This is a genomic window from Mesorhizobium sp. WSM4847 (genome assembly GCF_055811335.1).
Window position 1 is genome coordinate 1 of the sequence record NZ_JBVVPY010000025.1, and the last position, 103,083, is coordinate 103,083.

Below are 103,083 nucleotides of genomic sequence, written 5' to 3' on the forward strand. Positions count from 1 at the left end.
TGCAATCAGTCCATTCTGTTACCTATCTATCCGGTTCGGACAACGGCATCTTTCTCCCCGTCACTATACGGGGAGAAGATGCCGGCAGGCAGGTGAGGGGCAGCGCAATCTTGGCAGTCAATCTCTTTGACGTTCACGCTCGTCTGAAATTATTCGCGCCATGGCGTCAGGCGGGGGAGCCAGCCTGGAACGGCATGGCGGTAGGCCTCGTACTCGGCGCCATAGCGGCGGGCAAGCGTCGGTTCCTCATGGAACTTCACGAACGAGACCATGGCGACGGCGGCGATAGCGGCATAGGCGACGAGAGCCGCGCTCGAAAACAGCAGCGCCTGGCCAAGGATGATCGCCAGCACGGCCACATACATCGGGTTGCGGACATGGCGGTAGATGCCGCCGACAACCAGTCGATCGGTTGGGGCGACCGGAGCGGGGGTGCCTCGGCCTTCGAGAGCAAAACGGGCAAAGGCATGAAGCAGCAAGGCCGTTGCGACGACAATCAGTAACCAGCCGACCGGGACCAGGCCGGACAGGGTCGACCATGGCATGCGATAGCGGTCGGTCAACAGCCAGGGCAGCAATCCCGCGACCACACCGGGCGCTGCGATGAAGAACAGCGCGCTGCCGGCGATCGCCTGACGGGTCCTCATCGGGGCTTCCTTCGGCGCGATTTTCGGGCCGATGCATGGCTGCCGCAAAAATAAACGCGCGCTGCCTGATTCGCCATCATTCGTTGTTTTCTGCGTTCTGGACCGAAATCGGCGCTGGTTCGCTATTTGGCAGTGATTCTTGACTGGCTGCGCACCGCATTTCGCGATTCTTCTGGTCCTACGAGGCCAAGCAACGGCTTAGACCACAGCCTGTGTCATTTTGCATGCGAGTGTTGCAAAATAGATGCTTGTTTCTTGGGCATGATGAGCACATATATGGACCATCTCCTGGGCGCGTTCTCCTCCCATTAGCGCCCTCGAGTGTTCCCCTCTGGAGGTTAGCCTTAACAGGCACTTCCAATCAAACTCAGCCGGATCTTCGTTGATCCGGCTTTTTTGTATCCCGAACCCTGCCGGCGCTGACGCAAAGCCGACCGAAATTGTCATGTAACAGTGACATGTAACCTCAGGTAACATGTCGCAGGCGCGCAGCATCGACTAAGCAGATCATAGGACGCGGTGTGGTTCGTGCGGGAGATGGGGGCATCACTCGGACGATCCGGGCTCAGGCGGCTGCCGCGTCCGAACTATTCTTCCGCTGAGGCTGTCAAGCGTTGGCGGCATGTGCGGCGGACCTGCCATTTCGCCTCCCACGAAGACGGTCCGCAAGAGAACGGCGTCCGGATCATTTCCGGACGCCGTTTCCTTGTGTTCTGCAGCCTGACCGTCGCCAAGTTCAAGTGTCAGGCAGCCTTGCCATTGGCGTTCAACGCCTCGTCGGCCAGGCGGCCGGTGAGTTCGGCCATATGGTCGAAGCTGGCACGGTAGCTGGCCACGCCCGCGGTGGCCGAACGCAGCTCGATGATCAGATCGCCGATCTCGGCCTGCGGCATGGTCGCCTCGACGACATCCCATCCCGGCCAGCCGGGCCGCGCATCATAGCCGAGGATTTGGCCGCGCCGCTGCGGGATCAGGGCGATGATTTTCGATGTCGCGTCGGACGGCGTGACGATTTCCACCTTCATGATCGGTTCAAGCAGCACCGGCGAGCAGGCGGCCATGCCTTCCTTCATCGCCAGCTTTGCCGCCATCTGGAAGGCCATGTCCGACGAATCGACGGAATGATAGGAGCCGTCGGACAGGTTGACGGCGACGTCGACCACCGGAAAGCCGAGCGGGCCCGATTTCAGATAATCACGCACGCCGGCCTCGACCGACTGGATATAGGTTTTCGGCACGGCGCCGCCGGTGATGGTGTCGGTGAACTGGAAACCGGAGCCGCGCGGCAGCGGCTTGATCTCGATCACCACGTCGCCGAACTGGCCATGGCCGCCCGACTGCTTCTTGTGACGGCCACGCTGCTGCGCCGCTTTGCGGATCGTCTCGCGGTAAGGCACGGCCGGCGGATGGCCTTCGACCGGAATCTGGTTCTTGCCCTCCAGCCGCTCGCGCACGACACGCAGATGCATTTCGCCATGGCCCGACAGCACGGTTTCAGCCGAATCCTGATTGTGGCGCACGCTGAGCGAGGGATCTTCCTCGGCAAGGCGCTGGATGGCCGCCGACATCTTGACCTCGTCCTTGCGTTCCTTCGGTCGCAACGCAAAGGCATAGACCGGCTGCGGCGGCGTCAGCGTGACCAAGGGCTTGATGCCGCCCTTGACCGAGCTCAAGGTCTGACCGGTCGTGACCTCGTCCATCTTGCCGAGCGCGACCGTGTCGCCGGCCGGGGCCGAGGTGAGCTTGGTCTGGTCCTTGCCGAGCATTCTGTAGATGCCGGAGACCTTTGCCGTCGCGCCGTTCGACAGGAAGAGTTCGGAGGCGTCGGCAAGTTGGCCGGACAGGATGCGCGAGATCGACAGCTTGCCGCCATGCGCGGTGTGGATGGTCTTCATCACCTGGACGACGGTCGCATTGCCGTCAGCTGCGTCGAGGCGCTTGCATGTTGCTTCAACATCAGGCGCGTCGTGGCGGATCGTTTTTAGCAGCCGCAGCACACCATTGCCCTTCTCGGCGGTGCCGATCAGCACCGGCGTCACGGCACCATCGCGCAAGTCGGCGGCCAGGTCGTCGAAGATGGCGTCCTTGGGCGGCTCGATTTCGTCGAGCAGCTGCTCCATCAGTTGATCATCATGGTCGGCGAGCGTCTCCAGCATGGAAAAGCGCGCTTCGAGTTCGCGCGCCTTGTCGTCGCTGGGAATCTGGGCGACTTCGCTTTCGGCATATTCGCGATAGATGTAGGCGCGCTCCAGCGCCAGATCGATCGAGCCGATCACCACGCCGTCCTTGCGCAGCGGAATCTGGCGCAGCAGCAAAGGCACCGAGCTTGCCGGCTGCAACATCTTCAGCGTGTCGCGCACGCCTGATATCGCCTTGTCGACCTTGTTGAGGAACATGATGCGCGGCACGCCGAGATCATCGAGCTTGCGCATGATCAGCTGCAGGGCAGGGATCTTCTTCTCGTCGGCTTCGGCGACGACCACGGCGATGTCGCAGGCGGCCAGAACCGGCTCTGCCTCGAAGGAGAATTCGATGGAGCCGGGACAATCGACGAAAGTGAGTTGCTCGCCCATGAAGTCGGTGGTGGCAAACGTCGCCTCAACGCTCATGGCGTGGGCGCGTGCCTCGGGCGAATGATCGGAAACTGTGTTTCCCGAGGAGACCGGATTCTGGCGGGGGATGGCGCCCGTGCGGGCCAATATGGCTTCGAGAAGTGTCGTCTTACCGCTTGCAAAGGGACCGACGATGGCAATGCATTTCGGTCCCGTGCGTCGTCCTCCGGCGCGAGTTCCCATGACTGACCTCCACTCAGGCGTTTCCCTGGGAGCGGCGGCCGGCCTGTCGACCGTCGCGGGCGGGGCTTTTTTCAGTTTGCCGCCTACCCAAAGGCATCGTCCCACGGGTTAGGCGGGAGGGCAAGTGATTTGAGAATCGGGTGATTTGAGAATCGGGGGATCGCCTGATGTCGCGGATGTTGAGCCATGATCGGCGAAGCCGTCGAATGCGGGCCTGGGCTTTCCGTCAATGCCGTGACAGGGTCCGTCGCCGAACAGCCGCAAAAGCGGTTGCGCCATGATGGGTTATCGGATGAAAGTGCCGCTTCCTGCGACAAAAAGGAACGGTCGTCGCCGACCGATCCGCCATCAGTTTGAGGACTTTGCGACGATGAAGATCATTGCTTGCGGCAGCGTGCCGACCGTCATTGCGCCGGAAAAGTACTTCACCGGCCGCGTGTGGCAGACGCCGATCATCGAGAAGGAAGCGCCGGCGCGGCTACGCGCCATCATGGTCGGTTTCGAGCCCGGCGCGCGTACCCACTGGCATACGCATCCGTTGGGCCAGACGCTCTATGTCGTGTCAGGCGCCGGCCTGGCGCAAAGCTGGGGCGAGCCGATACAGGCAATCAGGGCCGGCGACGTCATCTCGTTTGCGCCTGACGAAAAGCATTGGCACGGCGCCGGTCCAAAATCGGCGATGGCCCATATCGCCATGCAGGAGGCGCTCGACGGCGTCCATGCCGACTGGCTGGAGAAGGTGACCGACGAGCAGTATGGCGGCGTTGATCGGACCTAAAAGCGCGTCTCGTCTGATCATTGGTCGCGTCTGATCATTGTAGGTGATTTCCACGCTCAGGTTTGGGTTTCATGTCGAACCGTCGCTTGCCTCTTGTTGCCGCAGTCTATCTCGGCACATTCGTCGCACTGCTCGACATCAGCATCGTCAACGTCGCCCTGCCGACGATCCAGATTGCGCTCGGCATCGATTTCGCCGGGCTGCAATGGGTGATCGACGCCTACACGCTTTGCCTGTCGGCCTTCATGCTGTCGGCAGGCCTGATCGGCGACCGCTACGGGCGCAAGCGCTCCTGGCTGGCAGGCATCGGCATCTTCGTGGCTGGCTCTGCCATATGTGCAATCGCGCCCAACCTGTCGGTGCTGCTGGTGGGCCGGGTGGTGCAAGGGATAGCCGGATCGCTGATCATTCCGGGTGCGCTGTCGATTCTGACGCAGGCGTTTCCCGACGGTCGCGAGCGTGCCGGCGTTATCGGAGGCTGGGCGTCGTTCGCAGCTGTCTCGCTGCTCACTGGCCCGGTCGTCGGCGGCATCCTGGTCGAAACCGCCGGATGGCAGAGCATTTTCCTGATCAACCTGCCGCTCGGCCTGGCCACGATCGCGCTCGGTGCGGCTTCGATCGTAGAGACTTCGCACCCCATCATGCCCATCTCGACCTTGTCGGCCTGGCGCTCAGCATTCTGTGGCTGGGCGCCTTGACCTTCGGCCTGATATCGGCAGGCGAAAAAGGTTGGGGCGATCGAGAGGCTGTTATCGCCCTTGTCGTCGGCTTCGCCGGCCTGGCAGCCTTCCTTGTCTTTGAGGCGCGTACGCCGCGGCCGATGCTGCCGCTTGGCCTGTTTCGCGACGTTCGCTTCGCCGTCGCCAATGTCGCCTCGTTCGCGCTCGGCCTCACCTCCTACACCGGCGTCTTCCTCTATTCGATGTTCCTGCAGCAGGCACAGGGCTGGTCGCCGACACAGACCGGCCTGCGCATGGCACCGCTGTTCCTCGTCCAAATGGTCGTGTCGCCGGCGATCGGCAGGCTCAGTCAGCGCTACGGACACTCGGCGCTGATGACATCGGGTTATCTTGCGAGCGGTCTTTCCATGCTGGGCATGTGCTGGGTTGGACCCTCGACACCCTATGTGACGATCGGCCTGCTGTTTGCCGTCGGCGGCCTCGGCAATGCGCTGTCCATCCCGACCGGCAGCGCTGCCGCGATGTCGTTTGCGCCGCGCGAGCGTTCGGGCATGGTGTCGGCGGTGATCAACGCAACCCGCCAGGGCGGCACCGCCATCGGCATCGCCCTGCTCGGCGCCTTAATGAGCATGCGGGCAACAGCCCTGCTGACGGCGCGTCTTGAAAATGCCGGTGTCGCCAATGCCGGAGCGGTGGCCCGCGCCGCGGTTTCAAGGCACGATTTCGCAGCCGATGCGGCGATGGGCAAGGACGGCCTGCTCGATCTGTTCGCAGCCGCCTATGCCGGGGGCTTCCATGCGGCGATGCTGACGGCCGCCATCGTTTCGTTCGTCACGGCCGGGCTTCTGGCCGCCATTCTGGCGCCGGCCGAGGCTCGTTCGGCGCGCGAAACCAATCACAGTCGCCAGGGATGAGGCTGGCGCCGACCGCCAAAACCCGATTGCGAGCCGGGTTTTGGTGTTCGAGATGCGCTTGATCAGGTCAGCGAGGCGGTGAAGCGCTGGATGCGGGCGCAGGCCTCTTCGAGCAACGCCTCCGACGTGGCATAGGAGATGCGGAAGTTCGGGCCGAGGCCGAATGCCGAACCGAACACGACCGCCACGCCCTCGGCCTCGAGCAGTTCCGAGCAGAAGGCTTCGTCGCTGTCGATCAGCTTGCCGGCTTTGGTCTTCTTGCCGATCAACTGGGAACAGGACGGATAGACGTAGAAAGCCCCTTCGGGAGACGGACATGTGATGCCGCGCGCCTGATTGAGCATCGACACGACGAGATCGCGCCGAGCCTGGAAAATCGCCTTATTTTTCCCAATGAAATCCTGCGGACCGTTCAGCGCCTCGACCGATGCCCACTGGGCAATGGTGCAGGCGCCGGAGGTCTGCTGGCCCTGGATCATGTCCATCGCCTTGATCAGCGCCACCGGCCCGGCCGCATAGCCTATGCGCCAGCCAGTCATCGCATAGGCCTTCGACACGCCGTTCATGGTCAGGGTGCGCTCATAAAGCTTCGGCTCGACCTCGGCGATGGTCGTGAAGACGAAATCGCCGTAGATCAGGTGCTCGTACATGTCGTCGGTCAGCACCCAGACATTGGGGTGTTCGAGCAGCACGTCGGCCAGAGCGCGCAACTCAGCCTCGCTGTAGGCGGCGCCCGACGGGTTCGACGGTGAGTTCATCAACAACCATTTGGTGCGCGGCGTGATCGCCTTTTGCAACGCCGCCGCCGTCAGCTTGAAGCCGTTGTCGATGGAGGTGTCGGCAAATGCCGGGGTGCCGCCGCAGATCGCTACCATCTCGGGATAGCTGACCCAGTACGGCCTCGGAATGATGACCTCGTCGCCGGGGTTCAGCGTCGCCATGAAGGCATTGAACAGGATCTGCTTGCCGCCGGTGCCGACGATGGTCTGCTCCGGCCGGTAATCGAGATTGTTCTCTCGCTTGAATTTTTGGGCGATTGCCTCGCGCAGCGGCACGATGCCGGACACCGGAGGATATTTCGTTTCGCCGCGGCGGATGGCCTCGATCGCAGCGTTCTTGATATTGTCCGGCGTGTCGAAGTCCGGTTCGCCGGCACCCAGCCCGATCACGTCACGGCCGGCGTTTTTCAGCTCGCGCGCTTTCTGCGTCACTGCGATGGTCGCGGAAGGCTTTACGCGGGAAAGGGCGTCGGCAAGAAAGGCCATGACGGCGTTGTCTCCTTGTAGGGCCAGGCGGTGCGTCCGACCGCGGCGTCTCTCATGTCGCATCATCCCGCCAAGCGCAAGCATTGTCGGATGAGCCAGACTTCAAATCCCCGGCAAATCCGGCAACAATAAATTCACTTACACGCGGTAAAACTCCGGTCGGCTGGATCACGACCCATTCCACCAGTCTCGCAACGGGAGGAACCGTGTCGCGCAGCATCGGGCTTGCCCATATCGTCCGCCACGATGACGGCACCGCCAGCGGTGTCTGGGGCAATTATACGCTGCAAAGCGCGTTCCAGCCGATTTTTGCCTTCAGCAACGGCAAATTGTCCATCACCGGATTCGAGGGCCTGATCCGGCCGTTCCGCGACGCCGAGCCGCAGACGCCGGTGAGTTTTTTCAACGCCTGTCCGACGGTCGACCGCCTGCATATCGAGGCGCTGACAAGGACGCTGCACCTTTTGAACGCCGGCGCCTGCCTGCCGCAGGAGGCATTCATTTTCATCAACTTCGATCCGTCGGTGTTCACCGATCGCAGCATCGCCGACAGCGCGCTGCGCGACATGCGGCTGGTGCTGCATGAGGCCGAGATCGATGCGAACCGCGTCGTCTGCGAGGTGACCGAGCAAAAGTCGGCGTCGCAGGAAACGCTCTACAATTTCGTCGAGGCGCTCAGGGCCAACGGGTTTCGCATCGCGGTCGACGACTACGGCGCCGAAGAGTCCGACATCGACCGGATCAAGGAGCTCAGGCCTGACATCGTCAAATTCGATGCCCACTGGATCATGCAACTGATGGAGTCCGGCGCCGGCTTCGCGCTGCTGACCGCCATGGTGGCAAGTTTCGAACAGCAAGGCATCCGCACCGTGTTCGAGGGCATCGAGGAGGGCTGGCAGCTTGAACTGGCCGAGAAATCGGGAGCCTCGATGGTGCAGGGATTTGCGCTGGCGCGCCCGGAGCTTGCACCGACCAGCTTTCACGTTTTCGGCAACGAAAGCCAAGTCTTCGGCAAGGAAAGGCAGATGCCGGTGACGGCGCCTGACGCCGGCGCGGCGCCTGCGACCGTCTCGCCTTCGCCGCGGCCGAAACGGGCTTTCGGGCGCAAGGTGGTGCCATGACCAAAAGGCCCGACAGGCGGCGCAATGTCGGCGAGGCAATCTTTGCCGACGAAGTCGGGATCGAATATGGCGTCTATGGCGCGTTCCGGCTGAGGAGCGCCTACCAGCCGATCTTTGCGCCGCGCGGCAGGTTTTTGAAGGCCGTCGCCGTCGAAGGCCTGATCGAGCCGCACCGCGCCGGCAGGCCGGTCGCGCCGCGCGTATTCTTCGAGGGCATCCCCGTGGCGGATCGCCTGTTCGTCGAGACGATGTGCCGGGTACTGCATCTGCGGAATTTCCGCAACATCGGCGTCGGCGGGCTCGACCTGTTCTTCAACTACAATCCGCTGACCAACGATGACCCCGGGCGAGCGCTGGCAGAAATCAGGCTGATGACCAGGCGTCTCGCCGACTTCGACCTGCACCCCGGCATGCTGGTCTGCGAGATCACCGAGCAGGCGGCTGAAGACAAGGTGCTCGTCAGCCTGGCGCGCGAGATGCGGCGTGACGGCATCCGCATCGCCATCGACGATTTCGGCACCGGGCATTCGACGGAAGAACGGGTCGCTCTTGTCCAGCCCGACATCGTCAAGATCGACGGCACCTGGTTCGCGGAATTCTGCCGCCATGCCGCCGCCGAACGGTTTTTCCGGCCGCTGGTCTCCGCGCTGCATGACCGCGGCGCCAAAGTGCTGGTCGAAGGCATCGAGCAAGCCACGCATCTGCGCGTCGCGTTGGACGGCGGCGTTGACCTGATGCAAGGATTTTACCTTGCCCGGCCGGCGCTGGCCGGCACGGTCTTCGACGAGGAGCCGCTGCCCATAGACAGGCTGCTTGGCATGGCCAACAACGTCGTGCCGTTGTTTGGGTGATCTATCACCGGCGCTGATGGTTGCGCCAAAACAAATCACTGGATGAAGCCGTCGCTGCCAGGATAATTGCCGGTAAAGGCGGCTCCGCCGAGGGGAGCGGCGATGGGAGCAAGAATGACCATACTGTATGGAATGATCGACAGCGGCAATTGCTACAAGCCGCGCCTGTTGATGGCCAAGCTCGGCATCGCTTTCACCAATGTCGAGGTCAGCTCGCACACCGGCGACACGCGCAAGCCAGACTATGTCGCCAAGAACCCGAACGCCATGGTGCCGCTGCTCGAGCTCGACGACGGCCGGCGGCTTGCCGAATCCAACGCCATTCTGCTCTATCTCGCCGAAGGCACGCGGTTGCTGCCGGCCGACAAATACGAGCGAGCATTGGCCTACCAATGGCTGTTCTTCGAGCAATACAGCCACGAACCCTATATCGCGGTGCGCAAGGCGCTGCTGACCTTTCCCGAACGGGCCAAGGACGCGACACCGGAACGGCTGGCGCTGACGCTGGAGCGCGGCAACAAGGCGCTCGGCGTGATGAACAAGCATCTGGCGGGCAGTGCGTTCTTTGCCGGCGAGGCCTTGAGCGTCGCCGACATCGCGCTCTACGCCTATACGCATACGGCCGAGATGGGCGGTTTTCAGCTCGACGCCTACCCGGCGGTGGCGGCCTGGCTGAAACGGGTCGAGACTGATCCTGGGCATGTGCCGATGGAGTGGCTGGGGTAGTTCTGTCCTTATGGCCACTTCAGGAGGCGGTCATATTCGGAGTGGGTGCCGATCCAAAACCAGACCACGTCATCGTGGTCGCGGACAGCTACGGCGCGGTAGTTGAGATCAACCCGCGCCGACCAATAGCGTCCGACCTGTTTGAAATGCAACGACGGGTGAAACGGATCAGAACGCAGTTTGGCGAAACGTTTGTCCGCCTTTGCTCTGATCGACGAGGGCAGTTTGCATAAGCCTCCCAGAATAAGGGAGTGGCGACATGAGTCACAGAGACCGGGTCCGGCCGGCGCGATGGTCGGCCAAGGCCCGCTCGGTAAGTTTATCCAGCCTGCCAGCCTTGGCGTCGGCTTCGATCTGCCGATCCCACATCTCCGCTTTCAGTGCCTCGAACCAGGCGGCAAATGCCTTCAGTTCCTCAGGGCTCAGTTCGGCGACGGATTTCTCAATCTGTTCAAGCTTGCTCATTGGTCAAAAATACCATGATTGGTACAGTAAGGCCAAGGTAGCCGTTTCATCCGGAAATCCGGACAGCAAAAAGGCGGGACAAAATCCCGCCTTCCCATGCTTGGTAGCCTGATCGGGAGCGCTTTGGCCGGGCCGGCAGCAATCTGCTGCTTCGGCTTGTCGGGTTCTTTCCGCTCCGGCGCGCTTCTCGCGCGACCGTCAGTACATCCGTGACTTGCCGCGCGCCCCGAGCTATCGCCCGGCGCGCGCCATTCGCAAAATCAGGCTGCCTTGCTCAGAGATCCAGCGGACGACTTGCCAGTGCGGCGGTCCTGCTCGATCTCGAAGTTGATCTTCTGGCCTTCGACCAGGGTCGACAGCCCAGCGCGCTCGACTGCCGAGATGTGGACGAAAACGTCCGCGCCGCCGCTGTCAGGCTGGATGAAGCCGAAACCCTTGGTGGAATTGAACCACTTGACCGTACCTGTTGCCATTTCGATAGTCCTTATACGTTTGCTTTAGCTTGACCGAACCAAAGTCCAGCCGGTTTGTATCGAGATTTTGGGGATAGACGTCAGCAAACGCGAATATCGCGAGGCCCGGATCGATCGGCCGAAATATCAATGGACCTCATATAGTCCGCTTCTCCGCAAAAAACAAGACTGCACAAAAAGGCGCTGATGCCGTGCTGCCCAATGGCCGCCCCAGTCGCGTGAAAGCGTTGCAACGTCGGGCGTTGCGCCGGGTCGCATGGCCTATCGCGCACGCTGCGGGGAAGGACCGTGCCGCCTCCGAGCGTCCGGTCCTGTTTGGGGAGAGGACCATGAAAACTGTCCTGTTTGCCGCCTGCCTGACGCTGGTCGCCGCCGAGGCGCAGGCGATCTCGCGCTATGACCCGAGCCGCATGAGCTGCGGCACGGTGCGCGCGACCATCGCACGGGAAGGCGCCGTCATCCTGCGTTATCAGTCGACGCGCACGCCGGGGCTGCCGCTCTACGACCGTTATGTGCGGAGCGAGAGTTTCTGCAACATGGGCGAGGTCAGGGTACGCGCTTCGGTGCCAAGCGCCGATACCAACTCCTGCATCGTCTACAAATGCAAGCGCGTGGAAACAGACCGGCATTTCCGCCGGCGCATCTTTCCGGACTAGCAATGTCGGCCTCAAAATCCAAAAGAGACCTGCGCCGGGGGCGACGGGCCGACGCGCACGCCTTCGATCGCCAGCATCTTCTCCTTGGTGGTCGAGCCACCTGACGCTGAAAAACCGCCGATCTTGCCGCCGGCGGCAAGAATGCGGTGGCAAGGGATGACCAGCGGCACCGGGTTGGCGCCGAGCGCGGCGCCCGTCTCTCGCGCCAGCCCGGCATGGCCGGCGCGCTTGGCCAGTTCGCCATAGGTGGTAGTCTCGCCGAAGGCGAGCTTGCGCGCCGCGTCGTAGATGGCGAGGCGGAAATCGTCGACACCGGTGAGATCGACCGGCACACCGGAGAAATCCACGTCCTCGCCGGCGGCATAGGCCTTTATCGACGCGATCAGCTCGGCAACCCATTGCGGTCGGGCGCTCGAAGCGGCGTTGCCGGCATGGCGCAGCAGCCGCCGTTCCACGGCGTCGCGGCTGCGCTGGGGCAGGCAAAGCCTCGTCAGCCCGGCCTCGCTCCAGACGATGCCGATGAAGCCGATCGCGGTTTCGAAGACCGCGTGGCCGGCGATGGCTTGAGAGGTGCCTTCCATGATGTGCTCCTGTCCGAAGGAACGAATGGTAGTCCAGTACATATCGAGAACGGATATCGCATTTTCAGGGGTCTGTTGCCACCCGAAAACCATTCGAAATCCCAACTGGCTGCGGATTGCCGGGGGAAAGCCGCTGGTGTAAGGACTTCTTAACAGACGAACCGGACCCGAGCGCGGCTTGCCAGCAAAAATCATCTTTCCTGCGATCGGCGTGATGCTCGCTGCGGCCGGTCTCAGCGGCTGCACTTCGACCGCGCAGACCAAGGCCGTGCCTTCCCTGACTGAAACCGCCGCAGTTGGTAGCGACGCCGGCTATGCGCTGGCGCTGCCCGACACGGTTTCGGTGCTGCCGGAATCGTCGGGCGTCACGCCTGTCCAGACCGCGGCGCTGGCCGTCGACGCCGCCGCGGCCCCCGCCCAGCCAGCGGCCTTTGCCGGCCCGACCCCGTTGGCCGCAACTGCACCTTCAGTCATGACGGCCGATGCCGCGCCAGCCGGCACAGCGCCTGTTTATGCGACCGCCGCCGTTGCGATGCCGGTCACCGGCGAGACAGGCAAGACGATGCCAGGCGTCCAGCAGGTCGCCTACACCCTGCCTGAGACTCCGTCCGCCCTGCTTTCGACCAGCCCTGCCAAACAGTATTCCGCGGGACCGCGCGGCGAGATCGAGCGGCTGATCGAGAAATATGCCGTCCTCTATCAGGTTCCGGTCGATCTGGTGCGCCGCGTCGTCAAGCGCGAGAGCACCTTCAATCCCAAGGCCTACAATCGCGGCCATTGGGGGCTGATGCAGATCAAGCATGCGACGGCGCGCGGCATGGGCTATGACGGGCCGGCGAGCGGGTTGTTCGACGCCGAGACCAATCTGAAATATGCGGTGAAATATCTGCGTGGCGCCTGGCTGGTGGCCGGCGGCAACGCCAAGCGCGCCGACCGGCTCTACCAGAGCGGCTATTATTACGACGCCAAGCGCAAGGGCATGCTGGAACAAACCGGCCTGGGCCGCGACCGCAGTCGGCGTCGCCTGCAGCCCGACGCCTGAACGCCATGCCTGAGCCGCGCCCGCCGGCGCCGAACGACATAAGGCTGCGCAAGATCCTCGACGACACGCTCGCCCCGCCGCGCTGGCCGCAAGGTTTCGTCATGCGCGGTTTTGAGGCCGCCGACGCGCTCGCTTTGCATGCGCTGCTGACCACCGTCTTCGACGATGGCGCCGACGGGCCGTTCGAGGAATGGTGGCCGCGCATTTCAAGCGACGCGGAATTCGACCCTGCCTTGTGTTTCCTGGTTATCGACAGCAAGGGGCGACTGGCGGGGGCGGCACTGTGCTGGACGAGGGCGTTCGTCAAAGACCTTGCCGTCCACCCCGAGGCGCGCGGCCGAGGCATCGCCGAAGCGCTGATGTGGCACGTCTTCACCGCCTTTCACGCACGCGGCGCTGCGCATGTCGATCTCAAAACCAACACGGTTGAGAATGCTGCCGCGGTCAGGCTTTACGAGCGGCTGGGGATGTTCGAAGTCGACTGGGCGGGGTGAGGAGCGGTTGGCGAAGCCGATCAGCGAGCATATTGCGGAAACGAAGTGTCCACCAAGGCAGCAGGCTGCATCTTGCCGGGAACCGTTCGGGCGTTAAGCTGCGATCCTGCGGCTTTCGTGCCGCGGGCGGGGTCTCGACCGAAACCGGAGAAACACGATGCGGCTTTTACTTTTCAAACCGGGTCTGGCCAAAACCAGTCTGGCCAAAACCGGTCTGGCCAAAACCGGTCTGGTGATCCTCGCCCTTCCGCTTCTTGCGGGCGTCGCGCGTGCCGACGAATGCGCCGACGCACAGGACCAGGCGACCATGAACGAATGCGCCGGCAAGTCGTTCACCGAAGCCGACAAGAAGCTCAACCACGCCTACAGGCAGATCGAGGGCCGGCTGAAGGATGACACTGCGACGAAGAAGCTGCTGGTCGGCGCGCAGCGCGCCTGGGTCGCCTTTCGCGATGCCGAATGCGCTTTCCAGGTCGGCCCGCCCGATATGGCAGGCAGCATTTATCCGATGGTTATCGCCGGCTGCAAGGAGAGCCTCACCAACGACCGGCTGAAGGATTTTCAGGGCTATCTCAACTGCCAGGAGGGTGACACGAGCTGCCCGGTGCCGCCGCAGTAGCCTCTGTCGCTGGCGAAGGCGGAGCCGTTAAGGCCTCATCGCCGGGCCAGGCGTGCAAAATGTCGGAACCCTGCTTCGCGATGCGTCCTTGAGAGGCAAGGTGCGCTGCCGTTTATGGCGCGCGCCGCCAAAGCACGGCAGATGGAGATGACGATGATCACCTTTCCCAACGAATCCGCTGAATACCGCGCCGCCCGCGAAACGCTGCTGCAAAAGGAAATCGAGCTGCGCCGCGCCATGGAGGATGTGGCCGTCGCCCGCCGTGCACTGCCGCCGGGCGGGCTGGTGCCTCAGGATTATGTGTTCGACGGGCTTGGCGCCGACGGCAAGCCGGCCCGCATAAAACTGTCGGAGCTGTTTTCACCCGGCAAGGACACGCTGATCGTCTACTCGATGATGTTTCCGCGCCACCCGCAGGAGACGCGCGACGTGGCGACAAGCGGCGGCACTGCCAAGCTCGCGCGGCCCGACCAGCCATGCCCGTCCTGCACGGCGCTGCTCGACCAGTTCGACGGCGCCATCGGCCATCTCGAGGCCGCCGGCTTCAATTTCGCGGTTGTGGGCAAGACCGCGTTTGAAAACCTGATCACGCTTGGCCGCGATCGCGGCTGGACGAACATGCGGCTGCTCTCGTCGGCCGGCAACAGCTTCAAGCGCGACTACCACGCCGAGGCCGACGACGGCGCGCAGTTGCCGATGCTTTCGGTATTCCATCGCGACGCCGATGGCATCCGGCATTTCTGGAGTTCGGAGCTTGGCTTCGCACCGTCCGAACCCGGCCAGGACCCGCGCGCCATCGGCACTTGCGAGCCCTTGTGGAACCTGATGGATTTCACACCGGAGGGCCGGCCGGACTGGAATGAACAGCTGCAATATGCCGGCGCCTGCTGCCACTGAGTGGGCCGTCCCTTCTCCCCTTGTGGGAGAAGGTGGATCGGCGCATAGCGCCGAGACGGATGAGGGGTGCTGGAAGAAATGAGGCGTTGGCAAATGTGCACGGTCTCTGCGCTGATGGGCGGCTCGACCTAGCGCACCGCCAAGCTGGAACACCCCTCATCCGACCGAGCTTCGCTCGGCCACCTTCTCCCACAAGGGGAGAAGGAAGAGCGCAACTTCGCCGCTGGTGTCGCGTTGGACTCTCTGAGGATCACAAACCCGGAGATTTCCTGTGAAAACGCATCTCACGCTTGCCATGGTCGCCTTGCTTGCCGGCGTGCCGGCGGCCTTCGCCCAATCTGCCACGCCGGCCGATATACCTGCTGTCGGCCAAACCAAGATCGACACCGAGACCTTCTCCAGAACGGTCCCCAGCGCCAACCGGTTCGAGATTGAAACCAGCAAGCTGGCCGAACAAAAGAATGTCGCCGCCGATGTGAAGGATTTCGCCTCGCAGATGATCAGGGATCACATCAAGGCTGGCGAGGATTTCAAGGCAGCTCTCGAACAGAGCAAGATCACGGCTTCGGTGACAGCGAGCGGCCCGGCTTTGCTGCCGAAAGACCAGGCGATGCTCGACCAGCTCAAGAACCTCGATGGCGATGAATTCCAGGCGAAATTCATCCTCCTGCAGACCGAGGCGCACAAGCAGGCGCTGGCGCTGTTTTCAACCTATGCGCAGTCGGGTGAAGACCCGGCGCTGAAGGAATTCGCCAAGAAGACACTACCGACGCTGCGGATGCACGAAGAGCGCCTAAAGGATCTGGTGGCAGCCCACAGCTAAGCGTGTCACCCAAACGCATGCCCTCGGGCCTGACCCTGGGCCTGACCCGAGATGCGCAGCGGTTTTGGGAAACGCATAAAAGAGAACTTAAAGCGCGTCGCGTCGCGCTTTAAGTTGGCGCTCTCTCAGCTGTTTTTGATCTGCTCGACCGCCGTCGCCAGCAGGTCGTTCATGACGCCGCGAATCTGAACATCCGACTGGGCGACGCCCGCAGCGTCGAAATCGGCGCGTATTTTGCGCAACACGTCGTCGTCCCCGGCCTCTTCGAAGTCTGCGCGCACCACCTCTTTCGCATAGGCGTCGGCGTCCTCACCTGACTTGCCGAGCTTTTCGGCGGCCCATAGGCCGAGCAGCTTGTTGCGGCGCGCCATGGCCCTGAACTTCGTGTCCTCGTCCATCGCAAACTTCTTTTCGAAGCCTTCCTGACGGTCTCTCATACTGCTCATAATTTGCCTCGTTCAGGTGTGAGTCTCCGACCTTCATCCGATGGAGAAGAAGAGCGGCGGTAGGGGTCGAACATGGCGTGCATGGATGTCATAAGCAAGACCGGACCGTTCATTCCGCAGGGCAATCGCTTCGGGTTGGCGCTGCCCCTCACCTCACCCTCTCCCCGTGAAGGACGGGGAGAGGGGTGCCAGCGTTGCGGCTAGGTCCCTTCTCCCCGTTCTTGCCGGGGAGAAGATGCCGGCAGGCAGATGAGGGGCGGCGCCGACATCGACAACCGATAGCTTCGCCCAGAGCCTTCGCACCGATGTGATTTGACGTTGCCGCGCCGTGACCTACTCTCGATTGGCGGGATGAGCCGAGGAGGCGAGCGATGCAGTCACCTTTCAACGGGATTCGGAGCGTCACGTTGGCAGCGGCAGTGATCCTTGCCGCTGGCACCGCAGCTTACGCCCATCACGGCTGGTCGTGGACCCAGGATGGGTTTTTTGAGCTCCGGGGCAAGATCACAGCCATCTATATCGGCAATCCGCACGCCACGCTGGATGTCGACGCCGACGGAGAGGCCTGGCGGGTGGATTTGGCGCCGCCGTCCCGCACGATGGCCGCCGGCTTCACCGAGGAGGTCGCCAAAGTCGGCGACGAGGTGACCGCGATCGGCCACCGCTCGCGCGACGAGACCGAGAAGTGGATGAAAGCAGCCCGCGTCATCGTCAACGGCAAGGCTTATGACGTCTATCCCGACCGCGTGCCGCCGGCCTGAATGGACGAGTTCCTCGCAGGCATCGAGCAACTCGCCATCGTAAGGGGGCTGAAGGCCTCCTTCGTCGCCTATCCCATAGTCAATGCGCTGCACATCATGTCGATCGGTGCGCTGCTGACCAGCATCTGGCTCATGGACCTAAGGATCCTCGGCGCCTTCCGCTCGCTGCCGCAGGCGGCGTTCATCGCGCTGCTGCGCCGCACCGCATTTACCGCGTTCGCCGGCGCGCTTGTCACCGGGTCGCTGCTGTTTTCAATCAGGGCGAGGGAGTATGCGGCGATGCCGATTTTTCTCACCAAGATGACGCTCATACTCCTCGCCGGCGCCAATTTTCTCATTTTCATGCGCCACGCAAAAGGCGGCGACGAGCCGGCCGGCGGGACCGTCACCATCCTGGCTTTGCTGTCGCTGGTGCTGTGGACGTCGGTGCTGTTCGCGGGGCGGTTTATTGGATTTCTGAACTGAGCGGCGTCGGCACAGCGTGCCTTGGACGGATCACGGTGCGCAGCGTTGGCGGGACGCGCCCCCCTCTGGCCTGCCGGCCATCTCCCCCACTTGGGGGGAGATCAGCTAATTGCTTCAGGCAAAATACTCCTGGAGCGGCCTAACCTCCAAACTCCCCGCGCGCAGCGCTGCGATCGCCTCCGCCACTGCCGCAGCCCCCGAGAGCGTCGTGTAATACGGCACCTTCTGCATCAGCGTCGCCCTGCGAAGCGATTTCGAGTCCGACACCGCCTTCTGGCCGTCCGTGGTGTTGAAGACGATCTGCACCTGGCGGTTGCGGATGGCGTCCTCGATGTGCGGGCGGCCTTCCAGCACCTTGTTTATTTTCTCGGCGGCGACGCCGTTCTCGGCGAGGAAGCGGGCGGTGCCCGAGGTGGCCATTACTTTAAAACCTTGGCCGGCGAGACGCTTGACCGCCGGCAGGATGCCCTTCTTGTCCTCGTCGCGCACCGAAACGAACAGCGTGCCGGCGCGGGGGAGATCAACACCCGCTCCCAACTGGCTCTTGGCGAAAGCCAGCGCAAAGTCGCGGTCGAGGCCCATGACCTCGCCGGTCGAGCGCATTTCCGGGCCGAGCAATATGTCGACGCCGGGGAAGCGGGCGAAGGGGAACACTGCTTCCTTGACCGCGATATGGCCGGGATTTCTGGGGTCGGGCATGGCGCCGTAATGGGCGAAGGCGTCTTCCAGGCTCTCGCCGGCCATGATGCGGGCGGCAATTTTCGCGATGGGCCGGCCAATGGTCTTGGCGACGAAGGGCACGGTGCGCGACGCGCGCGGGTTGACCTCGAGCACATAGACGGTGCCGTCCTTGATCGCGTACTGCACGTTCATCAGGCCGCCGACATTGAGCGCGCGGGCAAGTGCGGCCGTCTGGCGCTCCAATTCGTCGACGAGCTCCGACGGCAGCGAATGCACCGGCAGCGAGCAGGCGCTGTCGCCCGAATGGATGCCGGCCTCCTCGATGTGTTCCAATATGCCGGAGACGAAGGTCGACTTGCCGTCGCACAGGCAGTCGACATCAACCTCGATGGCGCCCGAGAGATAGGTGTCGAACAGCAGCGGGTTCTTGCCCAGCAGCGTGTTGATCTGGCCTGTCTTGTCGTTGGGGTATTTCTGCTTGATGTCCTCCGGCACCAGGCCGGGCACGGTGTCGAGCAGATAGGATTGCAGCATGCTCTCGTCGTGGATGATCTGCATGGCGCGGCCGCCGAGCACATAGGACGGGCGCACCACCAGCGGGAAGCCGAGCTCGCCGGCGACGAGGCGGGCCTGCTCGACCGAATAGGCGATGCCGTTCTTCGGCTGGCTGAGGCCGAGCTTGTGCAACAACTTCTGGAAGCGGTCGCGGTCTTCGGCGAGATCGATCATGTCGGGCGAGGTGCCGAGGATCGGGATGCCGGCCTTCTCCAGCGCATCCGCCAGCTTCAGCGGCGTCTGGCCACCGAATTGGACGATGACGCCGACCAGCTCGCCCGACGCCTGCTCGGCGCGCAGGATCTCCAAAACGTCCTCCGGCGTCAGCGGCTCGAAATAGAGCCGGTCCGAGGTGTCGTAGTCGGTCGACACGGTCTCCGGGTTGCAGTTGACCATGATCGCCTCGAAGCCGGCGTCGCGCAGCGCAAAGGCGGCGTGGCAGCAGCAATAGTCGAACTCGATGCCCTGGCCGATGCGGTTCGGGCCGCCGCCGAGGATGACGACTTTTTTTCGCGACGAGACTTGCGCCTCGTTGGCGAGCGCGCCGGCGAAGGGCACCTCATAGGTCGAGTACATATAAGCGGTCGGCGAGGCGAACTCGGCGGCGCAAGTATCAATGCGCTTGTAAACCGGATGAACGTCGAGCTTTTCACGTATCTTTTGAACCTCTTCGACGTCTTTCCTGACCAGGGACGCGAGGCGGGCATCGGAGAAACCCATCGCCTTCAGCATGCGCAGATTGGCGGCGTCTTCGGGAATGCCGTGCTCGCGAATGCGGGCTTCCATGTTGAGGATGCCGGCGATCTGTTCGAGGAACCACGGGTCGATCTTGCACATGGCGTGCACGTCTTCCAGAGAGGTGCCCATGCGGATCGCTTGCGCCACCATGCGCAGCCGGTCGGGCGTCGGCGTGCCGAGGGCAGCGCGGATGGCGTTGCGGTCGTCGGCGTGGCTGGCCGCGCCGTGCGCGATGCCGGGGATCTCGATCTCGTCCAGACCCGTCAGGCCGGTTTCAAGCCCACGCAAAGCCTTCTGCAGCGATTCCTGAAATGTGCGGCCGATGGCCATGACCTCGCCGACCGACTTCATCGCAGTGGTCAGCACCGGCTCGGCGCCGGGGAATTTCTCGAAGGCAAAGCGCGGGATTTTGGTGACGACGTAATCGATCGACGGCTCGAACGAGGCCGGCGTCGCGCCGCCGGTGATGTCGTTCTCCAACTCGTCCAGCGTGTAGCCGACGGCGAGCTTCGCCGCGATCTTGGCGATCGGAAAACCGGTCGCCTTGGAGGCGAGTGCCGAGGAGCGCGAGACGCGCGGGTTCATCTCGATCACCACCAGGCGCCCGTCGGCCGGGTTGACGGCGAACTGCACGTTGGAGCCGCCGGTCTCGACGCCGATCTCGCGCAGCACCGCGATCGAGGCGTTGCGCATCATCTGGTATTCCTTGTCGGTCAAGGTCAGGGCAGGGGCGACGGTGATCGAGTCGCCGGTGTGCACGCCCATCGGGTCGATGTTCTCGATCGAGCAGACGATGATGCAGTTGTCGGCCTTGTCGCGGACAACCTCCATCTCGTACTCCTTCCAGCCGAGCACGCTTTCCTCGATCAGCACTTCGGTGGTCGGCGAGGCGTCGAGGCCGGACTGGACGATCTCGTAGAATTCGGCGCGGTTGTAGGCGATGCCGCCGCCGGTGCCGCCCATGGTGAAGGACGGGCGGATGATGGCGGGCAGGCCGACATGGTCGAGCGCCTGTGCGGCGATCGCCATGCCATGGCTGATGTAGCGCTGCTTGCGGTCGCCCTCGCCGAGGTTCCAGCGCGTTTCCAGCGCGTCGAGCGCGGCGTCGAGGTTTTCGGGCTTCTCGGCCTTCAGCGCAGCGCGTTCGGCCTCGTGCGTCTTGCGGTCGGCGTTCTTGACGTCGGTGGCGTTGGCCAGCATCGATTTTGGCGTTTCCAGGCCGATCTTCTTCATCGCCTCGCGAAACAGCGCCCGGTCCTCGGCCTTGTCTATTGCCGTGGCGTCGGCGCCGATCATCTCGACATTGTAGCGCTCAAGCACGCCCATGCGGCGCAGCGACAGGGCGGTGTTGAGCGCGGTCTGGCCACCCATGGTCGGCAGCAGCGCGTCCGGCCGCTCCTTGGCGATGATCTTGGCCACCACTTCCGGCGTGATCGGCTCGATATAGGTGGCGTCGGCCAGTTCCGGGTCGGTCATGATGGTGGCCGGGTTGGAATTGACCAGGATGACGCGAAAACCCTCTTCCTTGAGCGCCTTGCAGGCCTGGGTGCCGGAATAGTCGAATTCGCAGGCCTGACCGATGACAATGGGGCCGGCCCCGATGATCAGGATCGACTTGATGTCGGTACGTCTTGGCATATCGAGGGTCCGTTCGGCAGGCGGCTTGCACGAAAAACCGGACGGGAAGACCCGGCCGGTTGTGCTCGCGATTCTGGTATCAGGCTAGGAGGGCCTTATAGGGAAGAGTTTTGCCGGATGTAACCCCCTAAAATGCGGAGTGTAGGGCAGTAGGGCAGTAGGCCAGTAGGGCGCGCCCCTCAAACATATTCCCCTACTCCCCTACTGCCCTATTCCCCTAACCACTGATCCGTGATTTCGAAGCGTTCGGCAACGCCGACACGGATGATGTTCAGGCCGCCCTCGCGGGTGTAGCGGAATTCACCTGATGCGTTCGAGCCGGCGGGCCGACCGGCCTGGAATCTGATGACCCGGGTGCCGCCATCGGGCCAGGTCACGGTGATCTCGGCTTTGTCGCCCGTGTGGACAACGCCTGCCTTGCAGCTGGTCATCGGCTGGCCGACATGGCGCGCGCAAGGAATCTCGTTGCGGGCACCCAGCGCCGGCGCGGGCCTGCCTGGCGGCTGCAGCCGCGCAACGGTTTGCGCGTTGGCCGGAGGCGCCGCATTGGCGGCGCGATTGCGGATGGGCTTGTCCGCTGCCGCGGGCGCCTGCTTCTCGCCGGCCGAAGGATTTTCGCTGGCAAAAAGCGCCAGGCGGTAAGCATCCTCGATGGCCACTCTGCCGATTGCCTCAACGGCAGTCATCGTGGGTTCGCGACCGGTCGCATCCAGGCGCGCCGTCAGGTCCGGCGGTGGCTGATCTGCAGTTGCCGGGTTCGAGTCGCCGGCTGCAGCGGCCGTGCTTTCGCCGGTCGCTTCGATATCCACCTCCGCAACTGCCGCCGGATTCTCGGGGTTCAGGTAGCGCGCGGGAGCCCATCCCGCCAGTTGCGGGTTGTCAATTTCTGCGACCTTGCACCAACGATAGCCATTGACGTCGTTGCAGCCGAGATTGTTGACGCTCGTGCCATTCGGCAGCCGAGCCTTGATCTTGCCCATCGCCGATGCCGTGGCGCGGACGTTCAGGAGATCGCCCGGAGCAAGGTCGGTCACGATGGAGACGAAAGGCGCCTCCTCGGCCCTGGCCGGCAGCAGCGCCGTCAGCAGGAGAGGGGCGGCAATCAGCAGCGTCGTTCGGAGCGTAACTGTGCGCCTCATCATTTTGGCCGTGGGCGATATAAGCATTTCCGAGGCGCGGCCGGGCACAGAATCGCCGCCGCATTCCAGGACGATTTTATAAGCGACGACATGGCGCTATGTAAGCCGGAAAATGCGGCCGGGGAATGGTGTTCGGTCCGCGGCATGAGCAAGCTCAGCGTGCGGCATGAACGCGTTCCGCGTTCAGCCGGAGGCATGAACTCGTTCCCTCGTTCAATCCGGGCGGCATGAACGCGTTGCGTTCAGCCTGACATGAACGCGTTGCGCGTTCAGCCGGACATGAACGCGTTGCGTTCAGTCGGGCGGCATGAACTCGTGCCTCGTTCAGCCTGGCATAAATCCGGTGCGCAGCGCGTAGGCCCATTCCGGCCGTCCCGCCTGTTCGGCCTGCCGCGCTGCCGCCTCATGGTCATAGTCGACGGCGATGGCTTCGAAGCGGTCGGAGCGGCCCGGCCCACCCAATTCGACGATGCCGTAGCGTGCATGCGGAGAGCCTTGCTCGGAGACATGCGCCGGTGGCGTGTCGTCACCATAAGCGGGGCAGCCGATGCTGCCCGGATTGAAGACCACCGGGCCATCGGGGATACGGATCAGTTCGCTGCGGTGGCTGTGGCCACACAGCACGATGCGGCAAGCGGGATCGAGCGTGGCCAGCCGCCGCTTGATGGCGACGAGCGGCGCGCGCGCCAGCCGGCCGTCGGCCATCGTATCGGTAAGGTATTTTTCGTCATGGTCGGGTCGGGCATGAAAGGCGGTCACGGCTGGGGCGATCTCCAGCGTGAGCGGCAAGGCCAACAGTGCCTCGCGCTGGACCGATGTCAGCCGTTCCTGCGCATAGCGGTCGGACGGCCACATGGCTTCATCCGCGGTATCGCGGGCGACGCGGCGGTCGTGGTTGCCGCGAACTGTCGGCAGGGCGAGCGCTTCAAGCCGCTCCATGGTTTCGCGCGGCCAGAGCGGGCCGGAGACGCAATCGCCGAGATTGACGATGAGGTCAGCACCACCGCGCTGGCGCAGATCGTCGAGCACGGCGTCCAGGGCGAGGATGTTGCCGTGGATATCGGCGAGAACGGCAATGCGCATGGGAAGCTCCGTGAGTTGACGAATGACTGGCAGGGGAAGAGCGGACCCTACAGGACTTGGGTTCCTCGCCCCCACCAAAGTGGGGGAGAGGTGGCTCGGCGAAGCCGAGACGGAGAGGGGGACTGCGCCGACGTGATTCCGAATGCTTTTAGACAACTTTGCCCTGGTGTGCCACTTCAGAGGCCCCCCTCTCCGACCGCTTCGCGGCCACCTCTCCCCCGCTATGCGGGGCGAGGAACCCAAGTCCTGCTAGGCTAGGCGCGAACTTCAATCTCGGAGGCGCCGACCGCGGGCAGAGCTGGGTCGTCGACGGCTGCGGCAATGACGCTATCGAGCAGCCCCGGAAAGCGTGCATTGAGATCGTCGCGGCGCAGCGTGATCAGCCGGCTGGTGCCGACGACCTCGGTGCGGGTGACGCCGGCCTCGCGCAATTTGGCCAGGTGGTAACTGAGATTGGTCTTTGAGCCGAGATCGAGGAACTGGCTGCAATTCAGCGGCACGCCCTCCTTGCTGGCGAGATAGCGCACGATGGCCAGCCGGGTGGGATCGCCGAGCACGGCAAGCACGTTCGGCAGGCTGATCTGGTCGGCGGTGGGGTGGGGCAGCGTCATGCCGGAGAACTAAGCGCAATCAGGGCCGATTTCAACGCATCTCCTCCTGGTGGATGCCCTCAGTTTCCACCTCCCGCTACCTTGTCCTGACATGGGGCTGTCAGCAGGGTTCAGCTATTCTCGGGCGGCTCATTGACAACATGCGCCATTATGTACAATTGTTCAATGACTTTTGAACTAAGGATTTCACCATGGACAAGCGCCTCTTCTGGCTTGCGCTCGGATCATTCACGATCGCGACCGAAGGCTTCGTCATCTCCAGCCTGCTGCCTGACATCGCGGGGGATGCCGGCATCTCGGTCTCGCTCGCCGGGACGCTGATCACCGCCTTCGCGCTCGCCTATGCGCTCGGCGCGCCGATCCTGGCGACGCTGACCGGCGAATGGGACCGGCGACGCGTCATCTTGTGGACGCTGGTGTTTTTCGTGCTGGGCAACCTGGCGGCGGCGCTCAGTTCCTCCTTCGAACTGCTGCTGATCGCGCGCATCGTCATGGCGCTGTCGTCCGGCCTGTTTGCGGCGACGGCGCAGGGGACGGCCGTGGCGCTTGTCGATGATCATCACCGCGCCCGCGCCATTGCCGTCGTCGTCGGCGGCACTACGGTGGCGGTGGCGGTCGGCGCACCGCTCGGCGCGCTTGTCGCGACGGTTGCGGGCTGGCGCGGCACGTTCTTTGCCATCGCCGGGCTCGGCGCACTGGCCGGCGCAATCCTGTGGTACCGGCTGCCGCGCGGCATCGTCGGCACCAAGCTGCCGCTCAGGCAGCGGCTGGCCGCAACGCTTCGCCCCGGCGTGCCGTCGATCCTGCTGACTACACTTTTGGCGCTCACCGGCGCCTTCACGGTCTTTGCCTTTGTCGCGCCGCTAGCCATCGAAGGCGGCGGCTTGAGCCCGATCGCGCTGCCCGGCATGCTGCTTGCGTTCGGTGTCGGCGCCGTCATCGGCAACATCGCCGGCGGGCAGGCGGCCGACCGCTTCGGTGCGACGCGCACCGTCACTTGGTCGCTGGCGCTGAGTGCGGTCATGCTGGTGATGCTTTCGGTCATCCCGGCCTTCCTGCCGCACAGCATCGCCGGGCCGGCGCTGATGGCCATGATGGTGCCGTGGGGCATCGTCGGCTGGGCCTTCCCGCCGGCGCAGGCCAGCCGCATCATCAGGCTGGCGCCCGACGCAGCGCCCATCGTGCTGTCGCTCAACGCTTCGGCGCTCTATCTCGGCGTGGCGCTGGGCGCCGTCGTCGGCGGCGCGGTGCTGCGCTATGGCGCGCCGGCTGATCTCGGCCTGATCGCAGCGGTGTTCCCGATCCTGGGTCTTGGCGTCATGCTTGCCGGCCACCGGGCCGCCCGGGCGGTGGCCATGCCGGCGGAGTAAAGGAAGATCGCGGAAGCGTGGCGCTGTCCTCATCGCGCTGCCGGGCAGAATTTGGGTTCCGAGCAAGGAACTCAGGTCCTGTAACCCCACACTACTTCCAGGTCCGGCGCCTCTCGATCTCGGCTTCGGACGGCTGTTGCTGGGCGAAGGATCCAGTCTTGATCTCACCGGCGCGTTCATAGCTCGCTATGATGACGCCAGTGGTCGATGCCTGTGAGCGGTTCAGCTTGAAAGCCGCCGGGATTGCGCCGCTGCCAAACAGCCGCTTGCCCTTGCCCAGCACCAGCGGGAAGGTCAGCAGGCTGATCTCGTCGATCAGGTCGTTGGCGAGCAAGGTCTGGACGAGTTCGCTCGATCCCTGGATGAGCAGGTCCGGCCCGTCCTCCTGCTTGAGCTGGAGCAGGGTAGCCACGACGTCGTCGCCAAGCGACTGGCTGTTTTGCCACGACAGCGTGTCGGGCCGGTGGGTGGCCACATATTTGGTGACGGCGTTGAAACGGTCGGCGATCGGATCGTCTTTCTGGTACGGCCAATGCGCGGCGAAGATGTCGTAGGTCTTGCGGCCGAGGAGCAGCGCGAAGGGTTTTGCGAAGGTCTCACCAATAAAGGCGCCCCCGACGTCGTCCCAGTAATGGAACGTCCAGCCACCGAATTCGAAGCCGCCGACCGGGTCTTCTTGCGGCCCACCGGGCGCCTGCATGACGCCGTCGAGGCTGACGAATGTCGCAGTGGTGATCTTCCTCATTGGATTCTCCCTTTAATCATCCGAGCCGTTGCCGCCGGATTTCGGCCAAAGGACGTGCGAACGGACGCCTGTCCGACAGGGCCGGAAAATTTCTGGGCTCCGGCGCATGTCGAGCGGCAAGCACGGGACGCCTCGACGCGGCGACGTCATTGCGACCGCCTGCCGCCAACACTTTGCGACGAGAACCAGACGTCGCCGATGACGGCGGTGGCGGTGCGGTCCGGTGCCTTGTCGGCCGTCAGCCAGATCTTTCGGCTGCGTGCCGCCTTGTCGCGGTCGATTGTTGTCGAGGCCGCCGAGGCGCCGATGCAAGGGATAAACCATGATCGCATGAACGGATCGCAGGCAAACCCCTTATCCGTGCGTGTCACCATCACCGCGAGGCCAATGCGCTCGGCCGGACGCCACGGAAAGACCATGCGGCCGCCGGGCTTCAGCGCCTTCAGCCATTCGGCTGGGGGTGCCGCAACGCCGGCATTGACATAGATGATGTCGGACGGTGGCAGGCCGCCGACGACCGCATCGCCATGGATGGCGGTCACATTGCCGTAGGCTTCGAGATTCTTGATCGCACGTTCGGCGAGACTGGAATCCAGTTCGAAAGCGGTGACTGCGCCGCCCGGCGAAACCAGTTTTGCCAGCAGAGCTGTGTAATAGCCGGTGCCGGCGCCGACATGAGTGACGACCTCGCCGGGTTTTGGCGCCACCTTGCCGATCCACATGGCATGCAGGAACGGCTCGCCATTGTTGATGCCCTTTTCGGCGTCGAGCGACACCAGCACGTTCTGATAGATGTGAACAGGATCGGCGCTCGGCGTTTCTACCTTGCCGTTGCCGGCGACGACCGTCCACGGCCCGGGCCCGAGAAAAGCTTCGCGCGGCACCGCGGCGAACACGTCCTCGAGACGCGGATCGGCCGAACCTGCATTGGCAGCCATCAGTCGCGCGTAGAATTTTCGGGCTTCGGCAATTCTGGTCATGTCGCGTGAGAAGATAGCGCGATTGACCGAATTGTCGCGCAGCCCCACGAGCTCACTCAATGCATGGTCGAGAAAACCCTCAGCCGACGCGGCGAAGCGCGGCGCCGTGCGCTGCTCAAAGATTATATGCAGCTTGTCGCCGACCTGATCGAGAACGGCAACGGGGCCCGGTCGACATCGCGGCGCGGCTCGGCGTCGCCCAGCCGACGGTGGCCAAGATGCTGACGCGGCCGACAGTCCTGCCGGAACCGCCGCGCGGCCGCGGCGTTTGAGATCGTGCCAGCAATTGGCGCGAGACCGAGGAGGATACGATGGGCGTTGAACAGGCACCGACAGCGAAGGGCAAGCAAGCGGCCAAGGGATTGAAGCAGGCTGCGGCGAAGGACGAACGCAAGACCGAAGCGGATACTGGACGCCCGCTCAAGAAGGGCGGGGCCCGCTTCGAGGAGCGCTCGAAAAGCTCGGACGGCAAGAGCGCGGGTACCAAGCAGAAGATCTGAGCGTGACTGACCAAGTCCAAGACCAAAAAAAGCGCCGGCAGGGCTCTCAGCCGCGGGTGTCGTGCACGGACTGACCCCAGAGCCGGCGGCCCCGCCATGCGAAAAATACTGTGACTTGGCGCAACCATTGGGATAATTGTTTGTTGGGTCGGATCGGGCCATGAGATCGGCAAGGTACCGATACGTGCATCGCGGGGAGTTGCCATGCTCTGGAAAGGTCGTCGTCAAAGTGACAACGTCGAGGACCAACGCGGCCAGGGCGGCGGGCTCAACCTGCCGCGCGGCGGCCCCGGCCGTCTCCGCATCCCGATCGGCGGCCGCTCCGGCGGCGGAATGTCGCTGTCGACCATCATCATTCTCGTGGTCCTCTATTTCGGGCTGAAGGCCATCGGCATCGACCCGCTTCAGATCCTGGCCGGTGGCGGTTTGGTGCCGGGTGGCGGCGGTCAGATCACCGACAACAGCGGAGAACAGGGCGGTGGCACCGGGGCACCCGCCTCCGACGAGATGAAGCAGTTCGTTTCGACTGTCCTGGCCGAGACCGAGGACACCTGGACCGGCATTTTCCGGGCCGAGGGCCTGACCTACGAGGACCCCAAGCTGGTCCTGTTCAGCGGGCAGATCCGTTCGGCTTGCGGCTTCGCCTCGTCCGCGGCCGGCCCGTTCTACTGCCCCGGCGACCGCAAGGTCTATCTCGACACCACCTTCTTCCAGCAGCTCGATCAGCAATTCGGCGCTTCGGGCGATTTTGCCCAAGCCTATGTGATCGCGCATGAGGTCGGCCACCATGTCCAGAACCTCACCGGCATCCTGCCCAAGTTCAACCAGATGCGGCAGCAGATGGGCGAGGCCGAGGCCAACCACATGTCGGTGCAGGTCGAGCTCCAGGCGGATTGCTTCGCCGGCGTCTGGGCGCATTTCACCGGGCAGAAAGGCATTCTGGAACAGGGCGACATGGACGAGGCGCTGAACGCCGCCCAGCAGATCGGCGACGACACGATGCAGAAGAAGATGCAGGGCTATGTCGTGCCGGAAAGCTTCAACCATGGCACCTCGCAGCAGCGTCAAACCTGGCTGGCACGCGGCTACAAGAGCGGCAAGCTGTCGGACTGCGACACGTTCAACACGCCGATCTGAGGTGTTTGGGCTCTCGTTGAAATGGCGTTGAAAAGCGGCGGCGATGCAGCCGCGCTCATATCGACAGTTGATGTCAGGATGAAAATTCCTGGCCTGTTCCCTTATTGTTCTGTGTGGCTGACTCGCCTATAAAAGGCCCTTCCGCCTTCGCTGCGAGGCGGCTCCAGGAGTCGATACCGTCATGGTCGAAGCCAAAACCGCCAGGCGGGGCCTTGCGCTTGTTTTCACCACGCTGCTGCTCGACATCACCGGCATCGGCATCATCATGCCGGTGCTGCCGGCCTATCTGCAGGAACTGACCGGCGTCGGGGTCAGCGAAGCGGCGATCGAAGGCGGCTGGCTGTTCTTCGTCTATGCGGCCATGCAGTTCCTGTTCGCGCCGCTGGTCGGCAATCTCAGCGACCGCTTCGGCCGCCGTCCGATCCTGCTGGCCTCGGTGCTGACCTTCGCCATCGACAATCTGATCTGTGCGGTGGCCTGGTCGTATTGGGTCCTGTTCATCGGCCGGGTGCTGGCCGGCATCAGCGGCGCCAGCTACTCGACCGCCTCCGCCTTCATCGCCGATGTCAGCACCGACGAGAACAGGGCGAAGAATTTCGGCCTGCTTGGCATCGCCTTCGGCGTCGGTTTCGTTATCGGTCCGGTGCTGGGCGGGTTGCTCGGCGAATTCGGGCCGCGCGTGCCGTTCTGGGGCGCGGCGGTGCTTGCTCTGATCAACTTCATCGTCGGCTGGTTCTTCCTGCCGGAAACGCTGGAGCAGCATCACCGGCGCCGCTTCGAATGGCGCCGCGCCAATCCTCTAGGCGCCCTGAAGCAGATGCGCAATTACAAGGGGATCGGCTGGATCGGGCTGGTGTTCTTCCTGATGACGCTCGGTCACATGATGTACCCTGCCGTGTGGTCGTTCGTCGGCAGTTACCGCTACGGCTGGAGCGAGCAGCAGATCGGCTTCTCACTCGGCGTCTTCGGCCTTGGCGGGGCATTGGTGATGGGTTTTGTCCTGCCGCGCGTCATCCCACGGCTCGGCGAATGGCGGACCGCCGCCATCGGTCTTGCTTTTACCGCGCTCGCCGCCTTCGGCTATGCCGCGGCGTGGAAGGGCTGGATGATCTATGCGGTGATCGTGGCGACCTGCCTCGAGGCGCTGGCCGACCCGCCGCTGCGGAGCCTGGCGGCGGCCAAGGTGCCGCCCTCCGCGCAAGGCGAATTGCAAGGTGCGATGACGAGCGTGTTTTCGATCACCAGCATCATCACGCCGCTGCTTTATACGGGAATCTTCGCCTGGTTCACCGGGCCAAGCGCGCCGATGACGTTCGGCGGCGCGCCCTTTGTGCTCGGCGGCATCTTTCTCGCTCTGTCGCTGGTGGCTTTCGTGCTCAGGGTCGAAAGGCCGGTCGCGGTGAAAGACGTCGCGACGGAGACGGTGGCCTAAAGCGTGTCGCGTTTGAACGGATTCATGCGACGCGCTTTAAGTTCTGGTTTTGATGCTTGTCGTTATTGCAAAACCGCTGCGCACTCTCGGGTTAGGCCCGAGGGCATGCTTTTGCGCGCTATGCATTGGGGCATGCCCTAGGGTTCAATCCATTGCCCCGGAATATCCAGTGCCTTCGCCAGCAGCGCCCTGGTCTGCGCCGATGGCTTTCGGCGATTGGACTCAAGATCCGACAGGAAACCCTGGCTGACACCGATCGTGGTCGCCAATTCGGCCTGCGTCAGCCGCCGCCAGTTGCGCAGCGCCTTGAGCCGGCTGGAGCCCCGCAAAATTTCCATGGTCACGTCCGCAGGCAGGGGGTTTTCCGTTTTGAGATCAGCCTTTCGCTCGTCGTAGATCGCCACATCGGCAGCGTCTTCAAGAGCCTCTTCGGCCGCGTGCAGGTCTCTGTCATCACGAATGTTGTTATCCCAAAACTGCGCCGCGCTTTTGAGCGCGATCCATCAGGCGCGCTCCGCAAGCGCCGGCTCGCCGCGCTTTTCGCGGATGAGATTGACGAAGCGGCGGAACAGATAATGCGAGTCCTGCGGGCCCGGCGAGGCTTCGGGATGGTGCTGGACCGAAAACACCGGCCTGCCGGTCAGGGTGATGCCGCAGTTCGAGCCGTCGAACAGCGAGACATGGGTTTCTTCGACGCCCGTGGGCAACGAGCCGGCATCGACGGCAAAGCCGTGGTTCATCGAGACGATCTCAACCTTGCCGGTGGTGTGATCCTTGACCGGATGATTGGCGCCGTGATGGCCTTGATGCATTTTGGCGGTCTTGCCGCCAAGCGCCAGCGCCAGCATCTGGTGGCCGAGGCAGATGCCGAAGACCGGGATGTCGGTCTTTAGCAAGTTCTGGATGACCGGAACGGCATAGTCGCCGGTGGCTTCCGGGTCGCCGGGACCGTTGGAGAGAAAGATGCCGTCGGGCCGCATGGCGAGGATATCCTCGGCGCCGGTGTTGGCCGGCACTACGGTGACCTTGGCGCCCAGGCCGGCAAGCAGGCGCAATATGTTGCGTTTTACGCCGTAGTCGATGGCGACGACATGCATGGACGGATCGGTCTGTTCGCCAAAGCCCTCGTCCCAGACCCACGGCATCTCGCGCCAGACCGAGGACTGGCCGGAAGTGACGTCCTTGGCCAGGTCAAGCCCGATCAGGCCGGACCAAGCGGCGGCGCGGCGCTTCAGATCGTCGATGTCGAAAATGCCGTCGGGCGCGTGCGCGATGACGGCGTTGGGCATGCCCTTTTCACGGATCAGCGCGGTCAGCGCGCGGGTGTCGATGCCCGAAAGCGCCACGATGCCACGTTTCTTCAGCCATTGGTCGAGACCAGAAGCGGCGCGATAGCTGGACGGATTGGTGACGTCGGCCTTGAACATGGCGCCGACGGCGCCGGCGCGGGCAACCGGGTTGAGATCCTCGATGTCCTCGTCATTGGTGCCGATATTGCCGATATGAGGAAAGGTGAAGGTGACGATCTGGCCGGCATAGGACGGGTCGGTGAGGATTTCCTGATAGCCTGTCAGCGCGGTGTTGAAGCAGACTTCGGCGACGGCGGAGCCAGTGGCGCCAAGGCCGCGGCCCTCGATGACGGTGCCGTCGGCCAGCACCAGCAAGGCGGTCGGCTTCTCGGTGGCCCAAGGGAGGGTCGACGCGGCGGTCATCGTTGCCATGGCGGCACTCCTAAAGGCTGCGCCCTTCAATCGGTCCGGCGAACCATTCTGCGCAGCAAACCGCGCGCAGCGGCGATTTCGCAGCCAGCGCGCGCAACAAAAACTCAGTTCATGCAAGGCCCAGTACATAGGGGAAGGCGCCAGAGCGGTCAATGACGCTACGCCCGCAGGCGCGATTTATTTCGTCGAACAATATCAGCGGTTTGCCGGGCGGCGTCGAATTGCCTTGGGCTTTCGGCACGGCTATTGTCCGTCGCATTCGAAGGAGAAAGCATCATGCGCGGCAAAATCGCCGAATCCCTGAAGAGCGCGATGAAGGCGCAGGACAAGCGCCGGCTGCCGACATTGCGGCTGATCCAGGCGGCCATTCACGATCGCGACATCGCCAATCGCGGCGCCGGCAAGGAGCCGGCCAGCGACGACGAGATCCTGCAGATACTGGCCAAAATGGTGAAGCAGCGCGAAGAGTCGGCCAAGGCTTTCGACGACGGCAAACGGCCGGAGCTTGCCGCGCAGGAGCGCGACGAGATGGCCATCATCCGCGATTTCCTGCCGACGCAACTGGGCCAGGCCGAGACCGAAACAGCGATCCGCGCCGCGATCGCCGAGACCGGCGCCAGCGGCGTCAAGGACATGGGCAAGGTGATGACGGTGCTCAAGGAGAAATACGCCGGTCAGATGGATTTTTCCAAGGCGAGCGGCATCGTCAAGGGACTGCTGCAGTAGGGATTTTCGCTGCTGCAGCGAGTTCGTAAGGCATTGGAGGAGGCGACAGCGAGGCGCCAGCCCTGGCCGCACATGATTGATTCTCAGGCGCTCTTTGGCTTCTGAGAGCGGGCGGGGCGGGCGGCAGCTCGCACCGACAGGTTCAGTGCCACGGCGGCGCGAATGAGCGCCTTCAACGCCTCTTCATCGATCTTGTCGCCCTCATGGATGTCGATGGCGCGCCTGGTGTTGCCTTCGAGGCTGGAGTTGAAGAGGCCAGAAGGGTCCTCCAGCGAGGCGCCCTTGGCGAAGGTCATTTTCACGACATTCTTGTAGGTCTCACCGGTGCAGATAATTCCGGCGTGTTCCCACACCGGAACCCCTCTCCACTTCCACGCCTCGACCACTTCGGGATCGTCCTGCTTGATGAGGGTTCGGATCCGAGCGAGCATCTCGCCCCGCCAATCGCTCAGCTCGTTGATTCTCGCATCTATCAACTGAGAGGGAGTGTCTCCTCCTGCTCCTTCCGTCGAGCCGCCCTTCTTCATGGCTGTCGTCGCTTTGGTCATGATTGGTCCCAGTGGCTTTGTGCAAGTCGACGCCTGGCGTCTGGGCTTCGTGCCAATGCCGGGCGACAAACTCTCAACGTCGCGGAGGAACCTTCGTCCCTCCGGACCCGATTTGCAACGAGGATCACACGAAAATGGAGCTACGATTTGGCGGCGCTTGTTGAACATTGTCGGCGTCGCCACCAGCGCCAGCGACCTTTCGGCGACATGGGCTCGCAGAGATGCTCGCGAGCCGAGGCCGAACCATGAGGGTCACGGCGATGTTGCACCGTCCCGATGGCAGACGCCCTTGGCTAATTCGCGATGCATCTCACATTCGCTCGCCGGGCAATTGGCTGGCTTGCTTCACCCAGGCGGCAAATTGAGCTTCGTCGAGCTGGTCCTCATAAATGTCGAGGTAGCGCACGTCCTTGTGCTTGGACTCGCCGAGAGGGACAGGACGCAGCGACGTGCCCCGGAAGAAGGTCACTTTGACGTAGCGGGTGAAGACATGGAACGACAGGAACCAGCCCTGGCCCTTGATGCCGTAAAACGGCGAGTTCCATTTGACGGCCTTGTGCACGCCGGGGATGGTGCGCGCGATGATTGCGTCGAGGCGGCGCCCGACGTCGCTTTTCCAGCCCGGCATGGCCGCGATGTAGGCCTGCACGGGAGCGTCGCCTTCGGCCTTGGCGATCTGGGGGTTGCCGCCTGCGAGGAGTGCCGGCTTCGCTTCCTTGCCGGACTGCGGCTTCGGCGTCGCCTTGCGCGGTTTGGTTGCCGCGCCCCGCTCGGCTGTGGCCTTCGCCGACTTCTCGGACCTGGGGTCGGCCATTGTGTTCACTCCAAAGTAGGTGGACCCAATCGATGACATTTGATTTTAGAAAGCCGCCCCTGAAGATCAACTTCAGAATCCGAGGGCGGCAGCGGAGCGATCGTACGTCATGGTTGAACTCGTCAAACCGGCGCTTGAACATCTGCCGTCGTATAAGGCCGCCCTTGAGCGCGGCTGGTCGCCGGACAATGTGCGGCTGATGGAGGCGACGCGCGAGCAGCTTGCGGCCATCGAAAAGAATCCAACGGCCTTCCTCGCCGATCTCGACGACCCCGATGCCAAGGGTGGTCCGATCACCTTGCCTGATGGGACGAACGTGCCGCGCCCGCCGGGATTCCGGCGCTGGATCTGGGACGGCGAAGTCGCCGGCTCGATCGGCCTTCGCTGGCAGCGCGGCACCGCCGAGCTGCCGCCACATGTGCTCGGCCACATCGGCTATGCCGTAGTGGGATGGAAGCGGCGGCGCGGCCATGCGACAGAGGCAGTGAGGCTGATGCTCGGCGAGGCGAGGGCGCTCGGCCTGCCCTTCGTCGAGATCACCGCCAAGCCGGGTAATCTCGCCTCGCAGAAGGTGGTCCTGGCCAATGGCGGACGGCTCGTCGGGCGATTCTTCGAGGACGCTGCCTATGGCGGCGCCGAAAGCCTGCGCTATCGCATCGACCTGTAGCGCCTGCCGACTATTCGGCAGCGGCCGGCAGCGGCGGCATCGTGTTTCGGCGCCACTCCCAGATATGCGAGGCGAGCGCTACCGCCACGGCGACCAGCATGGCCATGGCGCCAACCACCGGCAGGCTGCGATAGCCATAACCGGCATTGAGCATGGCGGCGCCGAGCGAGGCGGCCAGCGCGATGCCGACATTGAAGCCGGCCGGGATAAGCGATGAGGCGAGATTGGAGGCGTCCGCCGTCCAGGTCAGGATACGGGTCTGGATCGGGGTGCCGATGGCAAAGCTGAGACCACCCCAGATAGTGATCGCAACGACCATCGGCACCGGGTACGGGCTGGCGGCGTAAATGACGGCAAGTGTCACCGCCTGCATGAAAAGCATGGTGATGAGCGACGGCATCAGTTTCCAGTCGGCGAGCCGCCCGCCAAGAAAGACGCCGATCGTCGCGCCGACACCGTTGAGTAGCAGCACCCAGGGCACCAGGCCCTCGCCGAGGCCGGTGACTTCAAGCAGCGTCGGCGTGATGTAGGTGAACAGGCCGAACTGGCCGATCATCAGCATCAGCATGAGGATTAGCGACGTCCAAACCTGCTGGCGTGCGAGCACGCGGACCTCGCTGCCGAAACTGACGGGCCGGCGCGACGATCCCGTCCGGTGCGGTAGGAGGGCGGCCATGGCGGCGATGGAAACCATACCAAGCGCGCACATCACCCAGAACGTCGCGCGCCACCCCCAAATATTGCCGATCGCCGTGCCGGCCGGCACGCCGATGACATTGGAGACCGTGAGGCCCGACAGGATGAGCGCCACGGCCATTCCACGCTGATCCTGGCGGACCAGGCCGACCGCAACCACCATCGCGACGCCGAAGTAGGCGCCGTGCGCCACGGCCACTGCAATCCGCAACAGCAACATGGAGGCGAAGTCGGGCGCAAGGGCGCAGGCGGCCTGGCCGATGGTGAAGGCTGCGGCAAGGCCAAGCAGCAACGCCTTGCGGGAAAGCGTCTTGGTGGCGAGCGTCAACAGCGGTCCGCCGATCGCGATGCCGCCGGCGTAGCCGGAGACGAGGTAGCCGGCGGTTGGGATGGAGACGCCAAGGCCGTCCGCCACCTGCGGCAGCACGCCGGCGATGACGAACTCGGTGGTGCCGAATGCGAACGCAGCGATGAACAGGGCGATGAGGGGAAGCATGGCGCGGGAAGGCGATCCTTGAACGAGATGGCTCAAATCACGGACGAGAGCGGCGGGCAATCCAGAAATTCTCGACGCCGCTTTAGGTTTTCTTCATCGGTTCAGCCAGGCTCCGGCCGCACAAGGCTAGACGGTCGTCGTCTTCCTTCCGTAGGGGATTTTCAACCACGCCCGCTCGTGAAAATAGTAGAGCAGCGATTTGGTGATGACCTCGGTCACGCCGATGGCCGCAGCGAGCTTGATGCTGCCCGTCACGATGAGCGAAATGATTATCGTGTCGACCGTGCCGGTGACGCGCCAGGAAAGCGCCTTGGCGAAACTGCGCGAATGGGTATCCATAGACTTTCTCCCGGCGGATTTTAAGCGATCCTTAGAGCGCCTTGCGTTCTGGTGGAACCAAAACCGCGCTCCAGGTCTTTGCTTGACGCGTGTTGTCCGACGCCAAGCGAAGACGGTTGGCTGAAAAATGCTCTAGCCGACAGACGGAAGGGTTAGCAAAGACTAATTTTCGCGCGCCGGCTCCAGGCAATTCCCGTGCTGGGCCCAATCTATCCGGCCTTCAGCCGCGAGCCGGTGAGCAGGCCGCGTTCCTCGAGCACGGGGTAGGCTATCGAGGCAAGCAGCGAATTGATCTGCTTCAGGTCGCGGATGGTGTCGAGATGGATGGAACTGGTCTCGACGCTCTTGGCGGTGCCGTCGCGCAGCCGCACGAAATGGCTGGCGCTGGTCTCCTTCTCGCGGTCGCGCAGCCGATCCTTTTCCAGCACCAGCTGGCGGGCGGTCTCCGGATCGCGCGAGACCAGCACGTTGAAGGCAAGCCGCGCGTTGGCGAGCACCGAAGCGTGGAAGCCGCTAAGCTCGCGCCAACCCTCGGGCGTGAACTCCAGCCCGCGCTCAAGCTTTTTCCTGACATGCACCAGCATGTTGCGCACGATGATGTCGCCGACCTGTTCGAGCTTGACGCAGGCGCCGATCAACTCCTGGCAGCGCAGCGCCTCGTCCTCGCTCAGCGGGTTCCTGGTGACCTTGGCCAGATAGAGCTTTATCGACGCATGTTTCTTGTCGACGCGGTCGTCGAGCGCGGCCAGCGCCTTGATCTTGTCGGCGTCGGCGCTTTCATAGAGCTCGATGATGCGCTTCAGCATGATCTCGACCGTCTCGCAGACCCGCACCACCTCACGGGTGGCGTTGGCCAGCGCCTGGCTCGGCACATCAAGGGCGCTGTCGTTGAGCGCGGACAACTCGACGACGTCGAGCGCTTCTGCCGGCGCCGGTTTGGTGCCGAGCGCCACGATCTTTTCCGAAACGCGGTAGACAAGGCCGGCCAGCGGCAGGCCGGCAACCAGGATCAGGATGTTGAAGAGGATGTGGGCGTTGACGATCTGGTCGGGCACGGTGGCGCCGAGAAAGGCGACCGGCGGCTTCAACCACAGGAACAGGATCAGCATGGCCAGCGAGCCCATGCCGCGCATCAGGAGATTGCCGATCGGTACGACACGCACGCCCGGCTCCGCATTGCGGGTGAGCAGCGGCGCGATGATCGACGAACCCAGATTGACGCCGAGCACCAGCACGATGCCGAGTTCGGGCGGGATGAAGCCGCGGCCGGCGAGCGTCACCATCAAAAGGACCGCGGCGATCGAGGAATGGAACAGCCAGGTGACCAGCGCCGCCAGCAGATAGGCGGTGACCGGGTCGCCGGAGAAGTAATCGACGACGACCGGCATCAGCGTGCTCTGGCGCAGCGGCTCCGAGGCCTGGCCGATCATTTCCAGCGACAACACCAGCAGGCCGATGCCGACCAGGATGCGGCCGAACTGGCGCCAGTCGCGCCGCTCGGTGGCCATGAACATGACGGTGCCGGCGACAAGACAGACCGGCACCAGCAGCGACAGGTCGAAGGTGAGCAGCTTGACCACCAGCGCCGAGCCGATCTCGGCGCCGCGCACGGCAAGCTGGCCCGATATACCGCTGACGATGCCGGCGCCGGCGAAGGACCCGACCAGCAAGGTGACGGCGGTGGAGCTTTGCAGGGCGATCGCCAGGCCGCAGCCGGCCAGAACCGCCATGAAAGGATTGCGCATGGTGGCGCGCAGCTTGTGGCGCAGCACATCGCCATAGGCGCGCTCGACACCTGTCTTCACCAAGCGGGTGGCAAACAGCATCAGCGCCACCGCGCCGGCAAGATGCAGCAAAACGACCGAACCGCTCATGTCAGGCTCGCATTCCGACAGCCACCAGCAATATGGGAGCCGTGATGGCAAAGGCGCAAAAGAGGGGGCGAATCAAGGACATTGCAAAGGTCGATACTACTCCGATTACTTTTAGCCGGATAATAAATTTTGCCCAATTCGGCCGGCTGTTGCGCGACAGGGCGTGTCGGAAATGGATGGATCGCAAAATGGTTGCATCGCCGGCCGGCTTCTTGATGGTTGCGCGCTCAAGTGCGACGACCGCTTCAGATCAGGTTTGAGCTGAGTGTTGAACTAGCTATTATAAATACTTGAAATCATTAAAAAAATGTAATCCGTGTGTTCAGTTTCGGTTCATTTTTCGGGCTCTATTGCTTGGGCATCGACAACCAAGGAGTACCCCGTCATGAAACGTATCATTTTTTCCGCAGTCGCCGTATCGATGCTGGCTGCGACGTCCCTGCAGGGCCGGGCAGCGCCGCTGAACGCGCCGAATGCACCGCAGTCGACCTACAGCCAGGTCGACTGGAAGAAGCCGGACAGGCACGTCAAGACGCGCGTCGTGGTGAAGAAGAAAGTCGTCGTCAAGAGGAACCATTGGCGCAACGGCCAGAGATATTCGAGTTGGAGGCGCCACCAGCCGGTCCGCGACTATCGCCACTATGGCCTGCGTCGTCCGGGCCGTGGCCAGGAATGGATCCGCGTCGGCAACGCCTATCTCTTGGTCAGCGTCGTCTCCGGCGTCATCTTCGGCGCGATTGCGGCGCACTGACCATCAAACGTCGACCGGCGCAATGCCGGACAGGAAGGAGGGCTTGCAACCGGCCCCTAAGCCTAACTGAATGTGGATGTTCAGTCGGATAGTCGATGGTTATCCCTGGCATCGCAACGACTTGCAGAGGCTTGACCTGCTGGAGAAATCCGAAGAAGCGAGCATCCTTCCGGTTTGCAGCGCTTCGGATTTCTCCTGGCTCTAGCCAGGATTGTCACAGGGTCAGCACTATGCGCGAGAGCCGGCCGAGTTCGACCAGTCGGTCGAGCAGGCCCGGCGTGCTTGCGAAATCGTCGGAACTCACGACGCCGATCGACGACGTGTCGACGCGGGTCCCGAACAGGATCAGGCATTTTTCTTCGTCGAAGCGCCGCGATGTCCAGATCATGCCGTCGAGTGTCTGATCGGCGTCGTGGATCGCTTGTGCCCAACCTCTTGTTGAGGGGTAGGAGGATGGCGGCGTGTCGATCAATGACTGACGGGTGATGCCCCACTTGTTGAGATCCGGCTCGAAAAGGCGGGCTAGCTTCAAGTTGCGATCGATTTCGATGCGCGAGCCGGCGAGTTCTTCGACCTTGCTCAGCGGGACCGACTTGAAGGTCGCTGCAGGGTTGATGTCGTGGAACACTGACTCGTATGCGGCGCATCCGAAAGAAGTCGCTGCGTACATGGTCGGCACCTGGATGCTCCGGCTTGTGAAGGGAGCCAACCTCGAGGTGCCGAAGCCGGGATTGAACTCGTGGGCGCGCCGGTTGCGTGAGTGTACGCGATGCAGTTCCGTCCCGGCGGGAAGCACGAGGACGTTGCATTCCAGGTCCGGAGGCGGAGCAGGGACGGATGTCAACCTGCCGCTTCCTCTCCCAACTTACGTGCCGCTTCGACGACCGCGTCTACCTTGCCCAGCTTTTCCGAAGGAACCCCTCCGTCCAGCCACGGATTGGACGAAAGGAACCAGAAGGCGACCTGCCACTGGCTCATGCCGGGCGGCAGCGCTTCCAGTACCCGCGCAACCGCCGGATCAGGCTTGCCGTCCTTGAACTGGAACGCGGGAAACAGCTCGCGGCCACTCAACTGTACGGAGAACGCCTTCCTTTCGGCCTTCCACCTGGACCCCGTGGCGCTCCTGTTGCGGGCGCTGTGGCCTGCCAGTTCGGCTAGCTCGGCACTCGTGAGGCAGGGGACTTTCTCCGCGAACCTCACGCGCGCCCTGGCGTTGTCAGCCTCGATCTTCGATCGGACTGCCGACATGGGGTCGTTGGCGGGCAACATGGCCTCCACCAAGAGTTCCATGTTCCGCTCCGACATCTCGGCTCGCTTTCTTGCAACAACTGCGCTGATCGGTTCCAGCAACCGCACGGCGGCGGGATCCAGTTTTTCGGAGGCCCCCACACCGTCGAAGACGTCCCTTACCGCCTTCCTCACGATGGCTTTCAATCGCTTTAACCCTGCGGCCTTGAGGTTCCGGCTTCGGGCTACATTCTTTCCGCCGGCCTTCCTCGGCGCCTCTGGTGCGGTCAATCTTTCCATCAGCGTGTCCGCCATCAGCCGTTCGATTTCGGCCTCCTTGAGCATGCTGGACAGTGCGTTCGTCATTGGAGCCTCCACGAGGTGAGATCAGTAATGATCGACGCAACTTACTTATATCATGTGCCGGCGTTCTTCAAGCGGAAGGCCGGCAACGGCCGTTCCGGCGCAGCCTTGACACATGCCTGCCGGCGGCCTGCTGGACGGTGCCGGGTGTGTCTCAGGCAAGTTGATGAGAACCATTGACATGGGCTTCTTGACGGTGCGGCTGCCGACTACAAGATCGTGGGCACAGATATTCTCCGTGCGCTCGCATGCATCCCACATTTCGGTTACGGGCCGGGGCCCGCAACGGCCGCCTTCTTTTTGCCCTGTGAAAACCGGGTATGGTTCGCATTAGGAGTCGTCGGGTTTCGCCGGCGTGATTATATGGACGCAAACGAGCCGTTTCCGATGCGCTTTCCACCTGCCTTCCTCGACGAGATACGCGACCGCGTGCCGATTTCCTCGGTGATTGGCCAGCGCGTGGCGTGGGACAGGAAGAAGACCAACGCGCCGCGCGGCGATTATTGGGCGTGCTGTCCCTTCCATGGCGAGAAGAGCCCGTCCTTTCACTGCGAGGACAAGAAGGGACGCTATCATTGCTTCGGCTGCTCGGTTTCGGGCGACCACTTCAAATTCCTCACCGAACTCGACGGAATGAGCTTTCCCGAAGCGGTCGAGAAGATCGCCGACATGGCCGGGGTGCCGATGCCGTTGCGCGATGCCCAGGAGGAACGGCGCGAAAAGGAACGCGCCAGCCTGACCGAAGTCATGGAAATGGCGACCGCCTTCTTCCAGGAGCGGCTGCAGGGACCGGAAGGCGCAAAAGCCCGCGCCTATCTGCGCGACCGCGGGCTGACGCCGGCGACGCAGCAGTCGTTCCGGCTCGGCTATGCGCCCGACAGTCGCAATGCGCTGAAGGAGCATCTTGCCGCCAAGGGCGTGCCCAAGGCCGATATCGAGGCATGCGGGCTGGTGCGCCGTGGCGACGACGTTCCGGTTTCCTACGATTGGTTCCGCGACCGCATCATGTTCCCGATCCCGGACTCCAGAGGCAAGATAATCGCCTTTGGCGGGCGGGCGCTGGCAGCCGATGCGCTCGCCAAATACATGAATTCGCCCGACACCGAGCTCTTCCACAAGGGTAACGTGCTCTATAATTTCGCCCGGGCGCGCAAGGCAGTGGCCAAGGGCGGCACGGTGATTGCCGTCGAGGGCTATATGGACGTGATCGCGCTGGCGCAGGCCGGTTTCGAGAATGTCGTGGCGCCGCTCGGCACCGCGCTGACCGAAAACCAGCTCGAACTGCTGTGGCGGATGGCCGGCGAGCCGGTGCTGTGCTTCGATGGCGACCAGGCCGGTCTGAAGGCGGCATGGCGCGCCGCCGACATGGCGCTGCCGGCGGTCCAGGCAGGCCGCTCGGTGCGCTTTGCGCTTCTGCCCGAAGGCAAGGACCCCGACGATCTGGTCAAGGCCGAAGGGCCGGACGCGTTTGGCGCCGTGCTTTCCGAGGCGCGGCCGCTCGCCGACCTTTTGTGGATGCGAGAAACGGCCGGCGGCATCTTCGACACGCCGGAACGACGGGCGGAACTGGAAAAAACGCTGCGCGAACTGACCAGCCGCATCCGCGACGAGAGCTTGCGCTATCACTACCAACAGGAAATGCGCGAGCGAGTGCTAAGCTTTTTCGGCGCCCAGCGCGGCGCGCGCCAAACCTATCAAGGGGGGCGCCAAGACGGGCGGTCCGGCGGGCGCTTTCAGGGCAAGGGCTCAGCTGCTGGCGGGCAGTTCGCACGCGGCGGCAATGCCGGTGGACGCACCGCGATCACCGAAAGCCTTGGCCGCTCGGCGCTGGTCAAGCGCGGCAGCGAGGGGATGTCGGTGCGCGAGGCGACGATCATCGCAGCTCTTGTCAATCATCCAGCGCTGATCGACGAGAATTTCGCGCATGTCGAGTTCCTCGACCTCGCCAACACCGATCTGAAGCGATTGCACGCGGCGATCCTCGATGCGATGGCGCATGACATGGCCAACGACCGCAACGCGGTGATCGCGACGATCGAACGTGCCGGCTGCGGCGAGATCTGGGCGCGCGTGGTGGCGCTGATCAAACGGGCGCGGCAATGGCCGGCGCTGGAAACGGCCGGACTTGACGATGCCCGCGACGCCTTCAGCCAGGCGCTCCACTTGCAGCGCAGCGCGCGCACCTTACATAAGGAGCTGAAACAGGCAGAAGCAGCGCTCGCCAGCGATCCCACGGACGAAAACTACCGGCATCTCGTCGAGATCCAGGCGCAATTTCGTGATGTGCAGGCAACGGAGGCGCTGATTGAAGGGTTCGGCGTGTCTTCGGGCAGGGCCGGACGGGTGTAGGTCGAAGCTTACGAAAGAGTGAAAGTGCAGAACCGTGCTTGCGCGTCGAATCAGCCGCGGCGCTTTAAGTCGGGTAATTGATTCGCTTTTTTCATGCGAATCATGCGAGAGGCGCTTGACCTTCTGGCAGAATGACGGAATCAGGACGATTCGAAACGTTAACCCGCGCCGGCGTCGACGGAAATGCAGCGATGTGAGGTACCGGTCACTGGACAGGCGGTCAGCCTGACACAGTTACCAGGGTTAATCTGGACTTAACGAGAGATGCAGTTACTGGCCCGGGGAAACGCGTTCTAGCGAGAGCGCATCTGATTTAACCGGTACGGCAGCTTACGCGGCTTGATACTTATGCGGCTAGATACCTGGCCGCTTGGAGAAAATAAAGAATGGCGACAAAAGAAAAGGAAGAGGTCGAGACCGAACGTGAAGGCGCCACCGATGGCCCTCTGCTCGACCTTTCCGACGATGCTGTCAAGAAGATGATCAAGGCCGCCAAGAAGCGCGGCTATGTCACCATGGACGAACTGAATTCGGTGCTGCCCTCGGAGGAAGTCACCTCCGAGCAGATCGAGGACACGATGGCCATGCTCTCCGACATGGGCATCAACGTGGTCGAGGACGACGAGCAGGGCGAGGAGCCCGAAGCCGCCGACGCGGCTGCCGACGCCGAGGAAGACGCCAACGAACTGGCCGAGCAGACCGGTACCGCCGTTGCTGCGACGACCACCAAGAAAGAGCCGACCGATCGTACCGACGATCCGGTTCGCATGTATCTGCGCGAGATGGGCTCGGTCGAGCTTCTGTCGCGCGAGGGCGAAATCGCGATTGCCAAGCGCATCGAGGCTGGCCGCGAGACGATGATCGCGGGCCTGTGCGAAAGCCCGCTGACCTTCCAGGCCATCATCATCTGGCGTGACGAGCTCAACGAATCGAAGATCCTCTTGCGCGAGATCATCGACCTCGAAGCGACCTATGCCGGACCGGAGGCCAAGCAGGCGCCGGTGGTCGAGCGGATCGAGGAAGCCAAGACCGACGACAAGCCGCGCCGTTCGCGCGAGGACGAGGACGACATCACCAATGTCGGCGGCGACACGCGCGGTCTGACTGATGACGACGAGGAAGACGAGGACGAAGCCAGCCTGTCGCTGGCGGCGATGGAAGCGGAGCTGCGTCCCCAGGTGATGGAGACGCTCGACGTCATCGCCGACACCTACAAGAAGTTGCGCAAGCTGCAGGACCAGCAGGTCGAGAACCGGCTGGCTGCCGCCGGCACGCTGTCGCCCAGCCAGGACCGCCGGCTGAAGGAGCTGAAGGACCAGCTGATCAAGGCGGTGAAGTCGCTATCCCTGAACACGGCGCGCATCGAGGCATTGGTCGAGCAGCTCTACGACATCAACAAGCGCCTGGTGCAGAACGAAGGCAAGCTGTTGCGGCTGGCCGAAAGCTATGGCGTGCGCCGCGAGGAATTCCTGAAGGAGTACCAGGGCTCGGAGCTCGATCCGAACTGGACGCGCTCGATCGGCAATCTGACCTCGCGCGGCTGGAAGGAATTCACCAAGAACGAAAAGGACGCGATCCGCGACCTGCGCGCCGAGATCCAGAATCTCGCCACCGAAACGGCGATCTCGATCCTGGAATTCCGCAAGATCGTCAACCAGGTGCAGAAGGGCGAGCGCGAAGCCGCGATCGCCAAGAAGGAAATGGTCGAGGCCAATCTGCGCCTCGTCATTTCCATCGCCAAGAAATACACCAATCGCGGCCTGCAGTTCCTCGACCTGATCCAGGAAGGCAATATCGGCCTGATGAAGGCGGTCGACAAGTTCGAATACCGCCGCGGCTACAAGTTCTCGACCTATGCGACGTGGTGGATCCGGCAAGCGATCACCCGCTCGATCGCCGACCAGGCACGCACAATCCGCATTCCGGTGCACATGATCGAGACGATCAACAAGATCGTGCGCACCTCGCGCCAGATGCTGCACGAGATCGGCCGCGAGCCGACGCCGGAGGAACTGGCGGAAAAGCTCGCGATGCCGCTGGAAAAAGTGCGCAAGGTGCTGAAGATCGCCAAGGAGCCGATTTCGCTCGAAACGCCGGTCGGCGACGAGGAGGATTCGCATCTCGGCGATTTCATCGAGGACAAGATGGCGATCCTGCCGATCGACGCAGCGATCCAGGCCAATCTGCGCGAGACGACGACGCGGGTGCTTGCTTCACTCACCCCGCGTGAAGAGCGCGTGCTCAGAATGCGCTTCGGCATCGGCATGAACACCGACCACACGCTGGAGGAAGTCGGCCAGCAGTTCTCGGTCACCCGTGAGCGCATCCGCCAGATCGAAGCCAAGGCGCTGCGCAAGCTCAAGCACCCGAGCCGCTCGCGCAAGCTGCGGAGCTTTCTGGACAGCTGATGCCGGGCAACGAATAACAATTTAAAGGGCGCTTCGGCGCCCTTTTTCGTTGTGCGCCAGGCATGGCGCGTGGTGCGCAAGCACCGTTTGACCGGGATGGTATCCGGTCGATGACTTGGAGGTGAAAGTCCTCTGCGGACCCTGGTGATGGGAACCGCTAGCCGAACAGCAAGGGCGTCGTCGCGAGGCGGGGTCTGAAGGAAGCTGCAAGCAAAGTGCCGGCCTGACGAACAGGAAGCGCATATGAGGCGTCCGCATCCGGGCGAGGGAGCAATGAAGCCCGAAGCCCGATATCACCCGGAGGGTGTGGCCGTAGATGCGACAGGTAGATGGCACGAAGGTCACGCGTCTTACCCTGGGAGGCCTGCCGGCCTGCCCCCGGAAACGGGTGTGCTACCGCCGCCGAGAGGCGCCGGGAAGGGTCGGCAGGAGTCAGCAGAGGCCGTAGTAGCCGGACCAACCGGTGAAGGGCTGAACGTGTCGATGGAGGTCGGACTTCATTTCCGACCGCCTTGGGCAGATACCTCGCGAGAGGGCCTGAGCCGGAAGTAGCGGGCGGAACCCGCAAGATAAGGCTGGGCGCCAATAGGGCGGCGGGCATTGAGGACCTCAAGCCGAGCGCGACACGAACCGCCGTGTACGGGACCGTACGCACGGTGGTGTGGGAGGGGGGATGCCGCAAGGCTCCCTCCTACCCGATCAGGGATTGTCTCGCCGGACGGTGCGGTTGTTCTTGCAGCATACCGGCTGTGGGAGGATAATCGCGTGTCGGATGCTTTTTCTGGGCGACAAACCCGGATGCCCGCCCCGGCGATGACGCCGCGCTCCGAGGCCTCCGGAGGGAGGTGTGCATGACAACCTATATCGTGCTGATCAACTGGACTGAGCAGGGCGCCAGAAATGTGCGCGAGTCGCCGAAGCGGCTCGATGCCGCCAAGAAGCTGCTGGGGGACATGGGCGGCTCTTTCAAGGCTTTTTATCTCACCATGGGCGAATGCGATATGGTGGCGGTCGTCGAAGCGCCCGACGATGCGGTGCTCGCGCGTTTCTCGCTGATGCTGGCGTCAGGCGGTAACGTGAGGACGCGGACGCTCAAGGCTTTCCCGGAATTGGCCTATCGCGAAATCATCGCCTCGCTCGGCTGAGGCGTGCGCGGCTATAGACCCGCGCAAGCTGCCGGACATCGGACGGTCAGGCGCCGCTCGACGGCGCCCGGCCAATCCGGCCCGAAGGTGGCTGGCGCGAAAGTGGCTGGCCCGAAATGTTGCGGGGCGAAGGTATTTCCCGGATAGTCAGCGCAGCACTTCACCTCGCGTCTCGAGACACATGCCCAAGCCTCTGCTGACCATCTGGTACAATACCCGTTGTCCGGTTTGCGATGCCGGCATCGTCAGGCAGAAGCGGCGGCTGGTCGAGGCGATCAAGGCCGGGCGGATCGCGTTTCGCGACATCAATGCCGAACCGGCGGCGCTGGCCGGATACGGCGTGTCGCTGGAGGACATCCGCCGCCGGCTGCACGCAACCGATGCGGACGGCAGGCTGCTGGTCGGCGCCGACGTCGCAATTGCCGTCTGGCTGAGAACGCCGGGCGAGGGCTGGCTGGCAGCGCTGTTCGGCAATCGCGCCGTGCTGCCGCTGACGCGCTATGCCTATGATCGCTTCGCCGATCTTCTCTATGCCTGGAACCGGCGCAAGGGCCGCTGGTAACCAGCTCGGTGACGAAATCAATCTGGTGGCACCGTTCTCAGATACATCGTAAGATATATCTTGACTCAACGGCCTCCTTCGCATAATTGAGATATATCGTAAGACATAACTCAAGGAGCAGACAATGCACGGACATCATCATTTCGGCGAGCATGCCGAGCGCGTTTTCGTGCATATGGCCGGCAAGTCGGCGGTCGTGGCGGCGGCTTCGGCCCATTCGGCCACGGCATGAGGGGCGGCGGGCGCGGCGGGCCGGGCGACATGTTCCGCGCCGGGCGTATGCTGGCCGACGGCGATCTCAAGCTGATCACGCTGTCGCTGCTGGCCGAGACGCCGCGCCATGGCTATGACATCATCAAGGCGCTGGAGGAACGCACCAGCGGCGTCTACAGCCCGAGCCCCGGCGTGGTCTATCCGACGCTGACCTTCCTGGAAGAGGCCGGCTATGCCGTCTCGTCGGCGGAAGGCAACAAGAAGGTGTTTTCGATTACCGAGGCAGGGCAGGCGCATCTCAATGACAATCGCGAGATGATCGACCATGTGCTCGATCATCTCGAGCGTTTCGGCCGCAAGATGGCAAAGGCGCGCGACTGGTTCGGCTGGAACGACGATGGCGAGGATAGCGGACGTCGCGGCCGCGGCGGTTCGGAAAAGCGCGACGAATTCCGCGCCGTGCGCCACCGGCTACGCGCAGCCCTCGGCGACATTGTCGACGCGCCCGCTGAAAAACAGGCCGAGGCGATCGCGATATTGAAAGGGGCGGCCGAAGCCCTCGAAGCGCTGTCGCGCGACTGACTTCCAGGCCGGATGCGGCCCTTGCCCGTTTGCCTAAGGATCGCTAGTGAAATCATCCTGCACCACGCTATGTGATGCAGGATGATAGCCGTTGGAGGGCGCGCCCATGTCTTTTCTGAAACGTCTTTTCGGCGGTGGCGGCGGTGACGCGGGCGAGCCAAAGAGTGCTGCACCGGCAAAGCAGATCGAGCACAAGGGATTTTTGATCAGCGCCACGCCGTACAAGGCGGAGGGCCAATACCAGACCTGCGGCGTGGTTTCCAAGGAGATCGACGGCGTGATGAAGGAGCACAAATTCATCCGCGCCGATCGTTTTGCCGGGCTCGACGACGCTGTCGACATCTCGATCAAAAAGGGCATTCAGCTGGTCGACGAGCAGGGCGAGAAGATGTTCGGGTGAGACCCGATCGGTCTCCGGCGCATCTTGAAACGAACAAGGCAAGCGCCCTGTCAGGCGCCTGCCTTTGATTTCAAGTTGCCGACGGCTGGCGGCCTACGCCGCCGCAGCCTGTTTGCTTACGGTCGATGTCACCAAGGCATCCACCTTGGCTGAGGCCTTGGCCAGAGCGGCAGTGACCGCATCCGGCCCCATGCCGACGCCTTCGATGCGGATGACTTCGACGTCGGTCATGCCGATGAAGCCAAGCACGCTGCGCAGGTAAGGGATGGCGTGGTCCATCTGCACGGCAGCGCCTTCCGAATAGATGCCGCCCGAGGCGAGGACGATGTAGACCTTCTTGCCGGTGACGAGGCCCTTCGGGCCATTCTCGCCATAAGAGAAAGTCTTGCCGGTGCGGGAGACGTGGTCGACCCAGGATTTCAGCGTCGACGAGATGCCGAAATTGATGAAGCCGGTGGCCAGGATGATGGTGTCGGCCGCAAACAGTTCATCGAGCACGCCGTCGGAAACGCCGACGACCTCGGCCTGGCGCTGGGTGCGGGCCTCGGCGGGCGTATAGATGCCGGTCGAATAGTCCGGATCGATGTGCGGCAGCGGGTTTGCCACGAGATCGCGTGCGACGAGCTTGGCCGAAGGATCGGCGGCGAGCAGCTTTTCCGCAAGTTCAGTGGCGATGCGGGTCGAATGCGAGGCATTGCCGCGCGGACTGGATGTGACGAGAAGGATGGACATGGCGGGTCTCCAGGGGTTGGCTGAACTGTCCCGACCTATATGGGCGAGCTGACCCATTTGAAAAACCGGTATATTTTATGTATGTTCCATCCAAATAGTGGATAGAACGATGCAGCCAAACCCGACACTTGATCAGCTTCAGATCCTTGTCACCGTCGCCGACACCGGCAGCTTCTCCGCCGCCGGCCGCAAGCTCAACCGAGCGCAGTCGGTCATCAGCTACGCCATCGCCAATCTCGAGGCGCAGCTTGGGCTGAAACTGTTCGAGCGCGAGGGCACGCGCGAGCCGCATCTGACCGATGTCGGCCGGGCGACGCTGGAAGATGCGCGGCGCATGGTCGGCGTATTGCAGCGCATCCGCTCTCGCGTCGACAGCCACAAGCAGGGCCTGGAGGCTGAAGTCGCGCTGTCGGTCGATGCGACGCTGCCTTCCACCGTGCTGGTGCGCGTGTTGAAGGCGTTCGAGGCGCAATTTCCAACCGTGATGCTGCGCCTGCATATCGGCACGCTCGGGCTGATCCCCGATCATGTCGTCAATGGACATGCCGATCTCGGTATTGGCGGCCTGCTGGGCGAGGTCGACGCGCATCTTGTGCGCATTGGCTTCATGTCGATGGTGCCGGCGGCCGCGCCAAGCCATCCGCTGGCGCTGCTTCCCAAGCCGGTGCCGCTGGAGGTGGTGCGCGAACACATCCAACTTGTCGTCAGCGACCAGTCCGAGCGCACCAAAGGGCGCGACTACGGCGTCTATGCCTACCGCACCTGGCGACTTACGGATATGCGAACCAAGCATGCGCTGATGCGCGAAGGGTTGGGCTGGGGCGGACTGCCGCGATGGCTGATTGCTGACGATGTGGCCAACGGCCGGCTGGTGGAACTCGATCTGGAGCCGTATCGCGAAGTCCGCGCGCCGCTTTATGCCATGCACCGCGCCGACCGCAGCCCGAAGCCGGCTGCGGCCTGGCTGATCGACCAGTTCAAGCGCCAGCTTGGCTGTTTCAACGAGTTCGAGCCGAACCAGGGGCCTGGGGCGACAGACCATCAATCAGCGCCATGAGAACGGCACGGTAGTCCTCGGTCGAAGCGCCTGCTTCGATGGCGAGCGCCGCGCGGTCGAAGGCGGCGGCAAGCAGCGCGGTCAGCGCTTCCACCGGCAATCTCATCATGGACTGCGAGCGCATCGCGGCAACCAGGCCTTCGCGCAACGAGCGGTTGCCGTGGCGGTTGTCGATCTCGTCCATGGCGGCGCGGCCGAGCACGGCCGGCCCGTCGAGCAGCAGCAGCCGGGTGCGGCCGGGTGCGCGCATGGCGGCAAGATAGGCATCCGAGCCGGCGATCAGTGCGTCGCGGGCAAACAGCGAGGGCGGCGAGGCGCGCTCGATCTCTTCCGCCACAGCCGCCGCCTCCTGCTCGACCACTGCGGCGAACAGCGCCTGCTTGTCGGCAAAGTGATGATAGAGCGCGCCGCGGGTGACGCCGGCCGCAGCCACGATCTCGGGCGTGCCGGTCTCCGCATAGGACTTCTCGGTGAACAGTTTTCGCGCCGCAGCGATCAGGTCGGCCCGCGTCGCTTCGGTGCGATCGCGGTTGGAGCGGCGCGCGGATTCCTGTTGCATACATGCAGCCTGTATGTTAATACGCATTTACATGCAGACTGTATGTTATTTGACGGGAGAAGGAAAGATGAAGACGACAAGCTATTACCCGGTGCTGATGACCGGCGACGTTGCCGGCACGAAGGCCTTCTATGTCGCGCACTTCGGCTTCAAGCCGCTGTTCGAGAGCGACTGGTACGTGCATCTGCAATCAACCGAGGATCGCCGCGTCAATCTCGGCATCGTCCAGGGCGATCATGAAACCATTCCTGAGGAAGGGCGCGGCCGGACCTCCGGCCTGCTGATCAATTTCGAGGTCAAGAACCCGGATGCTATCTATGAGCGGGTCATCGCCGCCGGCCTGCCGATCCTGCGAACGCTCCGCGACGAAGCCTTCGGCCAGCGTCATTTCATCACCAAAGACCCCAATGGCGTGCTGATCGACGTGATCAAGCCGATCCCGCCGAGCGCCGAGTTTCTGGAGCAGTTTGTCGAAGGCGCGGCGGGCTGAGCGAGACAGGGGCTGGCAGGAATTGTCTGTAGATATCAGCTGAAGCCTTCAGCCGCGTGGCCGGTCATGTCTTTGCGGTCTATGCTGAGCTCATCAGCCTGGGCCCATTCCATGCGTGAAATCTGCCTTGTCCGCGCACCCTCCAACCTTGGCCTGCGTCCGCTGAGGCCAGGTCATATTCCGGGCACGTGGCGTGCGCCGCAGGCGTTGACCGAAGCCGGCCTGATCGAGACGCTTTCGCCCCTCAAAGTGGTTGATCTTGATCGGCCCGCCTATAACACGGAGCCGCAGCCGGGCACCCGGCTGCGCAACGGCAATGCGATACGCAGCTTCAATCTCGGACTCGCCGAAGTGGTTGCCGGCGCGCTGAGACGAGGCGAGTTCCCGCTGGTCGTCGGCGGCGACTGCGCGGTCCTGCTTGGCGCGCTGGCTGGTGCACGGCGATCCGGTCCGCTGGCACTGGTCCATGTCGATGGCCATAGCGATTTCCGCCATCCGGGCAACTACGACGTCGATGCTTCGCTCGGCTCGGCCGCCGGCATGGACCTTGCGCTCGCCACCGGACGTGGTGAGCCGTTGCTGACCGACTGGCCTGAGATCGCGAGCCCACTTGTTGCGGACGAACAGGTGGTTCAGATCGGCGAACGCGAGAACCGCAACCCCGACTTCGCCTGGCCCGACATCACTTCGACCGCGATGACGCTGATCGATGTCTTTGCCGCGCGGGAGCTCGGCGCGGCAGAGGTCCTGGAAAAGACCTTGACCACGCTGGCGCGAACCGGCTGGCCCTATTGGGTGCATTTCGATGTCGATGCGCTCGATCAGACGGTGATGCCTGCGGTGGATTCACCAGGCAGCCCCGGTATCGATCCCGACGATCTCATCGCCGTCCTCGCGGCGCTGGTGGCGGATCCGCGCTGTACCGGAATGGACATGACCATTTTCGATCCGGACCTCGATCCGACCGGCGAGTTGGCAGTGCTGTTGGTTTCGCTGCTTGGCCAACTGTTTGCGCCGCGATAGTTATTACGTCCGCGCCACCGGCATCAGCGGGACCTGAGAAATGCCGGAGCGGCGCACCACTGTGCACAGCGTTTCGCGGCCGATGCGCTCGGCGTCGAGCATGCGCACCAGATCGTCGACGCCGGTGACCGGGCGGCCGTCGATGGCGGCGATGATGTCGCCCTCTTTCAGGCCGGCTCTGGCGGCCGGGCTGTTCGCCTCGACACTGCGCAGGCGCACCGCCGTGCTGCTCGACACTTGCGACAAAAGGGCGGCGCGACGCGGCAGGGTTGTCGTGTCGGCCGAGACACCGATGAAGGCGCGGCGGACGCGGCCGAAGCGGATGATCTCCGAAATGACGAAATTGGCGGTGTTGGAGGCAACCGCGAAGGCAATGCCTTGCGCGCCATGGATCATGGCTGTGTTGACGCCGATAACCTCGCCCGCCGACGACACCAGTGGTCCGCCGGAATTGCCGGGGTTGAGCGCTGCGTCGGTCTGGATGACATCGTCGATCAGCCGGCCGGTGGAAGCACGCATCGAGCGGCCGAGCGCCGAGACGACACCTGATGTGACGGTCCATTCGAAGCCGAGCGGGTTGCCGATGGCAATGGCGATCTGGCCGCGCCGCAGGCGCTTGGAATCGCCGAGTGGCGCGATATCGCCAAAGCTGCCGTCGGCACGCACCAGCGCGATGTCGGTGTCGGGGTCGCGGCCGAGAACGCGGCCTTCTCTGGACACGCCGTCCGGCATGGTGACGCGGACGCTGCGGGCATCGCCGACGACGTGGAAATTGGTGACGACCAGCCCATCCGGCGTGATGACGAAGCCGGAGCCTCGGCCGCCGGCGCCACCGATGCGCTCGATGCGGCAGACGGCGGGACCGATGCGGTCCACGGCATCGGCGACCGTTGCCGAATAATCGTCGAGCAGCGCATCGTCGAACTGCAATTGCTGGGCGGGGAGGGACATGGCAGGGCTCCGTGTCTTTAGAGCAAGATGAAGGATGCCTATATGTGCGGAACGGCCGGATCGGCCGCGACCTGACCAGATGGCCAGTCCAACGCCCAACTAGCCGTCAGGCGAGTACCCGCCAACGCGCTGCCGAGCGATATCTGGGGTAGAGCGATGAGCGTCCATTGGACGCTCAAAGTGCGCTCTAAGACTTTGAGTTCTCGCATCGTGCTTTCCGACAAATCGATGCCGATTTTCGGGCCGATGCGAAAAAGACCCAGGAGACCGACATGAGCGACTTCAATCTGAGCGCATTTTCCGACGCCATAGCCGATATCGCCGCCGCAGCGGCGCCGGCGACGGCGAGTTTCGCCACGCATCAGCATCGCACCGCGACCGCCTTCCATTGGCGCGACGGCTATTTTGTCGCTGCCGAGGAGGCGGTTGAGGCCGGCGAGGAGATCGAGCTGACGCTTTCTTCGGGCGACAAGGTGAAGGCTGAGCTGGTCGGCCGCGATCCATCCACCGGGACCGCCCTTCTGAAGCCGACCGGCGCACCGGACGTGCCGCCGCTGGCCGAGGCAGGCACGGCGCGGCCGGGCCATCTGGCCATTGCCGTCGGCAATAGCGACGGTGCGTCGCTCGCTGCATTCGGAACGGTTGGTGAGGTCGGTCCGGCCTGGCGCTCTATGCGCGGCGGCACGATCGACCGGCGCATCAATCTGGCCGTCAATGCCGGTGGCCGTTTCGAGGGCGGCCCGGTGCTCGACGCCAAGGGCGCACTGATCGGCATGCTGCTGTTCGGGCCGCGCCGGCGGGCGCTGGTTATGCCTTACGAGACGATCGAACGGGCGGTGGCGACGCTGCGCGAGAAGGGCCATGTCGCGCGCGGCTATCTCGGCGCCGGCCTGCACCCGATCCGCAACGGCGACACGCATGGCGCGATGGTGATGAGCCTCGACGACAATGGCCCGGCGAAGGCGGCCGGCCTGCATCTTGGCGACATCATCGCGTCGTGGAACGGCGAGGCCGTGCACGGCCCGCGCGAGCTGATCCGCAGGCTCGGGCCGGACAGCGCCGGCGCGTCGGTGACGCTCGGCGTGGTGCGCGGCGGCGAACGGCGCGACGTCGTGCTGACCATCGGCGAAAAGCCGCTAAACTGAGAAGATCGATGGCAAGTCACAGGATCACGGGGCGGCGGCTGACGGTGCTGATCGCGCTCGATGACGTCGTGCGCGCCGAGCACCTGTCCACCGCTCTTGCCGCGACCGGCGATCTGCTGCCGATTGTGGCCGGTAGCAGCAATAGCGCCGACAGAGCGGATGTCGCGATCGTCGATGGCGTTTACCTGGAAAGAGGGGGCGTGGAAGGCGGGCCCAGCGATCCCGCGATACCTCGGGTGCTCCTGTCGCAACGAGCGAGCCGGCAGCGGCCGGCCGATACCGTGTTTGCCGTGCTGCCGCCGGCAGTGGACGATCTGCTTATCGCTGCCGCCGCGCGACTGGCGGCGGCTGGCTATCGGATCTCGGGCGAGGGCCGCCCCTTGTCCGATCGACATGACGATTTCGCCTTCCATGACGACGATCTCTCCGACGAGGAGCCGGTCGGCGACAGCGCCGGCCGGCCGGTGCTGTCGCCGCGCGAGAGCGAAGTGCTGGCGCTTTTGGCCGAGGGCGCGCCCAACAAGGTGATCGCGCGGCGCCTGAACATTTCCGTGCATACCGCGAAGTTCCACGTCGCGGCGATCCTGATCAAGCTAGGTGCGGCCAACCGCACCGACGCCATCGCCATCGCCATGCGGCAAGGCCTGGTGCTGGTTTAGTGAATGACGTCCCAAGGCAGGATGTGGGGCGACCATTGTCAAAGTTTGCGCTGCCCCTCATCCGCCTGCCGGCACCTTCTCCCCGTATAGTGACGGGGAGAAGGGAGCTGAACGCAGCCACGGCTCCATTCTTGCGACGTTGCCAGTTGGCGAAAGCTGTGATGAAGGCGTCCTTCTCCCCGTCTCTATACGGGGAGAAGTGCCCGGCAGGGCGATGAGGGGCAGCGCGACGCCGCGGAAATCCTCCGCAGCGTCACCATCTCTCGATGCTCCCCGCTCTTGTATCCGGCGACGGCACGGGGCAAGGATCGCGACCAACCGATTTGCAACGGAGGCGCAAGACATGTCGCTCAAGGGAAAGACGCTGTTCATCTCCGGCGGGTCGCGCGGCATCGGGCTGGCGATCGCGCTGCGCGCCGCGCGCGACGGCGCCAATGTGACCATCGCGGCCAAGACCGCCGAGCCCCACCCGAAGCTGCCGGGCACAATCTATACGGCGGCTGAGGAGATCGAGCAGGCCGGCGGCAAGGCATTGCCGATGCTGTGCGACATACGCGAGGAGGGGCAGGTGGCCGAGGCGGTCGCCAGAACCGTCGAAAAATTCGGCGGCATCGACATCTGCATCAACAATGCCAGCGCCATCCAACTCACCGGCACGCTGGAAACCGACATGAAGCGCTACGACCTGATGCACCAGATCAACACACGCGGCACGTTCATTGTTTCCAAAATGTGCATTCCGCACCTGAAGTTGGCCGACAATCCTCACATCTTGAATCTGGCGCCGCGACTAGACATGAAGGCCAAATGGTTCAAGAACCATGTCGCCTATACGATAGCCAAATTCGGCATGTCGATGTGCACGCTGGGCATGAGCGCGGAGTTCGCCAGGGACGGCATCGCCGTCAATTCGCTGTGGCCGATCTCGACGATCGATACGGCAGCGGTGCGCAATCTTCTGGGCGGGGCGACAGTGGCGGCGATGAGCCGTTCGCCCGATATCATGGCCGATGCCGCGCATGCGATCCTGCTCAGGCCGTCGCGCGAAGCGACCGGCAATTTCTACATCGACGAGGAGGTGCTGCGCGCGGAGGGCGTCAACGATTTTTCAATCTATGCGCCTGATGCGAAAGGCCCACTCGCCGGTGACTTCTTCGTGCCCGACGAGGTGTTTGCGAATTCGAAAACCAACGTGAAAAATATCTACTGACTGGCACCGGGCATAGGCCCTCGTTTCCCAACCGAAGCCGAAAACAAAACCCCGCCGGCGAGGGGTACCGGCGGGGCTCATGTGTCCCGCTGGAGTCGGGACAGGGCAGGGAAGCCCTAGCCAGAATCTGGGGTGGACGACCTCGCGATTCAATGCCTGGCTAAAATCGCGACGTACATTCTCCTGCAACCTCGGCTCACTGCCGGAAATTGCCCATCCCGGTGAAACCGGGGTGGGCTGCGTCTTCCCGCATAGATTCCAGAAACCAGTTCAGGTTCCTGGAATTGCGAATTAATTCGCGCTGGCGACCGGCGCCACCAGCGAGGTGATGCGGCGGATGGCGACGCGACGGTTCTCGCGCTCAGGCTCCGACGTATCGACCTTGAGATACTCCTCGCCATAGCCCTGTGTCGTCAGGTTCTCCGGCGGGATGCTGAAGGCATTGCTCAGGGCTTCGGCGACCGCCTCGGCGCGACGGTCGGACAGAGCGAGGTTCGCCTCCGGCTTGCCGACGGCATCGGTATGGCCCTCGATCAGGAAGGTTTCCGCCGGGTTCTTCTCCAGCAGCTTCTCCATGGCGGTGGCGACGCCTTCCAGTTTCTGCACCTCGGTTTCGGGGATCGAGGCTGAACCGAATTCGAAGTTCAGCGTGTCGAGGTCGATGCGGCGGGCGATGTCGCGCACGCGGGCCGAGCGCTTGACCTCGTCGATCGAGTAGAGGCGCTGCACCCTCTCCACCGGCGGCTGTTCAAGGAAGGCATAGTAGTCTTCCGGATCCTCGACCTCTTCGGAATCCAGAATGTACTCCTCGCGCGGAATGTCGATCCGAATCGGCGGCAGGTCGTCGCCCGGATCGCGCCAGTCGCCATCGTCCTCATAGTGTCGCTCGTCGACATAGCTCAGCACATATTCGCGCCCATCGGGCGCGATGCGTGAACGCTGGACGACGTCGCCGTAGCGGTTGCGGATGGTGACGATCTGGATACCATTGTCACGCTCGACGATTTCCCGGGTGCGATTGCTCGACAACTCCTCATAGTAGACGTTCCGCGCGCCACGCCGCATGCGCGGCGCATCGTCGCTTTCCACGATCGTCTGGTTGTTGAACTGGAGGATGACGCGGTCGCCCAGTTCCCTGACGACGTCGACCCCGCGCGGGCGTTCACGGCGGCGGCGAATGTTTTCCTCGTCGGGCGCACGCTCAACGCGTCTGCCCTTTTCCTCCGTCGCCCGAACCATCCTCTCAAGCTTGATCGCCTGCTGGGCCGCCCTGTCGTCGGTGGGCGGCGGTCCCTGGTCGACCGGAGCCGGCCTCGGGGCTTCCGCCTGTTCGCCGTCCTGCTGGGTGGGCTGACCACCCGCGTCCAGGCCGCCGGTCTCTTGCGCGTTGTCCCTGCCGCCCTTGCGCTTGCGCCTGGCATCCTTCTGGCTGTCGAACACGGGAGCCTCGCCTTGGGCCGGACCCTCCCCTTCAGCGGGCGCGGCCTGTTCGCGCTCGGCGGGCTGCTCGCCGGTTGAAGGCTGCTCGCCTGTCACCGGCTGTTCGTCGACAGGCTTCTTGCCGCGTTCCCTGGCCTGATCCCGGGGCTTGTCGCCCTCAGCGGGAGCCGTTTGCTGGTCGGTCGGAAGCGGCTCGGCCTGCTCGCCGGCTTCCTTGCTGGCTGGCTGTTCGGATGGTGCGGCTTCGATCTGCTGGTCCTGTTCCCGCTTCTTCCTGCGCGGCGTCACCTGCTCGTTGTCATTTGCGGGTGCGACCTCTTCGCCAGGCGCAGCCTGCTCGGCTTCCTGCTGCTGTTGCCGGTCGCGCTTCTTTCTGCGCGGTTCGGGCTGTTCGTCGCTGGCAGGCGCCGCCTGCTCGGCGGGCTTTTCGGCAGGTGCTGCTTCCTCCTGCTGTTGCCGGTCGCGCTTCTTCCTGCGCGGTTCGGGCTGTTCGTCGCTGGCAGGTGCGGCCTGCTCGGCGGGCCGTTCGGCCGGTGCGGCTTCCTCCTGCTGTTGCCGGTCACGCTTCTTCCTGCGCGGTTCGGGCTGTTCGTCGCTGGCAGGTGCGGCCTGCTCGGCGGGCCGTTCGGCCGGCGCGGCTTCCTCCTGCTGTTGCCGGTCACGCTTCTTTCTGCGCGGCTCGGGCTGTTCATCGCTCGCAGGTGCGGCCCGTTCGGCGGGTGCGGCTTCCTCCTGCTGTTGCTGCTCGCGCTTCTTCCTGCGCTGACCGCCCTGCTGCTCCTCGCCGGAAGGCGCGGCCTGTTCCTCGCGCTTCTTGCGAGGCTTCTGCTCCGGTTCCGCCTGCGGTGCGCAGCCTTCCGCCGACTCGCCTTCGGGGCAATTCGATTGCACGGGGATCAACGGCGTGGCGGTATTCTGCGGTGGGTCGAACGCGGCACTGCCCTGCAACGGGAATGCGCCCAACGGCGCGGACGCCATCAGCAGGCCAAGTGCCGTGCCTGCCAGAATCCGTGGTTGGCGTTTCATTAAAAATCCTCCTTTGGCGTCCCATCCCGGCCCAAACTGTTCATCAACCGGATTGGTTCCGGTTAGCGGGCATTAACGGCTACGAAGGGCAATTGGCCGGCGTTTTGAAGGCGACTTCGTGTTATTCCTATGGTGCCGGCCTATGGTGCCGGCGGGGTCAGCGTCTGTTGCGGTGCTTGACCTTCACCCGGTCAGGGGCCACATCCCGACGATGGAAACGCCGTTCTGGAAAACGAAGACGCTCGAGGCGATGACCCCGGCCGAGTGGGAATCGCTTTGCGACGGCTGCGGCAAATGCTGCCTGTCGAAACTCGAGGACGAAGACACTGGCGCGATTTACTGGACGAGCGTCGGCTGCCGGCTGTTCGACGCCGAAACTTGCCGCTGCTCCGATTATGCCAACCGGCTGGCGCGTGTCCCGGACTGCGTCGGTCTGACGCCGCAGAATGTGCGCACCATCAGTTGGCTGCCCAAAACCTGCGCCTACCGGCTGGTCGCCGAGGGCCACGATCTCTACTGGTGGCACAGGCTGGTTTCAGGCAGTGCCGAGACGGTGCATGAGGCCGGCATCTCCATGCGGGGCCGGGTCAGCGCCAGCGAGACCGATCTCGCCGAGCCCGACGACTATTTCGAGCACATGCTGGACGACGAGCCCTAGCGACGGGCCTTCAGGAACCGGAACCGGCTGCCCGACAGCGCGTTTTCGACCCAAATGGTTCAGAACCGACCGGATTGTTCAGAACCGGTAAGCCGAGAAGACTGCGCAATTGCTTGTTTCTACATGAACCAGAAATGAACGGCCGGTTCGTAAAAAGTTCAGATACGCAAGCGCATTCTCCTCGCCATCGGTTCGACCAAGACACATTGGTTCGACCAAGGCGGGCGGAAGCCCTGAACAAGGAGAGAAGACATGTTCAACACGATCAAGACGGTGGCCCTTTCGGCGCTTATCGGCCTCGGCACGCTTGCCGCCATTCCCGCCACAGCCCATGCAGACAGCATCTACCTCGGCTTCGGCAACAATGACGAACCGCGCGTCGGCGTCTATTCCGGCGAGGATGACGATGGTTACTACCGTGAACGCCGCCGCGAACGCGACTGGCGCCGGTCCTGCTCGCCAAACCGTGCTCTTGGCAAGGCAGAGCGCATGGGTCTGCGCCGTGCCCGTATCATCGACGTCGGCCGCCGCACGGTGAAAGTAGCGGGCCGCCAGTATGGCGACCGCGTCGTGGTCGTGTTCGCCAATGAGCGCGGCTGCCCGGTCCTCTACCGGTAAGCGTTCGGCACGTTGCCTACCGGCAACGGCCAGCTTGGTAGTATGACCTTCTGCGAAGGTCAGTCCGGAGTAGTAGAGCCCCCTGAGATAGAAGGGTGCGGCTCGAACAAACCCCGGAGGACCAGTCCTCCGGGTTTTTTTAATGCAGCAAAATCGATGTTGCCGGTTACCCGCGCTTCAGCGGGGCGGTCACTTCAACTCGAAAGTGACTGTGACCTGCACCGTGTAGGAATTCTCGCCGGCCTGCACCGGAACCGATTCGCGGGCCGCGTCGAAGGCCTTGGCGGTCATCGGTATCGGCGGCGGCGCGACGTTCTGGTCGGTGATTTCCAGCACCCGCCCGATGCTGACGCCGGCGGCTTCGGCCAGCGTCCTGGCCTTGGCCATTGCGTCGGCGACCGCCTTCTTGCGGGCTTCGGTGACAGTTGCCGTTGGATCCTCGTTGGAGAACGAGATGCCGCCGCCCTGGTTGACGCCGAGCGATACCGCCTTGTCGAGAATCTCGCCTGTCTTGTCGATGTCGCGGATCCGCACCGAAAGCGTGTTGGTCACCTGGTAGGCGATGAGTTCGGCTTCCTGGCTGCCGTCCGGCTTGTTGGTATAATTGTAGCGCGGGCTGATCTGGATGCCGGCTGTCTGCAGGTCGCGCTCCTTGATGCCGGCCGACTTCATTGCGGCGATCACCGAGGCCATGGCGTCGTTGTTGGCATCGAGCGCGGCACGCGCGGTCTTGGCCTCGCGCATGACGCTGAGCGTCAGCAGCGCCAGATCGGGGGCCGCGGTCGCTTCGCCTTCGCCAGTGACGACGATGCGGGGCGGCGGCGAATCGGCCGCGCCGGCCATCGCCGGAAAAGCGATTGCGGCGGCGAGCGCCAAGGGCAAAAGATGTCTGGTCATAAAAATCTCCTCGGTCTGCGATCCAGTCGCGCTTGTCGACTACCGGCATCGGCATAAAAATCGGAATCGATTTTCGGGAAGCTCGATGCGTAGATTCAAAGCGTTAGAGCGTATTTTGTATTTTGCGCGTCTAAGTGGACGCACCTCGCTCTAATGTCTGAATATGGGCTGATTTGGACGATTTCGGCCAGCCCATCCGGAAAGCCTTGTGCGGTTCGGGGAAAAACATTAATCCAGCCGCGTGTGGGGCCTGTAGCTCAATGGTTAGAGCCGGCGGCTCATAACCGCTTGGTTGGGGGTTCGAGTCCCTCCGGGCCCACCATGACAATTGATTTCATTGCGAAAAAGTCGCCCTTGCCCACGCCATGCCCACGCTTTGCCCACAGCGCTTTGGCAGCAAAAAATCCTCTGAACGGGCGCGCTTTCGAACGGTTCGCGATTCATTGTGAGCCGACGATGCGCAAATTGGCCCGCCGCTTCGCCTGATCGCGCTTTTCTTCTCGCTGGTTTATCGCTCTAGCAATGTCGACGGCAATGCGCTTCTTGTTCGCCTCACGGACGTATTCGTCGGTCACCGTCATCGACGAATGTCCCATAGCCTCCATTATGGCACGCGCTTGGATGTTGCACTCGGCCAGGTAGGTACCGAATGTGCGGCGCAGTCCATGAAGCGTATAGCCATCGGGTATTCCAGCCTGCCGGGTCCAATGCCGCATCATGCCGGTTAGGCTCTTTTCCGAGAAAGTCCTGCCATAAGCAGTCTTTAAGACGGTGCCGCCTTTCGATCGGTCGAGAGGTTCAAGCGCGGCTGCCAGCTTGTCTACGACCGGAATGAACATCTCTCGACCCCCGTGGCGATTGCGGTTTTTCTTTTGCCGAAAATCAAAGGCTTCGATCAACACCAGCGAGCCGTCGAACAGCTCGATCTCCTCGCTCACCAGATCGCACCATTCAAGAGCAGCGATATCGGCGCGCCGATTGCCGAGCCAGAAACCGAGTGCGTAGCAGGTCCGAGCAGGCGTACCAATTGGATGCCGCTCTTCGTACTTTTCTCTGATCCCGATTGGCCAAGCCGGGTTCTTGGTTGACCTCGGCACGCGTACTCGAATGGACAGCGACGGGTCGTCTTGCGGCTTAATCCATTTCTCGACTTGGATTGCCACCCACAGCAGTTTTTTGATCGCGACGAGAAGGTGCTTGGCAGCCGTCCGGTTGGCAAGAAAGATGCCCTCGATTATCGCGCGCAGACGATCGGCATCAAGATGTTCCACTGGCGTATCGCGCCACGTCAGTGGATAGTCAGGATCGACCTGCATCTCAAGGAAGCGTTCAATGAGCCGCAGGTTCTTCCGCTGCGTTGCCTCGTCAAAGTCCAGCCATTCCATGGTAGTTTCGAGGCGACGTGCTGCATGCCCAAAAGTACGCGGCAAGGCGCGCCCCGGCATGTTGATAATTTCCGCGCTGCCAGCGCGACCTTCAACGGCACGCCGGTAGGCGATCTCAAACGCTTCGTCGCCGGGCTGGCCGGGTAAGGTTATTTGTCGAGCACGGCGATTAGCTCGGAAGCGCCAATACTCCTTGCCATTGACCAGGCGCGAAGAAGCTCCAGGGTAATCAGGATGTTTGGCCATTGAATTAATCTCCGCGCTGCAAGTGCTCGCGTAGGGGCTTCTGCAACAAGTTCTCACTTTTCATGGCAGCACGCAGCAGGACGGGGTAAGGAAATCCTCTGCCTTGCTCTATACCTTCAAAGGTGCGCTTCGGTATTCCCAGCACCTTGGCCGCGGCTTCGGCAGTGAACCCTTCCTTGGCCCGCCATGCTTTCACGTCTTGTGCAAGTTTCTCATTCTCGTTCACGTCATCCCTTCCGCTCCGGCTATCATGGTACTACGTAAGCAGCGCATACGCAACGAGCGTAGTTGCCATCTTTATTCTACGTCCCGTTTGCTTCGTTTCAACAACTCTTGAAGGCCGCTATCTTTGTCCGGTAACGAGGTGAAAGCGATATCCAGGGCTACACGATCCCAGACAGCGCGGCTGTTGATGCGCTTGGGTTTCGGCATGCGCCCATCGGCAACCATCTCGTCAAAAAGCGTCGATCCGACACCGATGTAACGAGCTGCTTCCTCACGAGATAGCCCTCGTGGGGCATACGAGATTGCGTCACTCTTCATGGACGCTGCCTCGGTCCTGATATTCCGGGCGTGTTGGTATCGAAGCACAAAACCACATCCTAGTTGCCATTTCGTAGCGAGGAGATCGTGTTGGGCTAAAATAAGAAGAGCCTCGCTAAGCGGAAGCGGCCTGGCTCGTTCGTTCGGCGTAAACTGGCAGCAACGTGTGAACGGGGGCATTCCGGCAGGAGAGCAATCCGTGGGCAAGTCGGCGGACGGCTTTTCGCTGAGCTGGCGATCAGTGAGCCACTACTCAGACGTCGCGTTCGAGGCCGATAACGGTCGGTCAGCTTCTGGCCTCCTGGAGATAGAAAGCGGCCGGCTGACGGCAGCCATTTTCACGACAGAACGTCGTTGACGTCGTCCGAGTTGGCGCTGCGTCCTATCATCGAGGGCGTGCTTCGGGGAAACGCAACGCGTGGCAAGCGAGAGCGAAGCCGGCGACCTTACCTCCAAGGATCCAGGTTGTGGATTTCGCCGAATTTCTTGCCATCGACGACAGCTTCGCGAAAGATGGACCCGAGACTCCTTGTCATGAGTATGGCCCGCAAATCCGATGTCACCACAGGAAAGACGATACCTGACCGAACTAGCTACAGAGCTGTCGCGACTCTACGGCTCGCTCGGCAGATGAACGAAATGGACTTCGCGGCCTCCCTCGGCGGCGAGTTTCGCGGGATGCAGGACGCGGGCTGGTCCACCCAAATCACGGCCGCAGACCGCCTATCTCCGGCAGGTGGAGATCACCGGTCGACTCGGAGGCAAGGTGCTGGCTGCGTTTCCGCGGCAGGGAAACAGTGACGACGAAATCACAATCAATGGGATCGAAGCAGCCGGCTACGAACCACATGTAGTTCCGTTGGACCCTAACGGATTTGACGACCTGTTGAAACAGGTCGAGCACCACGCCATGCAGAATGATCGCCGGACGAAGGAGAACGGGCCTCTGATCGCGAGCCCCTTCGGTTTCGTGCAGTTGGCCGATTCATCCGCCCTCGATGACTTGTTGCCACCCCCGATTACCGAGATCTTGTTCGACGAAGCCGAAGGGGCTTCCGACAGACCGGCTGACGGTGGCTAAATACTCCAGCACGACCGCCCACGCCGAGGAACGGTCTGGCCCTCCTCACAGGTCTCGGCAACGTGTAGCCTTGTTCCCCAAGAGCCGAGTCGTACCACCGATGTTGTCGAAATCTTGGCTGGCTTCACCAGGGCGGGCCTTGCCAGACTTCCCGCTGGATGCATTTTGTTCTGTTCTTGCGGGCACTGTTATCACAAACCTCAAGGTCGGATAGAGAAGGCTTAGGACAAACATGGACCGACCTACCCTGTTTCTGTCGTCCACGGTCTACGATTTTTTGGACTTGCGTAGTGCACTCAAGGACTATCTTGAACTCCGCGGATGCAGGGTGTTGGCGTCGGAGTTTACTGATTTCACGCATCCCCTCGACAAGCACTCGTATGAGGCGTGTCTGGCGGCAATCGAACAGGCCGACCTCTTCATACTCTTCATTGGCCGAAGGGTAGGCGGCTGGTTCGACGAACCCAACCAGATCAGCATCACCAGAGCCGAATACAGGCACGCCTACGACTTGGCGAAAGCAAAGAAGATACGCATCCTCTGCTTCGTCCGCTCGGACGTCTGGGATCATCGCCAGAGCGTGCGTGACCTAGCCAAGGCTCTTAGGGCCGATCCCGAATTGAGCGATCAGCAACGCGAGAGGCTCGCGAACCACCCGAGTTTGGCCATGGAGAATGCCAAGGCGGTGATCAGCTTCATCGAAGAAGTTGCAAAGAACAACGAGACGGCTGCCGCTACTAAAGGGCTGGGTACCGCCCCAATTGCGAACTGGATCTGGCCGTTTGCGACTTTCACGCAAGTCCGCCAGGCGATTGATCCGTTGGTGCTCAATGGCCTCGCGGTTCGCGACGCGGCGGGCCGGAAAGCACTCGAGGAGCAGCTATTGGCCATGCTGCTGGGGATCGTCCCGCGTATCACTGACGGTCCCTCAAACCCGATTAACGCGGCATTGAATGTTGTTAAGGAACTCGGCCTGAACTCCAGCAACTTCACAGGCACGCTTCAAGTCGGCGAGAAAACCTGGAACCGATTAGTAGTGCTTGTGCTTTTCTCGATGGACGCGAAGGTTGATCCCACTCCCCTTCAGGCTCATTTGAGCTCAGGTCTACTACTCGAGTACGACCCAGCAGCGGGCGCCTACCGGCAGACCAGTGAATTCGACCTGCTGGTCAAAGTGATCAACCAGGCCAAGCTCCTCGACAGGTCGGGCAACGCCGACGGGACCGATTTGCTGAAGTGCGGGAAGTCGGTCGACCGGAACGGTAGCCGTATGGTACCGGCAGTGACCCTTACTGCATGCGCTCATCGTTTGCTGCGATGGGTCGATCTCATTCAGACTGGGAAAGCTCTGGCGCGATCCCTGGCAGGAAAACCAGTTACGAAGCTGGTGCCTATTCCATCGTCTCCAATCCTTGACCAGGTTCGTCAGCTCGAGGCAGAGGCGGTTACGCCTGAACAGATGCGCGCCTTCATCAATGACTAGCTCTCAGGCACCCAGTTGGTTCGAGCGGCAACCTCGTCCTAGCGCTGGAGCACACGTGTCGATGCTCCCGTTCCGTACGGCTCATGACGACACCATCCCGCGACCATCGCCACCCGGCGACGAGTGACCATTTTAGCAGCCCACGGCCGCCTGTCCGTGACAAGGGCAGACCGGGTTCTATGGCTGGCGCCACCGAACCAGCCGGCACCTCGCCGACGAACTCACGCTCCACCGCATCGAGTTCGCGCTTATCGCGGTGAATCGGCCCCGCGCCGTCCGGAGTCGCTTCCAGCGCCGGCTCAGGTGGATCAGGTGTAAAATGCCAGTTGGTCGAGCGTGAGTAATGCTTGCAGCGCCCGCACCTGCGTATAGCTCTCGGAATCGGCTTCGCCATGTCCAACGGCGTGACGCGAACTTGCCTTGCCGGTTCGCGCTGCTGGATCGAATTCGGCGAAGGTGTGCGACTTCAAATAGTGCGCGAACGCCGCCGGAAACAACAACGTGTCTGGGTGGCCCGCTTTTTGCTCGGCGGATTGCACCGCGAATTCGAGAAGTTTGCCGAGCTTCGCGCCTTTACCATGCAGATTCCGGTACGCATCCCGCAGTATACCCTCGATCTCCGTCAGGACGATTTTCAGCACGGCAACGGCATCGCCGGACGCGAAATTGTCCAGTGCCGATCGAAGCAGTTTCTCCTTGCCCGCGAAATGCGGTTTCGACATCCACCGCGCAAACATGCTCTCGACCCGCTGCACGTCGAAAGTCGACAGCAGCTTCGCCTCGACCTCGTCGAGCTCGAACCCCGCCTCGCAGTGGCTGGCGAGCTCGCGGAACTCCTTGCCAAGTATCTCGACGAACGGAAACCACCCGGCCTCGATGAGTCGTCCGAAAACATTTGCGTCCGCAATTGCGTCGTAGAAGTCACGATATTTGAGCCGGCGGTGAAGCGTTCCAAGATCCCTTTCCATGTTTTCAATGGAGAGGTCACCATCCGGGTTGAAGTCGCAGAACAGCGCAAAACGCCAACCCTCCCGAAAGATGCAGAGGACGCGATCTTCCTTGCCGATCTCCACCAGCGGGAACGACATTGCAGTAACATCCGCTATGTCCGTCTCGAAAATGAAGGTCCCCGCAGTCATCGGACGTTTGACCAGAGCCTTGATCGACACTGCCGCCGCATCGAGCCACAGATCGCCCGTGTTGTCGGGGTGAATCACAAGCAGAATAAACCCCGGGCTGGTAAGGCTGACAGGGTGCCCAGCTTGAGCCGAGCGATACTCGATATGGGCGCTCAGGTTCTCGACAATGCGGTGGAAAAACCGATCATCCGTCGTCAGACAAAGTCGGGTCCAGACTTTTATCGTCCCGCCGCCGCGAACAGCTTCGGCGGAGACTCCATTGAGCTGCAAATCGGTCAGCTTGATCGGCTTGCCGAGATTTCCGGCAAGGACACCTGCTGCCGGCAGATCGGGTTTGGGTTCGGACGATTCGGTCATGGCAAACCGTAGCACATTGGAAAGTTTGACCTTGGTGCAAACACAACCGGGACGCCACAGGTCGAAATAGCCGCAAAATGGCTGTGTGAGCTTCCTGCGTTGCAGTTCGTCGGTTCGCTCGACTGGGAGAGCAAGAGCTACGGTGGCAATTTTGTTGCAAATCCGGCCGCTGTTCGTGCGAAATGGCGGGAAACACGACTGAAATCAGACAAGCGGTCGACCCAGTACGTTCGTGTGCCGATACGATATGGGCGGCTGTCACAGAGTCGTGGCGACACCTACACGATGGTCTTCTCACCCGAGCTTGGTTCACGCCTAGGCGTCGGCAAAGTCATCCGCTGTCGCAATGCGGTGAACGGCACCGACGATCTGATCCAGGAGGCAAGTGAACTCTGGAGAGCGGAGCAGCCAGGAGGCAAGGACGTGATCTCGGCAGGTTGGGGGTGTGTCGCGATCCTGACTTCGCCGAGTTTCTTGGACCATGAGGATGCGCCGGTTCGGACCAAGCTACTGCAGGATTGGGCAGCATTCACGGGAAGACAAGGTGGGTACGCCAGTGTCACGTTTTCAGCAGCCGACCGCGCCGCCACCGGGGACAGGCCTGTCATTGAAAATGGCCGCCTCGATATTCCTTGGCCGAGATTCAAAAACAACCGGCCGCTTTCGGTCGATCTCGTCCTACTGACGGCAACCAAGCCGAAAATCATCAAGGGAGTATATCCCACCGTAGGTGAAATCACTGGCGCATGGATACAAAAGAAAAGCGAGGACTACTATTTTCGCAACAATAGGCTTGCTGGCATCCGCACTGCGGATGACGAGGAAATTGAAGCGCTTCTAAATAGATAAAAAACTCAAAGCGCTCAGTAGAGCGGGAGAAAGGTATCGCAGGATCACCGTACCGGTTACGCGAGGTGCGAACATCTCGCCGCTGTCGTTATAGCCACGATGAGCCTCGACACGTCTAGTGCGCGGGCGCTTTCGAGGATCGATTGAGCGATCATGGCCAGATTTGTATTCATCGGCGATCTGCGCCGTTTGTCGCAGCGCCGGTTGCGATCCGGTAGTGCTCGTCAAACCGGTGCCGTCCCGTCAATTTCGGCGGCCTTCCCTCGGCCTGGCAGACCGCTACGATCAACAATGCGGAGCTTTCCGACTTTGCACAGCGAACTCTGATCTTTGCGTCGCGACGACAATCCATTCATTGCTGCCAATCCGAGCAGATAACGGTGAAGCGCCGGCGTATGTCGCGTACCCAACTCTTCCGTCGATGCGGCACCAAATAACTCCGCGCGCGCGATCACGAGAATGATTTCATATCTCGGTTAAACACGTCGCGGAGGGGGGCGTGGGCTGCGGTCACGTCGGCTGCGTCGCCCGTTAGGGCCGAACGGCTGGCCTCGGCGAAGATGATCGGCGGTGTCCCGCTTTGGAAATCGCGTGACCAGGACGTCCCCGTTACCGCAGTCCAAAGCCTAAAGCTATCAGCGCAGGGTCGTGTAGCCAGGATTAAATCGCTTGAGCGCCTGGCCTTCCACGCACTGTCTGGCACCTAGGTCTCGAAGGGTTAAGTCGAGCACGCACAGGCCGGGCCTCTGGTTGAGGCAGCGGACGATCTCCATCAGTGCCAGGGTCGCGGCGATCACCCCGACAAAGGGTACGCCGACAGTTCTAGATGCGATTTCCAGCAAGCCGCAATCATCCAGGCCACGCGCGGCCAAGTCGTGATAAGCGGTCGCCGTCGCCACCGCCTTGGCGTCCGCAATGCGGGTGCTAGAGGCCTCGCCCCATCGCTCGCGCGCTGTGACCGGGCCGGGGAACGTATGCAACCGCATGGCTAGATACTCACGCGGACCCGCACCCAGACCTGCGTCGACCACCAGGTCGAAGTGGGGGTCCTCAAGAGTCGCCCGCGCCTCTGCGTTGTCCACGCCGCAGAACAAGACGCGCGGGTCGTCCTCGGCCAATGCGATATCGCCGGCAAAACGCCGCTCGACGAGTCGAGTCCGGAACCCCCGCGCCTCCGCCCATGCCGCCATTTCACGAGTCTTAGGTCGGCCGACCATGTCGACTCTGGTCAGGACGGACGTGCTGTCGTTCGCCAGGGCTAGGCAGTCGAAATCTTGGAGGGTTAGTTCTACGTCGCTCGGGCGTTCGAATGGGAGCAGGCCGAGGGTCCACAGGAAAGCCTGGCCCAAGTGGCCAAGGCCGAGGATCCAAAGCTTGCTCGGCGCCACCCAGGCCGCGGGACCTGCGCCGCTGCGCCAGGGTGCGCGTGGATCCCACAGGGACAAACCTACGTCTCGGTCGCCCGCCATCGGGTTGCCGCGCAGGCGCTGGAACACTTCAGCGACGGCCAGGGCGCCAGCCAAGACGGCGGCGGGAATGTCATTCGCACCTTCGGCCAGGCGTTCACCCTCGCCCGCGACGCACACGCCTCCGCGCCAGTCGCTGAAGGTGACCTGCAGCGCCATGGCGGGCGCCCCGTCGCCCAACCAGGCGAGCGGAGTCTGCGGCGAGGGCTCGGCCCGAGGCGTTCCGCCAAGCGCCACAACCGCGTCTCCCAGGGTTTCTCCGAGACCAGGAAGATCGACCAGCAAGGGGACTTGGAGATCGCCAAGGACTTCCACCCCACCTAGCAAGGCGCGCCGCCCGCAATTGACCATGGTCAATAAGGCGGCTTGGATGGCAGGGGACTGGCCGCCTGCGATGCCGAGGCCGATCGCCATGCGATAGCCGGCAAACAAGGCGTAGGCGGTTTCGACGCTGTCGGCCTCGCCGCTGTCCAAGGCCATTTTGACCCCCCGATGCAAGGTGTCAGGGCGCGTTTCGGTGATCATCTGGCTTATCATGAGAAAGTTCCTGTTTTGATGATGCAGCGGCTGCGCCATCCGCTCAAATTGGTCCAAGTGTGCGAACCCTTGTAGCGGTAGAGGCCCATGCGGTGGCGCCACACCGGGTCGCGGGCGAAGCGTTCGACGATGAGGGCCAGGTGACCGGGCCGCGCGATCATCGGATTGCGTCGATCAGCCTCGCTCTGGGTCGCGACGCCTCCGTGGGTGTGGACGTCGGCCAGCACTTGCAGGCCCGAGGACCGGCAGATCCCCCAAAGGCTCTCGAAGGCGTCGGCGTAAAGGATGCACACTCCAGTGCTGTAGGCATTCGCATCGAGATCGTCGTAGAACACGCACCTCTCGAAAAGGCGCCGATCGCCCTGGCGCTTGCCGAGCAGAAAGGCGCCGCTTTCGGTCCTGCCGCCGCCGCGACGGCGCAGCTCGGCCATGAGGGCGAGCCATTGATCCCGCGGGATAAAGAGTTTGTCAGCCACCACGCACCCCTATGTAGTCCACGCTGTTCAGCAGTTCGTGCAGGAACTCGAGGTACTGCTGGAGGCCCTTTTCAGGGCGCCAGATGTACGCGGCGTGCTCCTGAGGCCAATTCGCATGGCCGGCGATGCTCATCCGGTCGCAGGGCGCGTACAGGCAGCTCCCGTTCTGCCAATCCGGGCGGAACACCGCAGAGACCCGGCGAGCGCCGGCAGGCCAGAGGCCGAAGGGCAGCGGCGCGCCGGTTGCGGAGAGCCAAGGCCGCGCGGTCGGCGGGTCTTGCGGATAGCCTGTGCAGTCGAACCGAACGCCGTAGGTGTCAGGAGCACCGGTCCGGGGCGCGGCGGTGATCTCGACGTCGACAATCGGCCAGGCGATGCCGACGATGCGCCACCGGCCGAGGTAGACGGCGAGCTGAAAGCAGCCCTCCGCCACCTCGTCCAGGAAGGCCTGCTCGTCCGGGCGGGTGAGCAGAATGGTCATGCTAGCCCTCGACCCGCTTGACGGGCACCAGGCTGAACGCCAACTCGCAGCAGCCGGACACGAGCGCGCCGATCTGCACGTCCGGGTCCGGCCGGTCGGTGGTCCCCGTGATCTGCAGTACGTGCTCGCTGGCGTCTACCGGCGACATCTTGAGTTCGTGCACGTACCAGCGCTTTACGTGGTTCACCGTCGCCGTGGGCGAGAACTCGTGGCGCACTTCGGACGTGTCGGCGTAGTGCAGGGCGACGTTGATCTTCTTGCAGCGGTGCACATGGACCCGGTGCTTGTCCTTCACGCCCTGGTGGTGGAGCGGCTTGTCGACGTGCAGCGGGTGCTCGTCTTCGCCGGCGAAGACCATGGCCTCTTCGATGGCCGAGCCGAGGGCGGCCGCGGCCGCAAGGACCGCGTCGGGCCTTGCGTCTTCAGCGACCTCGATCAGTTCGATGGACCGACGGCCCTCGATCTGCATAAACAGTTTCAGTTTGGACATTGGGAGGAAACCTCTTGCTTGGTTGGTGCGGTTTTCACCGCCGCAAGAGGTTCAAGATCGATCGGAGCGAGATCGGAAATCAGTCGGCCGGATTTCCTGCTAGAGGCGCAGCCCGTCCGTCGGACAGATGAAGAAGAAGGGGCAGGTCGGGCAGTTGCGGCTGTTGCGTTTCGGATCGAACCGACCCGCGGCAATGGCGGTCAACGCCTCCGCCGCTTCGTCGACCGCCTCGGTCAGTTTGCCGGCGGCGACCGTGGCATCTTTCTGGCTGCCATCGAGGAGCGAGATATGCAAGAAGCTGGCGGCCACCCCTTCGTCGCGCTTCACCATTGTTTGTAGGAGCGCATAGCGGGCCTTCGGCGTTTCTCCGCTCTTGGCAAGCCGCCCAGCCTTCATCCGCTGGATGACGATGCCGCTTCCGGCCATTTGGATGTGATCGGCGCGGGCTGTAATCGTCACCCCCTCGATAGTAAGGCGCCGTTCGGCCGCCAAAGCATGACCGCTCATGGCCGCGCCGGCATTGACCAGCATCCGCTGCGCGGCGCCTCTATAATGTGTCGCCGCGGGGTGGTCGGCTGGGCCGCGCTCCGACCAGCTGTTGTCCAAGTGGACAGCGACGTCGGCTGCTGAGCGGGCCGACTGTCCCCGGATCCAGTCAAGACCCGCGCGGATAACGCTGTGAAATCGAAGGTACGGCGTGTCCGCGAGCCGGCGAGACAACCCCAACGTCTCGCCGTAGTAGTAGCGACGAGGACAACCGAGGTAGTCTTCGAGGGCGGTGACAGCCAGTTGCGGCGGCAAGCCGCCAGGGGCTTTTTGTGGCGCTGGGCTGGGATCTGCCGGACCGGTGGCTGTCCATTGCGGAGCAGGCTCACCGCGGGGTGCCAGGATCGGAGACAGCGGCTTGAGCAGCTTCGACGGGTTGGGCCTCGACGATCCGCCATAGCGGTTGGCCCTAGACACGGTCAGGCGGTCCTTTGCGCGAGACAGGGCCACGAACATCAGGCTCTCTTCTTCGGCGTCGGTTGTCATCAACGCGTCGTCCGCCGCAATGCCGGGCGGCAAAGGGCAGAGATCCGGCCGAGCGTTTGGGGGGAACCAGGACGGGCTGACCGATGGGATGTAGACGTGCGGGAACTCTAGGCCCTTGGCGGCGTGCACCGTCATGAGTTGGACGGCGTCGATGCCTGAAGCCGCGGCCGGAAGGCGGCGGAGCTCCTTCTCCTCGTCCAGGACCTCAAGGCGGCGGATGTGGTCGAGGAAGTCACGTTTCGGGTTGCGATTCCCCGGGGGCCGGTGGCCGAAGGCCAGGGTGAGAAGTTGATAGACGGCTAGTTGGCGTTGCTGAGCCGCCACGTCGTCCCCGCCCAATGGCGCGCCGTAGACCGCGCCCGGCTTGCCAAACAGGAAGGCGGATATGAGGGCATGCGGCGAGGTCTTGAAGTCAACGCCGCCAAGGTCATCCACAAACCGTTGCAGTCCGGCGCGGCCTTCCACCGACAAGGAGGCCTCGTTGACGCGCTTCAATGCGGCTAACATGGTGATGTCGGCTTCCTGCCTGAAGCGAAACATCTCCAGAATGTCAAGCACCGGCGTGCCGTAACGCGGAAACTGAGCGACGCGGAGCAGGCCAATGCCGTCACGCTCTCCGGCGACGGAGATCAAAGACAGCAGATCGCGTACTTCGGGCCGCTCGAAGAAATCGCCGAAGTACAGCGCCGGCACGCCCGCGCGTTCGAAATGCGCCGCCAAGGTGCTAAGCACGCCGTGGGTCCGCGCCAAGACGGCGTGCTGGCTGTACCCGCCTGGCTGAGTGCGGCGCGCCAGGATTTCCTGAGCCAGGCCCTCGGCTTCAGATTCACGTTCGGTGGCGACGCGATACGCGACCTCGCCGGTGTCCTTGCCGCGCTTCGGCGACAGCTCCCTCTTCGAGGCAAAGGTGGTGGCGGCCATCGTTCGCCCGTAGTGCTCAAACAAGCCGACAATCCGCCCGCCTGAGCGATAGTTCACTTCCAGATCTTTGAACTCCGCGCACGGGAAGGTATCGGCGAAGCGGCTCATGTTAAGCGGCGAGGCGCCGCGGAATCGATAGATCGATTGCCTGACGTCGCCGACGACCCATGGGCCGACGGTTGGGTTAGCCAGCTGCTTCAGCAGGGCGGCGCTCGCCGTATTCATGTCCTGGTATTCGTCGACCAGGATGTGCCGGTAGGTCTGGCGGATTTCGGCAGCGATGTCGGCGTGGCGTGTCAGCAGATCGACGCTGCGGGCGATAAGATCGCCGAAGTCCACCCAGCCCCGAGTTTCCAACGCCTTCTGATAGACCGCATAAATGTGGGCGGCTTCGAGGGCTTTATCCTTGGCTTCGCCCTTTGGCATAGCCTGCGCTCGCGCATGGTACGTCGGCGGGTCGCACAACTCATCCTTGGCGCGCGATATGGCGTTCAGCACCGACTTCAGGCCGCGTAGCGGTTCCTGTAGGTCAAAATAATAGTCGAGCTGGAGTTGCTGGAGCTCCGTCTCCAGAAGGAACAGCGAGTCCGCCCGGTCCAAGAGCTTCGGCGCGCTGGGCAGGCCTAACCGATCTCCGTAGAGGCGGAGCAGTTCCTGGCCGAAGGCGTGAAAGGTGCTGCACCAAACCGCAGTCGCCTCGGCCCCAAGTTCGAGACGCAGCCGGCGGGAAAGGTCATCGGCAGAGGCGTTGGAATAGGTCAGGGCAAGAATGGACGCCGGATCGGCTTGCTTCTCGCGGATGAGCCACGCCGTCCGGGCCACCAAAGTACGCGTTTTGCCAGTGCCGGGGCCGGCTCGCACCTGCACAGGACCTGGATCTGCCTCCGCCGCAAGGCGTTGGCTGTCGTCCAACGACGGACGGTCACCGTCGGTGGCAGACGGCCGATCTTCCGGTAGGAGAAGTGCGTCGGCCATCTGTTGCTGGACCAGATTCAACGGAAGACCCAATTCGGCGGCGATCGTATCGGCCGCGAGGCGTTGCGCCAGACACACCGCCCTGAGGCGCCGACGAGGCAGCAATAACTCCCGGCCGTAGACATTTGCTTGAGCTTCCCGGCGCTGCTTTGGGCTATAGGCGTCGCTCTCGCCTACCGCCGAGCTTTCGGGCTCGGCGGCCGCATATGGATCGACGTCACCATCGTGGCAGTCGTCCTTCGGGTGGTGCAGTCGGTGATGCCCGAATTCGTGGGCGACGTGGAAGACCCGGTCCTCGGGGCTAAGCGTCGCCGAGACCAGAATTCTCGGGCCGTCGGGATCGTAGGAGGCCTCGGTGTTGTCCAGCAGCGCATCGCCCGTGGGCAGCACCATGACCTTGACCCCGCTAGCCTTCTCCGCTGCGGCGAGAAGGTCTGCGGCCTGAAGCAGACCAGCCTGAGGGTTCAGTTCGTCGTGCCAGGCCGCAGCCTGTGTGCGCAGTTCGGACCAAGCGCTCATGCCGTCGGCTCATCCGCATCCGCAAGTCGCCGCAACCAAAAAGTCTTGAGATCGTCCGAAAGCGTTGAGGCATTGATAGCCACTTCAAAGGTCTCGGTTTCGATTTTGATTTGCCCTTTCGCCTTGCGCAGATTGCCCCTAGAGGACGCGATCGGCCCCCCGGTGACCGAAGCAATCACATGCGCTGGCGGGATGTGAAGCTCGTCGGCGATTCTACGGAACACCTCCATAGGCCGCCGCCCGACGATGCGTCGGCGGTCCAGTTTCATCATCAATCCTGAATCCAGGCCGACACGGACGGCGACTTGGTCTTCCGTTAAGCCGCTCGCACGGATCAGCTGCGACAGACGCGGAGTCAGTGCTTCGCCTTTGTGCTCTCCGCTTTTGCTATAGACGCCCGTTGAGGCTTGCCTTGGAGCATCGTGACGGTGGGCTAAGACTCGGCTCACGCCAATATTCGCAAATTGTTCCACGCTCCAGTCAGAAGGCGTCGTCTCCTCATTCAAAGCTGTTTGAACGGCTAGATTGGCAAAGAACGCCACCAGCTTGTCGCGGTGCTGGGGATACGTGGCAATCGCCACGATGAGATTCTCGTGGGTCGGCTCGACGCCGTCGACGATGAGGTCGAGGATGACGTCGTCCGCCGTTGGCTGATCCATACGGCTCATGACTCTGCTCCATGCGCTGCGCGCATCTGCTCGATTGCTGTGTTTATCCAATTTCGAATTTGACGATCGCTCATCTTGAACCTCTCGCAGAGGGTCGGCGCGCCGTCTGGGCCATCCTTGAGCGGCCAGTTATAGATGTGCCGGAGGATGAACGCTTCCCGGTGCCGTGGATCGGTCACCGCGTTAAGATACCTCAGTGCGCCTCCAGCTTCTTCCTCTGCCTTTGCAAGCAGTTGCTGTACGGGGTTGGGCGCGTCTGACGCGAGACTGTCGACGGTCTGCGTGCACTGCCCGTCTTCATCGCGATCAGCCGATTGAAATTCTCGCGCTTTGGGACGATCTCGCCCGATTGCGCGGAGTGTCGCTTGTTTGACGACAGTCGCCGCGTCGATCTCAAGATATTCGGCGGTACGTGACGGCGGGGCTTCGTTGAGCAGATCGCCGAGTTCATTCGCGGCAGTGATCTGGATCTCCTCGCTGTCGGCCGTGCCGTAGCCCCTTGACCAACGGTCGACGATGGGCTTCACGCGTTCGAGAAATTGATACGTAAGCATCCCAAGAACATGCGGATCGTTGTCATGCAGCCGAAGGCGAATGAGATGAACTAGGGTCTCGATCCGCCAAGATTGATCGCACCAGACTGGATGCGACATGCCCAGGGCGCGGGCGATCTCGTCCTCCACAGCCTGATGGCGCGTGTAGGGCTCGCCGCTCTTCCGGAAGCACGTCAGAGGCGCCGCCCTTCTTTGGGCGGTCTCATGATGCTCCCGATCGCGCGATGACTGGCTCATAACAGGCTCAAGACGCGTTTATGCGCGACCGGAACTCCGGCCGCGAAATTTTTTGAACTCGATTTTCCTGCCCCTGTGAAAGCCACCTCGCTGGCGATGGAGGGATAGATGCGGACGTTCGCCAACGGATCATCATCTCCAGCCCCCAAGGCGACCAGCGCCTCGTCCTCTATTTCGTGGCTTCTGTCACGACGTAGTAGTTCGTCAAAGTGGGTCATCAAATGCTATTCTGATGGAATCTGCGGGCAGTACCGTTCGAGTAATCATTGCGTACCGATCTCCTGTTCCCTCAGATGCGAAGTGGATTGATAGACTCCACACCCCAAAGTCCTTTTCATTGTCGGTGACGACTATGCACTCGTTCGCCTCGGTGATGGCGGTTTTGATTTCCAACCTGATTTGACCCGGATTTTCAATCGAGAGGTGACTCACCCTTAAAGTTATGCGGATCGAATCGCGGCTAGGTCAAGACATGAGTGGACTTCTTCTTGCTTCGGTTTGCGAGGAGGAGATCTTCCACCAACTCGTCGCAACGGCCCACAACGGCCGATGACGATCGGCGAGCTCCGCCCGCTAGATCAATTACATCGAAGGAAACCGCGCCAGTGCGACCTCGCTGCGCGATGGCCACATGCCGGGTCCGGTCGAATTATTCCATCCTGTGGAAGACATCCTCGTCTGAGGCGGTCAGCTGGCGGGCCTCGGTGAGCGCCGCGGCGAATTACCGCCTTCAGGGCGTCCGTTTTTTGCGGTGAACGACCGGGATGAGGCGCAAAGCTCACTTTCACTTCCCGCCATGCATGGGCCGAATTCGAGTCAGAATGCTTGGCTTCACTGGAATTTTGGGCAGTGTCCCGAAAGCGGGAGGGATCACCCTCTCGCAGCGTTAATTCAGTACAGTGGTATAGCGCTGCAAATCACCATTCGTCTTGGTCATTGGGTTCGCCAGACCATAGATGGCCCAGTTCAGGGGTCTTCAACCGCCGGTAATTTTCACCCGCGCGTTTTTGCTCTCGAGTTCATCCAGATAATCGGCCCACCATTGCATCATCTTTACGCGCTCTTCCCAGTGCTCTGCCCGGGCGTAGGCGCGACGAACGTCGTTGTTCTCAACATGGGCCAGCTGCCGCTCTATGGCGTCCGGATGCCACTTTCCGCATTCGTTTAGCAGAGTCGATGCCGTTGCTCGAAAACCGTGCGCGGTAGCCTCTTCTTTACCGTAGCCCATGCGGCGCAGGGCGGCGTTAAGCGTGTTGTCGGAAATCGGACGCGAACCCGATCGAACACTAGGAAACAGCAGCAACCCACCACCAGAGATTTCTCCAAGTGAGGTCAGGGCGCTGACGGCCTGCGTTGCAAGGGGTACGCGGTGCGGCCGTCGCATCTTCATGCGTCCTTCAGGGATGGTCCAAACCGAGCTTTCGAAATCGAACTCGTCCCATCCGGCCGCGCGCAGCTCGCCGGGGCGGGGAAACAGCAGGGCCATCAGCTTCAGGGCGGCTCGGGTTGTAGGCTGTCCGTCAAATGCATTGATCGCCCTCAGCAAGCCTCCCAAGGCCTTAGGATCGGTAACCGCGGCACGCGGCGTGACCGTCGGCCCGACGAGTGCGCCCCTCAGGGCGACCGTCGGATCTACATCGGCGCGTGCGGTTGCGATTGCATATCGAAACACGCTGCCGATGGTGGATCGCAGTCGCCTGGCCGACTCGTATCGACCGCGAACCTCCACGCTGCGGAGAGCGGCAAGAATTGTGGCCGGATCGATCTCCCGAACGCTTTTGTCCCCAAACGTTGGATAGGCAAAGTCGAGCAACCATTTGACCTTGGTGATGGTCCGGTCGGCACGTCCCTCCTTCTTCAGCTTGTCGACATAGTCCTCCGCGATTAACCGAAAGGTGTCCTCTGCCGAAGCCTTTTGCAACTTACGCTCTTGTGCGGGGTCGACGCCACGTAGGAGGAGACGTTTGGCGGTATCGCGCGCCTCGCGTGCCTCAGCGAGGGAGATGAGGGGATAGCTGCCCAACGCCAGAAGCTTCTGCTTGCCGCCAAAACGATAGGCGAGGCGCCATAGGCGAGATCCAGTGGGCTGCACCCAAAGCTGGAGCCCGCCACCGTCAGTCAATTTCATGAGCTTGGAAGCGGGTCGGGCATTTCGGCATTTCACGTCGGAAAGGGCCATTTTCGGGACCTCCATTTGGCTGCATCGATACCATCAGGATCTCCACTACCAGCGAAAATACCAGCCCTCCGCCTCGTTGGACCAACTACGCCGAAATTCCACAAAACCCGACCAACCGCGCCTTGCGCGCCAAAATCAACAAGGATTTCAGATAGTTGCAGATACGAAAGCGTAGATGCTTCGGCGAAAGAAACTGTCGGGAGAAGAGGGGATGGTGCCCAGAGGCGGATTCGAACCACCGACACGCGGATTTTCAGTCCGCTGCTCTACCAACTGAGCTATCTGGGCCTGTTCCGGCACGCGGGCAGTTCTGCACGCCGGATTTCTTGAAAGCGCCGCAGGCGCCCCTTGAAAGCGCGTGGGTTATAGCACGGGAATCCGGCCTGTCCAGCGCCTAAGCGTTGATTTCAAGCGGCAAACGAGCAATCACTGGACAGCTCGATTCATGGGACGTGGTCGAAGTCACCAAGCCGTGCCGAACAGCTTCATTTGGGAGGGTCGTTGTCCGTTTCGTCCTCGTCGTCGCGGCCCGGAATGACATAGGCGCCCTTGAGCCAGCGGTTGAGGTCGATGTCCTTGCAGCGCACGGAGCAGAACGGGTAGGTCTCGCGCGCCGACGGCTTGCCGCATTCGGGGCAGGGCCGCTTGGGGCGCAGCGGCGTGACCTTGTCGTCCGAACCTGAGTTCATGGCCGAACTGACTGCCAGTTGGCATGCACCTTGAAGCCCTCGCCGGCCAGCAGCGCCACCGTCTCATAGAGCGGCAGGCCGACGACGTTGGTGTAGGAGCCGACAAGCTTGACGACGAAGGCGCCGGCCAGACCCTGGACTGCGTAGCCGCCGGCCTTGCCGCGCCATTCTCCCGAGGCCACATAGGCGTCGATCTCGGCGCGCGGCAGCCGCTTGAAACGCACCCTGGTCTCGACCAGTTGCTGGCGCAGCTTGCCGCTCGGCGTAACCAGGCAGATGCCGGAATAGACTCGGTGCGAACGGCCGGATAGCAGTCCGAGGCAATTGACGACGTCGTCGAACGTTTCGGCCTTGGGCAGGATGCGCCGGCCGACGGCGACCACCGTGTCGGCGGCCAGCACGAAGCTCGGTGCATAATCCTCTTCCGTCTGCAGCGAGGCCAGCGCCTTTTCGGCCTTTTCCTTCGACAGGCGCTTGGCCAGCGAGCGTGGATGCTCGGCGCGCAGCGGCGTTTCGTCGACACCGGCCGGCAGCACGCGGTCCGGCTCGATGCCCGCCTGCTGCAGCAGCTCGATTCGGCGCGGCGAACCCGAGGCAAGCACGAGCTTCTGCAAAATGCTCATCGCGATCCCGGCCGAGCTCTGACGATCTTACTTGAAACGGTAGGTGATGCGGCCCTTGGTCAGGTCGTAGGGTGTCATCTCGACAAGGACCTTGTCGCCGGTCAGCACGCGGATGCGGTTCTTGCGCATGCGGCCGGCGGTGTGGGCGATGATTTCGTGTTCGTTTTCAAGCTTCACCCTGAACATCGCATTGGGCAATAATTCCGTGACGACACCCGGAAACTCGAGGACTTCTTCCTTCGGCATTCGATACCTTTGCTTGGATGGATTCCCAGCGCCTAGAGCATGATGCCGAAAAGTGTGAAGCGGTTTTCGGACGACATCATGCTCTACTTCTTGGATTTAGAGGCGGATTCAGATTTCAGGTCGAACAGACCTGAAATCATCCGACTCTAGCCGGAATTTGGGCGGAACCTATATGATAATCGTGCGCTTGTGAACATGCTTAAATCAGCCCGGTTTCTCTGCTTCCGGCGCCAGAAAACGGCGGCCGATCCGCGCCCTCAGCCGTTCGCGCACCTCGCGATAGGCGGCTATGATCTGCTCGCGCGTGCCGCCGACGCCAGTCGGGTCCGGCATCGGCCAATATTCGACGTCGACGGCAAGCGAGCGGGTAAGCTCGAGCGCGGTGTGATGGGCCTCCGGCGACAGCGTGATGATCAGGTCGAAATAGTCGTCCTCGAGATCGTCCAGTGTCCTCGGGTGCCGGTCGCCGAGCGAAAGCCCGTCCTCGGCCAGCACGGCGTCGACGAACGGGTCGCGTTCGCCGCCGCGCACCCCGGCCGACGCGACGAAGGTGGTGGCCGGAAGCACCTGACGCGCCAGCAGTTCGGCCATCGGCGAGCGCACGGCGTTCATGGCGCAGACGAACAGGATCGAGCGGGGCAGGATCGAGCGGGGCAGAGGGACTGACAGTTCAGCCTCGCCAGTGCAGTACGCAGACCAGCGTGAACAGCCGGCGCGCCGTGTCGAAATCGATGTCGATCTTGCCGGCCAGCCGGTCCATCAGTGTCTGCGAGCCCTCATTGTGCAGGCCGCGCCGGCCCATGTCGATCGCCTCGATCTGGCTGGGCGTCGAGGTGCGGATGGCATCGTAATAGCTTTCGCAGATCATGTAATAGTCCTTGACGATGCGCCTGAGTGGCGTCAGCGACAGGATGTGGGTTACGACCGCCGCGCCATCCTCGCGCGTCACCGCGAAGACCAGGCGGGATTCGGCCAGCGACAGTTTTAGCCGGTAGGGCCCGGCGCCGTCGTCATTGACCGGCTGGAAGCTGTTTTCCTCGATCAGGTCGAAGATCGCCACCGCCCGCTCATGCTCGACATCGGGCGTCGAACGGCCGATCGATTCGTCGAGTTCGACATCGACCAGCCTGGCACGGGTTCGATCGTAATCCGCCATGTCAGCTACATATTCAGCCGGATGGCGACGGAGCGTCCATGCCCGTCGAGGCCTTCCGCTGTGGCCAGCGCGATGGCCGCCGGCGCCAGCGCCCGCAATTGCTCCGGCCCGAGCTTCAGGATCGAGGTGCGCTTGACGAAATCGAACACCGAAAGCCCGGACGAGAAGCGCGCCGAGCGCGCCGTCGGCAGCACGTGGTTGGAGCCGCCGACATAGTCGCCGATGGCTTCCGGCGTGTGGCGGCCGAGGAAGACGGCGCCGGCATTGCGCATCCGCGCCAGGAAGGCTTCCGGCTCGTCGATGGCAAGCTCGACATGTTCGGCCGCGATGCGGTCGACCAGCGGCAGCGCCGCCTCGATTCGGGGGACGTGGATGACGGCGCCGAAATCGCGCCAGCTCGCCGCCGCCGTCCCGGCGCGCGACAGGTTTTGCAACTGGCGTTCGACCGCCTGTTCGACCGCCGCGCCGAAGACAGGATCGTCGGTGATCAGGATCGACTGCGCCGACACGTCATGCTCGGCCTGGGCAAGCAGGTCGGCGGCGATCCAGTCCGGATCGTTATTGCCGTCGGCCACGACAAGCACTTCCGATGGCCCGGCGATCATGTCGATGCCGACCGTGCCGAACACCTGGCGCTTGGCCGCCGCGACATAGGCATTGCCTGGGCCGACGATCTTGGCGACCGGCTTTATCGTTTCGGTGCCGTAGGCAAGCGCTGCGATCGCCTGCGCGCCGCCGACGCGGTAGATCTCGGTTATGCCGGTCAGGTCCGCCGCCACCAGCACCAGCGGATTAATGATGCCGCCGGGCGCCGGCACCGCCATGACGACGCGCTCGACGCCGGCGACCTTGGCCGGCACGGCGCTCATCAGCACCGAGCTTGGATAGCTCGCCGTACCGCCCGGCACATAGAGCCCGACCGCCTCGATCGCGGTCCAGCGCGAGCCGAGCTCGACGCCGGCAGCGTCGGTATAACGGTCGTCGTGCGGCCGCTGCCGCTCGTGATGCGAACGGATGCGGTCACGGGCGAATTTGAGCGCCTCGATCGTCTGCGGGTCGGCCGCATCGTAGGCCTTGGCGATGTCGTCTTGCGACACGGCAATGCCGAGGCCTTTCAGATCGGCCTTTTCGAATCTCTGCGTGTAGTCGATGAGCGCCGCGTCGCCCTCGGCGCGGACCCGCGCGATGATCGCGCGCACCACCGCGTCGACGTCCTCCGAGACCTCGCGCTTGGTCAAAAGGAACGCGGCAAACCGCTGCTCGAAATCGGCATCGGACAGACGAAGCGTGATGGCCATCTTGTGTCCTCAGGCTCCGTGGAAGGGACGCGACGTCGCTTCCCAGGCGCCGCCAATGTCAGCCAGCCGCGCCTCGATGCACTCGACATCGAGCATGATCGCGCCGCCGCCTGAAAAGATCAGCTCGACAATGCCGGCCGGCTTGTCGAGCGCGACGAAGCTGATCGCCAGCAGCGACAGCACCTCGTCCGGCTTGTCGCGGGCAATGCCGCTGGTCTTGGCGCCCAGCACCCGGTCGAAATGCAGCACGCTTTGCCGCCGCTCATTGTGCTGGCGGAAGAAACCGGATTTCGCCTCCCAGACGAAGCGGTTCATCGTCATCATGAAGCGCTTGACCGCCGGCATGTATTCGAGGTCGCCGACCTTGAGCACGGCGTCCTGGACATGGGCCGAGACGATGCTCAGATCCTGATCGTCGAGCGCGACAAGCTTGAGAAGGTTCATGCGGAGTTCGCACCTGCGAAGGATTACATCAGTTTTCTGTTAGGCGGTCTTGGCGATCCGTGCAACCGCGCCACGGATTCCAGCACAATCGCATCAGGTTTGCGCCGCCCCTCACCTGCCTGCCGGCATCCTCTCCCGCATAGTGGCGGGGAGAGGGACGCCTTCGCAAGGATTTCGCCAATATCCGGCGTTGCAGAAAGGGCGCCGAGGTCGCGGCCAGCCCCTTCTCCCCGTCACTATACGAGGAGAAGATGCCGGCAGGCAGATGAGGGGCAGCGCCGACCTCAGGCCGTTACCTCTACCCCGAAATCCGCTCGATCTCCGCGCCGCAGCCGGACAGCTTTTCTTCCAGCCGCTCAAAACCGCGGTCGAGATGATAGACCCGGTTGACCGTGGTCTCGCCTTCGGCTGCCAGGCCGGCGATGACCAGCGACACCGAAGCGCGAAGGTCGGTCGCCATCACCGGCGCGCCCTTCAGCTTCGGCACGCCGTCGACGATCGCCGTCTGGCCGGACAATGTTATGTGGGCGCCGAGCCGGGCAAGTTCCTGGACGTGCATGAAGCGGTTTTCGAAGATCGTCTCGGTGATGCGCGACTTGCCCTTGGCCATCGTCATCAGGCCCATGAACTGCGCCTGCAGGTCGGTCGGGAACGCCGGGAACGGCGCTGTCGTCACGTCGACCGGCGCAATGCCGGCGCCGTTGCGCCTGACGCGGATGCCGGAATTGGTCTGCGTGATCTCGGCGCCGGTTTGGGAGATCACGTCGAGCGCGGTCTGCAGCAGGTCCGCCCGCGCGCCTTCGAGCACGACATCGCCGCCGGTCATGGCGACGGCCATCGCATAGGTGCCGGTCTCGATGCGGTCGGGTATCACCCGGACGCGCGCGCCCGACAGCGCCTCGACGCCGTCGATCGTGATGGTCTCGGTGCCAGCGCCATAAATCCTGGCGCCCATGGCGTTGAGGCATTCGGCGAGGTTGACGATCTCGGGCTCGCGGGCGGCGTTTTCGAGCACCGTCTCGCCCTTGGCCAGGGACGCCGCCATCATCAGCACATGGGTGGCGCCGACCGACACTTTCGGGAAGACGTAGCGATTGCCGACAAGACGGCCGTTCCTGGTCTTGGCGATGACATAGCCGGTGTCGACGTCGATATCGGCGCCCAGCGCCTGGAGGCCTTCCAGGAAAATGTCGACCGGCCGCGTGCCGATGGCGCAACCGCCGGGCAGCGACACCTTGGCCTCGCCCATGCGGGCAAGCAGCGGGCCAATCACCCAGAAGGAGGCGCGCATCTTCGACACCAACTCGTAGGGGGCCGTTGTATCGACGATGTTGCGGGCGGAGAAAGTGACGGTGCGCGAATAGCCCTCCTGCTGCTTTTCGCGGCGTCCGTTGACCGAGTAGTCGACGCCATGATTGCCGAGGATGCGGATCAACTGCTCGACATCGGCCAGATGCGGCACGTTTTCCAGGGTCAGCGTGTCGTCGGTGAGCAGCGAAGCGATCATCAGCGGCAGCGCGGCGTTCTTCGCGCCCGAGATCGGGATGCTTCCGGCAAGCTTGTTGCCGCCGACAATTCTGATGCGATCCATTTAAAGAGCGTCCCCTCGGCCGAAAGGCCGGTTTAATCGGTTGAGTCTGTTGTGGCCCGTCTAAACCATTGGCCGGCTTGGTTCAAGAAACAGGATTCTCGCCCTGGCCAGCCTGTTGATATCAATCCTTTTGCGTTTCCCTTAAGGCGCCGAGCCCTTCCGGCCGCTTGTCAGCCTCGCCAGTGCGTCGCGAGCGCGACTGCGCCTTGCGCTTCTGCAGATTGGCGCGCAATTGCTCGGCGAGCCGGGTCTGGCGGTCAGCCTTCTTCGGTGGGCTGTCCTTTTTCGATGGCCCGCCCTTGTCAGTTGGAGTTGCCTTGTCGTTCATGGTTCCGTCCCGGCTGACGGTTAGAGCGATGTGGGTCCGCTTGACGCACAAACGACGATCTAGCACTTTTGAATCCTGGCAACGTGCTTTCCGAAAATCGATTCCGATTTTCGGGCCGATGCGCCAGCGCACTATTCAGGGAAAGCCAACATTGTGGCGCTGCCATGTCCGCAAAAGCCGTTGGAGCGGGCTTTCACAGATGGCTTGCGAATGGCTTGCGCTTGGCCTTGCGCTTGCCGGTTCGATATGGCAGAAGCCCCGCCATCAGCGGCTGCGGTAGCTCAGTGGTAGAGCACTCCCTTGGTAAGGGAGAGGTCGAGAGTTCAATCCTCTCTCGCAGCACCAGTTTATCCCATTGAAATCGTTCAACCACTTGACACGCAAGGCTCTCGTGATCGCTGCAGATTCCTTCAACGGAATTGGTTGGCACACGATCGACAAGCGCAGCCCCTTGACATCGACGTGTATCCATTCCCATACGATGAAGGTGATGTGCGACGAGATTCAGGCTCCCACGGCCAGAACAGGTCATAGCGCCCGGGAATCAGCCATGCGTGCGAACATCCTGGCTGCACAAATCATGCCGGCTGGGATTTTCGCGAGGCCTAGCAAGCCTCGCGCAGGTTCTGCTTCGAACATCGCGCCGAGAGGGAGCGGTTTCTTTTAGAACGTCAACCAATCCGCCATCCCTTCGCGTCTGAAGCCCTACCGGGTTTGACGTCGATCAGCCTCGTGCCGCCGAAGGATTTCTACAACGCGATGGCAGGACTTTAGGCATGTCACCGTTTCGCGGTGGCAGCATCCCGCTCGTCGCGTCTGAGGAACTCGCTGGTGACCGTGCCGAGTTGGTTTTCCAGCCAATCTGCCATCGCCTCTTCTTCGCGGAGGTTTTCTTTACACGCTCTTTGGGTCTCGGAGTCGCCGACCTCGCCGGCTGCGGCAATGAGCATTTTGTAGCTGGCGATTTCCATATGTTCGAATGTGTAGCTAGCCAGTGATCCTTTCATCACCTCGTCGCCTGCAAACATGCCGCTGATGTTCTGTCCGATGGCGATTAGCTTACCGCCGGCGTCCTTCAGCGTCGAAGATCCGTCGCCGATCCGATCGAGGCATTGTTCAAGACGTTTTGCCTGCTGCCTCGTTTCTTCGAGATGCATGTTCATCCGGGCGCGAATCTCGGGATAGTTTTCGAGACGCTCGATTTGGCCGCTCAACATGGTCTCGGCTTGTTCTTCCATGGCGTGAGCGTCGCGAAGCCACTGCACCAGACGTCCCTTGGAGTCTGTCATGTCTGTCTCCGTTGGTCAGCATTGTCTTACTGCCATCGCAACGCCGCCACTGACCGTTAGTTCCGATCGCCTGCAAAGCGCAGTCGATACCCGGCGGTGACCACGACACCCCGTCCCGCAGGTCGCTGCCTCCCCGGCCAAAAGCCCCTTGAAGCGCAACTTTAGCGTCAGCTAATAGTGCTCTGTGAGCAGTGGGCGTTGCCTGGTAGGCGCCGGCCGGCAGCTTTGGTCCGCCGCAGGAACAAGCTCCAGAGGTTAGGGCGGTGAGTATCTCAGATCAGAGCGGCCCGAGGACGAATGTGGCCAGTAGGGCAACAAAAAGCACAGCGGTGACCACGGCGCCCCACATGAGGACCCTTCCTGTGCCGCGTTGCTCTTCCTCGCGAGGTATCTCTTTCGCCATAGCAAGCATCCTTTTTGAGAAGTTCGGTGACTCAGCAACGTGTCTTGCGGAGGCTGGTTCCCGGCAGCCATCTTGAACGGATCAGCTTTCGGAGGGGCCTATTGATGCCCTGGTTCATTTGGATATTTCCCTTGGACCCACGCCATGGGCGCGCTGTCGCTAGAAGTCCATGCGAGGGACGCCGGTTATGGCACCGAATTCTTACTGCTAATTTAGCTGGAAGTGATGGAACCTGTTTGCCCCCGCCAAGTTCGTTAGGCAATGGAGGAGATTGCCACCATGAACAGTGTCATTTATCTCATCGGCCTTGTCGTCGTCGTGCTTGCAATCCTCTCCTTCCTCGGATTCCATTAGGAGATACCATGCAGCGCGAAGACGATCAGGGCCGTAAGCCGGCCGATTTCGAAACAGCCAAAAGCGAACTGTCTGAACGGTTCCAGCAGGAAACGCAGACCGCGACAGAGGCGCTACACGGCGCTCGCGACGAACTCGCCAGGAAGGCGGGCGACTACGCTGCTGAAGCGAAGCAGGCGTTGTTCGACAAAGCCGAGGGAACACAGCGCGATATCAGCTCCAACCTGAAGGCCTTTAGCGGAGCCTTGCGAGCAGCAAGCGAGCATCTGGCGAATAATAATCAACGGACCGCTTCGAAGTTCACCCTCGATGCCGCCGGCTCGCTTGAACGCCTTTCATCTTCGTTGAAGGACAAACCATTCGAAGATGTTCTTGGCGAGATGCGGTCTTTCGGCCGCGAAAACTCAGGGGCGCTGATAGCCGGCTCAGTATTGGCAGGCTTGGCGCTGGGGCGGTTTATCAAGAGCACGCCGCCATCTGCTCGGACCGAGACACCGAGTCGATCGCAAACAGACGGGGGTTCAGAAACGGTTTCGAACTCGGATCAGTCCGCTACGCGATCGGCAGAGGCACCTGACACTACGCCGCCCCCCTTCAATCAGCCCAGAGACGACAGGGATTTGGCAGGCGCAAGCCTGGAGCAGAACCCATGAACAACAATCAGGAAAGTCGCGGCCTCGCAACCCTCGTCAGCGATCTGGCACAGCAGGTCACAAGCCTGCTTCAAACCGAAAGTAGGCTGTTGCGGGCCGAAATGTCGGAGAAAATCAGCAAGGCCGGCACAGGCGCCGCCGAGGTTCTGGCCGGCGCCATATGCCTTCTCGCGGCCTTGATGGTGCTTTTGCAAGCACTCGTAATCGCCCTGGCGAGTGCCGGCTTGGGAGCGGGATGGTCCTCGCTGCTGGTCGGGATCGTCGTCGCGGTACTGGGGATCATTCTCTTGCGCTCCGGCACGAAAAGCATGGCTCCTTCCGAGCTAACGCCTGATCGCACACAAGACCAACTCAAGCGCGACGCACGCGTGATCAAGGATCAAATGAGATGAGCGAAAAATCCGCAGCCGAGCTCGAACGCGATGCCGACATCGCCCGTGCTAAAGTAGCAGACACCGCCGATTCGATCCGCAGCAAGATGACACCGGGTCAATTGATCGACGAATTTACCGGGATGTTCGCCGGTGGCGAGGGATCTGCCATGCTTGGCAATTTCAAGTCGCAAGTCAGGGACAACCCGTTGCCATTGACGTTGATTGGAGCCGGCCTGGCCTGGCTGATGCTGGGCGACGGCACGTCGGCAACCAACTCAGCTGCCGCCGCCTATCGGACAGGCACGGCTCCTGACGCTTTCTCTAACTTGCGCGGCGATGATTTCAGCCAGGGCAACGAAGGGTCCGGAATCGGGGCGATGCTCTCCGATACCGCCGGTTCGGTTACATCAGCAGCAAGCGACGCGGCCGAAGCTGCAGCAAACGCTGCAACGGGCGCCAAGGAGAGGATGACAAAAACCGCCGGACAGCTCGGCTCAAGCGCCAGCGAGATAGCGGCTCGGACGCGCCAATCGGCACAAGACCTCTTCGAGCGCGAACCGCTGGCTATCGCCGCAGTCGGCCTTGCGCTGGGCACTGCCATCGGGGTGATGCTGCCCCACACAGCCACAGAGGACGAGCAACTTGGCGCCTACCGCGACAAAATTCGCGACAGTGCGGAGGAGGTTTTCGAAACGGGCCTGGAGCAAGCAAAGCAAGTTGCCGCCGAGGCCTACGAAACGGTCAAGGAAGAGGCCGACCGGCAAGGCTCGGGTGGAGATGCAGGCACCCTAGCAGGCAAGGTCGGCAAAGTTGTGGAATCGACCGCAAACAGAACTGAGGAAGCCATTCGCGATCGTTTGCCGGGGTCGTCGGACGAGTCTTCTACCACCACATAGCGTCGCCACCAGCCTGAATGACGCGCTTGGTCCATACGATGTCATCCGGCACCGTCGCCGGTCGTAACCACACCGGATCGGAAGGGATTGCGGATGTGGTCTTGAAGTAGCGGCATTCACAATGGCGGCTTTGAACGCGGCGAAGGTCTCCGGCGGCACGTCCTCAGACTGGTAACATTTACCGCTGGCCACGAACCACGCCGAGAGGGTTCTGCGTTCCGGATCGTATTCCGTTTGCGTATCGAGGTGAACGCCATAACGCTCACACCTTGGTTCGGCGCGGGCCTGCTAGGTTTCTCCCCTTTTGGGTCCTATGACGGTAGTTAGAAAATCGCCAGATCGTCCTGAACGCGGGTCTGCAACGACCTAAACTTGCGTCCCGGTCCACCGCGTGAAGGTGGACCGACCCCGCTACCGCGACGTCGAAAGCCGGCGCTTCAAGCAGAGGCGCGCCTATCGGGGATCGCTTCGCCGTCGGCACCTGACCCGATCGTTCCAAGTCGGCCTGGTCCGGTGCCTGAACGACCGCCTGGAAGAGCTCGCTCCCGTGGAAAGGGGCCCGATCCTGGTCAAGACCCACCACACGAGAAGGAGTTCGCGCGAACCCATCCCGAAATACGGCTGGTGTGTCGAGCATCGGCCCGCGTAGCGACCGACGCCTAAAGGCCGGCAGACAGGCCGCCGACAAGGTCAACCTGAACCGCGCGTTGGGCAACCAAGTCCGAAACCAAGTTCGCACGATATTTGGAATCAAGATTAGTCGGGTTGCCTCCCCGGCCGTAAGCCTTGAAGCGGAACGTTAGCGCGCGCTGATGGTTTTCTTTCAGCAGTGGTTGGCAATGCGACGTCAGAGGCATCCAATGTTGACCGTCGAAGGAAAATGGATATGGGACAGCTGGTATTGCCGGGATGATCAGGGACTCTGGCATGCCTTCTTTCTGCAGGCCGATCGCTCGCTAGGGAATCCCGAACTGCGACACTGGAATGTCACCTGGGGCCTTGCCACAAGTCCTGACCTGCGCAAATGGACGTATCGGGGAACGGTTTTCCGGCCGAGCAAAACTCCGTCTTTTGATGATCTGACGATCTGGACCGGCTGCATTGTGCGGAACGACAGGAATTCATGGACCCTCTTCTATACCGGGACATCACGCGCTGAAGAGGGCAAGATACAACGAATCGGACGCGCGAGTAGCGCCGATCTAGTCCATTGGAGAAGGCAGGGCCTTGCGCTCGAGCGCACCGGTGAGAATGCCGAGTATTACGAGGGTTGCGTTCCGCGGCGCTGGAAGGACTGCTCGCTGCGGGATCCTTGGGTGATACGTGACCCCGAGGGCTCTGGCTGGCTGATGTATTTCACGGCCCGATCGCCGATGCCATCGGATACCAATGCCTCTGGTGCAATTGGCGTTGCCCATTCGCACGATCTTGTAAATTGGCAGCTTCAGCCTCCGGTTTATGTCGGATCTTTCGGGGAAATCGAGGTCCCCCAAGTCTTCCAGCGGGGCGACAAATGGTTCTGCCTCTTCTGCACACATTCACAATGTTGGTCGGAAGAATTCAAACGCAACTATCCGGGAGAGCCGGTAGCGGGCATCCACTATCTTGCTGCCGATCATCCCTTGGGGCCATGGAAACCGGCGGACGGTCCATTCCTATACGGCACACCCGACTGCGAGATATATGCCGGGCGCCTTCTTACACATGGTGACCAGGACTATCTACTTGCCTTCATTTCGGGTCCGGAGGAGCGGTTTTCGGGGACAATCTGCGACCCTATTCCAATCCACTTTGACGCGTGCGGAAGATTGGCGTTGGTCGAGCCACGATCTCCAGATCCGCCGACTGATTATAGAGTCTCTGGTCTTCGTTCACGTCGGGCGATCTGAAAAATTGGCACGAGCGCGACCCGCTTTCCGCAGGCTTGTCTGCGGCGTCGGTCGAAATGGGCTTTGCAGCGTGAACGCGTCTGGCAGAATTCCCTTTTCGACCTGGCTCCAGGTTACGGGAGCTGCTATCGGAAAGTGTGGTCCGGCTCTTGGCGAATACGCACCGACCGCCGTGTTTCCTCGCCCATTTCGGAGATAATCCAGGAAGATCCGCCTTACGCGGGCGGACGGCGCAGCCGCCAACAGGTAGCGATCGGGATACTTGTTGACCAGCTGCTGCGCCAGCCTGCGTGCATACTGCCTGGCCGCATCGTGGGTGATCGCAGCGTTCAGCGGCGCCATCACATGCACGCCTTTGCCGCCAGTCACCTTCGGCCAGCTGTCGAGTCCTGCTGAACGCAGCATATCGCGGAGCGCCAAAGCCGTGCCGGCAACTAGCCCCCATTCGACTCCTTCGCCAGGATCCAGATCTATTACGAGGTGGTCGGCATGCTCGATATCATCAATGGTGGCGTTCCATGGGTGCAATTCGACAACGCCCATTTCCACCAAGCCAAGAAGCCCATCAAGGTCATCGACCCACAGCCTCACACCTTCGCCACCTTCGCGTTTCTGAACTCGCAGCTGATGCACGGCATCCGGAACTTTGGGCAATCTGCCCTTGTGATAGAACGTGACGCCGTGGGAGTGGCGAACCAGCTTGAGCGGGCGTCGGCCAAGGTGGACGAGCGCCTTCCTCGCTACCTTCGTCCAATATCCGATCAGATCCTCTTTCGAGGGCACGACGGCGTCGGGCAGCAATTGCAGAATGTTTTCGGGCGGGACGCCCAAACTTTCATCGGACGGCGGCCGCTTGCGGGCTAAACGCGGCGCGCGGGCTGGTGGGCTCAGATCATCGCGCAGCCCCTTGAACACCGCCTCACGCAGCAGTCCGTCATTGGTGATCCCGCTATATTGGATTTCGGCCTCGACTGCTGGGTGCACCCAAGTTGCCTTGGGCTTGTCTATCGGTTCCGAGAGTGGAGATTTCGCCACAATCAGTGGGTCCAATCGTTCGCGCACTTCGCGTGCATCGCGCAGGCTGTAGCCGCTTTGCGCCTTGCCGGCATAGTGGACGCGATTCCCCTCGCGGCGGCCGAGATAAAGCGAGGCAATCCTGCGCGGCTTCGCCCCCAGCTTCTCGACGAAGGCGACGATCGGAAAGTTGTCGCTCTTGATGCATTTGAGCTTGAGCCAACTCTCCTGCCGGCCGGAGCGGTAGCGGGAATCTGCACGCTTCGACACGATCCCCTCCAGGCCCATTTCGCAGGCGTGCTCGAACACTGTCGGGCCGTCGCCCTCATAATGATCGACATAGACCAGCACCGGCGGCGCGCCCTCCAAGAGACGTTGCAAGGCGCGCTTGCGCTCCAGCAGCGGAGCGTCCCGCAGATTCTTGCCGTTGAGGTGAAGCAGATCGAAAGCGTGGAAGATCAGCATCGTTGACTCAGCTTTTCCAAGCTCGCGGCGTAGTGCCTGAAAGTCAGGAAGCCCGGTAGCGCCTAATACAGTCGCCTCGCCATCGATGATTGCACGCTTTGCTTTCAGCTCAGCCGCGGCACCGACAATCGGGCCGTATCGGCCGGTCCAGTCGAAGCCCCTTCGGGTGAAGGCCTGCGCCTTGCCCCGCTGGATGATCAGCTGGGTCCGATAGCCATCGTATTTGATTTCGTGAATCCATCCATCGCCCTTGGGCGGCTTCTCGACCAGCGTGGGCATCTGGAATTCAATAAACGACAGCCGGCCAATGCCAGGCTCGGTAAGCATGCAATTGGACTCCAGACGCTTCGATTTGAATCAATATCCCCGTTTCGAATCGGTTCCGAAAAACAAAGTGAGGTCCGGCAGTGCTGGCATTCTCCCGTGTGAACAGAACTTGATCCCGCAGGCCCGCGGCAACGAAATCGGTTTGCCGGCGTTGCAATTGATTCGAAGCTCACAGGAGAACGCCATGGGCGATGACATGAGCGAGCGAGATTTCCGCGACCGCGTATCCGCCGGTGACGACTACGAGATCGAGTATTTTACCCAGCAGAACGGTGTCTCGGCAGACCAAGTCCGCCAACTTATCCACGGCAACAACCGGGCCGCTCTGACAGAACCCGCGAGGCGCTGCGTGAGCGGAAATGAGAAACAGCGAGGCCAGCCAGCTACAGGGTAAAGTTCACGACCGGCCGATCAGCCCGGGGCGGAGCATCTCGAGCGCTGTCCTATCCGCCGGCAAGATTTCGATTAGCGCGATCTTGGGCCAGGCACTTCATCACTACGAGCCAGAGCATGAGCTTCTGTCCTATGAAGATGCGTAGGAATTCTTGCACATGGCAAACCACCCAGTTCGGGGCACCATCACACACATTGGCACGCTGACGTCGCGGCCCGCAGGCGTTTTTGATTTTCCTGGCCTATGCCGGGCTTTGGCTTGTCTATGACGCACGCAGCCTCGATTGGCATTCGATTGCGACGCTAGCGACACGGGCCATGACGCTTTTCATCCAGCGCGCCGAACATCCCGATACTCAGGCCCTTCACGCCAAGACGGACGAACTGCTTTGCGCCGTCGGCAAGGCTGATAGCGAGACGGTCAAGTTCGACAAAGAGGAACCTGAAGAGATTGAAAGAGAACGAGAGCGAAAGCAGCAATGAGATTGACCGATAACGAGACCCGGCATTGCCGCGCGAAACCGTTGCAGCCCCAATGCGTTGGGTTGGGCCGCAAGTTACCGGATGAGCCGACAGACCATTGCCTACGGGAGAGGGCAGGCAATGGTCTGTTGGATCAGACCGACTTCCAGATTTAGTGTCCTGCTATACCTTTCGGCACCGCGGGCTGTGCTCCCAGTCGCTTAGGTCACTCGATGACTTTGATGATCTTGCGTGTGTCTGGATCAACGACAACGGTCCGGTTGTCGACCATCACGTAACTGTATTTGGTGTCGGGAACTTCATGAAGCTCGACCGTCTCGGGCAGCGTTGAGCCGATATTGAGCTCTATCCCAGGGACCTTCACCGATGCGAGCGGCTGCTTCTTCACATATTCCCTGATGACGGTCTCCTGTTCAGGCTCGATGACTACGTCCTGAGCGGCAGCAGCGCCGATACCTGCCAGCAGCAGAAATCCCGCGGCTGCAGTGGAAAGTCGCATTTTCATAGTTGCCTCCTATGTGAGTCCTCTCGCGCCGAACAGCATCGTCACGCGCGATACTCACCGAACCCGCGGCAGCTGCAAAAGTTCCTTTGGCTGGGAGCTTCGGGCCGATCTCAGACAGGACCCAAGTCTCACTGTTCGCGCAACAGACTGGACATCGCACCATCCGGAACCGCGGCTGCCCGTAGTCGTTGCTCACTGTGAGTTCACGGGAGGAGCCCATGGAAAATAGCGTCCACCAAGCCCGCTGGTTACTCGCTCCGGTCTTCGCCGTCTCCATCGCGTTCCTTGGCAATTGGAATGTCGTTAGCTAGGGAATGCGCAGCAAGAGACCACCGCCATTCCTCGATTTGCGGGTGGTCCTGACCACGTCCGCCTAGGCGAGGCCTGTCAGCGGTTCCAAGGTGGCGAGGGCGGGCATCACCTCACATCAGATCTTCAGCAACCCCGTCGAATTTCTTGAGGCCTTCGCTTGGGGGCTTCTGCTTATGAAGTCCCTGTTCTGTTGCACTCGCCTCGAAGGCGGCGAACGCAGCTTGGTGACTGCAATGTCCGGCCAGGCATTCCTCGATCATTCGGATTGCTTCAAGCCGGGACGGCTTGTCCATGAATGGCCATGGTTGCTGAAGCGCTTTCGCAGCGTCGGTTATCGACGCGACCACCATCGGCCTGTGATTCAGGTAGATTGTAATCGGGACAAACGCCGTCATTTTCGTCGCTCCCCAGGAGTGAAGGCGGTTAAACGCGAAGACATGGCGGTGGTTGCATCGTCGTGAATTCAGGTCGCCGCTGCCCGACGCGAACGGCTATGCAGGCCTTAACCGCCGCCAAGGACGTCGATGCGGTCGAGCAAAGGGGCGCGAGGCGCCGTTTCGTGGCAGCATGCCCACGTTGCGATAATTGCTTGCGTGTAACGCGGCCGACCGTGGAGGGATGGACGTCGAACAGGCGGGTCGGCCTCGGACGCGCTCGCTGGCATTGGTCACTCTTCGCCATTTGTCTTCGTATTGCGCTCAGCTGAGTTCTTGGGCTAGTCCGATGAGGAGCCCTTCAGGCCCACGGATGTAGCAGAGCCGATACGCGTCTTTATACTGGACTACTTCGCCTTCGAGCTGCGCGCCGCGCGTGCGGAGTCTTTCAAGCGTCTCGTCGATGTCGTCCACGGCGAACATGACGCGGAGGTAGCCGAAGGCGTTGACCGGGGCGTTCCGGTGATCTGCGACGACAGGCGGCGTGAGGAAGCGGGAGAGCTCGAGCCGGCTGTGGCCGTCCGGTGTGCGCACATGTGGACGTGCGGTCGTGTCCACATGTCTACAATTCTGCGGCCCCAGGTGGCTAAGGACAGGCATCACGAAACGGATGTGGTGAGAACGCCACATGCAGCAACCGGACAACCCGCCGTACATCGTGCCGATGCGGAGGCGAGCATGAGCGCGGCCCTACTGATGCCGCGCGAGCCGGTCCATGGGTGCGTTTGCTTCGGCCAAACTAGCCAGCGCTTGCTCGACTTTTTGAGCCGAGGCGTCAGTGCGCTTGATGTGCCGGATCATTTGCTGCCTCAACCGAGCGAGCCTTTCCGCGCGATATACATCGCCGTATCTCGCAGTTTCAAGGTGGAGGGTCGCGAGCCTCATGGGCGACGATTCCGATTATCTAGCAGTAGAAATTCGCGAATCCGCCTTTCGTTCCGATGTCCGACCTTACCCTCGCAAAAGCTGGCCGGACGGCCGCGACGAATGAGCCGCATCCCTGCCAAAAGAGAGATCGTCCGCTGATGCTGCTCAGTCGACCGCGGGTCCAACTAGACGGTAGCGGAAGTGATTTCGGATGTGGCCGTTGAAGAAGCGGCCCTTGGCGAAGGCGGCTTGGAACTCGGCGAAGGTCTCCGGCGGCACGTCCTCAAACTGGTAGCATTTACCGCTGGCCACGAGCCACACCGGGAGGACTTTGCGCTCCGGATCGTATTCCGTTTTGTGTATCGAGGTCGACGGCATGACGTGACTACTCCAATCAGGGAGAGAGTCCATCTGAAGTTGCCCGCGCCCACGGAGGGGAAGGACGCGGGCCGATCGGGAGGGGACACCGATCTCGCAGCACAGAAGATGCTGCAGTAGGCGAACGTCCTGCCCATGCCGGTGTTCCATAGGAAACAAAAAAACCCGCCGCACAGGAGAGCGACGGGGCGATCAAGCGGTCACCGAGCGCGGGTGGGTCGGGATTTGCCCGGTTCGCGGATCGTGGATGAATCCTAGGCGGCCGGCTGCGGCGCGTCTACTAACCGGCGGTTGGCCCGGTTGCTTGTTTGACAGACACGCGCTTATGATGGCTGCTTGAAGCGTCGATTGGGCCTTTTGCCGAGCGGCTCGTTGTGCGGGAGGGAACGCTATGGCCCAGCAGGAGCAGTGGCAGCTGGAAGGCAGCGCCGCGGAACTCTACGAGCGCTACCTGGTCCCGGCGATCACAACCCTGTGGGCTGCCGACCTGGTGGATCGCGCTGTGCCTCTATCTGATGAGCGGGTTCTGGACGTAGCTTGCGGCACCGGCGTGGTGGCACGCTTGGCGGCCGAGCGTATGGGAAGTGGGCAGGTCGTCGGCCTCGACATCAACACGGGCATGCTTGCCGTTGCTCGATCCCTCCCGACAGGGGCTGGACCGCGTATCGACTGGCACGAGGGAAGCGCGCTCGAAATGCCGTTCCCTGACGCCACCTTCGATCTGGTTCTTTGCCAGCTCGGACTGCAGTTTTTCCCGGACCGATCGAGTGCGCTACGTGAGATGTTCCGGGTGCTGGTGCCTGACGGCCGACTGGCCTTAAGCGTTTTCAGCGCTATTGAGCGCACTCCTGCGGCAAAGGCGCTGGTGGACGCCTTGGATCGACACCTCGGTCCAGGCGCTTCGGCAACGAAACGGTCCGAGCATTCACTCGCCGATGCGGACGAGCTTTACCGATTGGTGGCCGGGGCGGGATTTCGTCAGGTGACCATCCACACGACGACACAGAACATCCGATTCCCCTCGTCAAAGGAATATGCGCGACTACAGCTGGCAGCGACTCCGCAGGCAGGGCTGGTCAGCGGAATGGATGCCGGACATCGGGACGCAGTCATCGCAGCGATCATGGGTGATGTAAGTTCCTCGCTGGCAATCTATTCAACTGGAGGAGAGCTGATGTTCCCCCAAGAGGCTCACGTCGTGCTCGCACGCAAATAGCGAAGCTGATTCTGCGGCATCCGGTGTTCAATAGCGCCCACGGAAAGTGAGCCTAATTAGAGGAGGAGCGTTGCGTAGCAGACCCTCCTCCTTTGCAGCAACCTCGAATGCCTTCCTTACGTCGTCGGGCGTGCGCTCGCCTTCAATGAGGCCATACAGACATCGACCGCCGCCTTCCACTTAGATCCCCGCTTGGTCCACTTCATGAGTTCTATAGCGGCACCCTCGACATTGGTGCAGACGAAGGTGAGCCCAGGTTGGTCGGTTTCGATAAAGACCGGAGGGTGAATCCAATGGATGATACCTCCTACTCAGGCGAGAGATACATCTCCGCCTCCTTAGCGGCAGCCACGAAAGCCTTTCGGATCACGTGAGGGTCAATCGGATCGCCCTCCAGTGCTGACAGGCAGAGGGTCCACGCCTTGTGCCAGTGAGGTCCTCTCCGGGTCCACGTCTTGAGCTGCTCAAGGGCTGCCCTCGCATTGTTGCAGCCATGCCTGGCACCGTCCGTTTCAGACTTCACGAACACTGGAGGGACGAACCAAAGGGTTGCCATGATACCTCCTACTCAGGCGAGAGATATACGGTCGCCTCCTTGGCCACCGCCTCAAAGGCTTCACGGACTCTTGGGGGGACACTGCCCTCGAACGCGTCAACGCATAATTGGACCGCTTTCGTCCACCTCGGCCCCTTTGTGTCCCACGCCATGAGTTCCTCGGCGGCTCCCTCGACGTGGCTGACCCCATGGCGAGTGGCCGGACGCTTCGCCTTCACGTAGAACCAGAGGAGTCTCATGAGGAGTAGATTAGGGGATGCTCACATGTTTGGTAGAGGCGGATCACAGCTGCGGCTCGGTCGATATCTCTGGCCGGCCTCATTTCCGGTGAAGCCGTCGCTTACCGCCCCATTTTCGAGGCCGACAGAAGTTCTTCCTCGTCCACCACTCGGGCGCCAGTTCGGACCGCTCGGTTACCCTCCCGAAATGCCTTTCAACAAAGTCTTTGAAATCGTTCTCGCCAAGTTGCAGTTGAGGAGATCCGAACTTAGGCGTTTTGCGGTTTACGCGAACGGTCGTCGGCCTCCGGAACAAAGCGCGAAACTGCACGCCTTGGAGCGAAGAAACGTCAGCTTTGGGGCCAAAGACATGATCGCTTACGATGCCAGCTTCGCCTTTTGTGCGGATCGCTTCGGCGGCTTCTTTTTGCTGAGCGCCAGCAGACTCGCGGACAGTTGCCCACGATGGATTTTATCTTATCGTTTGCCACCGCCCACCTCCATCTATCTTGCGGCAGCTAGGCGGCAACGCGAATGTCGACTTCCACCGTGCGTCCTAGCGCGGAGAAGGCCGCTTCCAACTGTTCAAGTCTGGATCTGTGATCAAGCCTGAACAGGCGGTCGACAGACTCCCTCTTCCAATCCAATCGCCTGGCCAATTCAGCTCGCTGTATATCCGAATCCCTGAGCGACCAATAAAGATTCAGCTTCAGCCAAGTCAGTGCCGGTAAATCGATGACCAAACCCGGTTGGCCATCTGGGCGAGGGACGTCCTCACCATCGTCGATCATACTTGCCAGTGCGGTCTCTATGACACCAACTGCGTGCTGGCGCACACCCTGCTCATCCTCTGCGAACGTCACCACAATTGGCAATTGCGGGCATGTAATGAGCAGCGTTCCGTTGTCGTCCGGTTCCACGTTGATGCGCTATCCAGCCATCACTTCAATCCCAACTACTTTTTGACTGCATTGACCAGGCCTGTTCCGAGTTCCTTGCCAGCGTCATGCATTGGCAATTCCGACTTGCGATCACCACGGCGGATGATCAGGTGGCCGGAGCCGCCCTTCTTGCTTTCGAAGGTGCAACCCTGCGCAGCGAGCCATTTCTTAAGTTCCTTGCTGTTCACGCATATAAGGAACTCCACACAAATGTTGAAGTCAACATAGTGGAATATCCTAGGCGTGGGCGCCGGTAACCTGCGCAATGGGGCCCTCAGAAGCCCTCCCTTTACCAAGGGCAAGGGAGAGGTCGAGAGTTCAATCCTAGCCGGCGCGCAAGGATGCGCAACGGGGATCGACCGCCGCCACCTTGTCTCAGTTTGAAGTTCGGCCGCGGGTGGCGAAGGTTTTGCCAATCGCGTGTTTGCAGCCTATGCTTTGATATCGGCCGCCAGTGCTGCGGATGCAGCCGACAGTAAGAGGGTACGTGCTCTTGCCCGTCAGGGAGAGAGCCGTGTCCCAGTCTCGCAATCATCTGTTGAAAGCCCTCTCCCCAGAGGATTTCGCGCTGCTGCTGCCGTCAATGCATCATGTCCAACTGGACCTCAAAGCCCAGCTGGAGGTGCCGCATCAGCCGATCGGGCATGTGTATTTTCCAGAGGCGGGTATCGCTTCGGTGGTCGCCACCATGACTGGAGGGCGGCAGAGTGAAGTCGGGATCATTGGCTATGATGGCATGACAGGCGTTGCCGTCATTCTCGGCCAGGACAGCTCTCCCAACGAAACCTACATCCAGGTCGCAGGCAATGGCTGGTGCCTGCCAGTTGAGAACCTTCGGTCTGAGGTGGCAAAGAGCCAGTCGCTTGGCGCGTCGCTGCTTGCCTATGCCCACGCCTTCCTCGTCCAGTCGTCGCGAACGGCACTGGTCAATGGCCATTCCAAGATCGAGGAACGGCTGGCCCGCTGGTTGCTGATGGTCCACGACCGAACCGAGGGCAACAAGATCCAGCTGACGCATGAATTTCTGGCGACCATGCTCGGCTCTCGGCGCCCCGGCGTTACCACCGCCCTGCAAATGCTGGAGTATCGGGGGCTGGTTCACGCCAGGCGCGGCGAGATCACGATCGTCGACCGTTCCGGAATGATAAAGCTCACACATGGCGCCTATGGCGACGAGGAGCAGCGTCACTTCGGCTGATGCATGTCGCGCACAAGCATGCCCCTCGGGCCTGACCCAGTGCCTTACCCGAGGGTGTGCAGCGGTTTTGCGACATGCATGAAACAACAACCTGAAGCGCGTCGCATGAGGCCGGTCAAACGCGACGCGCTCCGCCTGATTGTCCGATATCGGACATATGCTTGAAGGCCGCCGCGTGTTAGACGAAAGTCGTATTCTTGGCAGGGAGGAACTGTTGATGAGCCACACTTTTCACACAGTTACCGTTGAAGGCGCGACAGAGGCCTATGTCCTTTCCAGAGGCAAGGCTCGGTATCTCTCGATCGCGCAGGCGATCCGCGCCATTCGAACACTCATGCCTGCCTGCAGGGCCACCAACCACGAGTTGGAGGAGATGCTGGCGGCAGCATGCGTCGTGCACGGCGTGCCCGTCGCTTTCGACGCCAAAACAGCCGATAGCCCAGAACCACGGCTCCATTCTTAGGCCGGAAATGTCCGCGCCGCTGCAGAAGCCAAATTCATTGGATGTCCGGCAAGCGATTGTCGGCTACCTGATCGATCACGTTGACAATCCGAGCGTTTCGATCTTCGAGGTGACCATCGCCGTGAGGGAGATGTTTCCACACTGCGAACTCACGGATTGGCAAATTGGCGATCTCATTGCGCGAAGCGCAATCGACGCGGGATTTGTGGTCGATTTCGATGCGGTCCCCTAGACGCGTCTGGGTAGCAGCATAGTGGCGTTCCGCATTCGCCTCGATCTCGCCGCGGACCAGGCTGGTAGCGCACATCGTTCCGGGGTCGCAGGTTTCCCGAGCGGACTTGCGCGTCGCCGGCCTGTCGAGCGCGGCCGATTCTGGATCAATCCTGAGCGGGAGCCTGCTATAATCCCGTATGGCCGCTCGCATAGTGGTTATCCTGGCGCTGCTTTCCGCCTTCGCCTACGGCTTCGCAAAACTCGTGGAACGTTATGGCGACGGCGGCGACAGGCCCTCTGCGTGTGAAAAATGGCCACAGCCTGATTGTCCAGTCCCAAACGCGCCGCCTCAAGAAGAAACCAGGCCTTGAGCGGGCTTTCGCGGGCGTCGCCAAACATCGGCATTGATAGGCCGTGGCAGCCGGTTCGCGCACCGCCGGTGGAACAAGAATTGCTCCGCATCGTTGAGATGGCTAGGCAACCCGCCGCGGCGGCAATCAAGCACCGCAGCTGAAGGTTGCTTGGAGGCTATTATGGGAAAGCAACTTACATTGGCTGCGGCAGGCATGCTTCTGCTCGTCGGTGTCAGCGCCGCTGCCGCTCAGGACGTCATTATTCAACCCGAGCATGACACCGTGATCCGCGAATACGTGAAAAAGAAACCGGTGGCATCACTCAGCCTTCCTGGCGTCGAACTCAACATCGGCACAGCTTTGCCCGAAACAGTCGAGCTTTACGAGGTGCCGGACGTTCAGTACCGCTACGTCGTCATCGATGGCCGAACTGTCCTGGTCGATCCAGGTACCCGCAAGATTGTGAAAGTCTACGACTGACGTGACCCCACGCTGAAGCCCGTCGTGCCGAAAGGCGCGGCGGGCTGGCGCCTTCCCGATATGCCGATGGCAGAGATAGAAGGTGCAATATCGCGCTGGAACAGTCATGCAACGGCGTGAATTGCGAAATGCGTAAAATCCCGACAGACACCGGCGAGCAAACTCCCGCGAACAGTTCCGAATATATTGGAAGATGCTGATTTTTATCGATGCTGGTGATTGCCGGCTTCCCTCACCACCTTGACCTCCACCGTCATGCCGAGAAAGCTCGACGCGCTGCCGCAGTAGCTTCCCGAAAGTGGGATGGCTTGCCCAGGATGCCTGACCACAGCCACCCGGATCAGATCCCGGTTGCCGACAATGCCGTTGGTGGGATCGAACTCGACCCAACCCGCGCCAGGCAAATAGACCTGGCACCAGGCGTGCGTCGACCCGCCGCCGACGACAGAACCGCTGTCGCGGTTCGGCACATAGACATAGCCGGTCACAAAACGGGCGGCAAAACCGAGCGAACGAACCGCTTCCATCATGAACAGCGCAAAGTCCCGGCATGTGCCTCGACGCAGGTGCAAGGTCATCAGAGGTGGTTGCGTCCCTGGTTCAGTTCGACGCGAATAAACAAAGCTCTCGTGTATGGCGTAGCAAAGCGTCATCAGCAATTTGCCGGTCTCGGTGCGCCCTTTGGCGCTCACGAACTGTCGTGCCCATTTGCCGATCTCGTCGCCGTCATCGAGGTGATGGCGCTCGATGGTTTGGCTGAGGTCGGTTGCCTCGTCGGGATCATAGGAAAATGGATAGCTGAGTGCTGCGTCATCGATACGGAAATCAGGCGCATGCTGCGGCGTGTGATCGAGCCGGATGTCTGTCACGAAACGCAGTTCGTCGCCCGAGCCGTTGAAATCGATTACCGCAACGCAGTTTCCGAAAACGTCATGGATCCAGCCAATCTCTTTCGGCTCGGGGTCGACTAACAGGGCGTGATCCAGAAGACGCTGATCGAAACTGTCGCGCGGCCTGAACATCAGCCGGTGCTCGCCGAACGTCACCGGCTGCGTATAGCGATAGACGGTCGTGTGCTTGACTGAAAAGATCGGCATTGGCTTGCGTCGACCACCTGCGATATCAGCGCCATCATATAATCTTTTTTGATGTGCAGCGGACAAAATGGGGCTGCCCCTCAAGACGGCCGTATCAGGCGGATTGATGAACAGATCGGCACGGCTAGCGCCGAATTGATCATCCATGCTAGCCCGCTGTTCCTGGTTCTGTCGGCAGCATGGCCGCGAAAAAAGCAGCGGACTTGCGCCGCAGGCCTTTTGCAATCTCTAATTGGTAGACTCTCTCAAGACCGGGGAAGTTAATCCTTGCGCCGCGGAGGGGCCAAGGCGAGGAACGTCGCAAACGGGAGGAAGCTATGAATGAAGACTACGAACTGGCCATAGACCACGACAAGCCTTACGAAATAACTGCTTTCGCTAAAAAGCACGGCCTTACGACAAGGGCTGCCGAGCTGATCCTTTTCGCCTATAGCCCGTCCCGAGCGGCGTGCGATACTGCCGCAACGGCTTTCCTCACCGCCGTCGCCGTGCAAGCCAAGAGACAATCGGCGCGCTAGCCGATCGTGACATCGGGGCGTCGCGGCGATCGTATTTTGATGCTGGCGGGACAGCGCCCCTCTGCCGGACATCTCCCCCACAAGGGGGGAGATTGGCAATGTCACTGTGGGCGCCCTCTTTGCGACGTCAGAGATTGGCGAAAGCGGTCCCGACATCCGATTTCCCCCCAAGTGGGGGAGATGTCCGGCAGAACAGAGGGGGGCGCCTCCCTCCGCCATCAACGGTTCTGCACCGTCGTGACGCTCTGAGGTAACGGCATGGATCCTAGGTGTTTGATCCCGGACTTTAATGGCGCATCATTGCCGTCCGAATCAAAGGATGCGCTATGGGACAGGTTCTACACCGC

Annotated in this window: 109 protein-coding genes, 3 tRNA genes and 4 pseudogenes; 53 read left to right on the plus strand and 63 right to left on the minus strand. The window is 62.2% G+C overall.

Going from position 1 to position 103,083, the window contains the following annotated elements; translation table 11 throughout:
- Nucleotides 1-149: 149 nt before the first annotated feature.
- Together AC0L28_RS28005 and AC0L28_RS28010 are read right to left on the minus strand one after the other, a co-directional pair.
- Complete coding sequence (locus tag AC0L28_RS28005; RefSeq protein WP_473481486.1) at nucleotides 150-647, minus strand: methyltransferase family protein; 498 nt, start codon at nucleotides 645-647, stop codon at nucleotides 150-152.
- Nucleotides 648-1,390: 743 nt separating this feature from the next.
- Nucleotides 1,391-3,442, minus strand: coding sequence for an elongation factor G (locus AC0L28_RS28010; protein WP_128169579.1), 2,052 nt, complete (start codon nucleotides 3,440-3,442; stop codon nucleotides 1,391-1,393).
- 370 nt (nucleotides 3,443-3,812) lie between these two features.
- Between AC0L28_RS28010 and AC0L28_RS28015 the strand changes: the two genes are divergently transcribed.
- The 3 genes from AC0L28_RS28015 (at nucleotide 3,813) to AC0L28_RS28025 (ending at nucleotide 5,814) form a co-directional block, all read left to right on the plus strand.
- The gene (locus AC0L28_RS28015) at nucleotides 3,813-4,220 is read left to right on the plus strand and encodes a (R)-mandelonitrile lyase (RefSeq protein WP_023799792.1); all 408 of its coding nucleotides are present in this window, start codon (nucleotides 3,813-3,815) and stop codon (nucleotides 4,218-4,220) included.
- A gap of 71 nt (nucleotides 4,221-4,291) precedes the next feature.
- A complete protein-coding gene (locus tag AC0L28_RS28020) occupies nucleotides 4,292-4,918 on the plus strand; it encodes an MFS transporter (RefSeq protein ID WP_473481487.1) in 627 nt (208 codons plus the stop codon).
- Nucleotides 4,915-5,814, plus strand: a complete 900-nt coding sequence (locus tag AC0L28_RS28025) for an MFS transporter (RefSeq protein WP_473481488.1) — start codon at nucleotides 4,915-4,917, stop codon at nucleotides 5,812-5,814. Before AC0L28_RS28020 ends, AC0L28_RS28025 begins: the two co-directional genes overlap by 4 nt.
- 62 nt (nucleotides 5,815-5,876) lie before the next feature.
- On the opposite strand, the gene AC0L28_RS28030 is transcribed toward AC0L28_RS28025, so the two are convergent.
- Nucleotides 5,877-7,079 (minus strand): pyridoxal phosphate-dependent aminotransferase, encoded by a 1,203-nt coding sequence (locus tag AC0L28_RS28030; RefSeq protein ID WP_473481489.1) that lies wholly within the window; start codon nucleotides 7,077-7,079, stop codon nucleotides 5,877-5,879.
- Nucleotides 7,080-7,285: 206 nt separating this feature from the next.
- On the opposite strand from AC0L28_RS28030, the gene AC0L28_RS28035 reads away from it, so the two are divergent.
- The 3 genes from AC0L28_RS28035 to AC0L28_RS28045 all read left to right on the plus strand — a co-directional run bounded on the left by AC0L28_RS28035 (nucleotide 7,286) and on the right by AC0L28_RS28045 (nucleotide 9,777).
- Nucleotides 7,286-8,200, plus strand: coding sequence for an EAL domain-containing protein (locus tag AC0L28_RS28035; RefSeq protein WP_128169577.1), 915 nt, complete (start codon nucleotides 7,286-7,288; stop codon nucleotides 8,198-8,200).
- Nucleotides 8,197-9,051: an EAL domain-containing protein gene (locus tag AC0L28_RS28040; RefSeq protein WP_473481490.1), complete on the plus strand. Its 855-nt coding sequence runs from the start codon at nucleotides 8,197-8,199 to the stop codon at nucleotides 9,049-9,051. Before AC0L28_RS28035 ends, AC0L28_RS28040 begins: the two co-directional genes overlap by 4 nt.
- Nucleotides 9,052-9,165: 114 nt before the next feature.
- A complete protein-coding gene (locus AC0L28_RS28045) occupies nucleotides 9,166-9,777 on the plus strand; it encodes a glutathione S-transferase family protein (RefSeq protein WP_091595299.1) in 612 nt (203 codons plus the stop codon).
- 8 nt (nucleotides 9,778-9,785) lie between these two features.
- On the opposite strand, the pseudogene AC0L28_RS28050 reads toward AC0L28_RS28045, so the two are convergent.
- The 3 genes and pseudogenes from AC0L28_RS28050 to AC0L28_RS28060 form a co-directional block, all read right to left on the minus strand.
- Nucleotides 9,786-10,045 (minus strand): annotated as a pseudogene (locus tag AC0L28_RS28050) (type II toxin-antitoxin system RelE family toxin).
- Nucleotides 10,042-10,242 carry a hypothetical protein gene (locus AC0L28_RS28055; RefSeq protein WP_473481491.1) on the minus strand — a complete coding sequence of 67 codons (201 nt, stop codon included), beginning with the start codon at nucleotides 10,240-10,242 and terminating at the stop codon, nucleotides 10,042-10,044. The pseudogene AC0L28_RS28050 and the gene AC0L28_RS28055 overlap by 4 nt, the downstream one beginning before the upstream one ends.
- 260 nt (nucleotides 10,243-10,502) lie before the next feature.
- Nucleotides 10,503-10,715 carry a cold-shock protein gene (locus AC0L28_RS28060; protein ID WP_023678332.1) on the minus strand — a complete coding sequence of 71 codons (213 nt, stop codon included), beginning with the start codon at nucleotides 10,713-10,715 and terminating at the stop codon, nucleotides 10,503-10,505.
- Between the two features lie 329 nt (nucleotides 10,716-11,044).
- Between AC0L28_RS28060 and AC0L28_RS28065 the strand changes: the two genes are divergently transcribed.
- Nucleotides 11,045-11,371 (plus strand): hypothetical protein, encoded by a 327-nt coding sequence (locus AC0L28_RS28065; protein WP_287176003.1) that lies wholly within the window; start codon nucleotides 11,045-11,047, stop codon nucleotides 11,369-11,371.
- 11 nt (nucleotides 11,372-11,382) lie between these two features.
- On the opposite strand, the gene AC0L28_RS28070 is transcribed toward AC0L28_RS28065, so the two are convergent.
- Complete coding sequence (locus AC0L28_RS28070; RefSeq protein WP_287230876.1) at nucleotides 11,383-11,952, minus strand: methylated-DNA--[protein]-cysteine S-methyltransferase; 570 nt, start codon at nucleotides 11,950-11,952, stop codon at nucleotides 11,383-11,385.
- A 178-nt stretch (nucleotides 11,953-12,130) separates the two neighbouring features.
- On the opposite strand from AC0L28_RS28070, the gene AC0L28_RS28075 reads away from it, so the two are divergent.
- The 5 genes from AC0L28_RS28075 to AC0L28_RS28095 all read left to right on the plus strand — a co-directional run bounded on the left by AC0L28_RS28075 (nucleotide 12,131) and on the right by AC0L28_RS28095 (nucleotide 15,827).
- On the plus strand, nucleotides 12,131-12,994 hold the full coding sequence (locus tag AC0L28_RS28075; RefSeq protein WP_473481492.1) for a transglycosylase SLT domain-containing protein: 864 nt from the start codon (nucleotides 12,131-12,133) through the stop codon (nucleotides 12,992-12,994).
- Nucleotides 12,995-12,999: 5 nt separating this feature from the next.
- Nucleotides 13,000-13,488: a GNAT family N-acetyltransferase gene (locus AC0L28_RS28080; RefSeq protein ID WP_473481493.1), complete on the plus strand. Its 489-nt coding sequence runs from the start codon at nucleotides 13,000-13,002 to the stop codon at nucleotides 13,486-13,488.
- 157 nt (nucleotides 13,489-13,645) lie between these two features.
- Entirely contained in the window at nucleotides 13,646-14,107 is a 462-nt protein-coding gene (locus tag AC0L28_RS28085; protein ID WP_287230885.1) for a lysozyme inhibitor LprI family protein, read from the plus strand.
- Between the two features lie 153 nt (nucleotides 14,108-14,260).
- A complete protein-coding gene (locus AC0L28_RS28090; RefSeq protein ID WP_287230887.1) occupies nucleotides 14,261-15,004 on the plus strand; it encodes a DUF899 family protein in 744 nt (247 codons plus the stop codon).
- Nucleotides 15,005-15,275: 271 nt separating this feature from the next.
- Nucleotides 15,276-15,827, plus strand: a complete 552-nt coding sequence (locus AC0L28_RS28095; RefSeq protein WP_287230890.1) for a DUF4142 domain-containing protein — start codon at nucleotides 15,276-15,278, stop codon at nucleotides 15,825-15,827.
- Between the two features lie 125 nt (nucleotides 15,828-15,952).
- On the opposite strand, the gene AC0L28_RS28100 is transcribed toward AC0L28_RS28095, so the two are convergent.
- Nucleotides 15,953-16,273 (minus strand): DUF1476 domain-containing protein, encoded by a 321-nt coding sequence (locus AC0L28_RS28100; RefSeq protein ID WP_031255188.1) that lies wholly within the window; start codon nucleotides 16,271-16,273, stop codon nucleotides 15,953-15,955.
- 371 nt (nucleotides 16,274-16,644) lie between these two features.
- Here AC0L28_RS28100 and AC0L28_RS28105 point away from each other — a divergent pair, with 371 nt between their 5' ends.
- Both AC0L28_RS28105 and AC0L28_RS28110 read left to right on the plus strand, forming a co-directional pair.
- Entirely contained in the window at nucleotides 16,645-17,034 is a 390-nt protein-coding gene (locus AC0L28_RS28105) for a DUF6152 family protein (protein ID WP_023799775.1), read from the plus strand.
- Nucleotides 17,035-17,499, plus strand: a complete 465-nt coding sequence (locus AC0L28_RS28110) for a hypothetical protein (RefSeq protein WP_287230893.1) — start codon at nucleotides 17,035-17,037, stop codon at nucleotides 17,497-17,499. It begins immediately after the preceding gene.
- Between the two features lie 114 nt (nucleotides 17,500-17,613).
- Here the strand turns inward: AC0L28_RS28110 and carB are convergent, their stop codons facing one another.
- The 4 genes from carB to AC0L28_RS28130 form a co-directional block, all read right to left on the minus strand.
- On the minus strand, nucleotides 17,614-21,111 hold the full coding sequence (gene carB / locus AC0L28_RS28115; protein ID WP_023799773.1) for a carbamoyl-phosphate synthase large subunit: 3,498 nt from the start codon (nucleotides 21,109-21,111) through the stop codon (nucleotides 17,614-17,616).
- 209 nt (nucleotides 21,112-21,320) lie between these two features.
- A complete protein-coding gene (locus tag AC0L28_RS28120) occupies nucleotides 21,321-22,091 on the minus strand; it encodes an SH3 domain-containing protein (protein ID WP_473481494.1) in 771 nt (256 codons plus the stop codon).
- A 483-nt stretch (nucleotides 22,092-22,574) separates the two neighbouring features.
- Complete coding sequence (locus AC0L28_RS28125) at nucleotides 22,575-23,333, minus strand: metallophosphoesterase family protein (protein ID WP_473481495.1); 759 nt, start codon at nucleotides 23,331-23,333, stop codon at nucleotides 22,575-22,577.
- Nucleotides 23,334-23,587: 254 nt separating this feature from the next.
- Nucleotides 23,588-23,944: an ArsR/SmtB family transcription factor gene (locus tag AC0L28_RS28130; protein WP_027151146.1), complete on the minus strand. Its 357-nt coding sequence runs from the start codon at nucleotides 23,942-23,944 to the stop codon at nucleotides 23,588-23,590.
- Nucleotides 23,945-24,135: 191 nt separating this feature from the next.
- On the opposite strand from AC0L28_RS28130, the gene AC0L28_RS28135 reads away from it, so the two are divergent.
- The gene (locus tag AC0L28_RS28135) at nucleotides 24,136-25,314 is read left to right on the plus strand and encodes an MFS transporter (RefSeq protein ID WP_473481496.1); all 1,179 of its coding nucleotides are present in this window, start codon (nucleotides 24,136-24,138) and stop codon (nucleotides 25,312-25,314) included.
- Nucleotides 25,315-25,405: 91 nt separating this feature from the next.
- Here the strand turns inward: AC0L28_RS28135 and AC0L28_RS28140 are convergent, their stop codons facing one another.
- Together AC0L28_RS28140 and AC0L28_RS28145 are read right to left on the minus strand one after the other, a co-directional pair.
- On the minus strand, nucleotides 25,406-26,059 hold the full coding sequence (locus tag AC0L28_RS28140) for a dihydrofolate reductase family protein (protein ID WP_023799768.1): 654 nt from the start codon (nucleotides 26,057-26,059) through the stop codon (nucleotides 25,406-25,408).
- A gap of 146 nt (nucleotides 26,060-26,205) precedes the next feature.
- Nucleotides 26,206-27,039, minus strand: a complete 834-nt coding sequence (locus AC0L28_RS28145) for a protein-L-isoaspartate O-methyltransferase family protein (protein ID WP_473481538.1) — start codon at nucleotides 27,037-27,039, stop codon at nucleotides 26,206-26,208.
- A 93-nt stretch (nucleotides 27,040-27,132) separates the two neighbouring features.
- On the opposite strand from AC0L28_RS28145, the pseudogene AC0L28_RS28150 reads away from it, so the two are divergent.
- The 4 genes and pseudogenes from AC0L28_RS28150 to AC0L28_RS28165 all read left to right on the plus strand — a co-directional run.
- Nucleotides 27,133-27,269 (plus strand): annotated as a pseudogene (locus tag AC0L28_RS28150) (manganese-binding transcriptional regulator MntR); the annotation flags it as partial.
- 81 nt (nucleotides 27,270-27,350) lie between these two features.
- The gene (locus AC0L28_RS28155) at nucleotides 27,351-27,539 is read left to right on the plus strand and encodes a hypothetical protein (RefSeq protein ID WP_023799765.1); all 189 of its coding nucleotides are present in this window, start codon (nucleotides 27,351-27,353) and stop codon (nucleotides 27,537-27,539) included.
- A gap of 204 nt (nucleotides 27,540-27,743) precedes the next feature.
- Nucleotides 27,744-28,676: a KPN_02809 family neutral zinc metallopeptidase gene (gene ypfJ / locus AC0L28_RS28160; RefSeq protein ID WP_023799764.1), complete on the plus strand. Its 933-nt coding sequence runs from the start codon at nucleotides 27,744-27,746 to the stop codon at nucleotides 28,674-28,676.
- Nucleotides 28,677-28,857: 181 nt separating this feature from the next.
- Nucleotides 28,858-30,108, plus strand: a complete 1,251-nt coding sequence (locus AC0L28_RS28165; RefSeq protein ID WP_473481497.1) for a TCR/Tet family MFS transporter — start codon at nucleotides 28,858-28,860, stop codon at nucleotides 30,106-30,108.
- Nucleotides 30,109-30,245: 137 nt separating this feature from the next.
- Here the strand turns inward: AC0L28_RS28165 and AC0L28_RS28170 are convergent, their stop codons facing one another.
- Together AC0L28_RS28170 and carA are read right to left on the minus strand one after the other, a co-directional pair.
- Entirely contained in the window at nucleotides 30,246-30,512 is a 267-nt protein-coding gene (locus AC0L28_RS28170; protein WP_287323155.1) for a helix-turn-helix transcriptional regulator, read from the minus strand.
- Between the two features lie 99 nt (nucleotides 30,513-30,611).
- The gene (carA, locus tag AC0L28_RS28175) at nucleotides 30,612-31,829 is read right to left on the minus strand and encodes a glutamine-hydrolyzing carbamoyl-phosphate synthase small subunit (protein WP_473481498.1); all 1,218 of its coding nucleotides are present in this window, start codon (nucleotides 31,827-31,829) and stop codon (nucleotides 30,612-30,614) included.
- A gap of 276 nt (nucleotides 31,830-32,105) precedes the next feature.
- Here carA and AC0L28_RS28180 point away from each other — a divergent pair, with 276 nt between their 5' ends.
- Nucleotides 32,106-32,555, plus strand: coding sequence for a GatB/YqeY domain-containing protein (locus AC0L28_RS28180; protein WP_127317706.1), 450 nt, complete (start codon nucleotides 32,106-32,108; stop codon nucleotides 32,553-32,555).
- 83 nt (nucleotides 32,556-32,638) lie between these two features.
- On the opposite strand, the gene AC0L28_RS28185 is transcribed toward AC0L28_RS28180, so the two are convergent.
- Both AC0L28_RS28185 and AC0L28_RS28190 read right to left on the minus strand, forming a co-directional pair.
- Nucleotides 32,639-33,103, minus strand: coding sequence for a DUF1801 domain-containing protein (locus AC0L28_RS28185; RefSeq protein ID WP_473481499.1), 465 nt, complete (start codon nucleotides 33,101-33,103; stop codon nucleotides 32,639-32,641).
- Nucleotides 33,104-33,413: 310 nt separating this feature from the next.
- On the minus strand, nucleotides 33,414-33,917 hold the full coding sequence (locus AC0L28_RS28190; protein ID WP_473481500.1) for a DUF1801 domain-containing protein: 504 nt from the start codon (nucleotides 33,915-33,917) through the stop codon (nucleotides 33,414-33,416).
- A 109-nt stretch (nucleotides 33,918-34,026) separates the two neighbouring features.
- Here AC0L28_RS28190 and AC0L28_RS28195 point away from each other — a divergent pair, with 109 nt between their 5' ends.
- Nucleotides 34,027-34,584, plus strand: coding sequence for a GNAT family N-acetyltransferase (locus tag AC0L28_RS28195; RefSeq protein ID WP_473481501.1), 558 nt, complete (start codon nucleotides 34,027-34,029; stop codon nucleotides 34,582-34,584).
- 10 nt (nucleotides 34,585-34,594) lie between these two features.
- On the opposite strand, the gene AC0L28_RS28200 is transcribed toward AC0L28_RS28195, so the two are convergent.
- The 3 genes from AC0L28_RS28200 to AC0L28_RS28210 all read right to left on the minus strand — a co-directional run bounded on the left by AC0L28_RS28200 (nucleotide 34,595) and on the right by AC0L28_RS28210 (nucleotide 37,989).
- The gene (locus AC0L28_RS28200; protein ID WP_473481502.1) at nucleotides 34,595-35,776 is read right to left on the minus strand and encodes an MFS transporter; all 1,182 of its coding nucleotides are present in this window, start codon (nucleotides 35,774-35,776) and stop codon (nucleotides 34,595-34,597) included.
- A gap of 126 nt (nucleotides 35,777-35,902) precedes the next feature.
- On the minus strand, nucleotides 35,903-36,115 hold the full coding sequence (locus AC0L28_RS28205) for a DUF2061 domain-containing protein (RefSeq protein WP_023799755.1): 213 nt from the start codon (nucleotides 36,113-36,115) through the stop codon (nucleotides 35,903-35,905).
- Between the two features lie 209 nt (nucleotides 36,116-36,324).
- A complete protein-coding gene (locus AC0L28_RS28210) occupies nucleotides 36,325-37,989 on the minus strand; it encodes a Na/Pi cotransporter family protein (protein ID WP_023799754.1) in 1,665 nt (554 codons plus the stop codon).
- 385 nt (nucleotides 37,990-38,374) lie between these two features.
- Here AC0L28_RS28210 and AC0L28_RS28215 point away from each other — a divergent pair, with 385 nt between their 5' ends.
- The gene (locus AC0L28_RS28215; RefSeq protein WP_473481503.1) at nucleotides 38,375-38,740 is read left to right on the plus strand and encodes an RcnB family protein; all 366 of its coding nucleotides are present in this window, start codon (nucleotides 38,375-38,377) and stop codon (nucleotides 38,738-38,740) included.
- A gap of 214 nt (nucleotides 38,741-38,954) precedes the next feature.
- Here AC0L28_RS28215 and AC0L28_RS28220 read toward each other — a convergent pair whose 3' ends face one another.
- Together AC0L28_RS28220 and AC0L28_RS28225 are read right to left on the minus strand one after the other, a co-directional pair.
- Nucleotides 38,955-39,536, minus strand: a complete 582-nt coding sequence (locus AC0L28_RS28220) for an RES family NAD+ phosphorylase (RefSeq protein ID WP_473481539.1) — start codon at nucleotides 39,534-39,536, stop codon at nucleotides 38,955-38,957.
- Nucleotides 39,537-39,580: 44 nt separating this feature from the next.
- The gene (locus tag AC0L28_RS28225; protein WP_473481504.1) at nucleotides 39,581-40,333 is read right to left on the minus strand and encodes a hypothetical protein; all 753 of its coding nucleotides are present in this window, start codon (nucleotides 40,331-40,333) and stop codon (nucleotides 39,581-39,583) included.
- A 384-nt stretch (nucleotides 40,334-40,717) separates the two neighbouring features.
- Between AC0L28_RS28225 and dnaG the strand changes: the two genes are divergently transcribed.
- The 6 genes and pseudogenes from dnaG to AC0L28_RS28255 all read left to right on the plus strand — a co-directional run bounded on the left by dnaG (nucleotide 40,718) and on the right by AC0L28_RS28255 (nucleotide 47,989).
- Nucleotides 40,718-42,679 (plus strand): DNA primase, encoded by a 1,962-nt coding sequence (dnaG, locus tag AC0L28_RS28230; RefSeq protein WP_473481540.1) that lies wholly within the window; start codon nucleotides 40,718-40,720, stop codon nucleotides 42,677-42,679.
- Nucleotides 42,680-43,065: 386 nt separating this feature from the next.
- A complete protein-coding gene (gene rpoD / locus AC0L28_RS28235) occupies nucleotides 43,066-45,087 on the plus strand; it encodes an RNA polymerase sigma factor RpoD (RefSeq protein WP_027151164.1) in 2,022 nt (673 codons plus the stop codon).
- 851 nt (nucleotides 45,088-45,938) lie between these two features.
- Nucleotides 45,939-46,232: a GYD domain-containing protein gene (locus tag AC0L28_RS28240; protein ID WP_128170295.1), complete on the plus strand. Its 294-nt coding sequence runs from the start codon at nucleotides 45,939-45,941 to the stop codon at nucleotides 46,230-46,232.
- Between the two features lie 181 nt (nucleotides 46,233-46,413).
- Complete coding sequence (locus AC0L28_RS28245; protein ID WP_287260670.1) at nucleotides 46,414-46,794, plus strand: thiol-disulfide oxidoreductase DCC family protein; 381 nt, start codon at nucleotides 46,414-46,416, stop codon at nucleotides 46,792-46,794.
- A 124-nt stretch (nucleotides 46,795-46,918) separates the two neighbouring features.
- Nucleotides 46,919-47,589: pseudogene (locus AC0L28_RS28250) on the plus strand (PadR family transcriptional regulator).
- A 106-nt stretch (nucleotides 47,590-47,695) separates the two neighbouring features.
- Nucleotides 47,696-47,989, plus strand: a complete 294-nt coding sequence (locus tag AC0L28_RS28255) for an HlyU family transcriptional regulator (protein WP_065009209.1) — start codon at nucleotides 47,696-47,698, stop codon at nucleotides 47,987-47,989.
- 93 nt (nucleotides 47,990-48,082) lie between these two features.
- On the opposite strand, the gene AC0L28_RS28260 is transcribed toward AC0L28_RS28255, so the two are convergent.
- Nucleotides 48,083-48,721: an FMN-dependent NADH-azoreductase gene (locus AC0L28_RS28260; RefSeq protein ID WP_023799745.1), complete on the minus strand. Its 639-nt coding sequence runs from the start codon at nucleotides 48,719-48,721 to the stop codon at nucleotides 48,083-48,085.
- A 109-nt stretch (nucleotides 48,722-48,830) separates the two neighbouring features.
- Between AC0L28_RS28260 and AC0L28_RS28265 the strand changes: the two genes are divergently transcribed.
- Nucleotides 48,831-49,778 carry a LysR family transcriptional regulator gene (locus AC0L28_RS28265; RefSeq protein WP_128247790.1) on the plus strand — a complete coding sequence of 316 codons (948 nt, stop codon included), beginning with the start codon at nucleotides 48,831-48,833 and terminating at the stop codon, nucleotides 49,776-49,778.
- Here AC0L28_RS28265 and AC0L28_RS28270 read toward each other — a convergent pair.
- Nucleotides 49,720-50,337 carry a TetR/AcrR family transcriptional regulator gene (locus AC0L28_RS28270; RefSeq protein ID WP_023799743.1) on the minus strand — a complete coding sequence of 206 codons (618 nt, stop codon included), beginning with the start codon at nucleotides 50,335-50,337 and terminating at the stop codon, nucleotides 49,720-49,722. The two genes, AC0L28_RS28265 and AC0L28_RS28270, sit on opposite strands and share 59 nt — an antisense overlap.
- A 67-nt stretch (nucleotides 50,338-50,404) precedes the next feature.
- Here AC0L28_RS28270 and AC0L28_RS28275 point away from each other — a divergent pair, with 67 nt between their 5' ends.
- A complete protein-coding gene (locus tag AC0L28_RS28275; protein ID WP_023799742.1) occupies nucleotides 50,405-50,827 on the plus strand; it encodes a VOC family protein in 423 nt (140 codons plus the stop codon).
- A 111-nt stretch (nucleotides 50,828-50,938) separates the two neighbouring features.
- A complete protein-coding gene (locus AC0L28_RS28280; protein ID WP_287176508.1) occupies nucleotides 50,939-51,850 on the plus strand; it encodes an arginase family protein in 912 nt (303 codons plus the stop codon).
- 3 nt (nucleotides 51,851-51,853) lie between these two features.
- Here the strand turns inward: AC0L28_RS28280 and AC0L28_RS28285 are convergent, their stop codons facing one another.
- Nucleotides 51,854-52,801 (minus strand): S1C family serine protease, encoded by a 948-nt coding sequence (locus AC0L28_RS28285; protein WP_023799740.1) that lies wholly within the window; start codon nucleotides 52,799-52,801, stop codon nucleotides 51,854-51,856.
- A gap of 272 nt (nucleotides 52,802-53,073) precedes the next feature.
- On the opposite strand from AC0L28_RS28285, the gene AC0L28_RS28290 reads away from it, so the two are divergent.
- The 3 genes from AC0L28_RS28290 to AC0L28_RS28300 all read left to right on the plus strand — a co-directional run bounded on the left by AC0L28_RS28290 (nucleotide 53,074) and on the right by AC0L28_RS28300 (nucleotide 55,815).
- Nucleotides 53,074-53,946 (plus strand): S1C family serine protease, encoded by an 873-nt coding sequence (locus AC0L28_RS28290; protein WP_128170290.1) that lies wholly within the window; start codon nucleotides 53,074-53,076, stop codon nucleotides 53,944-53,946.
- A gap of 8 nt (nucleotides 53,947-53,954) precedes the next feature.
- Complete coding sequence (locus AC0L28_RS28295; RefSeq protein WP_023799737.1) at nucleotides 53,955-54,605, plus strand: helix-turn-helix transcriptional regulator; 651 nt, start codon at nucleotides 53,955-53,957, stop codon at nucleotides 54,603-54,605.
- 343 nt (nucleotides 54,606-54,948) lie between these two features.
- Complete coding sequence (locus AC0L28_RS28300) at nucleotides 54,949-55,815, plus strand: SDR family oxidoreductase (RefSeq protein WP_473481505.1); 867 nt, start codon at nucleotides 54,949-54,951, stop codon at nucleotides 55,813-55,815.
- A gap of 291 nt (nucleotides 55,816-56,106) precedes the next feature.
- Here the strand turns inward: AC0L28_RS28300 and AC0L28_RS28305 are convergent, their stop codons facing one another.
- Nucleotides 56,107-58,281 carry an OmpA family protein gene (locus AC0L28_RS28305; RefSeq protein ID WP_473481506.1) on the minus strand — a complete coding sequence of 725 codons (2,175 nt, stop codon included), beginning with the start codon at nucleotides 58,279-58,281 and terminating at the stop codon, nucleotides 56,107-56,109.
- Between the two features lie 211 nt (nucleotides 58,282-58,492).
- Between AC0L28_RS28305 and AC0L28_RS28310 the strand changes: the two genes are divergently transcribed.
- Together AC0L28_RS28310 and AC0L28_RS28315 are read left to right on the plus strand one after the other, a co-directional pair.
- Complete coding sequence (locus AC0L28_RS28310) at nucleotides 58,493-58,939, plus strand: YcgN family cysteine cluster protein (protein ID WP_091595075.1); 447 nt, start codon at nucleotides 58,493-58,495, stop codon at nucleotides 58,937-58,939.
- 252 nt (nucleotides 58,940-59,191) lie between these two features.
- Nucleotides 59,192-59,557, plus strand: coding sequence for a hypothetical protein (locus AC0L28_RS28315; RefSeq protein WP_287195875.1), 366 nt, complete (start codon nucleotides 59,192-59,194; stop codon nucleotides 59,555-59,557).
- A gap of 189 nt (nucleotides 59,558-59,746) precedes the next feature.
- Here the strand turns inward: AC0L28_RS28315 and AC0L28_RS28320 are convergent, their stop codons facing one another.
- A complete protein-coding gene (locus AC0L28_RS28320) occupies nucleotides 59,747-60,454 on the minus strand; it encodes an SIMPL domain-containing protein (RefSeq protein ID WP_473481507.1) in 708 nt (235 codons plus the stop codon).
- A 246-nt stretch (nucleotides 60,455-60,700) separates the two neighbouring features.
- Between AC0L28_RS28320 and AC0L28_RS28325 the strand changes: the two genes are divergently transcribed.
- A tRNA-Ile gene (locus AC0L28_RS28325) sits at nucleotides 60,701-60,776 on the plus strand.
- A gap of 118 nt (nucleotides 60,777-60,894) precedes the next feature.
- Here the strand turns inward: AC0L28_RS28325 and AC0L28_RS28330 are convergent.
- The 3 genes from AC0L28_RS28330 to AC0L28_RS28340 form a co-directional block, all read right to left on the minus strand.
- The gene (locus tag AC0L28_RS28330) at nucleotides 60,895-62,085 is read right to left on the minus strand and encodes a tyrosine-type recombinase/integrase (protein ID WP_473481508.1); all 1,191 of its coding nucleotides are present in this window, start codon (nucleotides 62,083-62,085) and stop codon (nucleotides 60,895-60,897) included.
- A 4-nt stretch (nucleotides 62,086-62,089) separates the two neighbouring features.
- The gene (locus tag AC0L28_RS28335) at nucleotides 62,090-62,311 is read right to left on the minus strand and encodes a helix-turn-helix domain-containing protein (protein ID WP_473481509.1); all 222 of its coding nucleotides are present in this window, start codon (nucleotides 62,309-62,311) and stop codon (nucleotides 62,090-62,092) included.
- A gap of 71 nt (nucleotides 62,312-62,382) precedes the next feature.
- A complete protein-coding gene (locus AC0L28_RS28340) occupies nucleotides 62,383-62,628 on the minus strand; it encodes a helix-turn-helix transcriptional regulator (RefSeq protein ID WP_077383584.1) in 246 nt (81 codons plus the stop codon).
- 766 nt (nucleotides 62,629-63,394) lie between these two features.
- Here AC0L28_RS28340 and AC0L28_RS28345 point away from each other — a divergent pair.
- Both AC0L28_RS28345 and AC0L28_RS28350 read left to right on the plus strand, forming a co-directional pair.
- The gene (locus tag AC0L28_RS28345) at nucleotides 63,395-63,709 is read left to right on the plus strand and encodes a hypothetical protein (protein ID WP_473481510.1); all 315 of its coding nucleotides are present in this window, start codon (nucleotides 63,395-63,397) and stop codon (nucleotides 63,707-63,709) included.
- Nucleotides 63,710-63,941: 232 nt separating this feature from the next.
- Nucleotides 63,942-65,192 carry a DUF4062 domain-containing protein gene (locus AC0L28_RS28350; RefSeq protein ID WP_473481511.1) on the plus strand — a complete coding sequence of 417 codons (1,251 nt, stop codon included), beginning with the start codon at nucleotides 63,942-63,944 and terminating at the stop codon, nucleotides 65,190-65,192.
- Between the two features lie 308 nt (nucleotides 65,193-65,500).
- Here the strand turns inward: AC0L28_RS28350 and AC0L28_RS28355 are convergent, their stop codons facing one another.
- The gene (locus AC0L28_RS28355) at nucleotides 65,501-66,688 is read right to left on the minus strand and encodes a hypothetical protein (protein WP_473481512.1); all 1,188 of its coding nucleotides are present in this window, start codon (nucleotides 66,686-66,688) and stop codon (nucleotides 65,501-65,503) included.
- 99 nt (nucleotides 66,689-66,787) lie between these two features.
- On the opposite strand from AC0L28_RS28355, the gene AC0L28_RS28360 reads away from it, so the two are divergent.
- On the plus strand, nucleotides 66,788-67,537 hold the full coding sequence (locus AC0L28_RS28360; RefSeq protein WP_473481513.1) for a hypothetical protein: 750 nt from the start codon (nucleotides 66,788-66,790) through the stop codon (nucleotides 67,535-67,537).
- 635 nt (nucleotides 67,538-68,172) lie between these two features.
- Here AC0L28_RS28360 and AC0L28_RS28365 read toward each other — a convergent pair.
- The 19 genes from AC0L28_RS28365 to AC0L28_RS28455 form a co-directional block, all read right to left on the minus strand.
- Nucleotides 68,173-69,597, minus strand: coding sequence for a ubiquitin-activating E1 family protein (locus tag AC0L28_RS28365; RefSeq protein ID WP_473481514.1), 1,425 nt, complete (start codon nucleotides 69,595-69,597; stop codon nucleotides 68,173-68,175).
- Nucleotides 69,537-70,016, minus strand: a complete 480-nt coding sequence (locus AC0L28_RS28370; RefSeq protein WP_473481515.1) for a hypothetical protein — start codon at nucleotides 70,014-70,016, stop codon at nucleotides 69,537-69,539. Before AC0L28_RS28370 ends, AC0L28_RS28365 begins: the two co-directional genes overlap by 61 nt.
- Nucleotides 70,009-70,497, minus strand: a complete 489-nt coding sequence (locus AC0L28_RS28375) for a DUF7665 family protein (RefSeq protein WP_473481516.1) — start codon at nucleotides 70,495-70,497, stop codon at nucleotides 70,009-70,011. Before AC0L28_RS28375 ends, AC0L28_RS28370 begins: the two co-directional genes overlap by 8 nt.
- Nucleotide 70,498: 1 nt before the next feature.
- Nucleotides 70,499-70,987 carry a hypothetical protein gene (locus AC0L28_RS28380; protein WP_473481517.1) on the minus strand — a complete coding sequence of 163 codons (489 nt, stop codon included), beginning with the start codon at nucleotides 70,985-70,987 and terminating at the stop codon, nucleotides 70,499-70,501.
- A 99-nt stretch (nucleotides 70,988-71,086) separates the two neighbouring features.
- Nucleotides 71,087-74,434: a UvrD-helicase domain-containing protein gene (locus AC0L28_RS28385; protein ID WP_473481518.1), complete on the minus strand. Its 3,348-nt coding sequence runs from the start codon at nucleotides 74,432-74,434 to the stop codon at nucleotides 71,087-71,089.
- On the minus strand, nucleotides 74,431-75,102 hold the full coding sequence (locus tag AC0L28_RS28390; RefSeq protein ID WP_473481519.1) for a hypothetical protein: 672 nt from the start codon (nucleotides 75,100-75,102) through the stop codon (nucleotides 74,431-74,433). The genes AC0L28_RS28385 and AC0L28_RS28390 overlap by 4 nt, the downstream gene beginning before the upstream one ends.
- Entirely contained in the window at nucleotides 75,099-75,893 is a 795-nt protein-coding gene (locus tag AC0L28_RS28395) for a sigma-70 RNA polymerase sigma factor region 4 domain-containing protein (protein WP_473481520.1), read from the minus strand. The genes AC0L28_RS28390 and AC0L28_RS28395 overlap by 4 nt, the downstream gene beginning before the upstream one ends.
- A complete protein-coding gene (locus tag AC0L28_RS28400) occupies nucleotides 75,890-76,111 on the minus strand; it encodes a hypothetical protein (RefSeq protein WP_473481521.1) in 222 nt (73 codons plus the stop codon). The genes AC0L28_RS28395 and AC0L28_RS28400 overlap by 4 nt, the downstream gene beginning before the upstream one ends.
- Before the next feature lie 758 nt (nucleotides 76,112-76,869).
- Nucleotides 76,870-78,072 (minus strand): tyrosine-type recombinase/integrase, encoded by a 1,203-nt coding sequence (locus AC0L28_RS28405; protein ID WP_473481522.1) that lies wholly within the window; start codon nucleotides 78,070-78,072, stop codon nucleotides 76,870-76,872.
- Nucleotides 78,073-78,284: 212 nt separating this feature from the next.
- Nucleotides 78,285-78,360 (minus strand) — tRNA-Phe (locus AC0L28_RS28410).
- Nucleotides 78,361-78,557: 197 nt separating this feature from the next.
- Nucleotides 78,558-78,761, minus strand: a complete 204-nt coding sequence (yacG, locus tag AC0L28_RS28415) for a DNA gyrase inhibitor YacG (protein ID WP_027155506.1) — start codon at nucleotides 78,759-78,761, stop codon at nucleotides 78,558-78,560.
- A complete protein-coding gene (locus tag AC0L28_RS28420) occupies nucleotides 78,758-79,384 on the minus strand; it encodes a Maf-like protein (RefSeq protein ID WP_473481523.1) in 627 nt (208 codons plus the stop codon). The genes yacG and AC0L28_RS28420 overlap by 4 nt, the downstream gene beginning before the upstream one ends.
- 27 nt (nucleotides 79,385-79,411) lie before the next feature.
- Nucleotides 79,412-79,630: a translation initiation factor IF-1 gene (gene infA, locus AC0L28_RS28425; protein WP_006200926.1), complete on the minus strand. Its 219-nt coding sequence runs from the start codon at nucleotides 79,628-79,630 to the stop codon at nucleotides 79,412-79,414.
- 204 nt (nucleotides 79,631-79,834) lie between these two features.
- Nucleotides 79,835-80,299, minus strand: a complete 465-nt coding sequence (locus tag AC0L28_RS28430) for an arsenate-mycothiol transferase ArsC (RefSeq protein WP_473481541.1) — start codon at nucleotides 80,297-80,299, stop codon at nucleotides 79,835-79,837.
- Nucleotide 80,300: 1 nt separating this feature from the next.
- Nucleotides 80,301-80,786, minus strand: coding sequence for a UPF0262 family protein (locus AC0L28_RS28435; protein WP_473481524.1), 486 nt, complete (start codon nucleotides 80,784-80,786; stop codon nucleotides 80,301-80,303).
- A gap of 5 nt (nucleotides 80,787-80,791) precedes the next feature.
- The gene (gene hisD / locus AC0L28_RS28440) at nucleotides 80,792-82,084 is read right to left on the minus strand and encodes a histidinol dehydrogenase (RefSeq protein WP_473481525.1); all 1,293 of its coding nucleotides are present in this window, start codon (nucleotides 82,082-82,084) and stop codon (nucleotides 80,792-80,794) included.
- 9 nt (nucleotides 82,085-82,093) lie between these two features.
- A complete protein-coding gene (locus AC0L28_RS28445; RefSeq protein ID WP_128175663.1) occupies nucleotides 82,094-82,528 on the minus strand; it encodes a DUF2948 family protein in 435 nt (144 codons plus the stop codon).
- A gap of 298 nt (nucleotides 82,529-82,826) precedes the next feature.
- A complete protein-coding gene (gene murA / locus AC0L28_RS28450) occupies nucleotides 82,827-84,119 on the minus strand; it encodes a UDP-N-acetylglucosamine 1-carboxyvinyltransferase (RefSeq protein WP_473481526.1) in 1,293 nt (430 codons plus the stop codon).
- A 121-nt stretch (nucleotides 84,120-84,240) separates the two neighbouring features.
- The gene (locus AC0L28_RS28455) at nucleotides 84,241-84,447 is read right to left on the minus strand and encodes a hypothetical protein (protein WP_287181203.1); all 207 of its coding nucleotides are present in this window, start codon (nucleotides 84,445-84,447) and stop codon (nucleotides 84,241-84,243) included.
- A 270-nt stretch (nucleotides 84,448-84,717) separates the two neighbouring features.
- Here AC0L28_RS28455 and AC0L28_RS28460 point away from each other — a divergent pair.
- Nucleotides 84,718-84,792 (plus strand) — tRNA-Thr (locus tag AC0L28_RS28460).
- A gap of 434 nt (nucleotides 84,793-85,226) precedes the next feature.
- Here AC0L28_RS28460 and AC0L28_RS28465 read toward each other — a convergent pair.
- Nucleotides 85,227-85,736, minus strand: coding sequence for a ferritin-like domain-containing protein (locus AC0L28_RS28465; protein ID WP_473481527.1), 510 nt, complete (start codon nucleotides 85,734-85,736; stop codon nucleotides 85,227-85,229).
- Nucleotides 85,737-86,501: 765 nt separating this feature from the next.
- On the opposite strand from AC0L28_RS28465, the gene AC0L28_RS28470 reads away from it, so the two are divergent.
- The 3 genes from AC0L28_RS28470 to AC0L28_RS28480 are packed head-to-tail and all read left to right on the plus strand — an operon-like array spanning nucleotide 86,502 to nucleotide 88,416.
- On the plus strand, nucleotides 86,502-87,146 hold the full coding sequence (locus AC0L28_RS28470; RefSeq protein ID WP_287363936.1) for a hypothetical protein: 645 nt from the start codon (nucleotides 86,502-86,504) through the stop codon (nucleotides 87,144-87,146).
- Nucleotides 87,143-87,538 (plus strand): phage holin family protein, encoded by a 396-nt coding sequence (locus AC0L28_RS28475; protein WP_128247784.1) that lies wholly within the window; start codon nucleotides 87,143-87,145, stop codon nucleotides 87,536-87,538. The genes AC0L28_RS28470 and AC0L28_RS28475 overlap by 4 nt, the downstream gene beginning before the upstream one ends.
- The gene (locus tag AC0L28_RS28480; protein WP_287225357.1) at nucleotides 87,535-88,416 is read left to right on the plus strand and encodes a hypothetical protein; all 882 of its coding nucleotides are present in this window, start codon (nucleotides 87,535-87,537) and stop codon (nucleotides 88,414-88,416) included. Before AC0L28_RS28475 ends, AC0L28_RS28480 begins: the two co-directional genes overlap by 4 nt.
- Here the strand turns inward: AC0L28_RS28480 and AC0L28_RS28485 are convergent.
- Nucleotides 88,309-88,608 (minus strand): hypothetical protein, encoded by a 300-nt coding sequence (locus AC0L28_RS28485; RefSeq protein WP_287225358.1) that lies wholly within the window; start codon nucleotides 88,606-88,608, stop codon nucleotides 88,309-88,311. The genes AC0L28_RS28480 and AC0L28_RS28485 overlap by 108 nt on opposite strands.
- A gap of 668 nt (nucleotides 88,609-89,276) precedes the next feature.
- On the opposite strand from AC0L28_RS28485, the gene AC0L28_RS28490 reads away from it, so the two are divergent.
- Nucleotides 89,277-90,305, plus strand: coding sequence for a hypothetical protein (locus AC0L28_RS28490; RefSeq protein ID WP_473481528.1), 1,029 nt, complete (start codon nucleotides 89,277-89,279; stop codon nucleotides 90,303-90,305).
- Here the strand turns inward: AC0L28_RS28490 and ligD are convergent.
- Nucleotides 90,288-92,111, minus strand: coding sequence for a DNA ligase D (gene ligD, locus AC0L28_RS28495; RefSeq protein WP_473481529.1), 1,824 nt, complete (start codon nucleotides 92,109-92,111; stop codon nucleotides 90,288-90,290). The genes AC0L28_RS28490 and ligD overlap by 18 nt on opposite strands.
- Here ligD and AC0L28_RS28500 point away from each other — a divergent pair.
- Nucleotides 92,110-92,505 carry a hypothetical protein gene (locus AC0L28_RS28500; RefSeq protein WP_473481530.1) on the plus strand — a complete coding sequence of 132 codons (396 nt, stop codon included), beginning with the start codon at nucleotides 92,110-92,112 and terminating at the stop codon, nucleotides 92,503-92,505. The genes ligD and AC0L28_RS28500 overlap by 2 nt on opposite strands.
- 227 nt (nucleotides 92,506-92,732) lie before the next feature.
- Nucleotides 92,733-92,987 (plus strand): low affinity iron permease family protein, encoded by a 255-nt coding sequence (locus AC0L28_RS28505; RefSeq protein WP_287225365.1) that lies wholly within the window; start codon nucleotides 92,733-92,735, stop codon nucleotides 92,985-92,987.
- A gap of 205 nt (nucleotides 92,988-93,192) precedes the next feature.
- Here the strand turns inward: AC0L28_RS28505 and AC0L28_RS28510 are convergent, their stop codons facing one another.
- From AC0L28_RS28510 to AC0L28_RS28525, 4 genes and pseudogenes are all read right to left on the minus strand, one after another.
- Nucleotides 93,193-93,492 carry a DUF1236 domain-containing protein gene (locus tag AC0L28_RS28510; RefSeq protein WP_473481531.1) on the minus strand — a complete coding sequence of 100 codons (300 nt, stop codon included), beginning with the start codon at nucleotides 93,490-93,492 and terminating at the stop codon, nucleotides 93,193-93,195.
- A gap of 422 nt (nucleotides 93,493-93,914) precedes the next feature.
- Nucleotides 93,915-94,199, minus strand: a complete 285-nt coding sequence (locus tag AC0L28_RS28515) for a DUF982 domain-containing protein (RefSeq protein ID WP_473481532.1) — start codon at nucleotides 94,197-94,199, stop codon at nucleotides 93,915-93,917.
- Nucleotides 94,200-94,502: 303 nt separating this feature from the next.
- A pseudogene (locus AC0L28_RS28520) lies at nucleotides 94,503-94,772 on the minus strand (VOC family protein); the annotation flags it as partial.
- Nucleotides 94,773-95,270: 498 nt separating this feature from the next.
- The gene (locus AC0L28_RS28525) at nucleotides 95,271-95,483 is read right to left on the minus strand and encodes a KTSC domain-containing protein (protein WP_287260658.1); all 213 of its coding nucleotides are present in this window, start codon (nucleotides 95,481-95,483) and stop codon (nucleotides 95,271-95,273) included.
- A gap of 391 nt (nucleotides 95,484-95,874) precedes the next feature.
- Here AC0L28_RS28525 and AC0L28_RS28530 point away from each other — a divergent pair, with 391 nt between their 5' ends.
- A complete protein-coding gene (locus AC0L28_RS28530; protein ID WP_473481533.1) occupies nucleotides 95,875-96,699 on the plus strand; it encodes a class I SAM-dependent methyltransferase in 825 nt (274 codons plus the stop codon).
- A 307-nt stretch (nucleotides 96,700-97,006) separates the two neighbouring features.
- Here AC0L28_RS28530 and AC0L28_RS28535 read toward each other — a convergent pair whose 3' ends face one another.
- The 4 genes from AC0L28_RS28535 to AC0L28_RS28550 form a co-directional block, all read right to left on the minus strand.
- Complete coding sequence (locus AC0L28_RS28535; protein WP_128247775.1) at nucleotides 97,007-97,255, minus strand: DUF982 domain-containing protein; 249 nt, start codon at nucleotides 97,253-97,255, stop codon at nucleotides 97,007-97,009.
- Nucleotides 97,256-97,263: 8 nt separating this feature from the next.
- Entirely contained in the window at nucleotides 97,264-97,494 is a 231-nt protein-coding gene (locus AC0L28_RS28540) for a DUF982 domain-containing protein (RefSeq protein ID WP_473481534.1), read from the minus strand.
- Between the two features lie 497 nt (nucleotides 97,495-97,991).
- Nucleotides 97,992-98,393, minus strand: coding sequence for a type II toxin-antitoxin system HicB family antitoxin (locus AC0L28_RS28545; RefSeq protein ID WP_473481535.1), 402 nt, complete (start codon nucleotides 98,391-98,393; stop codon nucleotides 97,992-97,994).
- A gap of 35 nt (nucleotides 98,394-98,428) precedes the next feature.
- The gene (locus tag AC0L28_RS28550) at nucleotides 98,429-98,602 is read right to left on the minus strand and encodes a type II toxin-antitoxin system HicA family toxin (protein WP_128247772.1); all 174 of its coding nucleotides are present in this window, start codon (nucleotides 98,600-98,602) and stop codon (nucleotides 98,429-98,431) included.
- A 326-nt stretch (nucleotides 98,603-98,928) separates the two neighbouring features.
- Between AC0L28_RS28550 and AC0L28_RS28555 the strand changes: the two genes are divergently transcribed.
- The 4 genes from AC0L28_RS28555 to AC0L28_RS28570 all read left to right on the plus strand — a co-directional run bounded on the left by AC0L28_RS28555 (nucleotide 98,929) and on the right by AC0L28_RS28570 (nucleotide 101,121).
- On the plus strand, nucleotides 98,929-99,612 hold the full coding sequence (locus tag AC0L28_RS28555) for a Crp/Fnr family transcriptional regulator (protein ID WP_473481536.1): 684 nt from the start codon (nucleotides 98,929-98,931) through the stop codon (nucleotides 99,610-99,612).
- 217 nt (nucleotides 99,613-99,829) lie between these two features.
- Nucleotides 99,830-100,075 (plus strand): hypothetical protein, encoded by a 246-nt coding sequence (locus AC0L28_RS28560; protein ID WP_023800263.1) that lies wholly within the window; start codon nucleotides 99,830-99,832, stop codon nucleotides 100,073-100,075.
- A 7-nt stretch (nucleotides 100,076-100,082) separates the two neighbouring features.
- Nucleotides 100,083-100,307 (plus strand): hypothetical protein, encoded by a 225-nt coding sequence (locus AC0L28_RS28565; RefSeq protein ID WP_287347081.1) that lies wholly within the window; start codon nucleotides 100,083-100,085, stop codon nucleotides 100,305-100,307.
- A gap of 514 nt (nucleotides 100,308-100,821) precedes the next feature.
- Nucleotides 100,822-101,121 (plus strand): DUF1236 domain-containing protein, encoded by a 300-nt coding sequence (locus AC0L28_RS28570; protein ID WP_023800265.1) that lies wholly within the window; start codon nucleotides 100,822-100,824, stop codon nucleotides 101,119-101,121.
- Nucleotides 101,122-101,324: 203 nt separating this feature from the next.
- Here the strand turns inward: AC0L28_RS28570 and AC0L28_RS28575 are convergent, their stop codons facing one another.
- Nucleotides 101,325-102,218 carry a transglutaminase family protein gene (locus tag AC0L28_RS28575; protein ID WP_473481537.1) on the minus strand — a complete coding sequence of 298 codons (894 nt, stop codon included), beginning with the start codon at nucleotides 102,216-102,218 and terminating at the stop codon, nucleotides 101,325-101,327.
- 317 nt (nucleotides 102,219-102,535) lie between these two features.
- On the opposite strand from AC0L28_RS28575, the gene AC0L28_RS28580 reads away from it, so the two are divergent.
- The gene (locus tag AC0L28_RS28580; RefSeq protein ID WP_036263866.1) at nucleotides 102,536-102,736 is read left to right on the plus strand and encodes a hypothetical protein; all 201 of its coding nucleotides are present in this window, start codon (nucleotides 102,536-102,538) and stop codon (nucleotides 102,734-102,736) included.
- Nucleotides 102,737-103,083: the final 347 nt, after the last annotated feature.

Bases quoted from the DNA above. Each gene is read 5' to 3' on its own strand.
- AC0L28_RS28005 (WP_473481486.1), bottom strand. From the start codon at position 647: ATGAGGACCCGTCAGGCGATCGCCGGCAGCGCGCTGTTCTTCATCGCA.
- AC0L28_RS28010 (WP_128169579.1), bottom strand. From the start codon at position 3,442: ATGGGAACTCGCGCCGGAGGACGACGCACGGGACCGAAATGCATTGCC.
- AC0L28_RS28015 (WP_023799792.1), top strand. From the start codon at position 3,813: ATGAAGATCATTGCTTGCGGCAGCGTGCCGACCGTCATTGCGCCGGAA.
- AC0L28_RS28020 (WP_473481487.1), top strand. From the start codon at position 4,292: ATGTCGAACCGTCGCTTGCCTCTTGTTGCCGCAGTCTATCTCGGCACA.
- AC0L28_RS28030 (WP_473481489.1), bottom strand. From the start codon at position 7,079: ATGGCCTTTCTTGCCGACGCCCTTTCCCGCGTAAAGCCTTCCGCGACC.
- AC0L28_RS28040 (WP_473481490.1), top strand. From the start codon at position 8,197: ATGACCAAAAGGCCCGACAGGCGGCGCAATGTCGGCGAGGCAATCTTT.
- AC0L28_RS28045 (WP_091595299.1), top strand. From the start codon at position 9,166: ATGACCATACTGTATGGAATGATCGACAGCGGCAATTGCTACAAGCCG.
- AC0L28_RS28055 (WP_473481491.1), bottom strand. From the start codon at position 10,242: ATGAGCAAGCTTGAACAGATTGAGAAATCCGTCGCCGAACTGAGCCCT.
- AC0L28_RS28060 (WP_023678332.1), bottom strand. From the start codon at position 10,715: ATGGCAACAGGTACGGTCAAGTGGTTCAATTCCACCAAGGGTTTCGGC.
- AC0L28_RS28065 (WP_287176003.1), top strand. From the start codon at position 11,045: ATGAAAACTGTCCTGTTTGCCGCCTGCCTGACGCTGGTCGCCGCCGAG.
- AC0L28_RS28070 (WP_287230876.1), bottom strand. From the start codon at position 11,952: ATGGAAGGCACCTCTCAAGCCATCGCCGGCCACGCGGTCTTCGAAACC.
- AC0L28_RS28080 (WP_473481493.1), top strand. From the start codon at position 13,000: ATGCCTGAGCCGCGCCCGCCGGCGCCGAACGACATAAGGCTGCGCAAG.
- AC0L28_RS28085 (WP_287230885.1), top strand. From the start codon at position 13,646: ATGCGGCTTTTACTTTTCAAACCGGGTCTGGCCAAAACCAGTCTGGCC.
- AC0L28_RS28090 (WP_287230887.1), top strand. From the start codon at position 14,261: ATGATCACCTTTCCCAACGAATCCGCTGAATACCGCGCCGCCCGCGAA.
- AC0L28_RS28100 (WP_031255188.1), bottom strand. From the start codon at position 16,273: ATGAGCAGTATGAGAGACCGTCAGGAAGGCTTCGAAAAGAAGTTTGCG.
- AC0L28_RS28105 (WP_023799775.1), top strand. From the start codon at position 16,645: ATGCAGTCACCTTTCAACGGGATTCGGAGCGTCACGTTGGCAGCGGCA.
- AC0L28_RS28110 (WP_287230893.1), top strand. From the start codon at position 17,035: ATGGACGAGTTCCTCGCAGGCATCGAGCAACTCGCCATCGTAAGGGGG.
- carB (WP_023799773.1), bottom strand. From the start codon at position 21,111: ATGCCAAGACGTACCGACATCAAGTCGATCCTGATCATCGGGGCCGGC.
- AC0L28_RS28120 (WP_473481494.1), bottom strand. From the start codon at position 22,091: ATGGGCAAGATCAAGGCTCGGCTGCCGAATGGCACGAGCGTCAACAAT.
- AC0L28_RS28125 (WP_473481495.1), bottom strand. From the start codon at position 23,333: ATGCGCATTGCCGTTCTCGCCGATATCCACGGCAACATCCTCGCCCTG.
- AC0L28_RS28130 (WP_027151146.1), bottom strand. From the start codon at position 23,944: ATGACGCTGCCCCACCCCACCGCCGACCAGATCAGCCTGCCGAACGTG.
- AC0L28_RS28135 (WP_473481496.1), top strand. From the start codon at position 24,136: ATGGACAAGCGCCTCTTCTGGCTTGCGCTCGGATCATTCACGATCGCG.
- AC0L28_RS28140 (WP_023799768.1), bottom strand. From the start codon at position 26,059: ATGAGGAAGATCACCACTGCGACATTCGTCAGCCTCGACGGCGTCATG.
- AC0L28_RS28145 (WP_473481538.1), bottom strand. From the start codon at position 27,039: ATGACCAGAATTGCCGAAGCCCGAAAATTCTACGCGCGACTGATGGCT.
- AC0L28_RS28155 (WP_023799765.1), top strand. From the start codon at position 27,351: ATGGGCGTTGAACAGGCACCGACAGCGAAGGGCAAGCAAGCGGCCAAG.
- ypfJ (WP_023799764.1), top strand. From the start codon at position 27,744: ATGCTCTGGAAAGGTCGTCGTCAAAGTGACAACGTCGAGGACCAACGC.
- AC0L28_RS28165 (WP_473481497.1), top strand. From the start codon at position 28,858: ATGGTCGAAGCCAAAACCGCCAGGCGGGGCCTTGCGCTTGTTTTCACC.
- carA (WP_473481498.1), bottom strand. From the start codon at position 31,829: ATGGCAACGATGACCGCCGCGTCGACCCTCCCTTGGGCCACCGAGAAG.
- AC0L28_RS28180 (WP_127317706.1), top strand. From the start codon at position 32,106: ATGCGCGGCAAAATCGCCGAATCCCTGAAGAGCGCGATGAAGGCGCAG.
- AC0L28_RS28185 (WP_473481499.1), bottom strand. From the start codon at position 33,103: ATGACCAAAGCGACGACAGCCATGAAGAAGGGCGGCTCGACGGAAGGA.
- AC0L28_RS28190 (WP_473481500.1), bottom strand. From the start codon at position 33,917: ATGGCCGACCCCAGGTCCGAGAAGTCGGCGAAGGCCACAGCCGAGCGG.
- AC0L28_RS28195 (WP_473481501.1), top strand. From the start codon at position 34,027: ATGGTTGAACTCGTCAAACCGGCGCTTGAACATCTGCCGTCGTATAAG.
- AC0L28_RS28200 (WP_473481502.1), bottom strand. From the start codon at position 35,776: ATGCTTCCCCTCATCGCCCTGTTCATCGCTGCGTTCGCATTCGGCACC.
- AC0L28_RS28205 (WP_023799755.1), bottom strand. From the start codon at position 36,115: ATGGATACCCATTCGCGCAGTTTCGCCAAGGCGCTTTCCTGGCGCGTC.
- AC0L28_RS28210 (WP_023799754.1), bottom strand. From the start codon at position 37,989: ATGAGCGGTTCGGTCGTTTTGCTGCATCTTGCCGGCGCGGTGGCGCTG.
- AC0L28_RS28215 (WP_473481503.1), top strand. From the start codon at position 38,375: ATGAAACGTATCATTTTTTCCGCAGTCGCCGTATCGATGCTGGCTGCG.
- AC0L28_RS28225 (WP_473481504.1), bottom strand. From the start codon at position 40,333: ATGACGAACGCACTGTCCAGCATGCTCAAGGAGGCCGAAATCGAACGG.
- dnaG (WP_473481540.1), top strand. From the start codon at position 40,718: ATGCGCTTTCCACCTGCCTTCCTCGACGAGATACGCGACCGCGTGCCG.
- rpoD (WP_027151164.1), top strand. From the start codon at position 43,066: ATGGCGACAAAAGAAAAGGAAGAGGTCGAGACCGAACGTGAAGGCGCC.
- AC0L28_RS28240 (WP_128170295.1), top strand. From the start codon at position 45,939: ATGACAACCTATATCGTGCTGATCAACTGGACTGAGCAGGGCGCCAGA.
- AC0L28_RS28245 (WP_287260670.1), top strand. From the start codon at position 46,414: ATGCCCAAGCCTCTGCTGACCATCTGGTACAATACCCGTTGTCCGGTT.
- AC0L28_RS28255 (WP_065009209.1), top strand. From the start codon at position 47,696: ATGTCTTTTCTGAAACGTCTTTTCGGCGGTGGCGGCGGTGACGCGGGC.
- AC0L28_RS28260 (WP_023799745.1), bottom strand. From the start codon at position 48,721: ATGTCCATCCTTCTCGTCACATCCAGTCCGCGCGGCAATGCCTCGCAT.
- AC0L28_RS28265 (WP_128247790.1), top strand. From the start codon at position 48,831: ATGCAGCCAAACCCGACACTTGATCAGCTTCAGATCCTTGTCACCGTC.
- AC0L28_RS28270 (WP_023799743.1), bottom strand. From the start codon at position 50,337: ATGCAACAGGAATCCGCGCGCCGCTCCAACCGCGATCGCACCGAAGCG.
- AC0L28_RS28275 (WP_023799742.1), top strand. From the start codon at position 50,405: ATGAAGACGACAAGCTATTACCCGGTGCTGATGACCGGCGACGTTGCC.
- AC0L28_RS28280 (WP_287176508.1), top strand. From the start codon at position 50,939: ATGCGTGAAATCTGCCTTGTCCGCGCACCCTCCAACCTTGGCCTGCGT.
- AC0L28_RS28285 (WP_023799740.1), bottom strand. From the start codon at position 52,801: ATGTCCCTCCCCGCCCAGCAATTGCAGTTCGACGATGCGCTGCTCGAC.
- AC0L28_RS28290 (WP_128170290.1), top strand. From the start codon at position 53,074: ATGAGCGACTTCAATCTGAGCGCATTTTCCGACGCCATAGCCGATATC.
- AC0L28_RS28295 (WP_023799737.1), top strand. From the start codon at position 53,955: ATGGCAAGTCACAGGATCACGGGGCGGCGGCTGACGGTGCTGATCGCG.
- AC0L28_RS28300 (WP_473481505.1), top strand. From the start codon at position 54,949: ATGTCGCTCAAGGGAAAGACGCTGTTCATCTCCGGCGGGTCGCGCGGC.
- AC0L28_RS28305 (WP_473481506.1), bottom strand. From the start codon at position 58,281: ATGAAACGCCAACCACGGATTCTGGCAGGCACGGCACTTGGCCTGCTG.
- AC0L28_RS28310 (WP_091595075.1), top strand. From the start codon at position 58,493: ATGGAAACGCCGTTCTGGAAAACGAAGACGCTCGAGGCGATGACCCCG.
- AC0L28_RS28315 (WP_287195875.1), top strand. From the start codon at position 59,192: ATGTTCAACACGATCAAGACGGTGGCCCTTTCGGCGCTTATCGGCCTC.
- AC0L28_RS28320 (WP_473481507.1), bottom strand. From the start codon at position 60,454: ATGACCAGACATCTTTTGCCCTTGGCGCTCGCCGCCGCAATCGCTTTT.
- AC0L28_RS28330 (WP_473481508.1), bottom strand. From the start codon at position 62,085: ATGGCCAAACATCCTGATTACCCTGGAGCTTCTTCGCGCCTGGTCAAT.
- AC0L28_RS28340 (WP_077383584.1), bottom strand. From the start codon at position 62,628: ATGAAGAGTGACGCAATCTCGTATGCCCCACGAGGGCTATCTCGTGAG.
- AC0L28_RS28350 (WP_473481511.1), top strand. From the start codon at position 63,942: ATGGACCGACCTACCCTGTTTCTGTCGTCCACGGTCTACGATTTTTTG.
- AC0L28_RS28355 (WP_473481512.1), bottom strand. From the start codon at position 66,688: ATGACCGAATCGTCCGAACCCAAACCCGATCTGCCGGCAGCAGGTGTC.
- AC0L28_RS28375 (WP_473481516.1), bottom strand. From the start codon at position 70,497: ATGACCATTCTGCTCACCCGCCCGGACGAGCAGGCCTTCCTGGACGAG.
- AC0L28_RS28380 (WP_473481517.1), bottom strand. From the start codon at position 70,987: ATGTCCAAACTGAAACTGTTTATGCAGATCGAGGGCCGTCGGTCCATC.
- AC0L28_RS28385 (WP_473481518.1), bottom strand. From the start codon at position 74,434: ATGAGCGCTTGGTCCGAACTGCGCACACAGGCTGCGGCCTGGCACGAC.
- AC0L28_RS28390 (WP_473481519.1), bottom strand. From the start codon at position 75,102: ATGAGCCGTATGGATCAGCCAACGGCGGACGACGTCATCCTCGACCTC.
- AC0L28_RS28395 (WP_473481520.1), bottom strand. From the start codon at position 75,893: ATGAGCCAGTCATCGCGCGATCGGGAGCATCATGAGACCGCCCAAAGA.
- AC0L28_RS28400 (WP_473481521.1), bottom strand. From the start codon at position 76,111: ATGACCCACTTTGACGAACTACTACGTCGTGACAGAAGCCACGAAATA.
- AC0L28_RS28405 (WP_473481522.1), bottom strand. From the start codon at position 78,072: ATGGCCCTTTCCGACGTGAAATGCCGAAATGCCCGACCCGCTTCCAAG.
- yacG (WP_027155506.1), bottom strand. From the start codon at position 78,761: ATGAACTCAGGTTCGGACGACAAGGTCACGCCGCTGCGCCCCAAGCGG.
- AC0L28_RS28420 (WP_473481523.1), bottom strand. From the start codon at position 79,384: ATGAGCATTTTGCAGAAGCTCGTGCTTGCCTCGGGTTCGCCGCGCCGA.
- infA (WP_006200926.1), bottom strand. From the start codon at position 79,630: ATGCCGAAGGAAGAAGTCCTCGAGTTTCCGGGTGTCGTCACGGAATTA.
- AC0L28_RS28435 (WP_473481524.1), bottom strand. From the start codon at position 80,786: ATGGCGGATTACGATCGAACCCGTGCCAGGCTGGTCGATGTCGAACTC.
- hisD (WP_473481525.1), bottom strand. From the start codon at position 82,084: ATGGCCATCACGCTTCGTCTGTCCGATGCCGATTTCGAGCAGCGGTTT.
- AC0L28_RS28445 (WP_128175663.1), bottom strand. From the start codon at position 82,528: ATGAACCTTCTCAAGCTTGTCGCGCTCGACGATCAGGATCTGAGCATC.
- murA (WP_473481526.1), bottom strand. From the start codon at position 84,119: ATGGATCGCATCAGAATTGTCGGCGGCAACAAGCTTGCCGGAAGCATC.
- AC0L28_RS28455 (WP_287181203.1), bottom strand. From the start codon at position 84,447: ATGAACGACAAGGCAACTCCAACTGACAAGGGCGGGCCATCGAAAAAG.
- AC0L28_RS28465 (WP_473481527.1), bottom strand. From the start codon at position 85,736: ATGACAGACTCCAAGGGACGTCTGGTGCAGTGGCTTCGCGACGCTCAC.
- AC0L28_RS28470 (WP_287363936.1), top strand. From the start codon at position 86,502: ATGCAGCGCGAAGACGATCAGGGCCGTAAGCCGGCCGATTTCGAAACA.
- AC0L28_RS28475 (WP_128247784.1), top strand. From the start codon at position 87,143: ATGAACAACAATCAGGAAAGTCGCGGCCTCGCAACCCTCGTCAGCGAT.
- AC0L28_RS28480 (WP_287225357.1), top strand. From the start codon at position 87,535: ATGAGCGAAAAATCCGCAGCCGAGCTCGAACGCGATGCCGACATCGCC.
- AC0L28_RS28490 (WP_473481528.1), top strand. From the start codon at position 89,277: ATGTTGACCGTCGAAGGAAAATGGATATGGGACAGCTGGTATTGCCGG.
- AC0L28_RS28500 (WP_473481530.1), top strand. From the start codon at position 92,110: ATGCAATTGGACTCCAGACGCTTCGATTTGAATCAATATCCCCGTTTC.
- ligD (WP_473481529.1), bottom strand. From the start codon at position 92,111: ATGCTTACCGAGCCTGGCATTGGCCGGCTGTCGTTTATTGAATTCCAG.
- AC0L28_RS28510 (WP_473481531.1), bottom strand. From the start codon at position 93,492: ATGAAAATGCGACTTTCCACTGCAGCCGCGGGATTTCTGCTGCTGGCA.
- AC0L28_RS28515 (WP_473481532.1), bottom strand. From the start codon at position 94,199: ATGACGGCGTTTGTCCCGATTACAATCTACCTGAATCACAGGCCGATG.
- AC0L28_RS28525 (WP_287260658.1), bottom strand. From the start codon at position 95,483: ATGCCGTCGACCTCGATACACAAAACGGAATACGATCCGGAGCGCAAA.
- AC0L28_RS28530 (WP_473481533.1), top strand. From the start codon at position 95,875: ATGGCCCAGCAGGAGCAGTGGCAGCTGGAAGGCAGCGCCGCGGAACTC.
- AC0L28_RS28535 (WP_128247775.1), bottom strand. From the start codon at position 97,255: ATGGCAACCCTTTGGTTCGTCCCTCCAGTGTTCGTGAAGTCTGAAACG.
- AC0L28_RS28540 (WP_473481534.1), bottom strand. From the start codon at position 97,494: ATGAGACTCCTCTGGTTCTACGTGAAGGCGAAGCGTCCGGCCACTCGC.
- AC0L28_RS28560 (WP_023800263.1), top strand. From the start codon at position 99,830: ATGAGCCACACTTTTCACACAGTTACCGTTGAAGGCGCGACAGAGGCC.
- AC0L28_RS28565 (WP_287347081.1), top strand. From the start codon at position 100,083: ATGTCCGCGCCGCTGCAGAAGCCAAATTCATTGGATGTCCGGCAAGCG.
- AC0L28_RS28570 (WP_023800265.1), top strand. From the start codon at position 100,822: ATGGGAAAGCAACTTACATTGGCTGCGGCAGGCATGCTTCTGCTCGTC.
- AC0L28_RS28575 (WP_473481537.1), bottom strand. From the start codon at position 102,218: ATGCCGATCTTTTCAGTCAAGCACACGACCGTCTATCGCTATACGCAG.
- AC0L28_RS28580 (WP_036263866.1), top strand. From the start codon at position 102,536: ATGAATGAAGACTACGAACTGGCCATAGACCACGACAAGCCTTACGAA.